This window comes from Pantoea sp. ARC270, from assembly GCF_003236725.1.
GTDB lineage: Bacteria > Pseudomonadota > Gammaproteobacteria > Enterobacterales > Enterobacteriaceae > Pantoea > Pantoea anthophila.
The window spans coordinates 56,980-141,944 of sequence record NZ_PUGA01000006.1; the positions used below are offsets into that span (position 1 = coordinate 56,980).

The 84,965-nt window shown below is 56.1% G+C and carries 76 protein-coding genes, 4 tRNA genes and 1 pseudogene (1 of these 81 running past the window's edge); 30 read left to right on the plus strand and 51 right to left on the minus strand.

Translation table 11 applies throughout. The features are described 5' to 3' along the window. On the plus strand, window positions 1-310 hold the 3' portion of the coding sequence (locus CKF42_RS04725; protein ID WP_111207651.1) for a GMC family oxidoreductase. 1,460 nt of this gene lie to the left of the window's left edge; the window shows 310 of its 1,770 coding nt (coding positions 1,461-1,770); the start codon falls outside the window, past its left edge; it ends in the stop codon at window positions 308-310. A gap of 4 nt (window positions 311-314) precedes the next feature. Next, a complete protein-coding gene (locus CKF42_RS04730) occupies window positions 315-1,577 on the plus strand; it encodes a cytochrome c (RefSeq protein ID WP_111207652.1) in 1,263 nt (420 codons plus the stop codon). A gap of 47 nt (window positions 1,578-1,624) precedes the next feature. Here CKF42_RS04730 and CKF42_RS04735 read toward each other — a convergent pair whose 3' ends face one another. The 3 genes from CKF42_RS04735 to CKF42_RS04745 all read right to left on the minus strand — a co-directional run bounded on the left by CKF42_RS04735 (window position 1,625) and on the right by CKF42_RS04745 (window position 3,585). Then, window positions 1,625-2,293, minus strand: coding sequence for a MarC family NAAT transporter (locus CKF42_RS04735; protein WP_009092333.1), 669 nt, complete (start codon window positions 2,291-2,293; stop codon window positions 1,625-1,627). Between the two features lie 15 nt (window positions 2,294-2,308). After that, window positions 2,309-2,944 (minus strand): hypothetical protein, encoded by a 636-nt coding sequence (locus CKF42_RS04740; protein ID WP_046101128.1) that lies wholly within the window; start codon window positions 2,942-2,944, stop codon window positions 2,309-2,311. A gap of 131 nt (window positions 2,945-3,075) precedes the next feature. Then, window positions 3,076-3,585 carry a DUF2501 domain-containing protein gene (locus CKF42_RS04745; RefSeq protein WP_111207653.1) on the minus strand — a complete coding sequence of 170 codons (510 nt, stop codon included), beginning with the start codon at window positions 3,583-3,585 and terminating at the stop codon, window positions 3,076-3,078. A gap of 534 nt (window positions 3,586-4,119) precedes the next feature. Here CKF42_RS04745 and CKF42_RS04750 point away from each other — a divergent pair. Both CKF42_RS04750 and CKF42_RS04755 read left to right on the plus strand, forming a co-directional pair. Continuing rightward, window positions 4,120-4,521: a DUF2382 domain-containing protein gene (locus tag CKF42_RS04750; protein WP_111207692.1), complete on the plus strand. Its 402-nt coding sequence runs from the start codon at window positions 4,120-4,122 to the stop codon at window positions 4,519-4,521. A 16-nt stretch (window positions 4,522-4,537) separates the two neighbouring features. Next, entirely contained in the window at window positions 4,538-5,536 is a 999-nt protein-coding gene (locus tag CKF42_RS04755; protein WP_111207654.1) for a YsnF/AvaK domain-containing protein, read from the plus strand. 118 nt (window positions 5,537-5,654) lie between these two features. Here CKF42_RS04755 and CKF42_RS04760 read toward each other — a convergent pair whose 3' ends face one another. After that, complete coding sequence (locus CKF42_RS04760) at window positions 5,655-6,320, minus strand: bifunctional 2-polyprenyl-6-hydroxyphenol methylase/3-demethylubiquinol 3-O-methyltransferase UbiG (protein ID WP_111207655.1); 666 nt, start codon at window positions 6,318-6,320, stop codon at window positions 5,655-5,657. Further along, entirely contained in the window at window positions 6,317-7,330 is a 1,014-nt protein-coding gene (locus CKF42_RS04765; protein WP_111207656.1) for an HNH endonuclease domain-containing protein, read from the minus strand. Before CKF42_RS04765 ends, CKF42_RS04760 begins: the two co-directional genes overlap by 4 nt. Window positions 7,331-7,595: 265 nt before the next feature. Between CKF42_RS04765 and CKF42_RS04770 the strand changes: the two genes are divergently transcribed. The 4 genes and pseudogenes from CKF42_RS04770 (at window position 7,596) to CKF42_RS04785 (ending at window position 11,412) form a co-directional block, all read left to right on the plus strand. Next, complete coding sequence (locus CKF42_RS04770) at window positions 7,596-8,624, plus strand: DUF1176 domain-containing protein (protein WP_111207657.1); 1,029 nt, start codon at window positions 7,596-7,598, stop codon at window positions 8,622-8,624. Between the two features lie 11 nt (window positions 8,625-8,635). Beyond that, window positions 8,636-9,667 carry a DUF1176 domain-containing protein gene (locus CKF42_RS04775; protein WP_111207693.1) on the plus strand — a complete coding sequence of 344 codons (1,032 nt, stop codon included), beginning with the start codon at window positions 8,636-8,638 and terminating at the stop codon, window positions 9,665-9,667. Between the two features lie 208 nt (window positions 9,668-9,875). Beyond that, a tRNA-Leu gene (locus CKF42_RS04780) sits at window positions 9,876-9,960 on the plus strand. 188 nt (window positions 9,961-10,148) lie between these two features. After that, a pseudogene (locus CKF42_RS04785) lies at window positions 10,149-11,412 on the plus strand (tyrosine-type recombinase/integrase). A 154-nt stretch (window positions 11,413-11,566) separates the two neighbouring features. Here the strand turns inward: CKF42_RS04785 and CKF42_RS04790 are convergent. From CKF42_RS04790 to CKF42_RS04805, 5 genes are all read right to left on the minus strand, one after another. Next, entirely contained in the window at window positions 11,567-14,929 is a 3,363-nt protein-coding gene (locus CKF42_RS04790; RefSeq protein ID WP_111207658.1) for a DEAD/DEAH box helicase family protein, read from the minus strand. Then, window positions 14,929-17,058, minus strand: coding sequence for a DNA methyltransferase (locus tag CKF42_RS04795; RefSeq protein ID WP_369974597.1), 2,130 nt, complete (start codon window positions 17,056-17,058; stop codon window positions 14,929-14,931). Before CKF42_RS04795 ends, CKF42_RS04790 begins: the two co-directional genes overlap by 1 nt. A 120-nt stretch (window positions 17,059-17,178) precedes the next feature. Continuing rightward, window positions 17,179-18,069 (minus strand): hypothetical protein, encoded by an 891-nt coding sequence (locus CKF42_RS21485; protein WP_369974596.1) that lies wholly within the window; start codon window positions 18,067-18,069, stop codon window positions 17,179-17,181. Window positions 18,070-18,119: 50 nt separating this feature from the next. Then, window positions 18,120-21,065 (minus strand): SNF2-related protein, encoded by a 2,946-nt coding sequence (locus tag CKF42_RS04800; RefSeq protein WP_111207659.1) that lies wholly within the window; start codon window positions 21,063-21,065, stop codon window positions 18,120-18,122. Continuing rightward, the gene (locus CKF42_RS04805; protein WP_111207660.1) at window positions 21,052-21,297 is read right to left on the minus strand and encodes a helix-turn-helix transcriptional regulator; all 246 of its coding nucleotides are present in this window, start codon (window positions 21,295-21,297) and stop codon (window positions 21,052-21,054) included. Before CKF42_RS04805 ends, CKF42_RS04800 begins: the two co-directional genes overlap by 14 nt. 212 nt (window positions 21,298-21,509) lie before the next feature. Between CKF42_RS04805 and CKF42_RS04810 the strand changes: the two genes are divergently transcribed. Continuing rightward, a protein-coding gene (locus tag CKF42_RS04810) for an IS3 family transposase (RefSeq protein WP_111207661.1) occupies window positions 21,510-22,645 on the plus strand; the annotation gives its coding sequence in 2 pieces (ribosomal slippage) (window positions 21,510-21,756 and window positions 21,756-22,645; 1,137 coding nt in all). A 51-nt stretch (window positions 22,646-22,696) separates the two neighbouring features. Here CKF42_RS04810 and CKF42_RS04815 read toward each other — a convergent pair. From CKF42_RS04815 to CKF42_RS21490, 3 genes are all read right to left on the minus strand, one after another. Next, window positions 22,697-24,718, minus strand: coding sequence for a DUF262 domain-containing protein (locus CKF42_RS04815; protein ID WP_111207662.1), 2,022 nt, complete (start codon window positions 24,716-24,718; stop codon window positions 22,697-22,699). Beyond that, window positions 24,719-26,179: a DUF262 domain-containing protein gene (locus tag CKF42_RS04820; RefSeq protein WP_111207663.1), complete on the minus strand. Its 1,461-nt coding sequence runs from the start codon at window positions 26,177-26,179 to the stop codon at window positions 24,719-24,721. 262 nt (window positions 26,180-26,441) lie between these two features. Beyond that, window positions 26,442-26,543 carry a putative zinc ribbon protein gene (locus CKF42_RS21490; protein ID WP_111207664.1) on the minus strand — a complete coding sequence of 34 codons (102 nt, stop codon included), beginning with the start codon at window positions 26,541-26,543 and terminating at the stop codon, window positions 26,442-26,444. An 80-nt stretch (window positions 26,544-26,623) separates the two neighbouring features. On the opposite strand from CKF42_RS21490, the gene CKF42_RS04830 reads away from it, so the two are divergent. From CKF42_RS04830 to CKF42_RS04845, 4 genes are all read left to right on the plus strand, one after another. Then, a protein-coding gene (locus CKF42_RS04830) for an IS3 family transposase (protein WP_111207665.1) occupies window positions 26,624-27,744 on the plus strand; the annotation gives its coding sequence in 2 pieces (ribosomal slippage) (window positions 26,624-26,882 and window positions 26,882-27,744; 1,122 coding nt in all). Between the two features lie 254 nt (window positions 27,745-27,998). Then, window positions 27,999-28,355: a putative T6SS immunity periplasmic lipoprotein gene (locus tag CKF42_RS04835; protein ID WP_111207666.1), complete on the plus strand. Its 357-nt coding sequence runs from the start codon at window positions 27,999-28,001 to the stop codon at window positions 28,353-28,355. A 12-nt stretch (window positions 28,356-28,367) separates the two neighbouring features. Beyond that, a complete protein-coding gene (locus CKF42_RS04840) occupies window positions 28,368-28,538 on the plus strand; it encodes a hypothetical protein (RefSeq protein ID WP_233501024.1) in 171 nt (56 codons plus the stop codon). After that, the gene (locus tag CKF42_RS04845) at window positions 28,535-29,335 is read left to right on the plus strand and encodes a CDP-diacylglycerol diphosphatase (protein ID WP_111207667.1); all 801 of its coding nucleotides are present in this window, start codon (window positions 28,535-28,537) and stop codon (window positions 29,333-29,335) included. Before CKF42_RS04840 ends, CKF42_RS04845 begins: the two co-directional genes overlap by 4 nt. Before the next feature lie 35 nt (window positions 29,336-29,370). Here the strand turns inward: CKF42_RS04845 and CKF42_RS04850 are convergent, their stop codons facing one another. From CKF42_RS04850 to CKF42_RS04890, 9 genes are all read right to left on the minus strand, one after another. Then, window positions 29,371-30,231, minus strand: a complete 861-nt coding sequence (locus tag CKF42_RS04850) for a ketose-bisphosphate aldolase (protein ID WP_111207668.1) — start codon at window positions 30,229-30,231, stop codon at window positions 29,371-29,373. Between the two features lie 5 nt (window positions 30,232-30,236). After that, window positions 30,237-31,661 carry a PTS fructose transporter subunit IIC gene (locus CKF42_RS04855; RefSeq protein ID WP_111207669.1) on the minus strand — a complete coding sequence of 475 codons (1,425 nt, stop codon included), beginning with the start codon at window positions 31,659-31,661 and terminating at the stop codon, window positions 30,237-30,239. A 113-nt stretch (window positions 31,662-31,774) separates the two neighbouring features. Beyond that, entirely contained in the window at window positions 31,775-32,248 is a 474-nt protein-coding gene (locus CKF42_RS04860) for a PTS sugar transporter subunit IIA (protein ID WP_009092303.1), read from the minus strand. Between the two features lie 15 nt (window positions 32,249-32,263). Next, window positions 32,264-33,778 (minus strand): transcription antiterminator, encoded by a 1,515-nt coding sequence (locus CKF42_RS04865; RefSeq protein ID WP_111207670.1) that lies wholly within the window; start codon window positions 33,776-33,778, stop codon window positions 32,264-32,266. Window positions 33,779-34,157: 379 nt separating this feature from the next. Beyond that, a complete protein-coding gene (gene uhpT, locus CKF42_RS04870; RefSeq protein ID WP_009092301.1) occupies window positions 34,158-35,549 on the minus strand; it encodes a hexose-6-phosphate:phosphate antiporter in 1,392 nt (463 codons plus the stop codon). Between the two features lie 151 nt (window positions 35,550-35,700). Beyond that, window positions 35,701-37,029 (minus strand): MFS transporter, encoded by a 1,329-nt coding sequence (locus CKF42_RS04875; RefSeq protein WP_111207671.1) that lies wholly within the window; start codon window positions 37,027-37,029, stop codon window positions 35,701-35,703. A 9-nt stretch (window positions 37,030-37,038) separates the two neighbouring features. Then, window positions 37,039-38,538 (minus strand): signal transduction histidine-protein kinase/phosphatase UhpB, encoded by a 1,500-nt coding sequence (gene uhpB / locus CKF42_RS04880; RefSeq protein WP_111207672.1) that lies wholly within the window; start codon window positions 38,536-38,538, stop codon window positions 37,039-37,041. Continuing rightward, complete coding sequence (gene uhpA / locus CKF42_RS04885) at window positions 38,535-39,128, minus strand: transcriptional regulator UhpA (RefSeq protein ID WP_111207673.1); 594 nt, start codon at window positions 39,126-39,128, stop codon at window positions 38,535-38,537. The genes uhpB and uhpA overlap by 4 nt, the downstream gene beginning before the upstream one ends. Before the next feature lie 181 nt (window positions 39,129-39,309). Continuing rightward, window positions 39,310-39,978 (minus strand): YecA family protein, encoded by a 669-nt coding sequence (locus CKF42_RS04890; RefSeq protein ID WP_046101153.1) that lies wholly within the window; start codon window positions 39,976-39,978, stop codon window positions 39,310-39,312. A 238-nt stretch (window positions 39,979-40,216) separates the two neighbouring features. Between CKF42_RS04890 and CKF42_RS04895 the strand changes: the two genes are divergently transcribed. Beyond that, window positions 40,217-41,497 carry a serine hydrolase gene (locus CKF42_RS04895; protein ID WP_199559857.1) on the plus strand — a complete coding sequence of 427 codons (1,281 nt, stop codon included), beginning with the start codon at window positions 40,217-40,219 and terminating at the stop codon, window positions 41,495-41,497. Window positions 41,498-41,591: 94 nt separating this feature from the next. Next, window positions 41,592-42,104, plus strand: coding sequence for an RcnB family protein (locus tag CKF42_RS04900; RefSeq protein ID WP_111207674.1), 513 nt, complete (start codon window positions 41,592-41,594; stop codon window positions 42,102-42,104). 33 nt (window positions 42,105-42,137) lie between these two features. Here the strand turns inward: CKF42_RS04900 and CKF42_RS04905 are convergent, their stop codons facing one another. The 4 genes from CKF42_RS04905 to CKF42_RS04920 form a co-directional block, all read right to left on the minus strand. Continuing rightward, window positions 42,138-43,250 (minus strand): FAD-binding oxidoreductase, encoded by a 1,113-nt coding sequence (locus CKF42_RS04905; RefSeq protein ID WP_111207675.1) that lies wholly within the window; start codon window positions 43,248-43,250, stop codon window positions 42,138-42,140. Window positions 43,251-43,269: 19 nt separating this feature from the next. Beyond that, the gene (locus tag CKF42_RS04910) at window positions 43,270-44,022 is read right to left on the minus strand and encodes an amino acid ABC transporter ATP-binding protein (RefSeq protein ID WP_009092290.1); all 753 of its coding nucleotides are present in this window, start codon (window positions 44,020-44,022) and stop codon (window positions 43,270-43,272) included. Next, complete coding sequence (locus CKF42_RS04915; protein ID WP_009092289.1) at window positions 44,015-44,824, minus strand: amino acid ABC transporter permease; 810 nt, start codon at window positions 44,822-44,824, stop codon at window positions 44,015-44,017. The genes CKF42_RS04910 and CKF42_RS04915 overlap by 8 nt, the downstream gene beginning before the upstream one ends. Window positions 44,825-44,885: 61 nt before the next feature. Beyond that, window positions 44,886-45,698, minus strand: a complete 813-nt coding sequence (locus CKF42_RS04920; protein ID WP_058958261.1) for an ABC transporter substrate-binding protein — start codon at window positions 45,696-45,698, stop codon at window positions 44,886-44,888. A gap of 193 nt (window positions 45,699-45,891) precedes the next feature. Here CKF42_RS04920 and CKF42_RS04925 point away from each other — a divergent pair, with 193 nt between their 5' ends. Further along, on the plus strand, window positions 45,892-46,959 hold the full coding sequence (locus tag CKF42_RS04925) for a LacI family DNA-binding transcriptional regulator (protein WP_111207676.1): 1,068 nt from the start codon (window positions 45,892-45,894) through the stop codon (window positions 46,957-46,959). A gap of 18 nt (window positions 46,960-46,977) precedes the next feature. On the opposite strand, the gene CKF42_RS04930 is transcribed toward CKF42_RS04925, so the two are convergent. Then, the gene (locus CKF42_RS04930) at window positions 46,978-48,426 is read right to left on the minus strand and encodes a PLP-dependent aminotransferase family protein (RefSeq protein ID WP_111207677.1); all 1,449 of its coding nucleotides are present in this window, start codon (window positions 48,424-48,426) and stop codon (window positions 46,978-46,980) included. 100 nt (window positions 48,427-48,526) lie between these two features. Between CKF42_RS04930 and CKF42_RS04935 the strand changes: the two genes are divergently transcribed. Continuing rightward, window positions 48,527-49,240: a GNAT family N-acetyltransferase gene (locus CKF42_RS04935; protein WP_111207678.1), complete on the plus strand. Its 714-nt coding sequence runs from the start codon at window positions 48,527-48,529 to the stop codon at window positions 49,238-49,240. 63 nt (window positions 49,241-49,303) lie between these two features. On the opposite strand, the gene opgB is transcribed toward CKF42_RS04935, so the two are convergent. Both opgB and CKF42_RS04945 read right to left on the minus strand, forming a co-directional pair. Beyond that, window positions 49,304-51,595: a phosphatidylglycerol--membrane-oligosaccharide glycerophosphotransferase gene (gene opgB / locus CKF42_RS04940; protein ID WP_111207679.1), complete on the minus strand. Its 2,292-nt coding sequence runs from the start codon at window positions 51,593-51,595 to the stop codon at window positions 49,304-49,306. 223 nt (window positions 51,596-51,818) lie between these two features. Continuing rightward, window positions 51,819-52,208 (minus strand): tautomerase family protein, encoded by a 390-nt coding sequence (locus CKF42_RS04945; protein ID WP_009092284.1) that lies wholly within the window; start codon window positions 52,206-52,208, stop codon window positions 51,819-51,821. Window positions 52,209-52,309: 101 nt separating this feature from the next. Here CKF42_RS04945 and CKF42_RS04950 point away from each other — a divergent pair, with 101 nt between their 5' ends. After that, window positions 52,310-53,227, plus strand: coding sequence for a LysR family transcriptional regulator (locus CKF42_RS04950; protein WP_111207695.1), 918 nt, complete (start codon window positions 52,310-52,312; stop codon window positions 53,225-53,227). Here CKF42_RS04950 and CKF42_RS04955 read toward each other — a convergent pair. Then, window positions 53,204-54,217 carry a glycosyltransferase family 32 protein gene (locus CKF42_RS04955; protein WP_111207680.1) on the minus strand — a complete coding sequence of 338 codons (1,014 nt, stop codon included), beginning with the start codon at window positions 54,215-54,217 and terminating at the stop codon, window positions 53,204-53,206. The two genes, CKF42_RS04950 and CKF42_RS04955, sit on opposite strands and share 24 nt — an antisense overlap. 493 nt (window positions 54,218-54,710) lie before the next feature. On the opposite strand from CKF42_RS04955, the gene CKF42_RS04960 reads away from it, so the two are divergent. Continuing rightward, window positions 54,711-55,676, plus strand: coding sequence for a WD40 repeat domain-containing protein (locus CKF42_RS04960; RefSeq protein ID WP_111207681.1), 966 nt, complete (start codon window positions 54,711-54,713; stop codon window positions 55,674-55,676). Here the strand turns inward: CKF42_RS04960 and CKF42_RS04965 are convergent. Continuing rightward, entirely contained in the window at window positions 55,658-56,212 is a 555-nt protein-coding gene (locus CKF42_RS04965; RefSeq protein WP_009092279.1) for a histidine phosphatase family protein, read from the minus strand. The two genes, CKF42_RS04960 and CKF42_RS04965, sit on opposite strands and share 19 nt — an antisense overlap. A gap of 581 nt (window positions 56,213-56,793) precedes the next feature. On the opposite strand from CKF42_RS04965, the gene CKF42_RS04970 reads away from it, so the two are divergent. The 3 genes from CKF42_RS04970 (at window position 56,794) to CKF42_RS04980 (ending at window position 60,271) form a co-directional block, all read left to right on the plus strand. Next, a complete protein-coding gene (locus tag CKF42_RS04970) occupies window positions 56,794-58,185 on the plus strand; it encodes an MFS transporter (protein ID WP_111207682.1) in 1,392 nt (463 codons plus the stop codon). Between the two features lie 65 nt (window positions 58,186-58,250). After that, the gene (locus tag CKF42_RS04975; protein WP_058958268.1) at window positions 58,251-59,273 is read left to right on the plus strand and encodes a LacI family DNA-binding transcriptional regulator; all 1,023 of its coding nucleotides are present in this window, start codon (window positions 58,251-58,253) and stop codon (window positions 59,271-59,273) included. Window positions 59,274-59,284: 11 nt separating this feature from the next. Next, window positions 59,285-60,271, plus strand: coding sequence for a nucleoside hydrolase (locus CKF42_RS04980; protein WP_111207683.1), 987 nt, complete (start codon window positions 59,285-59,287; stop codon window positions 60,269-60,271). A gap of 14 nt (window positions 60,272-60,285) precedes the next feature. Here CKF42_RS04980 and CKF42_RS04985 read toward each other — a convergent pair whose 3' ends face one another. The 3 genes from CKF42_RS04985 to CKF42_RS04995 form a co-directional block, all read right to left on the minus strand. Then, a complete protein-coding gene (locus CKF42_RS04985; RefSeq protein ID WP_046101165.1) occupies window positions 60,286-60,750 on the minus strand; it encodes a YbaK/EbsC family protein in 465 nt (154 codons plus the stop codon). 94 nt (window positions 60,751-60,844) lie between these two features. After that, the gene (gene fhuF, locus CKF42_RS04990; protein ID WP_111207684.1) at window positions 60,845-61,639 is read right to left on the minus strand and encodes a siderophore-iron reductase FhuF; all 795 of its coding nucleotides are present in this window, start codon (window positions 61,637-61,639) and stop codon (window positions 60,845-60,847) included. Between the two features lie 184 nt (window positions 61,640-61,823). After that, entirely contained in the window at window positions 61,824-62,921 is a 1,098-nt protein-coding gene (locus CKF42_RS04995) for a diguanylate cyclase (RefSeq protein ID WP_046101167.1), read from the minus strand. A gap of 232 nt (window positions 62,922-63,153) precedes the next feature. Here CKF42_RS04995 and CKF42_RS05000 point away from each other — a divergent pair, with 232 nt between their 5' ends. Further along, window positions 63,154-63,438, plus strand: a complete 285-nt coding sequence (locus tag CKF42_RS05000; RefSeq protein WP_111207685.1) for a DUF1435 domain-containing protein — start codon at window positions 63,154-63,156, stop codon at window positions 63,436-63,438. 125 nt (window positions 63,439-63,563) lie between these two features. On the opposite strand, the gene CKF42_RS05005 is transcribed toward CKF42_RS05000, so the two are convergent. The 4 genes from CKF42_RS05005 to rsmC form a co-directional block, all read right to left on the minus strand. Next, window positions 63,564-63,650: transfer RNA gene (locus CKF42_RS05005), tRNA-Leu, on the minus strand. Window positions 63,651-63,678: 28 nt separating this feature from the next. Beyond that, a tRNA-Leu gene (locus tag CKF42_RS05010) sits at window positions 63,679-63,765 on the minus strand. Between the two features lie 30 nt (window positions 63,766-63,795). After that, window positions 63,796-63,882 (minus strand) — tRNA-Leu (locus CKF42_RS05015). A 151-nt stretch (window positions 63,883-64,033) separates the two neighbouring features. After that, window positions 64,034-65,065 carry a 16S rRNA (guanine(1207)-N(2))-methyltransferase RsmC gene (gene rsmC / locus CKF42_RS05020; RefSeq protein WP_111207686.1) on the minus strand — a complete coding sequence of 344 codons (1,032 nt, stop codon included), beginning with the start codon at window positions 65,063-65,065 and terminating at the stop codon, window positions 64,034-64,036. A gap of 105 nt (window positions 65,066-65,170) precedes the next feature. Here rsmC and CKF42_RS05025 point away from each other — a divergent pair, with 105 nt between their 5' ends. The 3 genes from CKF42_RS05025 to yjjG are packed head-to-tail and all read left to right on the plus strand — an operon-like array spanning window position 65,171 to window position 66,692. Then, window positions 65,171-65,581 carry a DNA polymerase III subunit psi gene (locus CKF42_RS05025; protein WP_033736409.1) on the plus strand — a complete coding sequence of 137 codons (411 nt, stop codon included), beginning with the start codon at window positions 65,171-65,173 and terminating at the stop codon, window positions 65,579-65,581. Next, complete coding sequence (gene rimI / locus CKF42_RS05030; RefSeq protein ID WP_009092266.1) at window positions 65,553-65,993, plus strand: ribosomal protein S18-alanine N-acetyltransferase; 441 nt, start codon at window positions 65,553-65,555, stop codon at window positions 65,991-65,993. The genes CKF42_RS05025 and rimI overlap by 29 nt, the downstream gene beginning before the upstream one ends. Before the next feature lie 18 nt (window positions 65,994-66,011). Then, the gene (gene yjjG, locus CKF42_RS05035; protein ID WP_009092264.1) at window positions 66,012-66,692 is read left to right on the plus strand and encodes a pyrimidine 5'-nucleotidase; all 681 of its coding nucleotides are present in this window, start codon (window positions 66,012-66,014) and stop codon (window positions 66,690-66,692) included. A 90-nt stretch (window positions 66,693-66,782) separates the two neighbouring features. Here the strand turns inward: yjjG and CKF42_RS05040 are convergent, their stop codons facing one another. Next, complete coding sequence (locus tag CKF42_RS05040; RefSeq protein WP_009092263.1) at window positions 66,783-67,433, minus strand: YtjB family periplasmic protein; 651 nt, start codon at window positions 67,431-67,433, stop codon at window positions 66,783-66,785. Window positions 67,434-67,540: 107 nt separating this feature from the next. Here CKF42_RS05040 and serB point away from each other — a divergent pair, with 107 nt between their 5' ends. From serB to nadR, 3 genes are all read left to right on the plus strand, one after another. Next, on the plus strand, window positions 67,541-68,518 hold the full coding sequence (serB, locus tag CKF42_RS05045) for a phosphoserine phosphatase (protein ID WP_046101170.1): 978 nt from the start codon (window positions 67,541-67,543) through the stop codon (window positions 68,516-68,518). 13 nt (window positions 68,519-68,531) lie between these two features. Continuing rightward, complete coding sequence (radA, locus tag CKF42_RS05050; protein WP_009092261.1) at window positions 68,532-69,914, plus strand: DNA repair protein RadA; 1,383 nt, start codon at window positions 68,532-68,534, stop codon at window positions 69,912-69,914. Between the two features lie 75 nt (window positions 69,915-69,989). Beyond that, entirely contained in the window at window positions 69,990-71,231 is a 1,242-nt protein-coding gene (nadR, locus tag CKF42_RS05055) for a multifunctional transcriptional regulator/nicotinamide-nucleotide adenylyltransferase/ribosylnicotinamide kinase NadR (RefSeq protein ID WP_009092260.1), read from the plus strand. 94 nt (window positions 71,232-71,325) lie between these two features. Here the strand turns inward: nadR and CKF42_RS05060 are convergent, their stop codons facing one another. Continuing rightward, a complete protein-coding gene (locus CKF42_RS05060; protein WP_111207687.1) occupies window positions 71,326-72,327 on the minus strand; it encodes a zinc-binding alcohol dehydrogenase family protein in 1,002 nt (333 codons plus the stop codon). A gap of 218 nt (window positions 72,328-72,545) precedes the next feature. On the opposite strand from CKF42_RS05060, the gene CKF42_RS05065 reads away from it, so the two are divergent. Then, a complete protein-coding gene (locus CKF42_RS05065) occupies window positions 72,546-73,442 on the plus strand; it encodes a LysR family transcriptional regulator (RefSeq protein ID WP_058957759.1) in 897 nt (298 codons plus the stop codon). Here the strand turns inward: CKF42_RS05065 and CKF42_RS05070 are convergent. The 11 genes from CKF42_RS05070 to CKF42_RS05115 form a co-directional block, all read right to left on the minus strand. Continuing rightward, complete coding sequence (locus CKF42_RS05070) at window positions 73,423-74,025, minus strand: putative adenosine monophosphate-protein transferase Fic (RefSeq protein WP_111207688.1); 603 nt, start codon at window positions 74,023-74,025, stop codon at window positions 73,423-73,425. The genes CKF42_RS05065 and CKF42_RS05070 overlap by 20 nt on opposite strands. A 12-nt stretch (window positions 74,026-74,037) precedes the next feature. After that, window positions 74,038-74,202, minus strand: coding sequence for a YhfG family protein (locus tag CKF42_RS21045; protein WP_140028835.1), 165 nt, complete (start codon window positions 74,200-74,202; stop codon window positions 74,038-74,040). A gap of 60 nt (window positions 74,203-74,262) precedes the next feature. Beyond that, window positions 74,263-75,930: an energy-dependent translational throttle protein EttA gene (gene ettA / locus CKF42_RS05075; protein ID WP_072215507.1), complete on the minus strand. Its 1,668-nt coding sequence runs from the start codon at window positions 75,928-75,930 to the stop codon at window positions 74,263-74,265. 189 nt (window positions 75,931-76,119) lie between these two features. Further along, window positions 76,120-76,884, minus strand: coding sequence for a DNA-binding transcriptional repressor DeoR (gene deoR / locus CKF42_RS05080; RefSeq protein ID WP_009092255.1), 765 nt, complete (start codon window positions 76,882-76,884; stop codon window positions 76,120-76,122). 211 nt (window positions 76,885-77,095) lie between these two features. Further along, the gene (urtE, locus tag CKF42_RS05085; RefSeq protein WP_009092254.1) at window positions 77,096-77,794 is read right to left on the minus strand and encodes an urea ABC transporter ATP-binding subunit UrtE; all 699 of its coding nucleotides are present in this window, start codon (window positions 77,792-77,794) and stop codon (window positions 77,096-77,098) included. Between the two features lies 1 nt (window position 77,795). Further along, on the minus strand, window positions 77,796-78,587 hold the full coding sequence (gene urtD / locus CKF42_RS05090) for an urea ABC transporter ATP-binding protein UrtD (protein WP_009092253.1): 792 nt from the start codon (window positions 78,585-78,587) through the stop codon (window positions 77,796-77,798). Beyond that, the gene (gene urtC / locus CKF42_RS05095; RefSeq protein WP_111207689.1) at window positions 78,584-79,657 is read right to left on the minus strand and encodes an urea ABC transporter permease subunit UrtC; all 1,074 of its coding nucleotides are present in this window, start codon (window positions 79,655-79,657) and stop codon (window positions 78,584-78,586) included. Before urtC ends, urtD begins: the two co-directional genes overlap by 4 nt. Beyond that, a complete protein-coding gene (gene urtB, locus CKF42_RS05100; RefSeq protein WP_009092251.1) occupies window positions 79,657-81,222 on the minus strand; it encodes an urea ABC transporter permease subunit UrtB in 1,566 nt (521 codons plus the stop codon). The genes urtC and urtB overlap by 1 nt, the downstream gene beginning before the upstream one ends. Before the next feature lie 91 nt (window positions 81,223-81,313). Then, a complete protein-coding gene (gene urtA, locus CKF42_RS05105) occupies window positions 81,314-82,582 on the minus strand; it encodes an urea ABC transporter substrate-binding protein (protein ID WP_046101286.1) in 1,269 nt (422 codons plus the stop codon). A gap of 27 nt (window positions 82,583-82,609) precedes the next feature. After that, window positions 82,610-83,311 (minus strand): GntR family transcriptional regulator, encoded by a 702-nt coding sequence (locus tag CKF42_RS05110; RefSeq protein ID WP_111207690.1) that lies wholly within the window; start codon window positions 83,309-83,311, stop codon window positions 82,610-82,612. A gap of 9 nt (window positions 83,312-83,320) precedes the next feature. After that, on the minus strand, window positions 83,321-84,965 hold a 1,645-nt coding region (locus CKF42_RS05115), incomplete at its 5' end, for a carboxyltransferase domain-containing protein (RefSeq protein WP_146239917.1).

The window sequence follows — 84,965 nt, forward strand, 5'->3', positions numbered from 1 at the left end:
TGCTAAAGAGCTGAACCCCGACAGCATGAGCATGAGCTTCCTGCCGATGGGCGCGGATTTCGATATCACCAAATATGTCTCGACCCACAACGTGGGCGGGGCGGTGATGGGCGATAACCCGAAAACCTCGGCGCTGAACAAATACCTGCAGAGCTGGGACGTGCATAACGTCTTTGTGCCGGGCGGCAACGCCTTCCCGCAGAACTTCCAGGCGAACCCGACCGACACCATCGGTGCGATTACCCTGATGGCCGCACAGGCGATCAAAGATCACTACCTGAAAAATCCCGGCCCACTGGTACAGGCATAAGCGCATGAATAAGCTGAAACTTAACTCTTTTATCGCCAGCAGCACGCTGCTGCTGGGCAGCCTCTCTGCGCTGCCGGTTCACGCCGAAGATGAAGCACAACTGATTAAGCAGGGTGAATACCTCTCCCGGCTCGGTGACTGCATGGCGTGCCACTCGCTGCCGGGCAAGCCTGACTATGCGGGCGGACTGGCGATTACCTCGAACCTCGGCACCATCTTCTCCACCAATATCACGCCCGATAAGCAACACGGCATCGGTAACTACAGCGAGCAGCAGTTTGCTGACGCGGTGCGTAAAGGCATCCTGCCGGACGGCTCCCGTCTCTATCCGGCGATGCCTTACCCCGACTACGCCAGAATCAGCGATGCCGATATCTACGCGCTCTACGTCTACTTTATGAAGGGCGTGCAGCCGAGCGCAGCGCAGCCACCGGAAACGGATCTGAGCTTCCCGTTCAGCCAGCGCTGGGGCATGCGTTTCTGGAACTGGGCGTTCACGTCCGATAAGCCGTTCCGGCCAATCGGTGGCGCATCAGCCGACGTTAACCGCGGTGCCTATATCGTTGAGAGCCTGGGTCACTGCGGCAGCTGCCATACGCCGCGCGGCCTGGGCATGAACGAGAAAGCCCTCGACAGCGGTGACGATCAATTCCTGGCAGGTGGCAGCCTGAACCACTGGGCAGTGCCGTCGCTGCGTGGCCTGCCGCACTGGAGCCAGCAGGAGATCGTGGATTACCTGCAGACCGGGCGTAACGATAAGGCGGCGGTGGGCGGCGAGATGACCTCTGTGATTGAGCACAGCAGTTCGCACATGACCGATGCCGATCTCAACGCCATCGCCGCTTACCTGAAGTTTCTGGGCGGCAATCCGCCCCTGCAGGCGTATAACGTGCAGGCGCAGCAGGCAACGGAAGCGAAACTTACCGCGGCGAAAAACCTCAGCGAAGGTGAGCGTCTCTATCTGGATAACTGCGGTGCCTGTCACTTCGTGACCGGCAAAGGCGCGCCGGGCGTCTTCCCGGAACTGAATCAGGCGACGATCGTCAACGCCAGCGACCCTACGGGTCTGATCCATACGATCCTGGCAGGCGCTCAGCAACCCTCTGTCGCTAAGGCCCCGTCAAAACTGGCGATGCCTGGCTTTGCCGGACGGCTGAGTGATGATGAAGTGGCGCAGCTGGCGACCTTTATTCGTCAGGGCTGGAGCAACAGCGCGCCAGCCGTAAGTAAAGATCAGGTGGCTAAGGTGCGGAAAACTCTGAAGTAACGAAGAAGGGCTTCCCCTCTGCCGGTCTGGAGAGGGGAACGCCCGGATCAGTGGAAGGTGCGCGCCACTTCCAGCACGCCGTTAATCACAAACTGCACGCCCATGCAGACAAGTAAAAATCCCATCAGGCGCGAGATCGCCTCAATGCCGCTCTTGCCGACCAGCTTCATGATCGCTCCGGAGCTGCGCAGCGAGACCCACAAAATCAGACTCACCAGCAGGAAGGTCAGCACCGGCGCGACGCTCAGCACCCAGGCGGGAAAATCGACGCCGCTTTTCACCGTCGAGGCGGAAGAGATGATCATCGCAATGGTTCCCGGCCCGGCCGTGCTCGGCATCGCCAGCGGCACAAAGGCGATGTTCACCGGCTCTTTGGCCTCGTCCAGCTCATCCAGTTTCTGCTTTGCTTCCACCGAATGGCTGGCAGGCTTCGCCGGAAAGAGCATCCGGAAACCGATAAAGGCGACAATGAGTCCACCGGCGATACGCAGGCCGGGAATCGAGATGCCAAAGGTGTTCAGCACCGCATTGCCCGCGTACCACGCCACCAGCATGATAGCGAACACGTAGAGAGACGCCTGCCGCGCCTGACGGTTGCGCTCCTGGAAGTTCATGTCACCCGCCAGCCCTAAAAACAGCGCCACGGTGGTGAGCGGATTCGCCAGCGGCAGCAGCACGACCAGCCCCAGGCTTACCGCTTTGATCAGCTCCAGCATGTCAGATCCCCCTGATTAATGTTTCGGGCGCTCCAGCGCTTCCAGCAACTCGGGGAAGAAGTCCTGCAGGATTTCAGGCGTCATCAGTTCGGGATACTGCATCAGGTGTTCGCGGATGCGCTCGTTGACTTCCGGCAGCAGTCGCTGGGCCGCGGCGCTGGCGGTGATTTTATGCTTCTTCATGGCGCGCAGCAGATCGCCCGGCAGGGCGTCTTCGTCGTCGCCGTCATCGACCATTTCCAGCGCGTCCAGCTCGTCGAACATCTCCATCAGCGCTTCGGTCTGCGGCGTGCGGGATTCATATTCGCGCGGATGCTCCTCCTCCAGGAAGCGCAGCATGGCGCGCATCGGCGTGCCATCAGGGGAAGCAGGGGGTTCGGCTGCGAACCAGCTCAGCAGCTGGTGCATGGTGACCTGGTGAACGCGATAGCCGCTGTCGACCAGCTCATCGGCCAGCAGTTCGGCGGTTTCGTTTTCTATCAGACAGATATGCGTGCGGTTGGGTTCGTACTGATCCAGCCACTGATAGATCTCTTCAATCACGCCATCGTCATACTCGAATTTTTTGCTGAGATAGCTGCCGTCCTGCTGGTGAACGCAGGCCTGGATCTGATCGGGGTCGAAGTAAAGTGCGATGTTGATGCCTTTCATGCGTGCTGTCCTGTAGAAACCAAAACAACACTATAGCGCTCAACCCCAGGTTAAGGGAATGTGAGGCATCACAGCACGGCGGAGTTTCCCTCTCCCCGCTGAACCGCGAGGAGAGGGAGGCAGAGAGGGGATCAGGAGATAAAGTTTTTACCCTGCTTCAGGACCACGTCGCAGGCTTTGGTTTTGAGTTTCTCACCCATTGGCGAGTTGCTCAGGCTCTGCAGATTGAGCTGCTGACCGTTACCGGTGTTCAGCAGGCCTGCCAGGCCCTGGGTGTAGTCTGTCTGCTGCTGTTGCGCGGCGGGCGTGGTCAGGCCCAGCTTGCTCAGCACCTGATCTTTCACCGACTGCACATTGTTTTTCACCACGTTATGCTCGACGCAGTACTGCATCACGCCAGCCGCGTTCGTCATGCTACTGGCGCTGACCGCTTTATCGCCGCCGCCCAGCATGCTGGTAATGGAGGAGAGCGACAGCCCGCCATTCTGCTGCGTGGTGCTGGTGGTGTTACCGCTGTTCTGCTGGCTGAGCTGCGACGCTGCACTGCTCAGCTGATCCTGCCAGCTTGCTGCTGATGCACTGCCTGCGACCAGAAACGCGGCCAGTCCCCATCCCCACACACTGCGTTGTGCCTGTTTCATCTCAACCTCGGTATCTGCGTATTCAGTTTTGCTAAGAGAGGCAAAGGCACAAAAAGTTCCTGAACTTTTTTATTTAATTCGACTTTAAGACTCTTCTGTAATCATGGCGCTGAATAATGGAGTAAAGCGCGGCCTGGGTTATTTCACGGCGTAACATGATGTCTGTGTAAATAAAGATCTGGCGCTGAAACATTATTTAATATTCTCGCCCGTTATGGCAGGAATATTCCTGGTTGCTGCGAATTTTTGTGGCCTTTTTATCGGCATAAATCCTGATGGCACATACCCAAGGGTAACTATTTATCCATGAAATCAGTTCTTTTCAGGTTTCTGTTTTTACAGGTTTTTCTATTTTTAGCGCAGCGGTAAAAACTGAGGTTTTATTTTGATTGATGTTAATCGAGGGGGCTGAATATAAATTTCATTCGCCGGGGGATTTTATTATTCCGGCTTGCGAAATCAGCGAGAGTGTTCATGCTTAATCACTGTGTCAGGCAGTTGTGGCAGATATTTAATCTTAACGGGAGAGTCAATATGGCTGGGCAGCCAGAACACAATAACTCTGCAGAGGTCGCGCTTAAACTCGCTGAAGAGGAAATAGCCCTGACGAAGCAAAAGATTGTGGATGGACATGTCCGCGTTACCCGTTCCACAACCGAGCATGACGAGGTCATCAGTACACTGCTTAACCGGGATAAGGTTGAGGTTGAGCATGTAGCAAAAGCACAACCCGTTGAGACGATGCCCGATATCAGGGAAGAAAACGGTGTACTGATTGTCCCGGTAGTTGAAGAAGAAATCCAAATCGTCAGAAAACTGGTGCTTAAAGAGGAAATCCACATCCGAAAAGTGCAGGAACACGTTCCTTTTCAGGAAGTGGTGACCCGACGTGAGCAGCAGGTGAACGTTGAGAGAGATGACGATCAAACCCGCTAACAGAGAGGAACCTATCATGGCACAGGAAAAAATCGTAACACTGTTCGATTCTGCAAATCAGGCAGAGGCCGCGAAAAGAAATCTCGTGAAAGCAGGCTTTTCCGATCGGGACATCAGTCTTATCAGTGGAGAGCGTTTAGAGCAGGAAGGGCAGTCAGTCCGCCATCCGAGCCTCTGGCAGCGCCTGTTTGGCCATACCGTCGATAAAGATCAGGCGGATGTCTATACCCGGGCGATGGATAAAGGCGGCGTGGTTCTGACGCTGCGCACCGAAGAGGAGAAGCTGGCTCGCGCCATGACGATTCTCCATTCGCATGACTCGGTGGATGTCCCGTCACGTATGCAGAGCAGCCTGAATAACGGCACAACCGCGCCGGGCGTTAACCCGACGGCGGGTAAGCAGTTTGCCGGTGAGACCAACGACCGTCAGGTTGAGCCGCGACGCACCTCGCTGACCGGTGACGAGAGCGAAGCCGACATTCTGCGTCTGGCCGAAGAGCAGATTGAAGTGGGCAAACGTCTGGTCAGCGAAGGCTCGACCCGTGTACGCCGCTATACGGTGACCGATACCGTCTCTGAAGAGATTTCGCTGCATGAGCAGCACGCTGACATCTTCCGCCGCTCGGTGAATGAACCTGCGCTGGCCGGAGAGGTGGACTGGTCCGAGAAAACCGTCGAAGTGGCGGAGACCCATGAGCAGCCGGTGATCAACAAAACGGCTCATGTGAAAGAAGAAGTGGTGGTGCGAACCGATGGCAGTGACCGCACCGAGACCATTAATGACACGGTCCGTCGTCAGGAAGTGGATATCGACCACGCCCGCGGCGGTCTGGATAGCGAACTGCCGGGTTCAGCGGCACGAGGCAAACCGGCAACCGCAGGCACGGCCTCACCCGGCGTGCAGAACCGCGACCACAAAGAGAGCCTGACGGAGAAGGTGAGCGAGAAAGCCAGCGAAGTGAAGGATAAGGTTGAAAACAAGCTGCATCATCGTGATTACGACCATTCGCACTGAGGCGCCAACCCTGACAACAGGCGCTGAGGGCAATGCCCGATGCTGAGCATGCACGAAGAAGCCAACCGCGAGGTTGGCTTTTTTGTGGGGGTGGAACCTCGCCTGAGAGGCAGAGAGGTCAGCTTAGCGTCTTCCTGAGAATCGCATTCAGCCAGATCTCATTGCCCCGGCCGGCACGTAAATCACCGGTCTGCCAGAGGTGTGCTGTCTCAAGAGCGAACCTGTTCTCCCTGGCGCCCGCTTCTGCTGTCGTCAGCGGCTTATTTTCCGCCAGCGTCTGAGCGCCGCGAATATTAACGCCATCAATCAGTTTCTGTAACCCGGCCATATCCATATCTGTAAATCTGCGGCCATCCTTTTCCCGCTCGCCGCGGCCATATTTGAACGAGAGATACCACACGCCGCCTGGTTTCAGCGCGATGGCCAGCCTGGTCATGACGTCAGGCAGTTCCGCCCCGGAGATGTGCAGCAGGGAGGCGCAGCACCAGATCCCGTCGTATGTTTCAACCGCATCAACCTCCTGAAAACGCTTCTGCGCCACCGCGTTCCCGGAAAACTGACGGGCCAGCACAACCAGTTCGGCGGAAGCATCAAAGGCTTCGACGACAAAGCCCATATCACTAAAGGCTCGGACGTCACGCCCTGAACCGCAGCCTGCATCCAGAATGCGTGCGCCGGGCGGCAATTCGCTGATAAAAGGGCGGTAAAGTGCCGACATATCCACGGTTGCCGTATCACGAAAAAACCGCTGAGCGTGTTCCCGGTAATACTCTTCATTGCTCAAAACAGGCTGTCTCCCTGTGCTGCTGGCTGCCACTCGTGCAGCAGGGCAAATTTTGCCCTGTTCCAGTTCGTCTGCAGAAAGCTGTGCCGCTGTTGGGGCGTTTCGCCGGTCTGGCGGATTAACGTTTCCCGCAGTGGCAGGTGGCTGTTAATAAAGTATTCGTTTCGATCGTTCAGGCGCTGCAGCAGCGCGATTGAGGGAATACGAGCAAACTTACCCTGAGCACCGCGATTACAGGTCTGGCAGGCCAGCACCAGATTCCAGACGCCGTTGAGGTTGCCGATCTCTTCGCTGAGCATCAGCGGCAGGAAGTGATCGACATCAGCCAGGTTCTCCTCACCGCCCGTCACGCCAATCGGCCGGAAGCAATAAAAGCACCGGCCTTTCTGGTAGCCGTTCAGGCTGCTGCGACAGCTGGTAATAGTGACGCGACGACCACTCTGACGGCTGAAAAGCATCTTGTCGTTATCGTCATAATCAACCGCAATCAGGTTACGTGAAACGTTCATCGCCCAGGCTTCTTCAACCAGCCGCCATCTGGCCTCTGTTTCCGCGACCAGACTGGCAAACTGATCATTTTCTGTCAGCTGGTAAAAGTTATCCGTCAGCCGGATGCCTTTATGGCTGCGCCGTTCATCCAGAAAGAAACGTTTGTCGATCTCCGCGTAATTCACGTTATGAAAGGCATCAATGACATTCGCAAAGCCGCGCTTCACGGTAATGGCAATCAGCTGATCTTTGGTGATGTCGCCCGCATTGAATTGCCTGCACGCCTCCAGAAACCCGCTGCTTTTGCTGGTGATTTGTTTAGGGGCATCCCGCAGGTGAGCACATAAATGACGCGTAAAGGGCACGGCCAGCGCCTCCAGCGTAATCAGATCGCTGTCTGGCTGCTTCAGGTCATAGAGCGCATGGGCCAGGGCAAACTTATAGGAGGCGACATTTTTGCCAAAGAGAATAACGCCGCGCCAGTAGTTTTCAAGGCGGGGATCGGCCTGGTAAAAGCGCATGCAGGTTCCTGTTTTGCGAGGCAGCTCGAAAATTCACGTAACAGGATCAGATAACAAACACAGGTAAATGTAAACCGTAAAGGGCGGGCGGGGGAGCGCGCGCTTTCAGGGATAAAAAGGCGTTAAAAGGTCATAAAGAGATTATGATAGCCGCTGTTGCCGGGCTCATCCGCAGGGACGCCCTCTGCTTAACAACAGATTGTCATTTCACTCACCTCACATTCAGGGAACAGGAAGCAGCGTGACGGTTATTCAGAAGCGGGTAATGCTAGTGGCAGCGCTTGCCACCCCGGTTATCGCCCAGGAAAGCGGCGTATCTTTTAATCACAAGGCGTGGTCAGTAGCCTGCGATAACACCTTAACCTGCCGTGTCGGCGGGCAAACCACAGAAGAGAATCTGGGCGGCGTGTTGCTGACGCGCGCAGCGGGCGCGGATACCGCCACCTCTGGCGAAATCATGCTGCCGGAGGATGATGAAAATCAGAAGCCGTTGACAACGCTTACGCTCTGGATCAACGGCCAGCGTGTGGGTGACGCAACGCAGAAAGCACATCGCTGGTGGTTGTCAGATGCGCAGTCGCTGGCGCTGATTCAGGCTATCAAAGGCCGCGGCACGGTGGAGTTCAGAGGGGATAATGAGACCCTTCAGCTTTCCGGTGATGGCGCCTATGCAGCCCTGCTGAAAGTGGATGACGTGCAGGGCCGCATCAACACACCGGGTGCCTGGGTGAAAAAAGGCGACAGGCCCGAAAAGAGCGTCGCGAAAGCCGTGGCTGTTCCGGTTATCCAGGCGGCACAGATCAGTCACTCACAGCCCTTTGTTCTGACAAAAGAAGAGGCGGCAGCGCTCAGGCCGCAGCTGCTTGCCGCGTTAACCCAGGACCAGGAGTGTGATTATCTGACCGCAGTCGGAGAGAAGGACGTCAACGACCATATTATCAGCGGCGATATTACCGCCACGCCACTGGATGCAACGCACACGTTGCTTTCCACCCAGTGCTGGGGCGCAGCCTATAACCAGGGATACGGCTACTGGATCACCGACGCGCAACGCAAAGCGAAGCCGGTGGCCGTCACCACCGACGCACAGACCTGGGAAAAGGGTGTCATCACCAACGTTTCGCTGGCAAGCAGTGCCGGCAGCTGCGTGTTTAAAGAAGAGTGGGTCTGGGATGGCAGGGCGTTTCGTCAAAGCCTGGTGGAAATCAACGATGGCTGCTGGTTTCCACGTACCCTCGGTGACAGAGTGATACCCACGCTGATATCAGACGTAAAACATGAGGGAATAAAGTGAACCGTAAACCGATGCTGTTCGTTCTGGCGATGCTCTCCCTGTCGGCTCAGGCCAGCCAGAGCGGCACCACCTTTGAGCACAAAGACTGGGAAGTCGCCTGTGATAATACGCTGACCTGCCGCATTGCGGGTTATGGCAAAGAAGAGGATCCGTCCGGCTCCATCCTGCTCACCCGTGCCGCCGGACCCGGAACAGAGACGGTGGGAGAGGTGACGCTGGGCGACACAGAAGATGACAGCGAACCGGCGGAAAATCTGACGCTGTGGATCGACGGGAAATCAGCCGGCGATCTCGTGGCGGCCGATGATAACTGGCGTATGTCAGCCAGTCAGACTTCTGCGGTCATCAGCGCCGTCAAAGGCAACGGTAAAGTTGAATTTAAAGGCGGCACAAAGCCTTTCCTGCTTTCCGGCGAAGGCGCCTATGCCGTGCTGGTGAAAGCGGACGACGTACAGGGCCGGATCGGCACGCCAGGCGCGCTCACCAGAAAGGGCAATAAGCCGGAAAGCAGCGTGGCTAAGGCTGTGCCCGCACCGGTTATCCAGGCAGCAAAAACCGTCAGCGGCGAACCCCGTCTGCTGACCGATGCGGAAATCGACGCGCTGAAAACCCGACTGCTTTCAACCGTCAATCGCAATGACGATGACACGTGCGACAGCCTGTACTCACCTGGCGAAAACAGCGATCCGGAAACCGATGGACTCACCCTTACGCCACTGGATGAGAGACATGCCTTGCTTTCGGCGCTCTGCTGGCGAGCCGCTTACAACGAAGGCTATGGCTACTGGGTGATCGATAATCAGCTAAAAGGCCAGCCGGTGCTGGTAACCGTGTCCGGATCGGATTACGACAAGGGCGAGATCACCAGCGTGCAGAAAGGCCGGGGCATCGGCGACTGCATGAACCAGGAGAGCTGGGTATGGGATGGTCAGGCTTTCCGCAAAAGCTATGACGGCGGGACCGGTATGTGCCGTTACATCCATGCGGGCGGCACCTGGGATCTGCCCACGCTGGTAGCGGATGTGAAGCCTGTTTCAGGTTAGCGCTTTGGTTACGTCAGGGAACCATGAGAGCCGGAGGAACCGCTGCAGAGCGGGTGAGGGGAGTAATCAGCGTCAGCAAGGCTGTCATCTGATGAACGTAAAATCTGAAAAGATGGTTTTTTCAGCAGTTGTACCTTAGCCTGCGGATAAGGGTTGCGGAAACAGGGGGTAACGGTATAATCCCCAACGTTTTCCGCATCCCTTCAGTGCCGAAGTGGCGAAATCGGTAGACGCAGTTGATTCAAAATCAACCATCGAAAGGTGTGCCGGTTCGAGTCCGGCCTTCGGCACCATCGGAAAAAAAATTAAGTCGCTTAAGGGCGGCTTTTTTTGTGCCTGAAATCCAGTATTTAACCATTATTCCCGCTATATTAACTCTCTTCAGGTCAACCGACTTCAACGTACATCTACCAACAGATGTTGGTACAGATGATGGTATTTCTTGTTCGATAATGCTTGTACCAACAGGGAGGGGATAGGCATGGCTCTAACAGATATCAAAGTCAGAACAGCCAAGCCAACGGATAAGCAATACAAACTGACCGATGGCAACGGTATGCATCTTCTTGTTCATCCAAATGGCTCTAAGCACTGGCGTTTGCAGTACCGATTTGGCGGAAAGCAAAAGATGCTGGCACTTGGGGTATATCCTGAAATCACATTGGCGGATGCTAGATCACGCCGCGACGAAGTGCGTAAGCTGTTGGCGAATGGCGTCGATCCAGGAGACAAAAAGAAAAGTGATAAGGTTGAGCAGAGAAAAGCCCATACTTTTAAAGAGGTGGCGATTGAGTGGCATAGCACCAATAAAAAGTGGTCTGAAGATCATGCCCATCGTGTGCTAAAAAGCCTGGAAGATAATCTCTTCGCAGAGCTCGGGGAGCGTAATATCACGGAATTAAAGACTCGCGATTTATAGCACCCATTAAAGCCGTGGAGATGTCTGGACGTCTTGATGTTGCTGCCCGTCTTCAACAGCGACCACAGCAATCATGCGTTATGCTGTGCAGAGTGGATTGATTGATTATAACCCCGCTCAGGAGATGGCTGGGACAGTTACTTCTGGAAACAGGCAACATCGTCCGGCACTGGAGTTAAAACGCATCCCTGAGTTACTTGAGAAAATAGATAGCTATACCTGCAGGCCGCTAACCCGCTGGGCAACGGAACTCACTCTGCTTATCTTTATTCGATCTAGTGAGCTACGTTTTGCTCGCTGGTCAGAAATCGATTTTGAAACTTCAATGTGGACCATCCCGCCTGAGCGAGAGCCTATTCCTGATGTGAAACATTCTCAGCGAGGCTCAAAGATGCGTACACCGCATCTAGTGCCGCTTTCAAAACAGGCGCTGGCGATCCTGAAGCAGATAAAACAGTTCTGTGGCGAACATGAGCTGATCTTTATTGGCGATCATGATCCGCGTAAGCCAATGAGTGAAAACACCGTAAACGGTGCGCTACGGGTCATGGGATATGATACTAAGGTTGAGGTTTGCGGCCACGGCTTCCGTACAATGGCCTGTAGTTCGTTAATTGAGTCAGGTCTATGGTCGAAGGATGCAGTGGAGCGCCAGATGAGCCATATGGAACGCAATTCGGTGCGGGCTGCATATATCCATAAAGCGGAACATCTGGACGAACGCAAGCTGATGTTGCAGTGGTGGGCTGATTTTCTGGATGCAAACCGGGAGAAGGGGATTACGCCGTTTGACTATGCGAAGATCAATCGGGGTAATGGCGTGTGAGTTGAATGCCTGTATTTCTAGGTTGGTCGCTGTATTTTTTTACCGTTGTTATCAGAATTCAACTATTCTAGTAAGCAATCACTAGGAGATAATCTCTATGCTCAAATATGCAGCGCAGCAATTTGAGCTAGAGATTCCCGAGCGCTGGTTGTGATTAATTAATCCGGTCAAACATTTTTTTAAGGTAGCTGCTCCCACCGTCTTCCATGAATAAAATGTGCTTGTCTTCCAGCTCTTGCTTTTTTACTTTATCGCCGACGTTCAATAAATCAGCATATTTTGTTGGTGAAAGCACAAAAGCATTGAGCGTTAGTGCTGGCTCGCCAGCTGCTGCCTGCTTGGTTAAGTCTGCCTCAATTTTTTTGATTTCGGTATGAAGCCCCAATTTCGGATGGTTCAGATCCATGTGCTTTAAACCTTTTGGATCAACAAACGAAAGCCACTGCTCACCGCTTGCATCATCAACCAGCCAAAGCAAGAAGTCCGGGTAAAAGTTACCTGCCGTTGCAAACCCAATTCCCTTGTTCCTTGAATCCGCATTACGCAGTAAATACAGGCATCGCGTACCAATCGCCTTGCGTCCTACTGACGAGCCATAAAATGCCTGCAAATCTTCAATAAATTGAATTTCGCTTGGCGCATCAAACGCCAGTGGGCGCATTTTTAATGGCACCGCGTCTTTATCTTCCAAAGACAACAGTGGATAGAACAAATGCCGATCAAAGCTTATTGCGACCATGTGTGGTGCATTCCACTTGCTGGCCTCCCCCAAGTCACCCTTAGAAACCAGAGCTTTAAGCGCTTCTAGTTTCTTTAAATATTCATGACCATCATCGCTGTCATCAATTTCGAAGTGGTAGAGCTTGAGCATGGATCCGTGCTCATCATGCATGGGGATCACTTCATAAAACTGACCTTCATAACCGGTTTTCAGTGCTTTGTAGAACCGTTCCGTATAGTCACATAATAAACGGATCAGAATATCTTCCAACCGTTTAATGTCAGCAAAGCTTTTCGCCTCAAATTCTGGTTTGGGCATATACAGCGTATACCAGCTATGTTCCCCCAAGCAGAAATCGATCAACCGTTGCTTGTCTAAACGCAAGTTGCTCCAGTTACGCTGTTGCTTGAATGCCTGCAGCGCTAGGTAAATTCGGTCAAAATCAAAAAATGCAAAATGTGCCTGGTTGAGTTTTCCTTCATGGCGCACATTCAATTGCAGTGCAGCGCTGCCTTCGGTTGTACTGATCGCCTCTAGTCTAGGATACAAATCCAAAGTGATATGCGGGGTTTTGATCTTGCCGTCAAACTCTGCCGGGATTACATACAACCAAGGATAGTGGGTCCGTTTAAAGCCCAACTTTTGGTTGTCTCTATAACCATCCTTTAGCGCCAGAGTCTTTAACTTTTTGGTCGGCAAGTTTGGTTGAGTCGGGAAGTCCAGTTCGATGATTTCATCGCTTGGGGTAATACCTTCCTCCTTCAGATAATCCTTAAAGGCGGCCATATAGCTGGCGCGCACGCCAAATATGTTCAGGGTTTCCAGCTTATCCAAGTACAGGCCTTTCGGGCGCTGATGTGGCTCTGTACGCTTCAGCGAGAAGTCTTTGCCCTTAAGGCGCACGCCACGACCAAACAACTGAATAATTTGTGAACCTTCTCCTTGGCCCATGTTCAGCAATCCCATGGTGGATACACGCCAGCTGCTCCAGCCTTCAGTAAATTTGCGAGAGCCAATCAGCACATTTAATTTGCTGTCTTTGTTGTTCAGTGTACCGAATAGGGCACCGCCAAAATCGTCGGCTTCACTGTCGAAGCTATCCAGTTCCTCTGCGGTTTTATAAAAGCCACTATCATCACCAATCGAGATCAGGCCAAACGGTTCGGCATCGCCCACACGCAGTGCCAGCTCGCCTTTACTGTTCTTGATGTTCACCAGCTTTAAACGCTGGCGGGTATTAGCATTGAACAACTTGTGCAAAATGTCGGCGTACAGGCCATCGATATTGTTGCTGAACCCCATTAAAGAGTTAAACCGCCCCTGGAAAATATTGTTGCCTTTGGCATCGAGCAGTTGCGCCTTGTCATCGACCAACTCTTTAAGCCAGGTTTTTATGGTTTGCTCATCATTCAGGAAGAAACTCAAAAACTGCACGACTTCGAGAATGTCGGAATCCTCTCCGGATACCGTATTACCCACAAAAACCCATAGAGGTTTTTCAATATTAAAGCCATTCAACTTGCCTTGATGGGTTTGCCAAAGCCAGGTTTGCTGATAAAAACTTAATAAACAAGCAGTAAAATACTTTTGTGCATTATCGGCTTGCTCGTAGGCCTCACCATTCATATTTAAAATGAGTGATTCTTTGCCATAGCCATCGTCGTAGAAATATTTGTAGGAATAGTCAAACAGAATGCACTTCGCATAGATCTCTCGGGTAGCTGTCACGCGGGCCTGGCGTTGCTCCGCTTGTGTTAAGACTAGCTGTGCGAGTTGTGCGTCATCCAGCTTCTTTAATGCCGTTGTCTCAAACAGCGTTTTGGCTTTCCTTTTCAAGAGCTCTTCTTCGGCTTTGACGACAGTATTACCCTTCGCCACAGCCTGACCAAAAGTCGCCGAGTATTCAAAGGCAAAACCACCTCGTACCAATGCATCACGGCGTTGCATCCAGGAACCTGCGGCTGTACCGGTGCCACGGTGGCCTTCGTCGACCAGTACCAGGTTATTGCCTTCAAAGGCTTCAACGGCAACCGTTTTATCGCCCATACTGTCACCGAGCTTGTTGATGTCGATAATCTCGATGGTGCCTTTAAAGGTGTTGGTTCGGTTTTTATCGAAGAAACGACTGAAACTGAAACCTGAAAGCTCTAATTCCTCCAGATGCTGCTTAGATAAGCCTTCGTTCGGTGTCAGCAGAATGATTTTGTCCGGGTACAGATTGCTATTGCCAGCCTGAAAATAATGTAAATACTGTTTGATATTTACATGTAATAGCAGGGTTTTACCGCTGCCCGTGGCATTCCAGAACGCGATCTTATTCAAGTCACTGGCGATATAGGTCTGAAAGGTTTCTGCGCCTTGCTCTTTACTATACGATGCCAGCTCTTCGTTCAGGCCATCAAGCAATGCTTGTGGCTTGGAAAAGTACCAGTCCAGATATATTTCCGTGAACAACAACGATAAATACTGAAAGTACTTCATGTTCAGCACATGGCCTTCCAGTTGATTACGGTGTTTGGTAATAGCCTGCCAGTGCTCAACAATATGCAAATCGTAGCGGCGTAAATCGGCCTCGGAAATCCGGTCCACTTCAAACAGGTTGCGCGTCAGTTCATGAAAGAACAGGGTTTGACCGTCTTCATCAATGCCTTCGTGCAGGTCATCACCCAAGCGAAGTTTTAGTGCGGCAAGTTCATTGCCTTTAAAAAATCGCATCATCCAACGGTTGAGGACTAACTCTTGATGAAAGCTCCGTTTCTTAAGCTTTGTCTTTGCTGCTGATTTTGGGAGGGCCATTAAATCTCCTCCTCGGCAAACATACGTTCCAAAAACTCCGGTTCAATCTGGCGCAGTTTTAATACGCGCGTCTCGCCACCTTCGTCGGCTGTTTGAGACAGTACCGTGGGAATATTATGATCGCCATTGATGTAGACGACATCAAACTCATTGTCTGCCGGGTTTAGCGCCAGCTTATCGCATAGTTTGTTGAGGCCTTCGTAATCGATCTTCTCGCAGTCGCGCCATAAGACCAAACAGGTTTCACCGTTGGGCAGGGTGCCAGTTACCGTCACAAAACCACGCTCAGGCTGCGCATCCATATGCTTTACGGTTAAGCCGACTAGGTAGTTAAAGGTTTCTACTAAATCGATTTTTTGCTCTTTGAAGGCACCGGCGGAATCCACCGCAATTTTCATGGTGTAGTCGAAGGGCTTTTTAAAGTCGTCAGTGGAAAGCAGTGAACCACGGCTTTCTACGTCGAGCATGTAGTTAAGCAGGTAGTCGTCTTTGAATTCGGGATTATTTTCAAACAGATCAGCCTTCGGATTATTGAGTTCGAGATTATTTAAAGCATCCTCATAACTTTCGAGTTTAATAACTTCAAAAATACTTGAGAGACCGTCACTGGAATTAACAGGCTTTCCATTCTTCCAAGAAGAACAAAAATTGACTTTTTGCACCCTAGGTTTTATCAGTGTATCGAAATACTCTCCCTGATCAACAATAATGAATTTGGCCTCAGGGTTAATTTCTCGTCTTATCTCAGAAACAGCTTGTGCTGTCGTTCCTGAGCCAGCGAAAAAATCAAGGACAACTTTTTCATCATGCTCTTTTCCGATGCACGCAAGAATGGCATTCTTGACGAGACCTTTTGCCTTCGGGAAGTCAAAGTTTTTTTCACCAAATAAATCTTTAAGCTGAGCAGCACCAAAGTTCGCTGAAGCGTATTCTTTCTTATCCCACCAAGTTGTAGGAAGTGCGTTAGCATCCATCCTTGTTTTGAAGTCAATACTAATTTCACCCTCATTGTTCTTGCGGACACGATATTCGTTATATTCCGTCGCAACTCTGACATTCCCTCTTTGCCAGTTTTTCTCAATTTTGACGCCATCTTCAAACTTATCTGGATATACTAAAACTTCTCCGGCTGCTATATCCTCAAGAACGTCATAGCATTGATTTAAATCATTCCAAGCCATTTTGGGTACGCGCATCTGGCCTCTTTCGGTTACCACGATAGGGTAGTAAAGCTTCGGCCTATCGGAACGCTTGTCATTACTTCCTGCACGAATAAAGTTCATCCAAGCATATCGGCCTTGATCATCCTCAAGAGGATAACGATCGAGCTTTGCTTCGTCATAGCCGATTGATGCCGGTTGCGAATCGCTTGAGTTGCCATAAAAAAGAGCATATTCATGGACAGGCGAAAATTTACCCTTTGTTTTTCTGCTTTGTGGATTAACTTTTACCACTCCAACGCCTGCCTCCTTTGGAAACAGGTTATTCATTAATAAGCGCAAAGCCGAGACTTCTTCATCATCAATGGCGACGGATATCAGTGTGCTTGGCTTCATCAGTCTATTTGCAACTTCCAGTCGGCTTTCCATAAAGCTGAGCCAACTCGAATCTTTAAAGTCATTTTTGTAAAGAATTGCAGATGCATCCGTGTTGTAGGGCGGATCAATATAAATTGCATCGATACTATTCTTATACTTTCCTTCGAGAAACCTCAAAGCTTGAAAATTATCACCACTAATTAATGTGCCGTTTATCTTTTGGCTTAAGTTGTCAATTTGGTTTAGCAGTAAATTCTTGAAATCAATGTCAAACAGAGAAGTATCAACCGTTAGGCCTTTGTATTGCGCAAGAACATCTGGTTTAAGGTTGCCAGTTGATATCACTCCAAGTCTTTTCCACTGCGCTATTTGCCTTTCATTCTGGCATACAGTTTTAAGCTGATCGCTTTCTAAGTAATCCACTGAGATCAAATAATCCTTTTGTGCTACAAACTTCTTCTTCGTCCATAGCTTCTTCTGAAAATCCTCCAATTGCGCTAAAAATTTAATTAAGTCCAGCGCAATGCTGCGCAAGCACTGAATCATACGCAGATTATTTCCTATATCACTAAAGACTTCTGCGTTCTGCACGTCATCCAAGTGTATCACTTCGTTTTTAACATAAAAATCCAACTCGCCGCGCAGGAACTTACCGAGATTTTTATGGATAAAATAGTCGGCGGTATTTTTGGTGGTGTAGTTGGTTAAGTGCTATTCAAGCAGCGTGCGCTTGGGGTTCTTTTCCGTCGGTTCACGCTTGCTTAAATCCAGCCAACGGCTGGCCACAGTGCCATCAGCGACCACCGCACTGACTGTCGCTTCGACTAACTTATCCTGCTTACTGCCTTTCGGCATAGCTTTGTATTCAAAACGGATAATGAGTTCTTTCGTTTCGTTGCCATCGATGTCTTTTTTGATGACTTCCTCTACCGGAAGAATTTCTTCTTCATACCCTTCACCTTCGTCGTCGATGCGCATAATGATCTTCTGCTCAGCTAATACAAAGCGGCGCTCTTTGTCGTTGTCTTTGCGGTTGTCTTTGGCTGTGTCGGCGGCAACCAAGCGGAAGTGCACCACACGGCCATCATCTAATTTAAACGAGTAATTGGAGAAATTTTCGCCGCTTTTGATGTAGTACTGGTCTTTATTGGCCCAATGCAGCATGACTTCCTCGCCGGCATAGGGAATGGCGTAGGTGTCACCTTTATAACGACGCTGGCTGATAAAATCGCCGTTGTCGTAATAACGAGAGAAGAAGGTCAGCAGGTGGCTAAATACGGCGTTTTCATGTTCGGCGTTGCCGCTACTGGCCTGGGTTATTTTGGCTTTCATTTCTTTAACTTTTGGAGACTCAGCTGGGTCAAAGCCTGCATCAGTTGCAGCCTTTTCGGCCTTTTTCAAATCGTCTTTGAGCTGACCGATATTGGCTGCACTGCCACTAGCCAACGCCTGTTCTACTTTTTCTTTAAGGCGTTTTTCCAGATATTCATTGATCTCATCGGCACGCGCATTGAGGATGCGATAAACACCAAAATCCAGTTCGGGGCGATCAATCTGGAAAACTTCTCTTAGTTTAGTGACTAGCTCGTTAAACTTACTCATATATATTCCTGTGTTCGTAACTTCACAATTTTTCATTTGCCAGCTTGGTATTAAGCCACTTGCCAACGAATGGTAAATAAATGTTCTGTTGCTGTGGTTTGCGTGAGCCGCTCTTGCAGTGCTTCAATCAGTTCATCGCGCTTGGCCATAATCTCGTCTTCCACATCAAAAATTTGCTGCCGTTGGCGCCGTTGTTGGCGTTCTAGATCGCGCAACTGATTTTGTAGCTCTGATTGCTCTTCTAGTGTTGGCGCCTTGCGAGCATCACGTTTTACTTGGGCAATTTTAGCTTTGGTGTCTTTTAATGCTCCTTCACTGGCAAGCAATTTGTCATCGGCCCAGCGTTCTAGCTTTTCCCGTTCAGCATTAAACAGGCGCTGGTTTTCCTCTATAAATTGCGCAAGACTGGCTTCAATTCGCCGCTGTTGATTGTTGGCTAATAGCACGGGTGACTCTGCATTCGCAGTGCATTGTGTTTTTTTGGCTTGAACAGAAAATAGTTTCTCACAGGCTTCTTGATCCAGCGATTTGCCATCATCGGTGATTGCTGAAAACAACAAGCTTTCTACCGTGTCCAAAGCACTCACCGTGAGTTTGTCGAGACGTAGCCAGCCGGATTTTCCAACTAGATCGGCGATTACACTCAATTTGGTTTCATGGCCTGCATAGTCAAATACCAACTCAGCCACTGGAGTGGCGCTGGCTTTGGCGGTATCGAGCGACCATTCACCCAACGGGTGGTTCAGGCGGTAAGCGTGCGCCATAAAATCTTGTTGCCGCTGCTGGTTTTGCTGCGACCGCACCAGTTGATAGCGGCCGGCAGGTGCATTGGCAATGGGCGACTGTATTAGTGCAAAACTGTAATTGTGTTCATCAAACTGAGCTTTCGCTCCCAATTTATTGGCAATTTCTTTATCGCCTTCTTTATCACTAAGTGCAAAACGGGTGACGCCCCAAAACCAACGGCTAACTTTGTCGAGACGCGCCAGGGTAGCATCCAACTGAATTTTAAGTTTGTCGTGAACGTCCTCATCAAAGTGCTCAATAAGCTGGCTTTGGGTTTGCTTGAGCTTGTCGTTAATATCTGCTTCTAGCTCTTTTTGAAGTTCTTCAAACGCCAACTCAATGTCTTTTGGTTTACGGCAGGTATCGTAAATGCGGGCGATACGCTTTTCAAAATCAATACCGGATTCGATTCGCCCTAACACTTCATCTGATGCACCAAAAACACCAGAAAATAACTGAAATTTTTCAGTGAGCAGTTCAAGCACCCGTTGATCGGCCTGGTTGCGAGTATTTAAGAAGTTAATGACAACGACATCATGCTTTTGCCCATAGCGATGGCAGCGACCAATACGTTGTTCGACGCGCTGAGGGTTCCAGGGTAAGTCGTAGTTGATCAGCAATGCACAAAATTGCAGGTTAACACCTTCAGCAGCCGCTTCGGTTGCTATCATGATTTCTACGTGTTCGCGAAATTCGTCAATAAGCGCTGTGCGTTTATCAACTTGTGCGGAGCCCGTAATCCGGTCACTACCCTGATATTGCTGTAACCAGCGTTGGTAAATTTGATTGGTTTCTGGGCCAGTATTTGTACCGCTGAAGGTGACGATTTTATTCTGATAACCATGACTGGCGAGATAATCGGCTAAAAACTGCTGAGTGCGCTTGGATTCAGTAAATATGATGGCTTTTCTCGGACCATTGTGTTCTGCCATTTTGGCAAAGCCTAAATCTAGCGCAGTGAGCAGCGCTTCCGCTTTGGTATCAGTCGTTAAAGATTGAGCTTGCTGAATGAATGACTCGATTTCTGCGATTTCAGCCTGTAGTTCTATGGTTGCATCGGGCGAACCTGAAGGTACTCCCATCGTTTCTGATAGCGATTCGTCCGTTTCAGCATCGGAAAAATCAGCATCATCCATATAGTCATCTTCTAAATCATCTTGCTCGATCAACTGAGTCGCCAGGTCTTCATCTGACTGATCGTCACCCATCAATTTTTTCTGCAACCGTTCGAGTATGGTTTGCAAAGTTCCGGTGATGGCATACGGGCTTGATGCCAGGAGCTTTCGCAATATCAAGCCAGTTAGGTGTCTCTGGCGCTTAGGTAATGCAAAGGATATTTCACGCTGCAAAAAGACAGAGATGCGCTCATAAAGGTCTTGTTCCGCATCTGTGGGTTTAAATGGCTGAGTGACGGCTTGGCGTTTGGTGTAGCGCACGTACTCAAGTACTTGGCTACGTAAAGTGCGCTTGGCAAAACCCGCCAATCGCTGCTTCAGTTCATCTGTGGCGCTTTCACCATGAATAAACTGTTTCCGAAATGTCTTTTCATCGCCAAACAAATGTTCGTCGAGTAGCGTTGAAAGGCCATACAATTCCATCAAGGAATTTTGCAGAGGCGTCGCAGTTAACAGCACTTTGCGCCGACCATTAAATGCCAACTTAAGCGCTTGCCCTATGCGATTACTTGCTCGATGGGCGTTTCTTAGCTTATGGGCTTCGTCAATAACGACGAGATCCCAAGGCACAGTCACTAAGTCGTCGGCTAATTTGGCTGCAAAATGGTAAGACATAATCATTACCTTTTTGCCTGCAGTATTTGCAAGATAAGTTCCTGGCGACACCCCGCTTGACTTGATCGCAGCTGTGTCCAGCACACTACTGGGTAGTGCAAATTTTTCAGCCAGCTCCTGCGCCCACTGTTTGCGCAATGTGGCCGGGCAAACGATCACCAAACGACGTCGGCGTTCCGCCCAGTGCTGACAGAGGACGAGAGCGGCTTCAATGGTTTTGCCAAGACCGACCTCATCCGCCAGTAATACACCTTGCTGCAAGGGGTTTCGCAAAGCAAAAAGTGCAGCGTCAATCTGATGAGGATTCAAATCTACCGTTGCATCGAACAGGGACTGTGAGAGCCGATCCACACTGTCTGCCGCGTGAAGGCATGTGAGCTCATGGGCGTAGTATTTTGCGTGGTACTCAGTGATCTGCATCCCTTAATTCCTTTCCATCGGCTTTAATTCCGTGAGCTTGAAGCTCCAGCAGATCGCCAATGCCACAGCCAAATAACAGACAGATTTTTTCTATCGTGTCCAAATCCACTTTTTGAGCAGTCTCTTTATAGAGCAACGTTACCGTAGCACGACTGAGTCCCGTCTCTCTGGCAACGTCGGCAATACGCAGCTTATGTTCACCCATCATTCGGGCGAGGTGGCAGCGGATCATGGCTGTGCCTTTTGTTGTTAATGTCAATATTGGTCAGAAGCATACCATTATCTTTAAATTTGCATAGCATTTTGCAAGTTGAGATTACATTGTGCACAGCTAGGCTGGTATTAGAGATGGTTAGACCCATTTATGTGAACGTACTTGGCCTACTGGACTGCCCCCGCCAGGGTAGACGATCCTGCCCTATATTTTGAGCATAGGAGGCCGTTATGGGCACACCACGATTTACACCTGAATTTAAAGAAGAAGCCGTTCGGCAGATAACTGAGCGCGGCTATTCCGTTGCTGAAGTTTCCGACCGGTTAGGGGTTTCCGCACACAGCCTGTACAAATGGCTGCGTGCCATAAAACCCGATAACAGCGAGCAACACGCGCGAGATTTACTCGATGCGAAAAGCGAGATCCTCAAGCTTCGGGCGCAACTAAAACGTACTGAAGAAGAACGGGATATCCTGAAAAAGGCCGCGCGGTACTTTGCAAGGGAGCCCGACTGAAGTACCGCTTTATCAATGAGCACCGCTCTGTATGGCGTGTGATGACGATGTGTCGGGTACTGAATGTCGCACGAGCCGGGTTCTATGCGTGGCTGCACAACCCGGTCTCGGTGCGAGATAAAGATAATCAGCGCCTGCTGACGCTTATTCGCGATTCAATTGCACTGAGCGGTGGCGTGTATGGTTATCGTCGGGTTCATGGCGATTTACAAGAAATCGGTGAAAGTTGCGGTAAGAATCGGGTAGGACGCATCATGCAACTGAACCGAATCAAAGTCGTTCGTGGCTATAAAACACCACGCCGTATCGCAGGCCGTCCGTCAGTGGTAGCGCCCAATCGCGTGCAGCGGGAATTTACCGTGGTAAAACCCAATCAGGTCTGGGTGATCGATATCACCTACATCCGCACCTGGCAGGGCTGGCTCTATCTGGCGGTGGTTATCGATCTCTTTGCCCGTAATGTGGTGGGCTGGTCGATGAAACCCACGCTTTCACGCGAACTGGCACTGGATGCACTGATGATGGCGGTGTGGCGCCGAAAACCGGAAAGCGAGGTCATCGTGCACTCAGATCAGGGCAGTCAGTACGGCAGCGACGACTGGCAGCGCTTCTGCCGGGCCAGCAATCTGGCACCGAGTATGAGCCGACGTGGCAACTGTTGGGATAATGCGGTAGCACAATCGTTCTTCAGCTCGCTGAAAAAAGAACGCATCAGAAAGCGGATCTACAAAACCCGCGACCTGGCCCGCGCCGACATCTTCGATTACATTGAAGTCTTCTACAACCGGATGCGCCGCCACAGCCACCTTGCAGGCGTCAGTCCGGAGGCCTTCGAACAGGCCTCGTCGTGAGGACAGAACTTGTCTGCGGGCGTGGGGGCAGTCCAGGATTTCTACTGAAGGCTATTTCCCGAGCTCCACCTCAGAAAAATATGCGTTATATTCCTCAAGCATTTGTTGCTGATGAGCCAATGCTAGCACGTCATTCCACTGCTCATTTTCATAAATAAGTGCTAATTTGAGTGAGTCCACCCTGCTCTGGTTACGCTCAATGAAACGAGCCCGTTTTTCAACATAGGGTTTGTTGCCGTACTCTGAGTTGATACTGCGTGAAACTAGCCCTAAATTACCAAAACAGTCCAGTATTTCAGAGCTCACTCGGTTGGAATCAAAATGCTCAGGCTGCTGTGGGGAAACATGCTCCACTGAATTTCTGGCCGTCATTCGGAATGCCTGCCAGGCACTCCCTTTTTGAAAGCGGTAATGCTCCCAAAGAATATATTCCAGCTTGTAAAACCAGTAGTGAGAAAATCCGATTCCCTCATCAGCTCTCAGCACTGCCTGCATATCGCGGATCGGATAGCTATCGCACCATGGAGTTAACACAAACGCACGGGTTCGTTCGATCAGTGGTTGTTCACTGCCACTGCAAAGCAAGTGATTGTCCAGATATTGCAGGTATCGGTGGGCACCTTCACCGCCATGGTTTAGTAGGTAACTAAGCAGGGGAGTTAGCCAGTAATGGGTGGTCAATTGCTGTGAGTGATAGAGCATGCTTTGTAACATAGCAAACCCGCTATCGGCATCACGGCTAGCGCGAATAAGGCTTTGGTAACCGTTCCGATTTTCATTCACTCGGAGGCGACGAATACCATGACTTTCTTCATTAGCATCATCGCTAATCCATTTGATGATATGTTTGTCAAACAGATAGCGGCAACGCCACAACAACTCGATAAAGCGACGTATCTGATTGGCTTGTTCTGATTTCTCACACTGGGCTAGCCCCGCTAGCCAATGAGTCTGGAAGATCTGTAACAGCTCTTTGTCTAGGATTTTGCTGATATCATCGCGTTGCTGATGTAACAGAAAAAGGCGTAAAACATGCTGTAAGAGCATGGAAAAGCCGATAATACTGCGTACATCATCGGCTTCATAGGCCTCGTTATTTTCAGAAGCATTGTTAGATGGCTCCGTCAGGAGTGTCTCATCATTGAGGATATCGTCTAATGAGTGGTGTCTGAGGTCTTGCTGTGTACCTAATTCCAGCAGTACGTCACGTATAACCAAGGGATCAGAGAGCATCTCCCGGTCTCGTTTAGCATCCTCGACATTATAAAGCGGGATCAGCTTTATTCCTTTAACGGTACGTAGGTTCTTTTCGACATAGGCCCCCATAAATGAGCAGGCATCCCACATCTGGCCATAGGCTTCGCGCTCAGCGCTATCTGGCAGTAACGCCAGCAAGCGAGCTTTCAAGATTTCATGGTGCTGCAGCTGCACACCGCGATTGTTGATGACCTCAAACAACTTGTTAAGGTCCGTGTTGGCCGGTACCAGGGTCAATACCAGTTGAACCCGATCACGGATGAACGTACCCAATTTGACAAGATCAATCCGGTGGGTGTCATCCGTTCTATGGGTGAAGTAACCCTCCATGACCTGCATCGCATAACTCAACGCAGCGGCCTTTTGCTCATCAGATGCAGTTCGGCCATCAAGTAAGGCTGCAAAAAAATGGCTTACCTCAGGGCGAATGGCAAACCGAATCCGCGGCTCACGACTATTTCCCAACTGGGCATAGAGAAAACAGGAAAGGGGATTTTGGCTTCGCTCACTGTTTTTCGATGATGAGAGCAGTCGCTCGATTACTACGCTAAGCAACCACAAGGTGGTAAAACGTTGCTGACCATCAATCAGATCCAATAAGGGGTGCCCAGATTCTGTCCTTCCTTGCTCAATAACCAGCGTACTACCCAAGTAAAATACATCCTTGTCGGCATTACAGGCGGAGACTAGATCATCAAGTAATACTTTGATCTGGTCACTACCCCATACATAGAGGCGTTGATAGATAGGAATGTTGAAAAGTCGTTTTTCATCAATGAGTTGAGACAGTGTCATTAATTTTGATTCATATTGCATCTACTTTTCCATCCCTAGCCAACCTTTAAGTACCCAACTGTCACCCTCAGGGATACCATCAAGATTGAAATAATCCAGCAACGCATTAAGGTAACGCCCCTGAACGCCTTTAGAGAGGACGATGGAAACAGCATTCCCGTATCCCTTACTACGTTCGATTTCAGAACGCAAGAATGCCATCACCTCTTGTGGGCGATAGGCTCCACATATCTCATCAAGCAGATTGTAAGGAGCGTCACGTAAGTACTTGAGTGGTGATTCTTTAAAGATATAACTTTTCTCCAACCGTAATCCCCCCAACACCAGTTCCAAACCCACTGCAAAGGCTAATAGATGTTGATAACCAAAACGGTCGACATACATCAGAAGGGCCAAGTTAAAGAGCTCCTGCAAGTAATAGGCATTAGCACGTACCACACGCCGATAAAACTCTCGGAATGCCTCTAATTCGTGGCAGGTATTCTGTTGGTATAAAAGTGCATCAAGTAAAGAGGCATATTTTTGAGCGTAAAGGAAAAAACAGATGCCCTTATGAATGGGCTGGCGCAAGGTAAATGGTAAATTCGCCGCACTTCCACTAATTTGTAAAGGGTTCAATGCCAAGCGATAGTCATCGCTACTTTGCAATTTAAGGGAATTGGCAAATTGATTGTGATAACCCGGGTAGAGCGGGATCTCATCAATCTCACCACCACCAACACTCTGTTGTTGAAAGGCTTCCAGCAGACTATCGTGATCTTCACGCTCCATTTTCTTGTTACCCCGCCAATTGCGGGCACGCCACAAATAGTACTGAAACAGCTCGGGTGCAAAATCTTGCTGTTCACAATCCTGCCGCCTAGGGCCTGCCATTTGAACATGCTCCCAACGCCGAGCACAGATTTGCTGCAATGACTCTACATGCCGTACGTTGGGTCCGTTCACAGCCCGCAGGTGATAAGCTTTGAGCAAATCAGTCGCTTTAAGTGGTACTCCGCGAAAATTCTGAGTATCAAAAAAGGTAAAAGCGAGATCTTCGCGCTCAACTGTGATCACCGTAAAACACAATTGCTCAACAATGGATGGCTCTAGAGCTGATTCACGATGTTCGCTCATTAGCTTGCGTGCTACTCGCAAATTACGAGCTGAGATGGGAGAGCGATAATGAAATTCTAACCCTTTGGGTAATTCATTGTGCAAAGTATGATACAGCACTGCTAGGGTACTGAGGCGCTGTTGGCCATCGATCACATAGCGGGCTTTTTTTTCGTCATTCCGATGCAGCAATAGGGTACCTAGATAATAGACTTTCTGCCCATTGCCGCTGTGCCTGAACTCGTCCAAATCCTCTAGCAACTGATTGACCTTGTGTCTATCCCAAACATAGGGTCGTTGGTAGTGGTCGAGCTGTAAAGTTGCTCCATTGGCGCACAAAGTGGCAAAATCCATCATGCAGACCTCGACGGGCTGCTTAATCGTCATGATTGTGGCTCCAATGGCTGCTGGGTAAAGTCACTTAGCGGTTTTTCTTTACCATATCTTGATAAATAGGAAGAAATTTCCAGCAGCTCTTTTTTTGATGTCCTCATGTCCGCTCCCTATGAAGCATTTTTTCATACCCATCGTTGCATGACATTATTGAATCAAGGAATGATAATGAACATATAATTTTTTGTATCGATGTGAGCTTATCCAACATCGCTTGATATGGCGCTAACATGTAGAATTTTAGGGGGCTAATCCTTCAGTACATCCCACTTCCGAAAGTAGACCCCGTCTTACACACCGGGCATTTTTTCTCACTGCGAAAATCTACGCTGCACATGACGCACTGCCAGTCACGCATCGGCCATGTTGACCTGCTCCCCGTTGATTATTACACCACGATGTTAGTAATGTCTTCATAAGCCACATGAGGACATCCCCATGAAGAAGCGATTTTCCGATGAACAGATCATCAGTATTCTCCGCGAGGCTGAAGCCGGGGTTTCGGCCCGGGAACTCTGCCGTAAGCACGCCATTTCTGACGCCACTTTTTACACCTGGCGCAAGAAGTATGGCGGTATGGAGGTGCCCGAGGTTAAGCACCTGAAGTCGCTTGAGGAAGAGAACGCCCGCCTTAAGAAGCTGCCTGCAGAAGCCATGCTGGATAAGGAGGCGCTTCAGGTGGCTCTTGGCCGAAAGTTCTGACGACAGACCAGAAGCGGGAAGCCGTGGAAGTCATGTGTGAGGCCGCAGGTCTGTCGCAACGGCGGGCCTGCAGGCTGGCAGGTTTCTCTCTTTCAACCTGCCGTTATTCAGCTCAGCGTCCGGCTGCTGACGCACAGCTGTCTCTGCGCATCACAGAGCTGGCTCTTGAACGTCGCCGGTTTGGTTACCGGCGCATCTGGCAGTTGTTGCGTCGGGAGGGCCTTCACGTCAACCACAAGCGGGTTTACCGCATCTATCACCTTAACGAGCTGGGTGTAAAACGCAGGCGACGCCGTAAGGGTCTGGCGACTGAGCGGCTTCCGCTTCTCCGCCCGGATGCGCCGAACCTGACATGGTCGATGGATTTTGTCATGGATGCACTTGCCAGCGGCCGCCGGATTAAGTGTCTGACCTGCGTGGATGATTTCACGAAGGAGTGCCTGACGATCACCGCCGCTTTCGGTATTTCAGGCGTTCAGGTCGTGCGTATTCTGGACGGCATAGCGCTGTTTCGTGGCTATCCGGCAACGATAAGAACCGATCAGGGCCCGGAGTTTACCTGCCGTGCGCTCGATCAATGGGCCTTTGAACATGGTGTTGAGTTGCGCTTAATCCAGCCGGGCAAGCCAACGCAGAACGGATTTATTGAGAGTTTCAATGGCCGCTTCCGGGATGAATGCCTGAATGAGCACTGGTTCAGCGATATTCTACATGCCCGGAAAATCATTAATGACTGGCGGCAGGACTATAACGAGTCCAGACCGCATTCATCGCTGAATTACCAGACGCCGTCTGAATTTGCAGCATGCTGGCGAAACGGGAAACAAGAAGAAAAACCAACCGACATTACTAACTGAAGGTTGTATCTAATACTGGGGGCAGGTCAGGCGCTATTAGTCATCTGTACAGTGGTAACGCTCATCGGTTATCAGATCATCGTCAGAGTGATTGAGAAGAGAGTTAATAAGAGATGATTTTTCTGATGACTAAAACCATTATGGTAACCAGCATACTGTTTTCTCACGAATAACTTTATTTTCATCCATGAACTGGGCTCATGTAGCAACATCTCGCTTTATCAGAAAATCGTAACAGGGAAGGAGCGGTAAACATGAAAAAAAGAATGTGGCTGGGAGCTATATTTCTCTTAACGGGATGCCCCGGGCCGGGCGATCGAATGGTGGAGCGTGAATCTGCGACGGCATTTCTAAAAGATAATCAGGTTTGTGTGGTGTCGCCACTGGTGCCACAGGAAAGGATCACTGCCATTCAAATCAACAGCGAAAAAAGCGACTCCCTCCATAAGATTTTTGATGAAAAGCCTGTTTATGTTCCAAAAGGTGAGTGCCTGCCTCTATTCGGCTTTAAGTTCACAGCGGGAGAACATTACTACTTCGCTTATGATGTTCAGTCTGATAAATCAGGGTCGCATTTAGTCACCGCTGAATTTTCTTATCCAAAAGAATAAGGGGCAACAGATATGGCTGCGCTCCACGCTTATCTCGAAAAGCTGGGATACGTGAAGCAAAAACGCAGTCTGGGGGAGAAGGAAATATGGGCGAAGCCCGATCAGCTGGATGGGGATCTGTTCTATCTTTACTTCAACCCCATAACCCGTGAGATTGAGCTGACCAGGGTTCTGAATAATTGAGACGCCTGAACAAAAAATTGTTGTGGCGATGCCGGCCTCTGTCGCTGGTCATCGCGCTGCTGCTCACAGGATGCGCCCGCTCTGATGCGCTGTGGACGGTCACGCATGACCTCTGCATGAATAACTATCACTACCGTCGCGATCCGGCACCCTGCCAGCAAATCTATCTGCCGCAGGACACCACTCAGGGCTACAGCATCATCCAGAATCCCCGCCACAGGCTGCACTTTATTCTGGTGCCCACGGTGGCGATGTCAGGCATCGAGAGCATCGCGCTATCTCGCCCCAGGCGTCCCGATTATTTCGGCTACGCCTGGTTAATGCGTTATCGTCTGATGGCGGCCTATGGTGCTACTGTGCCTGAAGATCGGCTCGGCATGGCGCTCAATTCCGCTTATGGCCGCAGCCAGAATCAACTGCATATTCATCTGACCTGCCTGCGGGAAGATGTCTATCGTCAGCTTCAGGCCGAGCGCCCCTTTATTCATGATGACTGGCGACCCTTACCCGATCGTTTGCTGAATCACACCTACTATGCCCGTCGCGTCATGCAGCCGACGGCGATGGGGATCTATCCTGTCTCCTCCGTGGCACGCCATTTCCATCTCTCCTCGCCGCAGCTGGCGGAGTCTGGCGTGGCGCTCATCCCGACGACGTTCTCGGGAGAAAAAGGGTTTATCCTGCTAACGACCCGGCGCGGCTGGGATAAAGGCAATCGGGCTTCTGTTGAGTCGCTACTGGATAAACGCTGCGCTATTCTTTCAGCGCCGCCCGCTGACGTCTCAGCCGCAGAGTAACTAAACCTCATCCCAGCCATCCACCACACAACTCCTTACCGGTAGAGTGCCGCTTTCCCCACCGAACTAAACAGCGCCATCTTCGCCGCGATCACTTCACCCGCCGCCTGCATCGGTTTTACAAACAGCGCATTGGGTTCGTGTCCGCCCTGTTTCAGCTCCTGCTCCAGCGCCACAAAAAACGCCTTCTTCATATCGCTGGAGATGTTGATCTTACCGACGCCATAACGAATCGACTCCGCCACCTCGCTGTTTTTATTACCCGAACCGCCATGCAGCACCAGCGGGATATCCACCACCTTCCTGATCTGCTGCAGACGCTCGATATCCAGCTTCGGCTGCTTGCCTTTAGGGTAGAGGCCGTGCGAGGTGCCGATAGCGACTGCCAGCGTGTCGGTGCCGGTCTCGCGCACAAAGGTCTCAGCCTGCTGCGGATCGGTATAGAGAATCTCATTACTGCCGCCTTCGCCGCTCCCTTCTGCCACCCCGATGGTGCCCAGCTCCGCTTCCACGGAGACATTCACTGCGTGGGCGATCTCCACAATCTTCTTCGTCAGCGCAATGTTCTGCTCAAAAGGGTGAGAGGAGGCATCCATCATCACCGAGGTAAAACCGGCGTAAATCGCTTTCATCACCTCTTCGAGCGTGCGGCCATGGTCCAGATGGATCACCACCGGCACCCGCGCCTGAATCGCCAGCGTCCGCAGATAGCCGATGAACTCCGGGCCGGTAAACGCCATCTCATCAGGGTGGATCTCCAGAATCAGCGGTGAATCCAGTCGCTCGGCCGTCTCAACCGCCACGCGTCCAAACTCAGCGCTGGCGATGTTAAACGCGCCCACGCCAAACTGATGCTGCCGGGCCACGCTGAGCAGGTCTTTCATGTTGTAAAGCATAGGTTTTATCCTTGTTTTGCAGGAAGAGAGATATCTTTTTTCAGGAACAACAGGATCAGCGCCGTCAGCAGACTGCCTGCGGCAATCGCAAACAGATAACCCATGACGTTGCTGATCACGTTAGGAATGAAGATGACGAAGATGCCGCCATGCGGAGCGCGGGACGCGCAGCCCAGCATCATCGACAGCGCGCCCGCTAAGCCGGAGCCCGCGACAATCGCCGGGATGACGCGCAGCGGATCGGCGACCGCGTACGGGATCGCGCCTTCGGTAATGAAGGAGAGGCCGAGGATGTAAGTTACCTTGCCGGTTTCCCGCTCCTGCTCGGTAAACTTGCGGCGGAAGAGGGTAGTCGCCAGTGCGATACCCAGCGGCGGCACCATGCCCGCCGCCATACAGGCTGCAATCGGGCCATAAATGCCGCTCGACATCAGGCCAATCGCAAACATACAGACGGTTTTGTTCAGCGGGCCGCCCATATCAAAGGCCACCATCATGCCGAACAGCAGGCCCAGAATGGCCGCATTGGTGTTACCCAGCGAACTGAGGAAGGCGGTCAGCCAGCCGAGCAGCATCTTGATCGGCTCACCAATCAGCAGCACCATCAGTGCGCCGGTCAGCAGCACGCTCAGCAGCGGCACGATTAAAATGGGCTTCAGCCCGGCGACCGCTTTGGGCAGGTGGATATGGTTGTTGATGAGCAGCGTGATGTAGCCCGCCAGGAAGCCGGCAATCAGCGCACCGAGAAAGCCGGAGCCGGTGTGGATCGCCATCATCCCGCCCACGGCCCCCGCCACGATGCCCGCTTTACCGCTGATCGACTGGCTGATGCCCAGCGCAAGAATCGGCAGCATCAGGGCAAAGGCGGAGCCGCCGCCGATGTCAGAAAGCATCTTCGCTATCGGGCTGAAATGTGCGTCCCCTGGTGTGGCCGCCGTAATCCCGAAGGAAAAACTCAGCGCGATCAGAATGCCGCCCGCCACCACAAACGGGATCATCAGGTTCACACCGGTGATGAGGTGGACATAAATCTCCGACGCCCAGGAGCGGGAAGCCGACGCCTCTCTGGCCGCGGAAGCGGGTTCAGCAGCGCCGGTCGGTGACGCAGATTCGACCAGCTTGGGTGCCAGCTCGCCGTTGACGATGGCGCTTAACAGACCTTCCGCATCTTTCGCCGCACGGGTGACGGGCACTTCAATCACGTTTTTATGCTGAAAGCGTGCCATCTCGACTTTTTTATCTGCGGCAATCAACACCACGTCAGCCTGATGAATATCGTCGTCGCTGAGAATATATTCGCTTTCTATGGCACCCTGGGTTTCCACTAATACATTCAGCCCCAGTTTTTTCGCCGCTTTTTTTAAATTACTTTCGGCAAGGTAGGTGTGGGCAACACCTGTAGGACAGGCGGTAATGGCAATAATGTTCATAAACGTTCTCCGGTAAAAGGAAACGATTTTATTTTTATCTTTTTAACGACTGATGGATGGCGACTGTCTGCAAACCTCCTTACTGTTTTATTTTGTCACGTTCTCCCTGTTATTCAGGCTCCCGAGCGGGACAGGAGTAAATGAAACATCTCTTCGCGATGTTCTGTATTCAGTAATTGTTCAACCACCTCTTCATCACCGAGGGCAATGGATATTCTGGCGAGCATTTTTATATGGCCGACATCTTTATCGGACTCTTTAACCGCGAAGAGGATCACCAGCCGCACCCGGGTGCCGTCGATGGTCTCCCAGGGAATATCCTGGCGCAGGCGTCCGACGGCAATCCGGGTTTTAACGACAGCAGCCGATTTACCGTGCGGAATGGCAATATGGTTTTCAAATCCGGTTGAGCCTAACTCCTCGCGCAGATAAACATCTTTCAGAAAAGCGGCTTTATCCGTGACCGCCCCGGTCTGGCAGAGCAGGTCGGTCAGCTGAGAAATAATCTGCTCTTTGGTCTGGCAATCGACATCGAGAATAATGCACTCTTCTTTAAGCACTTCATTAATCGCCACGGCTGTCGTCATTTTATTTCTCCATCATTAATTAATTGAGTTCGATACCAGACATTCGGTAACCCTGGCGATATCTTTCGCCGAAAAGAGAGCGGAGACATACACCACCGGCTTTTCCAGCGGTTCCAGCCGGATAGTCGAGATCACCACGTCGCATGCCTGTCGCTTCAGGGAGTCCGCGATATTTTTACCGGGCACAATGTCGATAATCTGCCAGTCAGGAAAGGCGCGCAGGATCCGTCCGTAAAGCAGCTGCGAGGTACCCAGGCCGCTGGAGCAGACCAGCAGCACCCGCTTTACCTTAATGCTGTTTTCGATGGCCGCCTGAATATGCACGGTCAGATAGGCCACCTCATCGTCACTGATTTCATCCAGCTGATACTCCTGCGTCAGCTCCCGGATCACCGCTTTGACGGCGGCGAACACGGTGCCCAGTTCGGTCTGGATATCGTGCAGCAGTGGATTTTTAATCCGGATGTGATATCTGAGGCGGTTCAGCATCGGCTTGATGTGTGAAGTCAGCGAAGCCTGCAGCTTCGGATCGGTGGTGATGGCGATGTTGATCCGCTGCGCCACCCGGTCGATCAGCGCCGCGGCAAAGCGGGTTTCCCGTTCTGAAATCAGCGTGTCATCGTGCTGATCGGCATCGCCGCCCGCCTTACCTGACGACACCAGGTACTGATAGATGGAGTGCGCCTCCTCTGCGACCAGTAGCGTGTTGTAAGCCGTCTCGATGCGCTCTATGACCGCCAGTGAAACCTGCCAGGCGTGCGGGTCGCTGACCCGGTTCATGACCACGGCGCGGGCGTCCGGGCTGTGCATCGGCGAGTGGCTGCGGTGAATCAGCACCAGAACGTGGGTGAACAGATTAATGTAGTAAGGATCGCTTATCGTATAGTGCAGCTGCTGTTCAATAAAATTGATGAGCTGCAGGGTGAAATGGACAGCCTGCTGACCAAACTTCTCTGAAAGCTCCTGCAGCGTGCTTTCATCCAGGCGGCTCTCCATCATGTCCTGACGGTTGTAGATCGATTTTAAGACCAGCGCTTTCATCGCCAGGCGAATATTCTGGTCGCTGCCTTTGATGCTGGTGCCGGTACGACTTTTTAATAACGTTAAATTAAATTGATGTAACCAGGCGTCTAATGTTTTTAAATCATTCACTATTGATGCGCGGCTGATAAAATATTTATCGGCCAGCTCACTGATTGACGAACTTCGGGGTGACAGCATTAACAGATCGGAGGCTATTTTCAGCATCCTGACGTTACTACTGAAATCATCCACCTCCGCAGAAAAAATCCGTCGGGCCGCTATTTCGGATGTGGCGTCAGCAAATTTAATTGTGATGCCTCTCCCACTTTTACCGCTCAGTGTGATCCCCTGGTCTGCGAGTTTTTCATTAATATCGGCAATGTCGCGGCGTAACGTTCTTGGCGTGATGGCTGTTTTTTCTGAAATAGCGCGCAGGCTCACATAACTGTTATGAGAAATAAGCTGTCGCATAATGGTCAGTTGCCGTTCTGTCAGCGCCTTCATCATCTTCAGGTTCCGCTTAATCAGTTATTCGCCTTTGGGAGTTATCATCTAAGCAAAGGCACCAGACCCTGTAAATATTAAAACATGGCCACAACCCGGGGGGCTGGCTGACCACCTGACAGCGGGTTCTGGAATAACAGAGACGGGATGAACGGTCAGGGAGAAGGCTGATTGCGATGTGAGGCAATGACTAAAGATGTCAGGTTGCTGCTGGTGGTATGCAGGGGGTCATGGCTGAAGCTTTATTTTTTAGCGGATGACAAAATAAAGCAGACTCGTGAGAGAAGTTTATATGACTGCTCACTGACCGGTTATTGTCACTATTTAAACGCTGTGCACGAACGCCGAAAAAGCCCGGCATCCGCCGGGCCCGATAACATCTTTACGCCATCTTCAGCCGCTGCAGTCGCTTCTCGCGGCGAATCTTGCGCTCCTCCATCACGGCGACCATCGCCATCAGACAGATACAGGCGATAGCGGCGGTATCCAGTGCGGCAAAGGTGCCTGCCCAGCCGGTCAGGCCGAAGATCGGGGTGCCGTCTGCGATCATGCCCAGGCCCAGCTTGGCAAAGCTGTCGCCAATCAGGTAGGCGAAGGTGCCTTTAATACCGTCGGCGGCGCTAATCGCTTTTTTCGGGACGAAGCCCACGGCGGCCACGCCGATCAGTAACTGCGGGCCAAACACCAGAAAGCCCAGCGCAAACAGCGAAGCCAGATAGACATACTGGTTGCTGGCATGCTGATAGATCCCCAGCGTGGCGATAATCAGCGCTAACGCGACGCAGGCCACCAGCGCACGACGGCCATTGGCCAGATCGGATAACCAGCCCCACAGCAGCGTCCCCACCAGCGCACCCGCTTCAAACAGGGTAAAGCCCTGAATCGCGATCTCTTTTGAGAGCTTCAGCTCCTGAAAAGCATAAACCGTTGACCACTGATCGATACCGATGCGCACCACATAGAGGAAGATGTTGGCGAAGCAGAGCAGCCAGATCACCTTATTCTTCAGTACGTATTCAACAAAGATCTGCCATTTGGTCATCGACTCATCTTCGGCCTCTTTATCCTCTTCGCTCAGCTCCTCGCCGAACAGCTCTTCGGCTTTGCCCAGACCATAGGACTCCGGCGAGTCGCTGCCGTAGCGCAGGCCGATAAAGCCGACAATCAGCGCGATGATCGACGGGAAGATAAACATTCCGACCACGTGACCGTCGAACAGCACATTGGCACCAAACAGCGCGACGCCCGCGGCACCGGCTCCGCCAAGGTTGTGAGAGATGTTCCACATGCCAAGGTAGGAGCCTCGCTTACGGCGCGGTGTCCATTTGGTGATGGTGGAGTAGCTACAGGAGCCGCCGGTGCTCTGGAAGAAGCCGCTCAGGGCGTAAAACGCGATCATCAGGAACAGGCTGATCGAACCGCTGCCCATGCTGGCGCTGAACCCCAGCATACAGATGGCCGAAAGGATCAGCATAAACGGCAGAAACTGCTTGGTGTTTTTACCGTCCGCATAATAGGAGACCAGGGTTTTCCCGACGCCATAGGTGATGGAAAAGCCCAGACCAATCATCCCCAGCTGGGTCATGCTCAGCCCGTAGGTGGTGATCATATCGTTCTGCGCGATATTGAAGTTTTTGCGGATCAGATACATGGTCAGGTAGCCGATAAAGACCACCAGATAGGACTGCATAAAGGGCTTGAACCACATCTTGCGCCGCAGTTCGATTGGCAGATCCAGCGTGGGTCTGCGCACCTGTTTGAGGAAGGCCAGCATGGAAGGGGATTCTCCTGGTTGGAAAACTGCCATCGGCAGCGAATGGCTGGCATTGTAAAAACCGCTGACCAGACCGGCCTCAGACAGCGTCCAGGCGAAACCAGGAAAATGTCTTAGTTTTGCCCGACTCAGGGCAAAAAAGAGAGGCGTATCACGCTTCAGGCTGGGGACGCGGCGCCTGCGCATTCAGAAACGGCAGCAGCAGCAGGGCAGAGATCCCCGCAGCCGTGGCAATCACCGCAAAGAAGCCGCTCCAGTGCCAGATGTCGATCACCCACGCCAGCGGCCAGCCGGAGAGCGACGCGCCAAGGTAGGCAAACAGGCCGACAAAGCCGGTTGCCGCACCCGCCGCGTCTTTGTGTGAACACTCCGCCGCCGCCATGCCGATCAGCATCTGCGGGCCGAAGACAAAGAATCCGGTCGTGAAGAAGCAGGCTGCCTGCATCACATAGCTGGTAAAGGGCATCAGCCAGAGTGAACCCACGGAAAGCAGAATGCCGGCAGCGAAAATCAGGTTCATCGGGCCGCGATTGCCGTTAAACAGCCTGTCCGATCCCCAGCCGGCCACCAGTGCGCCCATCACGCCGCCCAGTTCGAACAGCGTAATGGCGGAGTTCGCCGTCACCAGGTCGACGCCCAGCGTCTCCGAAATGTAGAGGTTGCCCCAGTCATTAAGCGCGGCACGGACGACATAGACCAGCACGTAGCAGAGTGACAGCAGCCAGATGTAGGGGTTGAGCAGCACGTAGCGCGTCAGGATCGCCTGGCGGCTCAGGCCCGCACCTTCCTGCTGCTGCGCCATCTCCATCTCATCCTGTCGCCAGTCGCCCACGGCAGGCAGGCCCACGGTCTGAGGCCGGTCGCGCAGACGCCAGCAGAGAAACAGCCCGGCAAGGATCGCCAGACTGCCCGCAATCATCATCCCGGTTCGCCAGCCATACTGCAGCGCCACCGCGCCGATAATGATCGGGATGAGCGCGCCGCCCACGTTGTGAGCGGTATTCCAGAGTGCCCACCAGCCGCCCCGTTCGTTACGCGAATACCAGCTGGTGAGCAGGCGGGCGCAGACCGGCGCTCCCCAGCCCTGGAAAAAGGCGTTGAGGGTCCAGAGCAGCGCAAAGGCCCACAGCGAGGTGGAGAAGCCAAACAGGATATTGACCACGCCCGTGGCGATCAGGCCCAGCCCCATAAAGTAGCGCGCATCCGAGCGGTCGCTGACGATGCCGGAGAAAAACTTCGACAGGCCATAGGTGATGTAAAACAGCGTCGCCAGCAGGCCGATATCGGTTCGCAGCATGACACCGCTGGCGATCACTTCCGGGGCTGCCGCGTTGAAGCTCTTGCGGGTAAAGTAGAACAGCGCATAGCCGATCCAGATGGTCGCCATGATGTGGCGGCGCCAGTAGCGATAGCGGCTGTCAATCTCACGTTTATCCTGCAGCGGCGCCGCGTCAGGAGGCGTTTTCAGAAAGGTAAACACGGCAGTTCCTCAGACAGCCCGCAGCGGCAGGTGGACGCTGACGCGGGTTCCATGGGTGCAGGAGAGGGTCAGCGACCCGCCCAGCGCGGTGACGCGTTCGCGCATCCCGACCAGCCCAAAACGCTGCTGACCGGAGCCTGGCGGCAGACCGCAGCCATCATCTTCAATCACCAGCAGCAGGCGATCATCCTGCTGCCAGCCTTTGAGTATCACGGCGCTGGCGCTGGCATGTTTAACAACGTTGTTCAGCGCCTCCTGGCAGATGCGAAACAGCGTGACGCGCTGCGCTTCACTCAGCAGCGTCTCATCAATGCGCCAGTGAAGATGACTGACGATGCCGGCATCTTCCAGCTCCATCTCCCGCATAAGAGAACGGATCGCCTGCTCCAGCGAAAGGTCATCCAGCTGCCGCGGCCGCAGACGCCCCAGCAGTCGCCGCACCGCGTCATAAACGCCCAGCGAAAGTTGTTCAATGTGGACGCCACTCTGGATCACCCGGCTGTTGTCCGGCGCCACGCGCTGCACAATGCCCGCCTGTGTGCGGATCGCCGTGATCGTCTGCCCGATATCATCGTGCAGTTCACGCGCCACTTCCTGACGCACGCTCTCCTCCGTCTCCACCAGGCGTTCCGCCAGGCGCCGGTTGCGCGCCAGCTCACTCTGCAGGGAGTGGTTCAGTTCGCGCAGCCGCTGGATACCGGCACCCAGCAGCAGCCCGGTCAGGCTCTGGGCCAGCAGGGAGAGCAGCAGATCGACGGGATGATCATGCCAGGTCTGGCTGGCGATCAGCGCGATGGCATTCATCAGCGTGGCGATCAGTGCGCCCTGCCAGCCGTAGTGCCAGGCCAGCGCAATGATGGGCAGCGCCAGACAGAAAGGGGTAAAGCGTGACAGCTCCGCAGGCAGGCCAAGCTGCAACCAGAGGCTGATGACAAACAGCAGCAGATACCAGACAAGATGCCGGGCGCGCCAGTTGACCGGCTGCGAAATCAGCGACGGGCCCAGCGGCTGCCAGCGGGTTCGGGTGAGGTAGTGCCAGAAGACCAGGCAGGTCGGGGCCAGCGTCAGGCCGCCGGTCAGCGTCAGCAGCAGGGTGTTGAGCATCTCCGCCTGACCGGCCCAGGGCAGAGACTGCAGCAGCGCTGCGGCGATCAGCGCCGCGCCCTGACTCAGCAGCGTGCGCCAGTCACGCTGGTGGCGGAAACGGGAGATCAGCGCCACCGGCAGCAGCGTCAGCACGCCGCCCGCCATCAACAGCGGCAGATGCGCCAGGGAAACGGCCTTCGCCAGCCAGAGCAGCATGACCCACTCAGCCGCCAGCAGCACCGGCCAGTAACTGCGCGGGCATTGCAGCATCAGCCCCAGACGCAGGCCAAACGGGAAGAGCAGCACCGCCAGCTCCGGGCGTTCAACCAGGTGCAGGCTGATACTCCACAGGCAGAACCAGGCTGCCGAGAAGAGGAAGAAGCTGGCGACCACTGAGATCAGCCGGGAGAAGAGAGGGCTCATTGCCAGCCATCAAACATGCGGCGCGCCAGCTCCACATCGTTGCTGACGCTGAGCTTCTCCATCAGGTTGGCGCGATGGACATGCACGGTTTTTGGTGACAGGCCGAGTTCAGCCGCAATCTCTTTGACCGCCATGCCCTGAGAGAGCCTCTCTGCGACCTCACGTTCGCGACGGGTCAGCGGATCCTGACGTCCGGCGGCCAGTTTAACCGCAATCTCTGGCGTCAGATAACAGCCACCGGTGGAGACGGTGCGCACCGCCGCGATCAGCTCATCGGGGCGACAGCGTTTGGAGAGAAAGCCACGCGCACCGGCATTCAGCGCCTGTTCAACCAGTGCCGGGCTGTCGTGTACAGAGAGCATGATCGTGGCGAGCCCCGCCGGAAGCTGGCTCAGTAACGCCAGCCCGGAGAGATCCGGCATGGAAATATCGCAGATGCAGACCTGGACGCCCCGGCCCGGTAACCCTGCCAGCGCCTCACGGCCGGAGCCGAACTCCGCCACCACCTGAAAATCAGGTTCCAGGGCGAGCAACTGGGCAAAACCGGAACGGACGATAAGGTGATCGTCAATCAGCGCGAGGGTAATCATGGCGTTTCCTGGCAGGTAAAATCGCGCTTACCTTAGCGATAAGCGTGAAGCTGTTCAAGTCGTGACCACTCTACAGGATTGCGGGGGCGGGCGGGGTGACAGCGGTCAGATCGCTGGCGATCGGCAGATTAAATCTGCCGGGCAGCACCCCACCCGGCCGATCAGAACGCACTCCGTTCGATCAATGCAGACAGCACTGCTTATATTTTTTGCCGCTGCCGCACGGGCAGGGATCGTTGCGGCCGGGCTGCTTATCGACGGTCACCGGCTGTTGCGGCACCGGCACCGCCTCGGGCTGCGAGATCCAGTGATCGTGCAGCGCCAGCGCAGCGGGGCGGATAGCTTCGATGCTGGCTTCCATCTCTTCCGGTGTCATGGCGTCGAGCTTTTCGAGGTTCTCTTCGGTGCCATGCAGGGCGATAGCGTCCAGCGCAGGCTGAAGATCCGCGGGCAGCGCCGACCAGTCGGTCAGTGCGACGCCACGCATATAGCCGAAGCACCACTCTTCCACCACGGTAAACTCCAGTCCTTCCATCTCACGGATGCCAAACAGCGGTTCGAACTGCTCCGGGAATTCCGCTAAGCGGTCTGCCACGTCATTCATATGCTGGAAGCAAAGCGACATAAAGCGCGTCATTTCGCGCTCGTTGCTCCATTTCGGAATCTGTTTCTCGCCACCCCACAGGGCCACCAGCCACTGGCTGGGTTCCACGGTTACGGGACCGGAGAGGATCGCCGTCAGCAGACCATCGAGTTCGGAGACATCGAGAATCGACGCTTCGCTGCCATACTTTTCCAGCATATCTTCCAGCCATTGCAGCTCTTTTTCGGTCAGTGGGCCTTCTTTCATGCGGTTGCCTCCCGGGCATATCTAAATTTCAGCGCGGCGTTGAGCCTTAAAACCGCAGCAGTGTACACCCTTGCGGGCAGCAACACAGCTAACGCTGTCCGGCATCAGCAGGGTTAACCTGCGTTTAACCCCCCTTTTACCCCATTATGCAGGCGATAGCCCGCCGCACTTTATGGTACCTTTTTGCGCTACGGCCAGCCTGCTGCGCGATAACTCTACTTAACTGAATGATTACTCTATGAAAAAGGAATTTTCTGGCAGCCGGATCGCTGCGCTCTGCCTCAGACGGCTGGCTCAGGTCGCTCAGCGGATCGGCAGACCCTGCGGGATCGCTGCGGCGATCGTTCTGCTGACCGGCTGTGGCACCCTGTCGCAAACCTCCGCCCCGGTCAGCGACCGTGTCTACCTGACGCATGCCACTTTCAACGAAAATGTCGATGACATCGTACAGCACTACATGCAGCAGAAGCAGGTTCCTGGCATCAGCATTGCCGTCATCCATCATGACGAGCCAACACACTACTATTCATTTGGCGTCACTGACCGGGTGCATCGCTATCCGGTGACCCCGGACACCCTGTTTGCGCTGGGATCGCTGAGTAAGGGCGTGACGGCCGAGGTGATTATCCAGCTGGTGGATCAGGGCGAACTGCACTGGAGCGACACGCTGGCCGATCTGCTGCCCGCGGGCGTGCCGCTGAGTCGTGACGCACGCCGCATCACGCTGCTGCAGCTGGTGACGCATACCTCCGGTCTGCCGCGGCAGGACATGGATCTGCCGATGCTGCACCAGTTCGTCCGCTATCTCGGCACGGGCGAGAACTTCTACGGCAATCTGGACAGCGATAGCGTGCTGAGTTACCTGGCGGATTTCTCTGCTCCGGCGGTTCGCAGGCCGTGCTACTCCAACCTCGGCTATGCGCTGCTGGGCTTCATTCTGCGCGAGCGCTTTCATCAGGATATCCAGACGCTGGCGTCCCGGCTTATCTTCGCCCCGTTAAAGATGGATCAGAGCAGTTTTGAGCCGGAAACGCTGGCGGGCTATCCGTGGCGCGCGCTGGGCCACGCCGGCGATCAGCCGAAATTTATCCGTCGCGGGGCGCTGACGCCTGACTGGCATTTTCACGGCAACATGGTGGCGGCGGCCAGCCTTTACAGCAGCGCGCGGGATCTGAGTCGCTACCTGCGCGCGCACCTTACGGCCACCGGTGATGCAGAACGGGACAGGGCGTTTGCGGCGGTGAACCGTGCCTGGTACCGGCAGGGCGCACAGACGCAGAATATCGCCTGGATCACCGAGACAACAGAAGGGCAGCCGATCACCTATCAGGTGGGGTACATCGGCGGCTATGCGAGTTTTATCGGCTACGATAAAGGTCACGGTAACGCGATTGTGGTGCTGCAGAACGGTTTTAACTGGAGTAACTATTTAGGCATTGCGCTGTTGGTCGATCTGGCAACTCAGGATAAAGTGGTCGCACAGCGATCCGTTACCGCTGACCAGGGCGCCATAAAGTGAATTGCGCTGTGTTGCCTGGCACATAGCGTCATCGCGCCGGAACTGAAGTGCGATAAATTTAGCCTGACTGTCAAAATTCAACGTGGAAATCATTATGCGCAGGACTCAACGTGTACTTTTATCAATGGGATTACTGGTTGGCTCACTGAGCCTGATCCCTGCTGTTCAGGCGGCTGGCGAAGCCACCGACAGCGTTCCGCCTCCGCCGCAGATCCAGCCCGCTAACCCGGATGCCCAGCCGCAGTCTGGTGCAGGCAGCGCCCAGCCGGACAACGGTGCCGCACCGAGCCAGGCACCGACCAGCTCACCGTCTAACGACGGCATTACGCCGACGACGCCTACCACGCCGTCAACGGCCAACAGTGCGCGCCCGAATTACGATCTCAGCACCATCATCATCGACTACAAACAGTACAACATCGGTGACACGGTGCCAGAGAAGTACACGGATAAAACCTACACCATCGTTGAGTGGCAGAAACGCAATCTGCCGGCCCCGCAGGAGAACACCCACTGGGCCTACATCAACGCCAACTACATCCTGATTACCAATGACACCGGCAAAATCGTCATGGGGAAATCGGGTGATATCTTCTTCCGTGGCTAAAATAATCAGCCGGTCGTGATGACCGGCTTTTTTTCAGCCGAAGCGCTCAGCCCCAAAACTGGCCAGCATCGGATGCTTCTCACCGGTCACGATCTCCTCCGCCAGCAGCTCGCCGACAATCAGCGCCAGCGTGGCACCCGAATGGGTGAAGGCCACATAACAGCCCGGCACCTTCTGCAGTTCACCCAGCACCGGATCGCCATCGCCCGGAATCGGCTTCAGGCCAATCTTCCAGCTCTGCACGCTGAGCGGCTCGTCGCCGCGTAACAGCCGGCTCGCCTCCGCGGCCAGCGTGGCCACGACATGTTCATCAATATGGTAATCGCCGTCGGCCAGCGGCTGGATATCCGCCTCATACCAGTCATGGTCCAGCGCGTAGCGGTTGCCGGGATTTGGTCTGATGGCGGCGCGCGGGGTGTTGAGCACCGCTTTCAGCTGATGCCCGGCCGGTTCCGTGATCACCAGCATCGAGACCGGCGAACCATTGGGGATCGTCACGCCCAGCGGGGCGACCACGTCCGGGGTCCAGGGGCCGCAGGCGACCACTACCGCATCCGCCCGCATCTCCCCCTTGTCACTGCGGATGCCGCAGGCCCGGCCCTGGTCGGTGATCACGGCGGCTTTACCGGCGTGTTCGATCACTTCGCCGCCGCGTGACCGGAACTGGTTCAGCAGATAATCCACCAGGTGCGGCAGGCTGACCCAGCCTTCACCCGGATTAAAGATCGCCTGCGACGGCAGCGCATCGGGATCGACCGTCGCATCCGCCAGCGCCACGTTATCGGCACTCATGAGCTGAGAGTCGTAGCCGTGCGCCTTCTCATAGGCGTGTCGCGCCTGCGTCCCGGCCACATCGTTGCTGAACCAGCAAAGTCCGCCATCAAAACGCAGCCAGTCGAGGTCAGGGTGCTGCGCAAACAGCGTGCGATAACGATCGATGCCCGCCATGCGCAGCGCATGATAGGGCCGGGAGCGCTCACCCGCCGAATTGAGCCAGGAGAGTGAACGTCCCGACGCGCCGGAACAGACCTCCGCCTCGGTCACCAGCGTCACCGCCGCCCCGCGTTTTGTCAGCTCCAGCGCCGTCGAAACACCCAGCACGCCACCGCCCAGTACCACCACCTTCATTTCAGTTTTTACCGCCATTGTCAGGTTCCTTGCTCAGTTACAGCACTTCAGAGAGAAAACGTTGCAGGCGCGGCGACTGCGGCGCGTCAAAAATGGCGTCTGGCGGCCCGGCTTCCACAATCTCGCCTTCGTCCATAAACACCACCTGATCCGCCACTTTGCGCGCAAAGCCCATTTCATGTGTCACCACCACCATCGTCATGCCGCGACGACAGAGATCCGCCATCAGCGTCAGGACCCCTTTCACCAGTTCGGGGTCAAGAGCGGAGGTGGCCTCGTCGAACAGCATCACCTCCGGATCCATCGCCAGCGCCCGGGCTATCGCGACCCGTTGCTGCTGCCCGCCGGAGAGATCGCGCGGCCGGTGATCGGCGCGCTGACCTAAACCGACCTCTTCCAGCCGCTGACGCGCAATCGCCATCGCCTGCGCCTTGGGCAGGCCTTTGACACACCAGGGGGCGAGGGCGACGTTCTCCAGGGCAGTGTGATCGGGGAAGAGATTGAAGTGCTGAAACACCATGCCAATCCGCAGCCGCAGCGCATCAGGCTTGTCGCGCAGCACGGAGCGGTCGGCCAGCAAAACATCCCCCGACTGCGGTTCGTGCAGCCGGTTGATACCGCGCAGCAGGGTCGATTTACCCGATCCCGATGGCCCGATAATGCAGGTGGTGGTGCCGGGGGCCACCTGCAGTGAGACCTTACGCAGCACTTCAATCGGGCCATAGGCGAGGGTCAGATTGCGCAGCTCCAGGCTGGCGCCGCGCCAGCTCGCGCCATTCAGATTATTCATGGTTGCCTCCCATCCGGGGGTGAGTGACCAGAACGGCGCCGCCGGACGGTCTGACCTCATCCACCTCTTTCAGACCGCTTTGCGGGGCCGTCAGACGACGGCGTCCGGTGCGGTAGCGCACATCGACATAGTTGACCATGTGCGTCAGCGGCACCGTGATCATCAGATAGAAGAGTCCTGCCAGCATCAGGGGCGACAGGTTGCCGGTCAGCACCGCCGCATCCTGACCCACGCGAAACAGCTCACGCTGCTGCGTCATCAGGCCGAGCAGATAGACCAGCGACGAATCCTTGATGATGGCGATGAACTGGTTAACGATGGCGGGCAGCACGCGACGGATCCCCTGTGGGATGATGACCCGTCGCATGGCCCGGCCATAGCTCATCCCCAGCGCACGGCACGCTTCCAGCTGGCCGCGTTCCACGCTCTGGATACCGGCGCGAAAAATCTCGCCCATGTAGGCGCTGGCGATCAGGCTGAGGGCGAAGATCCCCAGCGGATAGGGTGTCGGACCGAACAGCTGATAGCTGAAGCGCGCCAGACCCTGACCAATCAGCAGAATGGTCAGAATGGAAGGCAGACCGCGAAACAGATCGGTATAGAGCCGGGCAGGCACCCGCAGCCAGCGCGAGGGCGAGATGCCCATCAGCGCCAGCAGCAGGCCAAACAGCGTGCCGAGCAGTGTCGCCGCCAGTGAGATAATCACCGTGTTGACCAGCCCGGTGGTCAGCATCTGCGGCAGTACTTCCCTCATTGATGAAAAATCAAAGAAGGTGCGGGAAAGAATCGTGAGCAGCTCCATCGCCGTCTCCTTGCAGAGCGGGGCATCCCCCGGTTAACTCAGGACGTAAACGTCCACCTCTTTACTGACCGCCAGGCAGATACTGTTTTGGCATCGGCGATCCGGGGAACCACTTCTGATAGAGCCGTTGCCAGGTGCCATCCTGCATCGCAGCCTTGATGGCGTTGTCCAGCGCGGCCTTGAAGGCGGGTTTACCTTTGGCAATGGCAATGCCCGCCGGTGCATCAAAAGAGGGGATATCGGCGGCAGAGACCAGCTTAAAGCGTTCGGCGTAGCTTTTGGCCGCCTCGTAGTCGAGGAAGACGGCGTCGAGCGTGCCGTTGTTGAGCGCAGAGACCGCGCTGTTGTTATCCGGGAAGCGCACCAGATCGGTCTGCGGGAAGTGCTCCACGGCATAGTTCTCCTGGAGCGTGCCCTGAACCACGCCGAGCCGGTGCTTTGCCAGCGTGGCGACATCTTTCACGCCGCTGTCATGACGGGTCAGAACGGTGAGGAACCCGGCCAGATAGCCGGTGGAGAAATCGACCGTTTTTTCCCGCGCCGGGGTGATGCCAATCGCCGCCACCGCCGCATCGTACTGACCGTTGGCGACCGCGGGCATGATGGCCGAGAAGTCCTGACCAATAAAATCGACCTTATCGATGCCCATGCGGTGGGCAACATTTCTGAAAAATTCGACGTCGAAGCCGGTGAACTGACCGCTGGCGTCGGTGAAGGTGTAAGGCTTTGAGTCGCCGACGCTGGCGATGCGAAGCTGACCCGGTTCGATCAGCCCATAGGGATTGTTGTCGCTGGCGGCCAGAACAGAGAACGACAGTGAACAGAGTGCGAGTGCGGTGCCGAGCAGTTTGCCCAGTGTGATTTGCGATTTCATAGCTCATCCGTTTTTGCAGGTTTAAACATCAGAGACTGTTGAGCCAGTAATTCTGATTGAGACCGGTCTCAACGCAGGTGGCACCTTAAGACAGAAACATTGTGAGACCGGTCTCAAGGAGTTACAATGAGTTTAAGCACAGCCTTTTTTCGGCGTCAATATTCCTGTCATCAACCTGTGATTCGAAATAATTATGACCAGCCAGAACAGACGATCCAAAGCGCCGACCGTGGCAGATGTGGCGCGCGCAGCAAATGTTTCCAAAGCCCAGGCAGCGCGCGCGCTGGGTGGCTATGGCGCGGTCAGCGATGAGGTGCAGGAGCGGGTCAACAGCGCCGCCTCCGCGCTGGGCTACCGGCTCAATGCGCTGGCGCGCAGTATGAACACCGGCCGCTCCAATACTATCGGGGTGATTGTCGGCGATATTGAGAATCCTCACTTTGGTCTGGCCCTGCGTGGCATGGCGGACGTGGCGCGCACGGCGGGTTACCATCTGCTGCTGAGCAACAGTGATGAAAAGCTGCAGGCGGAGCAGGATGCGGTGCGGGTGATGCTGGAAAAGCGGGTCGATGGCATTATCGTTGCGCCCTGCTGTTCAGCCCTGGAGCAGAACGCGCATCTGATTCAGGTGCAGGAAGAGGGCAGAGCGCTGACGCTGTTCGATCGCGCGGTAACCGGTCTTGATGTGGACGCGGTCTGCTGTGAATTTACCGACGTGGCCGCAGACGTCACGGCCCGGTTGCTGGCCGCGGGGCATCGCCATATCGCCTATATCACCAGCATGGCGCTGACCACTGACTACAGCACGCCAGACGATTTTGGCCTGACGCCGGTCGCCCAGCGCGTGGGCGGCATGATGCAGGCCTTTGCTGACGCAGGCGTGCCGTTTGATCCGTCGCTGGTGCAGGTGAACGCGCTGGACGAGGCATCGATTAGCCGTATCGTCGCGGCGCTGTGGCAGCGTCCGCAGCCGCCCACCGCGCTGGTGGCGTCTGACAGCGTGGTCGCCATGTGGCTGCTGCGCGAAGTGACGCAGCGCGGGCTGCGTATCCCGACCGATCTCTCTTTTGTGATGTATGACAATTTCCCGTGGAGTGAGATTGTGACGCCACCGCTGACGGTCATTGCGCAACCGGTCTATGAAATGGGCCGTGAAGCCGCACGACGTCTGATCGCCGCCATCCGCGGTGAGGCCCCCGGCCCCGTGCCGCGCTTCGATGCCCATCTGATGATCCGCCACTCGATTGCTGCGCCGGCCTGAGGCGCGCTGAATCACAGCCTAGCCCGGCCAGCTCAGTATCCGGCTTAGCTGGCGCGTGGCTGCAATGATTTGCGTGTCGCTGCTGTTGCCATAGCCCATAACCAGGCCCTGCTGCACCGGTTCAGCCAGATAAAATTCAGACAGGGCAGCGGGAGCAAAGCCTGCCTGATGCAGCTGGCAGGCAATCACGGCATCATTGTGATGGGAATCCAGTGGCAGCACCAGATGCAGTCCGCTGTCACCCCCCAGCAATGGAAGCGACTGACCCGCCGCACGCTGCAGTTCGGATCGCAGTAATTCCTGACGCTGACGATAGAGCCGACGCATCTTGCCAAGATGGCGTCGATAATCGCCACTGAGAATAAAACGGGTCAGGGCCTGCTGTTCAGGACGGTTGCCGCCACGCAGCAGCTGATGAAGTGCCGGTGTCAGACGACTGACCAGCGGTGCGGGGAGTACCATGAAACCGATACGCAGCGCAGGGAACAGGGTCTTGCTGAAAGAGCCAAGATAGATAACCGGGGCGTTATCCGTCATGCCCTGCATCGCCATAATGGGATCGCCGTGGTAATGGAAGTCACCATCGTAGTCATCTTCAATAATCCAGGCCCGATGCTGTCGTGCTGCCGCAATCAGCGCCAGGCGTCGCGCCGCGCTCATCACGGCACCGGTGGGATACTGATGCGTCGGGGTGGTATAGATCAGCCGTGGCGGGGCCTGCTTCCAGTGTCCCGGCTGGGGGGCCAGCCCCTGATGATCGGCAGGAATCGGGATCAGATTAAGTTCTCCGGCCCGAAAAGCCGCTTTGGCTCCGCGATAGCCAGGTTCTTCAATCCAGCCAGGGTCGCCCGGATTGCTAAGCAGGGTAACGCACAGCATCAGCGCCTGCTGCACCCCTTCCGTGATCACAATCTGCCTGGCGTCACAACGCACCCCGCGCGTGATACGCAGATGCTGCGCCAGCGCGGTACGCAGTTCCGCATCGCCAAGGGGATCACCATAGCCGAGCAGCTGCGGTGGCGTATGGCTCATCACCTGACTCAGCGCCCGTCGCCATGCCGCCACAGGAAAATGGTTCAGAGCGGGTATACCGGGACGAAGGGGCAAGGCGCCGGTGTCGACCCAGGGTCTGCGTTGAAAGACATCGATCCGTTTTGCCAGCGGCCAGCGGGTAAGCGTATCGTCATCCACCTGTCCGGCTGGCAAAGCCAGCGGCGTGACCCGGCTGCCTTGTCGATCGCTCATCAGATAGCCCTCTGCCTGTAGCTGCGTCCAGACGTTGAGCACGGTATTACGTGAAACCTGCAGTTCAGAAGCCAGTTGCCGTGTGCCAGGTAAAACGGCTCCGGCAGCAAGCTGCCCCTGCAAAATGCCCTGCTTTATCCGCTGATAAAGCTGCTGCTGTAGCGTCGTACCGGTTACCGGTGCTAAGGGAGCCAGCAGTAACGGGGGGATTTCTGTCGGCATCGTCTGCTTCCATGGATCTATGATTTTCCCTGATTGTGGTACTTTTTAACCCACCATAACAGTGGCACTCTGCTGACATTATCTGCAGCCGGGAGGCGATATGTCACAACACCTTAATCACTATGGTCAGCCGGTCGGCCAGCCTTTGCCAGACTGGCAGCCGCGTCCTCTGCCACAACATCAGGTTTTCACCGGTCAGTCGTGTCGGCTGGAGCCCTTCAGCGCCGCGCGGCATGGAGAGGCCCTGTCTGACGCCTGGGCGCTGGCGGAAGATGGGCGCGACTGGACCTATATGTTTATGGGGCCGTTCGATGATCCCCAGGCGTGGCAGGATTATCTCCGGCAGCTGGAGGCCAGCCGCGACCCGCTGCATTTCGCCGTGATCGACCTCGCCACCGGAGAGGCGGTGGGCAGCCTGTCGTTAATGCGTATCCAGCCTGAACATGGGGTAATGGAAGTCGGGCATGTCGCTTTTTCGCCCCGTCTGAAGCAGACGCGCATGGCAACAGAGGCGCATTTCCTGCTGATGCAGTACGCCTTTGAAACCCTGGGTTACCGCCGGTATGAGTGGAAATGCGACAGCTGCAATGCGCCTTCTCGCAGAGCCGCGGCACGCCTCGGTTTTCAGTATGAAGGTGATTTCCGCCAGGCCATTGTCTACAAAGGTCGCTCGCGCGACACCAGCTGGTTTTCGATCATCGATCGCGAGTGGCCGCAGGTGAAAAGCGGGCTGCAGCGCTGGCTGGCGGAGGAGAATTTTACCGCCGATGGTCAGCAGCGTGAGAAGCTGGAAGCCCTGCGCGGCAGGTCCTGAAGCGGTGGCGACAAAGTAAGAGGCCTCTGCAAAAACGCAGAGGCCTGAAGAGAAAAGAGGGGATTAAGGCTGGGGCACGATTTTAAGTTCGACCATGCCAATGCCCAGTTTGCGCGGGTCCTGCCCCGTGATATTGCCGGTGTTGCTCAGCTGAGGTTCAGGCGGGGCGATCACCAGCTGGTGGCTGGCGTCCGGGTTATCAAAATGCAGGGTATGGGTCGAGATCGCTTCGCCCAGCGACAGCAGCTGCTGTTGATTGCCCACGCGAACCGGAATCGGCCGGTGCACATTCGCGCCGTAAGCCCGCGCCGTGATCACCAGATCGAACTTCGCGGGCAGGGCTTCGACGTAGTCGATATGCACCTCAGGCGCGAGATTGGCATTTGACCAGCGTCCCCAGCTCTCCGGACGTGAGATGCCGCTGAAGCTTTTCACACTCAGCGGCGCGCCGGGGATATCAAGCCGGAAGCTGTCAGCGCTGTAGCGGATATTGTTATCTTCGATACGGATCTGCGCCAGATTTTGCTGATAACGTGCATCGCTGATCGGCCCGTCCGGGAACTGCACCCGGCCTTTCCATTGCGGTTTGTCGATGTGGGTAACGGACGGTGTGCCGCCGGTTTGCCCCATCGCCACACAGAGATCGCCGGAGAGGGCCAGCGACGGCTGCCAGAGTCGCGCCATTTTAAAACAGCGATCGACCCAGACGAATTTATCGACTGCCGCGAAATCGGCCAGCTGATAGCGCAGCGGTGCCGAATATTCCCCTTCCGGCATCGGCTCAACGTGTTTGTCGCTGATGCGGAACAGAATCGGCAGCTTAAAAGTGGTCCCGGAGAAGCTGAAGGTATTCTTCGTCTGATCGACGGTGAAGTTCTCCATCTTATTCGGGAAGTTCCAGAGCTGAATGATATCGGGCTTCCAGCTCATGACCTTGCTCTTCATATCGTCAAACTGCGTTGAGAGCGACAGCGAAGAGAGGCTGCTGCGGCCCAGGCCTATCGCATTATCGCCGCCGAGAATATCCAGCAGCGTAGCGCCATTATCCAGCGTGCTGCGCTTTGCCTCCAGCAGCTCCGCCTGCGGTTTATCCCCGCGGATCACCATAAAGAGATTGCGACGCGGCTGTTTGATCAGCCAGGGATGCGCGGTGTTGTTCATCGCCAGATGATCGGAACTCACCACGATTACGGTATTTTTAAACCACGGTGACGCTTTGATGCGATCGATCAGCCGCGCGACGTGCTCCTGTGAACAGGCAACCGCGCTGAAGGACTGGTTCGGTTTCCCCTCTATGCTGTAGCTTCGGCGCTGACAGCTGCGCGAGATAAATCCGTCAGGATGGTGGGTGTCGACGGTCAGCGTAAACAGGGCAAAAGGTTTACCGGCCCGGGAGAGCGCCTGATACTTCTCAAAGACTTCGTCGAGCACCGTGTCGTCATAATAGCCCCAGTTATTGCGGTAGCTGGGATCGGCGACGCGGCTTTTCAGCTCCTGCGAACCATAGAGGTTGGCAGGATCGAAGCCGTGCGATTTCAGGAAGACATCCTTACCGGCAAAACGCAGATCGGCACCCTGAATAAACCAGTTCTCATAGCCGGAGTTTTTCAGGATGTCGCCCAGACAGACATTTTGCGGATAGAAGCTGGAGAGTGACGCCGACGCATTACCATCAAACGGGGCAAACAGCGGAATGCCGCACTGTGAGGCGACCATGCCCGCGATCGTGTAATCGGTGCCCGGCAGCTGTTCGGTCTGGCTGAAATCGATACTCTGCTCTTTCTGACGGCTCAGCTCAGGTGCCAGACCGGGGAAGGCAATCGGATCAAAATAGGTGCGCTCTAAACTCTCGCCATAGATATAAACCACGTTGAGGCGCGGCTGTTCAATGCGGTTACGCGGCACTTTATAGAAGGTGTCGAAGTCAGAATCGGCCAGCTGGGTATGCGACACGATCAGCGTCGCGACCTGACGAAAGGCGGGGGTAGTCTGCACCGAGCCAATCGCGCAGGCGGCCGCCAGCAGCGACCAGCCCAGATGATGAGGACGCTTACGCCGCCGCAGCACCCAGGAGAGCAGGCAGAACAGCAGAAACAGCACGATGATCAGCCCGATGGCCGGCACCACATATTTACTGACGCCCGCGCCGGTCAGGCTGTTAGTCAGGGTATAGATCACCGCATCGTTAATGCCGTCGCCGGTGAAATAGTTACTGGCGTAGAGGGTGGCGTTCAGCACCACAAATATCACCAGCAGAACAAGAACAAGCATAAACCAGAATCTGTTACGCCCGGCTTTACAGGAATAGATAGCAATAGCAGCCAGAAACAGCACGACTGACACAAATTCGGACAACGGGAAATCCTCTCTCTGCAGGGGGGCGCGGGGCGTCACGCAACCGGCCATCGTCGGGGGATGGTTTTTCGACAATCTATATTGGCTGTCATCGGGCTGCAACATATCCGGCGGATTTGTGCGAGGAAGCGCAGAGGGATTTTGTGTCGTGCCTGCCGGGTGTTCAGCAGACGTGACGGTGGCTGGCGCGCACCGTCAGCAGAGCAGGCGTCCGGGCCGCTTTTCAGAGTTTGCCGGTCAGATACTGCGCTTCGCCGTCGGCAAAACTCCAGTCGCCTTTGTCATTGGTGATAAAGCTGATCATCAGATCGTTGCCCTGCACGCCGCAATGCTCACGCAGTTCGCGCGCCAGCTCTGCCATAAATCGCTGTTTCTGTTCGCTGCTGCGCGGACTTGTAAAGACCCGCACCATCACCAGATTATCGCTGCGGCTGAATCCCAGCCCGGTGTCCTGAAACACCATCTGATAGCGTTTGTTTTCATGAACAATCTGATAGCGATCCCGTTCCGGCACGTTAAAGGCGGTCAGCACGGCCCGGTGCGCGGCATCCAGTAATGTACGCAGCTCAGATTCTGAACGACCCTCAATAACATCAAATTGCAGCAGTGGCATAGCGGATTCTCCTGAGAAATAAGAGGTCTATGGTGACGGCTTTATCCGGCGGGAAAAAGCGCGTAGCCTGAAATGATTATTCATTATTGTGAACAATGCTGATGAAAGAGATGAAGACGGACACCCTGTGGGAGCATCTGCACTGGCTGACGGTACTGGCAGAGCAGGGCAGTTTCACCCGCGCGGCAGCGCGGCTGGATGTCAGCAAAGCGGCGATGAGCCAGAAGATCAAAGAGCTGGAGGAGAGAGCGGGTCTGATGCTGGTGCAGCGCACCACGCGCAGCGTGCGGCTTACCTCCGCCGGTGAGAAGCTGGTGGAGGAGCTGCGCGAGCCTTTTGCCCGCATCGAACAGAGTTTTTTCAGCGTGCGGGATACCGCCGGACCGGTGCGGGGTCTGGTGCGCATCACCGCACCCGTGGCGTTTGCCCGCCAGCAACTGGTGCCGCTTATCGGCGAGTTTCTGCGCGACTATCCGCAGGTACGCCTGCAGCTGGATGTGACGGATCGCCTTGTCTCGCTGAGCAGCGAGGGGTTTGATCTGGCGATTCGCCACAGTGACACGCTGCCGGAAACGCACGTGGCGCTGCCACTGTGCGACACGCAGACCGTGCTGGTGGCCTCGCCAGCCTATCTCAGGGCGCAGGGCGTGCCGGAGAGGCCGCAGGCACTGGCGCAGCACAACTGCCTTTACTACCCGCGCGGCGTCGAGTCACCGCGCTGGCGGTTTGTCGCGCCGGGGGAGAGCGAAACGGTTCAGGTGCAGATTCAGGGCAGCTTTGCCACCAACAACAGTGAGTCGATCCGTGATGCGGCCCTGCAGGGTCTGGGCATTGCCATGCTGCCCGACTTCAGCGCCCGTGAGGCGCTGTCAGCGGGATCGTTACAGCGGGTGTTGCCGGAGTGGCAGCCGGTCGGCGCTTTTGCCGCCCGCCTGTGGATCGTGCGACCCTGGGCGGCGCAGGTGCCGCGCGCGGTCACCACCTTTACACACTGGTTACGCGCCCGCTTTAACCACTGAGGGCAGTGCCAGTCCCGGCGAGCGGGTATGCATCATCTCCCCAATCAGGCTGCTGCGGTTATAGAGGCCGATGCGCAGATTGAAGTCGAGATGCAGCCGCTCATTGCCGGTTAACTTAATAATCGGTGGCGGCATCTGGGGACGCTGCTGAAACAGTACTGACTGCGCAAAGGCGCTGCTGCTGTCGGCGTGCAGGCGCTGATAATACCAGGCGCTGGCTTCACCTTTACGCAGATAGAGATTGGCCCGCCGGTATTCACGCATCGCCACCTGCTGCGCCAGTGAGAGCAGCTGACGGGACGGGTTATCCATATTCTGCACAAGCAGCGGAAAGTCATCGCGTTTCTGCAGCTCATGGAAATAGTTGCGGATGCCGACATTTTTAACCGGCGCCAGCTGTTTCAGCCATTCACGGATAAAAGGGTTCTGCGCCGGGGCGGCCAGAAACCAGCTTTCAATGACCGGCGCAAGCAGGTTCAGCGTTGACTGCTCACGGTAGTAGCCGATCAGATCCAGAGACCGCGCCTCGTGAACGCGATGCACCCAGGCGAGATCCTCGAACAGCAGAGTGCTGCAGTCAATGCCGATGCCGCCGTAACGGTGAAGCAGTTCCAGCCGGATGATCTCACTTTTATGCGCCAGCGTCAGATCGGCTGAGATAAACCGGAGGTCGGGCAGCCATTGCGACAGGGTGCGCTGTGTCACCAGATAAACCTGGTGATCGGGATTATCCCGCCGTATTTTGCTGATATTGAGCGCCATCGAGGCAGGCAGCTGTTCATTATGCCAGACCATCCAGACAATCTTTGGAATCTCCGGCAGATCTTTCTGCTGAGCGATTAAAACGACATTATCTTCCTGACCCGGATCATATTCCGGCGCCCGACAGAGTCTTTGCTGTTTTTTATTCCACAACATCTGGCTGCTGAACGATATTCTTTTCCAGTTGCGCCAGATTTTATGCGCTGGACGTTGGCGATGTGCAGTCATGATATACCTGTTATTTTTATTTTCCCGTCATAGTGCAGACTCTGCCTGTTCGCATGTGGCGCAAACAGGCGGCATTACAGACTGGCTGCAACCCCGAGGCGTGCGGGAATTATTGAAAGGGTTTCCCTGGTGGCGACGCAGTGCCTGAGCGCGCGGTAGTTTCCTCACGGCTATCTGGAATTGCACTGCACCTTTTTAATAAAACATTATTTACTGATTAGCTATGCCTTTTTTTGACTTTAGGATAAAACGGAATCAGGCCGGGCATGAAATAAAAATAAACGTGTGGCCATAATTAATCATTTATTTCATCCCGGCACGCGCCGTTATTAAGGAATATCTGAATCGCGAGACCGTGGCGCTTACGGGAATGCGGGAGCGGGCGTGATTGCGCTTAATGTGTGACGTAAGCCCGGCTCATCAATCCGCCGAATCAGACAGCCTGAAGCGCATTGTCTACGCTTAAGAAGAACTTACTGAGTAAGGAGCGCACATGCAGAGTGAATCATGGGGTTTGCTGGCGGTCGATAAGCGGGGCAATCGCGTCCTGTTTCTTAATCCGGAGACGTTTGCGGTTGAGCGGGAACTGAACGCCTTTCCACCGCGCCCGCATGAACTCCTGATGCTGGCCCCCTGGGGTAAAGCCTATGTGCCGGTCTATGGCGACGGCGTGCATGGCGACAATCCCCATCCGGGTCATAAAGTGGCGGTCATTGATTTAACACGTCGGACGATCAGCGGGTTTATCGATCTCTCGCCGCTGCGGGCACCCCACAGCGGTCAGCTGGGGCGCGACGGTAAAGTCTACCTCTGCTGTGAGGAGAGCGCCGCCGTGGCGGTGATCGATCCACAGAGTGACAAGGTCGAAAAAGTTATTCCGATCCCCTCGCACAATGCGCATCGCCTGACGCTCTCTCCCAGCGGCCGCAAGCTCTTCACCGATAACGAAGAGGATGCCACCATCACGGTGGTGGATCTGTGTGAGGCGGAAGGGCGGGTCATCGACACCATTCTGCTGCCTGGCCCGATTGCCGGTATCGCGGCCTCACCGAAACACCCTTACCTGGTCGCCAGCGCGGCTGACGCGCCGCTGCTCTATGTGATCGATCGGCAAAGCCACCGCATCCGTCAGCGCCTGACGCTGCCGGGCCATCAGCAGCCCTGCCAGGTGGTGCGCTTCAGCGACGATGGCGAACAGCTGGTGGCAATAGGGGATCAGGAACCCCTGGTCACGCTGTTTGACGATTTGCTGAATCCGCTGGGTGACATCGCGGTGGGTAACATGCCGATGGATGGCTGTTTTACCCCCGACAAAAAGCAGCTGCTGATTGCCAATCAGGATGATGGCACGCTGAGCGTGATCGATCTGGCGCAGCGTAAAGTGATTGCCACGCCGCGCGTGGGAACGGGGTGTGAAGTGCTGGGCTATATTTCGCTCGATCAGATAAACGGGCGATGATAGATCGCGGAACTCCAGTGACGGCTGCTGGCATGCTTCTCCGCCTGCCAGCCGCGTTTACGTAATTCCCGGGCAATCATCTTGTTCATGATGCCGTGGCCCAGCAGCAGCACGGTGCCCTGAGCGGAGTACCCGATTAACTTTTCTGCGGCCGCCGCGGCGCGCTGGCGCGCATGAGGCAGCGACTCCGCATCACCCGCATATCCGCAGAACCAGAGCAGCCGCAGCAGCGCCAGCCAGCAGAGGATCGGCAGCTGCATCGCGCCCATTCGCAGCATCGGCACGGCAACTTCGCTGAACAGAGCATTCACCTCATGCGGCTGCAGACCAAGCTGACTCAGGGAGGACTGCGCGCGGGGCAGGGGACTGCAGACAACAACCGCCGCCTGACGGGCAATGTGGACAGTGCGCGGGGGCGGTCCGTCACTGACCTGTGACCGATCGTAGGCTTCGCACCAGTCTGCCAGCGCCTGCACGCTCAGACGGCCTGCGGCCTGATGATCGGGTTTACCGTGTCGCATCAGAATAATGGTCATACATCCTCTGCCTGGCCTTTTTTTCAGGGTAACGCATTATTTGCGCGCGCAGCGATTTTTCAGCCTGATCCTGAGTGTCATCCTGCGGTCACAGAGCTGTGCGACAACAGAGTCCGATGAAAGCAGCCCCGCCTGTTTATCACGCTTAATGATTAGAGAAAGTGCTGACTTAACGCGAGTGATGACTTTTTTTTGTGCAAAGTGAGGCGCTGTTAACTGGCTGAATTTGCGATAAAAAACCATGATGACGCACTGTGATAGTGAAGTCTGACTAACATTTTGCGGCGGGATCGCTTGATTTATCTACGCGCGTAGATACACTAGGTCCCCAGTGATTGCTCACGGTGCTCGATGCACAGTCGGCTCCATCGATTGTTAAGTTACATTCGCTCAGTTTAAGTGACCGGTTAAAAAAGATCGGCGAAAACGGGCGAGGCAGATGATTCCAACACCAGGGAATCCTTTAACCTTTCATCATGGTTAGTCAACTGAACGTCGCCACCGGGGAATTCCGCTTTTATCAGGGAATCGACCCATGGACGGGCGTTTATCGATCTGCATACGCATTCAGGGATAGGGTTATGACGGCACACAATTCCGTTAAGCAGCAGGCATCACTGTCATCCACTTCAGCCGCCGATGCGCGGTTTAACACCCCCTCAGGCCGCAAAGATTTCTGGCGCGCCACATTCTCATGCTGGCTCGGAACGGCGATGGAGTACGCGGATTTTGCGCTCTATGGTCTGGCTGCCGGTATCATCTTCGGCGATGTCTTCTTTCCCGAATCGACACCGGCCATGGCGCTGCTCTCCAGCTTTGCCACCTGGTCAGTCGGCTTCGTTGCCCGGCCTATCGGCGCACTTTTCTTCGGCTGGCTCGGCGACCGCAAAGGGCGAAAAGCGGTCATGATCACCACCATCATTCTGATGGGGGCCTCCACCACCTTTATCGGCTTAATCCCCAGCTATGCCACGATTGGCGTCTGGGCACCCGCCTGTCTGGTCCTGCTGCGCTTCACGCAGGGGTTCGGTGCGGGTGCAGAGCTCTCTGGCGGTACGGTCATGCTGGGCGAGTATGCGCCCGCAGAACGTCGCGGGCTGGTCGCTTCCGTTATCGCGCTGGGCTCTAACAGCGGCACACTGCTGGCGTCGCTGGTCTGGCTGCTGGTGGTGCAGATGGATCAGCAGAGCCTGCTGGCGTGGGGCTGGCGTATTCCTTTCCTCAGCAGTGCGCTGATAGCGCTGGTGGCATTGTGGATCCGGCGTCACTTGCGCGAAACCCCGGTTTTTGAGCGCAGAAAAGCGGAGATGGAAGCGGCGCGCGCCGGTGTGCTGGCGACCCCGCCGGTGAAGGATACGCGGCCGTTCTTCCAGCGCACCCGCGCCTTCTGGACGATGGTGGGGCTGCGCATCGGTGAAAACGGTCCCTCCTATCTGTCGCAGGGCTTCATCGTCGGCTATGTCGCGAAGGTTCTGCTGGTGGATAAGTCGGTTCCGACCACGGCGGTGTTCCTTGCGTCGCTGCTGGGTTTACTGATCATCCCTTTTGCGGGCTGGCTCTCTGACCGTTTTGGCCGCCGGATCGTTTATCGCGTCTTCTGTCTGCTGCTGATGCTCTACGCCTGGCCCGCTTTTACGCTGCTGGATACGCGTGAACCGATGCTGGTCATTCCGGTGATTGTGGTGGGCATGGGGCTGGCGTCGCTGGGTATTTTTGGTGTGCAGGCCGCCTGGGGCGTGGAGATGTTCGGCGTGCATCATCGCTACACCAAAATGGCGGTGGCGAAGGAGCTGGGTTCGATTCTCTCCGGCGGCACGGCACCGCTGATTGCGGCTGCTATGCTCTCTTATACCGGACACTGGTGGCCGATTGCGGTCTACTTCTCGGCGATGGCCGCGACTGGATTCTTGACCACCTTTGTTGCGCCTGAGACGCGAGGGCGGGATCTCAATCTGCCTGATGACGCCATCTGACAGGGCAAAACGAAATAAGCAGCAGGCCGTGTAAAGCGGCCTGTTTTTTTAGGGAGGAAAGTGATGTGCCTAAGTCGTTAACGGGAAAAGTGACCCGCAGTGAAGTGGCGAAAGCGGCAGGCACCTCAGTGGCAGTTGTCAGTTATGTCATTAACGACGGGCCGCGTCCGGTCGCCGAGGCGACCCGGCAGCGGGTGCTGGAGGCGATTAAAGCGACCGGTTACCGGCCCAATGCGGCTGCACGGGCGCTGGCGTCCGGCAACACCAAAACCTTTGGTCTGGTCGTGCCGAACATCGGCAATCCGTTTGTTGCGTCCATGGCGCACGTGCTGTTGCAGGAGTCGATGAACCACGGTCATGTCATGCTGCTGGGCGATGCCGGTGACGATCGCCGGCGCGAACTGGAGCTTATTCAGGGGCTGCTCAACCGGCAGGTCGATGGCCTGTTTTATAACAGCGTCGATCGCCATCCTTACATCGACCTGATTAAGGCGAGCGGCACGCCCCTGGTGATGCTGGAACGGGTGGAACCTCAGCCGGGCGTGAACATGCTGCGCGTCAATGAGCGCCAGGCGGCCTGGCAGGTCACGGCACATCTGCTGAGCCACGGCTATCAGCAGGTCGGCATCATCACCGGTCCGGTCGATATGCTTAATGCGCAGGATCGTATTCAGGGCTGGCGCGATGCCATGCAGGAGCGCGGCCTGCCGATTGATGAATCGCTGATGTTTCCCGCCAGCTACACCCCGCAGGGGGGATATGAAGCGGTGCAGACGATGATCGCCCGTGGCTGCGTGCCCCGCGCGCTGTTCACCAGCAACGAAGGTCAGGCGATTGGCGCAGTGCGGGCCTTTTCGGAGCATCAGATCCGGGTGCCACAGGATGTCGCGCTGGTCTGCTTCAACGGGACCAATCAGTCATCGTTTCATGTTCCGACATTAACGACCGTGCGTCAGCCACTGCGCGAGATGGCGCGTGCGGCGATCCACATGCTGAAAGAGGGGCAGAGCGAAGCCCAGTTAAAGGAGTTTCCACACTATCTTGAAATCGGTGAATCCTGCGGCTGCACGCCGCAATCTCAGAGTTAACGAATAAGAAGATGAAAAGAATCATTATTGATTGCGATCCCGGTAATGGGATTGCAGGTGCCAACACCGATGATGGCCTGGCAATTGCGCTGGCCTTAGCCTCACCCGGCCTGTCGCTGGAATTAATCACCACCGTGGCGGGCAATACGCCGAGTGAGGTGGGCGCGCGCGTGGCGAAAGATCTGATTGCCCGGCTGGGACTCACCATCCCGGTGGTGCAGGGGGCGACACAGGCGCTGCAGGAAGATCCGGCGCCGTGGCGCGAGACGCTCGACAACCGGGTTAATCAGCTGGCGCTGGCCGATCTCTGGCAGGATGTCCGTCAGCCAGCCGATGTCACCGCGGATGGATTTGACGCGGCTGACGCTATCGGCAGGCTGATTTGCGACAATCCGGGCGAGATTACGCTGGTGGCGATTGGCCCGCTGACGAACGTGGCGCTGGCGATGCAGCGCTATCCCGCGATGGCCGAATCGGTGGCAGAGATTGTGGTCATGGGAGGCGTCTTTGCGCTGGATGACTATATCAAAGACACCAACTTCGGCCTGGACCCGGAAGCGGCGCACCAGGTGCTGCACAGTGGTGCTGCGGTAACGCTGGTGCCGATGGATGTCACCACGCAGACGCTGCTGACCCAGCAGGATCTGACCCGGCTGACCGCCGTCGATCATCCGCTGGCCGACTTTGTGCGCGACACGCTGCGTCCGTGGATCGCCTATTCGATGCAGACCCGTCAGCTGGCGGGATGCTGGATACACGATGCGCTGGTGGTCGCCTGGCTGCTGAATCAGCGGGTCGCCTCAGGAATCGATTACCGGGTCGACATTGAGCTGCGTCCCGGTGCCACGCGCGGCAAAAGCTGGCGTTATCGGCAGCCGCTCCGGCTCTCTGTCGGTGTGCCCGAGCAGTGCGGCGCCTCGGTGCATGTCCTGCATCGCGTCGATAACACGCTGCTGTTATCGATCCTTGAGCAGGCTTTCAGACGCCTGATTAGCTGAGCAGAGGTAAAGGGTCAGATCGCTTCGCAGACATCAATCCAGCGGGCATTCGTCAGTTCAGCCATCTGCTGTGGCGAAATGCGGACGGCGCTATGGATAGCGCCAGCGGCAGGTAAGACTTCTTCAAAACTGCGCAGTGAAACATCACAGTAAACGGTCAGCGGATTTTCCAGACCGAAAGGACAGACGCCGCCCACCGGGTGGCCGGTCCAGTTAATCACCTCGTCAACGCTCAGCATGCGCGCTTTCGCGCCCAGCGCCGCTTTCAGCTTGCGATTGTCCAGCCGGGCATCGCCTCGCGTCACGATCAGCACCACCTCGTTTTTCACTTTTAGCGACAGGGTTTTTGCTATTTCGCCTGGCGTCACGCCGTGGGCGCGAGCGGCCATCCCGACCGTTGCGGTGCTCTCTGCCAGTTCAATAATTTCAATTTCAGGGGCGTGTTCGGCGAAGAACTGGCGCACAGACTCCAGACTCATCTTTCTCTCCAGGCTGATCGAAGGCGTAAAAATTGCCACAAGCCTCTGTGCCTGTAAACGGGATAAACGGAGAATTCGCGGGAATCGGGTCTGTTTAGCTGCTGCTCAGGGTGCAGTTGCCGCATTGCTGAACATCGGGAATGCGATAGCGCTGGCAACAGCTGCGCCGCACCAGTTCACCGTCACGCGGGATCATGGTGCGATAGAGGGGATTGTCGCTGCCATCCAGCAGCCGCTGGTTAAAGAACAGCGCCTGTTCCAGCTGCAGAACCAGCGTCTCATCTATCTGGCTTTTCAGCTCGCCCAGGAACCACTGGAAAGTGAACCCCATGTTGTTCCAGATCAGGCGGGCGTTGATGTCACCATGCTGCGTAATGCCATTCACGGCCGGGATGAGATGCTGCTGAATCAGGCGGTCGATGCGCTGCAGCGGGTTGAGATAGCGCGCCTCTTCATCCTCCTGCACATCAATCCAGAAGGTGGCCGGATGACCATGCTCATGAAAACCGACACGAATGTGTTCCGGCGAGCAGTCGAGCGCGCGGGACTCCTGCAGCAGGGCCATCAGCAGCGGCGGGATCAGCAGACCAAAATACCACTGCGCCCAGAGTGAGAGCACGGGTTTCGCTTCACGCACCGCATCGGGATGATCGCGATAGAGATAGTCACTGTAGCGCCGGATAAGCGGGGCGAAGGTGTCAGCGTGTGACCAGACGGCAAGGGGCTGCGCATCACGCGGGGCTGACTGGCTGAGCCTGGTCGAATCCAGCAGATAGCTGCGCTGCTGTTGCAGCCGTTCATACAGACTTTCCGCCAGTGGACGGTCATTCTGCCGGAAGATCATCGACTGAGCGCTGAAACGCTGTTCCTGAGCTGAAGCGGTTGCCATGACGACTCGCGAAAAGTGTAGATAAGAAAGCAAATGATAATCGTTATTGATTAACTCTACAAGCGGCGTAAAAGCGTGCGGTTGCTGGCGGTAAAAACAGCAGGGGAGGAGAGGAGTAATCAGCCCGGCGATGACCGCGACAGATCGGTCAGATCAACAGGGGCGGATGCCGGTTATCAGCGTGTTATACGGGCTCTTCTGCGGTGTGAGGCGCCTCTCTGGGTAAATCTTCCCAGGCGAGAATGGTATTCCGGCCCTGGTTCTTCGCGACATAGAGGGCGCTGTCGGCATTGGCGACGGCCTGGTCGAACTCGTTGTCGTAAATCGGCGCAATCCCCGCGCTGATGGTGACGTGCGTTGACACAGTCTCATTGAACAGATGGGGGATCTCTAAATCCACCACATACTGACGGATGCGCTCTGCCAGCTTCATCGCAATGGAGCTGTTCACGTTGGTCATCAGCACCAGGAACTCTTCACCGCCATAGCGGGTAACGACATCGCGCGAACGCACCGCATCACGGATCGCCACAGAGACCCGCGCCAGTGCCTGATCGCCCATCGCATGGCCATAATTATCGTTGTAGGCCTTAAAGTGATCGATATCCAGCAACAGCACAAAGTGGCTGCCGGCGTGGTTTTCCAGAATATTGTCGAGCCGGTTCTTCAGACCACGGCGGTTATACAGCCCGGTCAGCGGATCGAGCATGCTGAGGTCGCTGAAGGTCTCTTTCTCTTCGTAAAGCTGATGCATCAGACGCAGGGTAAAGTTGTCAGCCCGGCGGCGCATCAGGTGCTGCAATGAAAAACCGATCAGCGGCAGGGAGATGGTCAGCAGAATTAGCGGCAGGTGCTGACCATTGTCGAGCAGCAATACGGTCAGAACGGGCGGGGCGACGTGCAGACAGAAAGCCACCAGATAATCGCTCAGGGCGATGGCGCTGATAAATAACACGCTGATCAGGCTGATAATCAGAAAGCCACCATCAAAATAGAACACCAGATGGAAGCGATAATTAATATGCCAGGCCCAGAAGATCCCTAATAGCAGCGCAACAGGATTTAACAGGGGGAGTTTAACTTTGGGCCAGATTAAATGGGCAATTAACGTGAGGGAGCTGAAGGCGGCGACACACATAACCGGCAGCGTCGTCTCACTTTTTTCCGTGCTCATTATTGGCAGCAGATAAAAGAGGGAAACGGCGATATTTAAAAACAGGAAAAGCATCACTGAAAGCCGGTATTTACTCTGCTTCAGTTCTTCATATGATTGTAATTTCATTATAAATACTCGTGACGACCCTGAAATACCAAAGCGCAAGCCAGCAGAAAGGAGGGGTCTGCAGGACAATGAGCAAATATTGCTAGTGCTGTTATTAAAGGTGTTATCGGCCGCAATCTAGCATTTTCCAGATGATCTGTCATCTTCAGCGCCGGGCCAGCCAAAAACAGGCTGCAGAACGGGAAAAACTGTCATATGATAATGGGAATGCTTATCATTTGAGGTTAGCGTCATGGGGATAGCGATCGTAGCGGCCTGCGGCCTGTGGGGAATCAGCTGGGCACTGGGCAAAAAACTGGATAGTGCGTGGGGGGTTCTGCTGCCGTGCATAGCGCTGCCGCTGTTTGCCCTGTGGGAGCCGGGATTCAGTCAGTGGCGAATGGTGATGATCGTTGCGCTGTTGCTGACGGTGGTGATGCTCTTTCATCAGCGCCTGCGTCACTATCTGCTGCTGCCATCCTGCCTGGCATTAGCGACCGGACTGGCGGCGGTTTCCGTGAATTTTCATCTGAATTAGCAACAGCGCAGAGGCGTCATGCTGGCGTAACAGAGAAGGTGTTAAAATCAGAAGGCGAGCCTGAAACGGCAAAGAAACGGTCAGAACTGGAAGAAAACATGAATAAAGCCGGAGGATGACAACGTTGGTGCGAAGAGAGGGACTTGAACCCTCACGTCCGTTAAGACACTAACACCTGAAGCTAGCGCGTCTACCAATTCCGCCACCTTCGCATCTTGTTGTCTTTTCATATCACCGCAATGGTGCGAAGAGAGGGACTTGAACCCTCACGTCCGTTAAGACACTAACACCTGAAGCTAGCGCGTCTACCAATTCCGCCACCTTCGCGCAGTGCTCGCGATATGAAACATGTGATTTTGGTGCGAAGAGAGGGACTTGAACCCTCACGTCCGTTAAGACACTAACACCTGAAGCTAGCGCGTCTACCAATTCCGCCACCTTCGCATACCCGTAACACCCTGAGAATGTTACAACCACGGAGGCGCATTCTAGAGATTTTACTCTTTGCGTCAACAACTATTTCGTCGGGCTGAAACGATCGCTCTAAAAAGCAACATTTTCAGCCCGGCAACGCGGTCAGCAGCGGAAAAAAGGATTAACGGGTTTTCGCACCGCGACCATAGACGGCACGGTAAACCTTAAAGCGGCCAGTCTGTGCGATCACTTCATGGCTGCCGAACGCCTCATCCAGCGCCTGTGGATAGGGCAGGAAGGCATTGGCAACGATACGCAGTTCGCCGCCGGTGTTCAGATGCTTCACCGCGCCACGGATTAACGCCTGTGCCGCATCGAGGCTGGTCTGCGTGCCTTCATGGAACGGCGGGTTAGAGATAATCATGTCGAAACGTCCGGTGACGTCAGAGAAGACGTTGCTGGGGAAGACCTCGCCCTCAATGCCGTTGGCGGCCAGCGTCGCCTTACTCGCTTCAATCGCCGCCGCGTGAACGTCACACAGCCACAGGCGTACTTTAGGCGAACGGGTGTGCAGTGAGGCGGCAATGACGCCTGCGCCACAGCCCATATCCAGCACTTTTCCTTTGGTGTGTGGCGTAAAGGTGGAGAGCAGCAGGGCACTGCCGCTGTCCAGACCATCGCGGCTGAAGACGCCTGGCAGGGTGTGAATCGTCAGGTCATCCATCTGATACTGATGACCAAAGGCGCCGGCATCAAAGTCAGGCTGTGCGTCGAGGCGACCGTGATAGAGACCACAGCGGCGCGCGCTGTCGATCTTCTCCAGTGTTACCCAGGACTCCAGCATGCCTTCTGCACTGCGAACGCCGCTGCGGTTTTCACCGACCACGAACACGTCGCAGCCCACCGGCAGCAGCGACAGCAGATTCTGCAGCTGGAACTGCACTTCCGGCTTATTTTTGGTCCAGAAGTAGACCAGCGTATCGCAGCCCTGCACATCTTCCGCCTGCGCAACCAGTCCATAACGCGCCTGTTCGCCCATACGGCGGCTCAGGTTTTGCCAGTGATGATATTGCTGGGTGTGTACGCGCGACGAGGCGGTTTCCAGCTGAGCGGGCAGGTCATCCTGCAAATCGCCAGCAAATAAAACGTGGCGGGCGGTAAATTCATCACTGTGGCGCAGAATGACTTCGCTGGCCGGGGTAAAAGCAGACATGTAGAGCTCCTGTAAGATCTGAGCGGGGATTATAGTGGTTTGTTGGCGCATGTTCGATGGGTTTGCTAGCATAGCGTCGCATTCAGGCAGCCAACAGGTAACACCATGACGTCCAGGCGCGACTGGCTTTTACAGCAAATGGGAATTACGCAGTATCAACTGCGCCGCCCGCGCGTGCTTCAGGGCGAAATTGCCGTCACGCTGGCGCCAGACACGCAGTTAATCATTGTCGCTGACGTGCCCCCCGGGCTGGATGAACCGCTGATGCGCGACGTGCTGCAGACGCTCAATCTTCAACCCGCCCAGGTGATGACCGTAACGCCGGATCAACTCCAGATGCTGCCGGAAACGCTGAACTGCGCCGGCTGGCTGCTTGGGGTTGAGAGTGCACAGACTTTTAATGGCGTGGCACTGACCAGCGCCGCTTTCAATGAACTGATCAGCAGCGGCGTCGCCAGACGCGCGCTCTGGCAACAGATGTGTAACCATGACAGCCATCTCTTTACTCACCCCTGACGATCGGGCCGAGGCCTTTGCCATCGAGCGTCGCAGTCACGCGTTTCCCTGGAGTGAACAGACGTTTGCCAGCAATCAGGGCGAGCGCTTCCTCAATTTACGGCTGGATGCCGAAGGAAAAATGGCCGCTTTTGCCATTACCCAGGTGGTGCTGGATGAAGCGTCGCTGTTTAACATCGCGGTCGATCCCGCCTGGCAGCGCCGGGGATTTGGCCGTCAGCTGTTGCAGCATCTGATCGACGAGTTAATAAAACGCGATGTGCTGACGCTGTGGCTGGAAGTCCGGGCGTCCAATCTGCCCGCCATTGCGCTTTATGAGCAGATGGGATTCAACCAGGTGAGCCGTCGTTCCAACTACTATCCCACCGCCAGCGGGCGTGAAGATGCCCTGATGATGGCGCTGACGCTGTAGCGGTGCTAAGGAGCTTTAATGTCAGAACAGTGGGATTGCATCCTGTTTGATGCGGACGATACCCTTTTTCATTTCGATGCTTATGCCGGGTTGCAGCGGCTGTTCGCCGGTTATGACGTGCAGTTCTCCGACCAGGATTACAGCGACTATCAGGCGGTTAACAAGCCGCTCTGGGTCGATTATCAGAACGGCACGATTACCGCGTTGCAGTTACAGACCCAGCGTTTCAATCACTGGAGCGAAAAGCTCAGCGTCGCGCCGGAGATCCTTAACAGCGGCTTCCTGACCGCAATGGGCGAGATCTGTACGCCGCTGCCAGGCGCGGTGAGCCTGATGAAGCAGCTGCACGGTCGGGTAAAGATGGGCATCATCACCAACGGCTTTACCGCGCTGCAGCAGACGCGCCTGGAGCGCACCGGTTTCCGCGACTACTTTTCGGCGCTGGTGATCTCTGAGCAGGTCGGCGTGCCAAAACCGGCGGTGGAGATTTTTGATTATGCGCTGAACCTGATGGGCAATCCGGATCGTCAGCGGGTGCTGATGGTCGGGGATACGCCGGAATCCGATATTCTCGGCGGCATGAATGCCGGGGTGAAAACCTGCTGGCTCGATCATGGCACCCGGCCGCTGCCGGAACATATCAAACCGACCTGGCAGGTCAAATCGCTGGCTGAGCTGGAAGCGCTGCTGATCGGCTAAGGGAAGCTGTCTCGCAAATCCGCAACGTTCCCATAAAAAAGGCCCGCAGAGCGGGCCTTTCTCGTTTTATCCTCTCAGCAGAGCCGGACATTACTCTTTCTTCGGGTCATCTTCATCCCGATCCTCCTGCACCGGCGTGCTGGCGGTGAGCAGGAACGGTGACTGCTGCCAGCGGGTACGGCGGTGGCGCAGTAGGGTACGGGAGAGGATAATGCCGATGGCCAGCGCCAGCAGCATCATCAGGCGCAGAATATTGGTGGTGTTGTCGACCTGATGTGAGTCGGTGACCAGCACATGGGTGTCCAGCGTTACGCGCAGAAAGCCCAGCGGGCCATCGTTTCCGGCCAGGGGCTGCACAATCTGATGGTTGAAATAGCTGCCCGCACGCTGCCCGTCGAGAGCGAGCCTGTCGCGCACGTTGATGTTTTCTCCGCTGTGCGCCACCAGGCTGCCATCACCGTCATACACCGACGCATCCAGAATGCGGCTGTTCGCCGTCATCTGATTCAGAATCGCTTCTATCTGATTACGGTTGTTTTCACTGTTGTCCATCAACGGCTTAAGGCTGAACGCCACCTGGCTGGTCAGCGTATGAGCCAGCTCTTCGACCTGTTCAGAACGCGCCATCTGATGACCGGTACTGAACCAGGAGACGCCCTGCATCAGGGCGACCAGCAGCGTCATCGAGATGAGAACGATCACGGTACGATGTAAGCGAAATTTCAGCGCGGTTTTAGCCATTACTCATCCGGGTCATGTCACAACAGAAAGCCTGGAGATTATGTTGCCAGAAGCGACGCAGACAGGGTAGCCTCTTGCGTGGTTTTGTTGTCCCTACAGGAGCTCTGATGCCAAATCGTTTAACCTGGTGCGATCTTCCCGCCGATGTCTCTCTCTGGCCGGGTTTGCCCCTTTCTCTTAGCGGTGATGAAGTGATGCCGCTGGATTATCGCGCTGGCCGCACCGGCTGGCTGCTGTATGGCCGCGGGCTGGATAAGCAACGGCTGACCGATTATCAGCATCAACTGGGTGCAGCGATGGTGATTGTCAGCGCCTGGAACGTCGATGAGTATCAGGTGATCCGCCTGGCGGGCTCGCTGACGCCGTTTGCGACTAAACTGGCGCACGATGCCGGGCTGGACGTGGCGCCGCTGGGTAAAATCCCTTACCTCAAGACCCCCGGTCTGCTGGTGATGGATATGGACTCCACCGCGATTCAGATCGAATGTATCGACGAGATCGCTAAACTGGCAGGCAGCGGTGAGCAGGTAGCAGAAGTAACAGAGCGCGCGATGCGCGGTGAACTCGACTTCAGCGCCAGCCTGCGTCAGCGCGTCGCCACCCTGCAGGGCGCAGACGCCAATATTCTGAAACAGGTGCGTGATGAGCTGCCTTTAATGCCGGGCTTAACCACCCTGACGCAGAAGCTGCAGGCGCTGGGCTGGCAGGTGGCTATCGCCTCCGGCGGCTTCACCTACTACGCCGAATACCTGCGCGATAAGCTGCATCTGTCGGCCGTAGTTGCCAACGAACTGGAAATCCGCGACGGCAAACTGACCGGCAACGTACTGGGTCCGATTGTCGACGCACAATATAAAGCCGATACGCTGAAGAAGCTGGCGCAGCGTTTTGATATCGCGCCGGAACAGACGGTCGCGATTGGCGACGGAGCCAATGACCTGCTGATGATCAAAGCCTCCGCGCTGGGCATTGCGTTCCATGCTAAACCTAAGGTGAATGAGCAGACTGCGGTCACCATTCGCCATGCCGATCTCATGGGGGTGTTCTGCATCCTGACCGGCAGCCTGATCCACGAAGAGCGTTAACTGAGGAATTGATTTGGCCAAAGCGGCAAAACGCGCATTTGTCTGTAACGAATGCGGCGCAGATTACCCACGCTGGCAGGGGCAGTGCAGCGCCTGTCACGCCTGGAACACCATCACCGAGGTGCGCATTGCCGCCTCACCCGCGGCTGCGCGCAACGAGCGCCTGAGCGGCTATGCCGGCAGCGCCGGCACCAGCCGGGTACAGAAACTGTCAGAAATCAGCCTGGAGGCACTCCCGCGCTTCTCCACCACCTTTAAAGAGTTTGATCGGGTGCTGGGCGGCGGCGTGGTGCCGGGCAGTGCGATTCTGATTGGCGGCAGCCCCGGCGCAGGTAAATCCACGCTGCTGTTGCAGGTGATGTGCCGGTTGTCGGAAGGGATGAAAACCCTGTACGTCACCGGTGAAGAGTCCCTGCAACAGGTGGCGATGCGCGCCCATCGTCTGGGATTGCCCACCGAAAATGTGAACATGCTGTCGGAAACCAGCATTGAGCAGATCTGCCTGATCGCCGAGCAGGAGCAGCCGCAGCTGATGGTGATCGACTCGATCCAGGTGATGCACATGGCGGAGATCCAGTCCTCACCGGGCAGCGTCGCCCAGGTGCGGGAAACTGCCGCCTACCTGACACGCTTCGCCAAAACGCGCGGCGTGGCGATCATCATGGTGGGACACGTCACGAAAGATGGCTCGCTGGCCGGTCCGAAAGTGCTGGAGCACTGCATCGACTGTTCGGTGCTGCTGGATGGCGATGCCGACTCCCGCTTCCGCACCCTGCGCAGTCATAAAAACCGCTTCGGTGCGGTCAATGAGCTGGGGGTGTTTGCCATGACTGAGCAGGGCATGCGCGAAGTCAGCAACCCGTCAGCGATCTTCCTGTCGCGCGGTGAAGAGATAACCTCAGGCAGCTCGGTTATGGTGCTCTGGGAGGGAACGCGACCGCTGCTGGTGGAGATTCAGGCGCTGGTCGATCACTCGATGATGGGCAACCCGCGTCGCGTCGCGGTCGGGCTGGAGCAGAACCGCCTGGCCATACTGCTGGCGGTGCTGCACCGTCACGGCGGATTGCAGATGGCGGATCAGGATGTGTTCGTCAACGTCGTGGGCGGCGTCAAAGTCACCGAAACCAGCGCCGATCTGGCGCTGATGCTGTCGATGGTGTCGAGCCTGCGCGATCGTCCGCTGCCGCAGGATCTGGTGATCTTCGGCGAAGTGGGGCTTGCCGGTGAGATCCGCCCGGTGCCCAGCGGTCAGGAACGCATCTCGGAAGCGGCGAAGCACGGCTTCAAACGCGCCATCGTTCCGGCAGGAAATGCGCCGAAAAAACCGATTGCCGGGATGCAGGTTTTCAGCGCGAAAAAGCTGGCCGATGCGCTGGCGATTCTGGACGATCTGTAACGCGCCTGACGCCTGCCCGGAAAAACCACGGGCAGGCGGCACCCACCTTAACCGCATTGATGCAGGAGGCACGACATGTCGTCGTTTGAGTATCTGAAAACGGCCATTCGCCAGCAGGGGCACACGCTGCAACAGGTCGCTGACGCCAGCGGCATGACCAAAGGCTATCTGAGCCAGTTGCTCAATGCCAAAATCAAAAGCCCCAGCGCGCAAAAGCTGGAAGCGCTGCACCGCTTTCTGGGGCTGGAATTTCCGCGCCGTGATAAAAGGGTGGGCGTGGTATTCGGTAAGTTCTATCCGCTGCACACCGGCCATATCTATTTGATCCAGCGCGCCTGCAGTCAGGTGGATGAGCTGCACATCATCATGGGCTACGATGAGCCGCGCGATCGGGAGCTGTTTGAGAACAGCGCCATGTCCCAGCAGCCGACGGTCAGCGATCGCCTGCGCTGGCTGCTGCAGACCTTTAAGTACCAGAAAAACATCCGCATTCACGCCTTCAACGAGGAGGGGATTGAACCCTATCCGCACGGCTGGGATGTCTGGAGTGAGGGCGTCAGCGCTTTCCTCAGCGAGCACGGCATTGCTGCGGACTGCATCTACACCAGCGAAGCGCCGGATGCGGAGATGTATCAGCAGCACCTGGGCATTCAGACCGTGCTGGTCGATCCCAACCGATCCTTTATGAGCATCAGTGGTGGGCAGATCCGTCAGGATCCGTTCCGCTTCTGGGAGTACATCCCGACAGAAGTCAAACCCTTCTTTGTACGCACCGTGGCGATCCTCGGCGGCGAGTCGAGCGGTAAATCGACGCTGGTGAACAAACTCGCCAACATCTTCAACACCACCAGTGCCTGGGAATATGGCCGCGACTATGTCTTTTCCCATCTGGGCGGTGACGAAATGGCGCTGCAATATTCTGATTACGACAAGATCGCGCTGGGACAGGCGCAGTACATCGATTTCGCGGTGAAATATGCTAACAAAGTGGCGTTTATCGACACTGACTTCGTGACGACTCAGGCGTTCTGTCTGAAGTATGAAGGGCGTGAGCATCCGTTTGTGCAGGCGCTGATCGATGAGTATCGCTTTGATCTGGTGATTCTGCTGGAGAACAACGTGCCCTGGGTGGCGGATGGCTTACGCAGCCTGGGCAGCTCGGTGGATCGGCGGGAGTTTCAGTCCATGCTGGTCACGATGCTGCGGGAAAACAACATCGACTTCGTCCATGTCCAGGAAGATGACTACGACACCCGTTTCCTGCGCTGTATTGAACTGGTCAAAGGGGTGCTGGGCGAGAAGAACGTTCAGCCGTAAGATCTGTCATAGCCCGGTCTGCACCGGGCTAATTTATGCATAAATCCTCAGCGCGGCGGCTGTCGCTTTTCACCGCCGCCGCAGAACAGCCGGATTAATAGACCATGACCACTTTGCCGCGCATGTGACCTTCCAGCACACGCTGATGGGCAGCGGTTAAGGTCTCAACGCTTAAGCCGTGCAGCGTCTCGCTCAGTGTGGTCTGCAGTTTACCTTCATCCAGCAGTGCCGAAACGGCATCCAGAATCTCGCCCTGGCGCGCCATATCGGGCGTTTTAAACATGCTGCGGGTGTACATCAGCTCGAAGTGCAGAGCGGCACTCTTCAGCTTCAGCTGATCCATCGACAGCGGATGCTCATTTTCCACGATGGTGCAGATATGGCCCTGCGGGGCGATCAGTTTTGCCATCGTCTCCCAGTGACCGTCGGTATCATTCAGGCAGAAGATGTAGTCCACCTGTTTAATGCCCTCTTTCTCCAGCTCACCGATCATATCTTTGTAGTTGATCACCTTGTCAGCGCCCCGATCGCGGCACCACTGCGCGGAGTCCTCGCGGGAGGCGGTGGCGATGATCTGAACCTTGCTGCGCAGCTTCGCCAGCGGGATCGCCAGCGATCCAACACCGCCAGCGCCGCCGACGATCAGCAGTGTCTGATCTGCGGTTGCCGTCTCCAGGTTCAGCCGCTCAAACAGGCCTTCCCAGGCGGTCAGCGCCGTCAGGGGAATGGCCGCCGACTGCGCCCAGTCCAGGCTTTCGGGCTTGTGTCCGGTGATGCGCGCATCCACCAGCTGCTCGGTGCTGTTACTGCCAGGACGGGTCAGGTCGCCAGCGTAAAAGACCTCATCGCCAGGTTTAAAGTTGCTGACTTTGCTGCCGACTTCCAGCACGACGCCGCTGGCATCCCAGCCGAGAACACGCGGCACCTGTAAGCCATTTTTGATCGCCCCTTTGTGGACTTTGGTGTCGACCGGGTTGACCGAGGCGGCTTTGACGCTGACCCGCAGGTCATACTCACCGGGCGTCGGGGTTTCAGGGAAGATTTCTGTGAAGTTTTCAGGACTTTCCGGATTAATAGCGATAGCGCGAATAGACATAGCATTTTCCTGTTAAGTCAGGCTCAAAGCCTGGAGAGTGTCAGTTGCCATTCTGGCCCTGGGCAGTGCACGCCAGCCGGTGAAGAGGCCGCCCGGCGGGTGATGCGCTGTCCGTGGCAGACTGGCGTCACGATCTGGAACAGGCTTTAAGTGTAGAACCTGGTTTTAGCGGTGATAAGATGGACAATCTTTCATAGAGTGTTCGTCTGAGGTGAACAATGGCCTTCCGGCAGTGGCAGGATATGGCGCTCTTTGCGCTGGTGGCGGAGTGCGGCAGCTTTACCGGCGCGGCAGAGCGGGCGGGACTGCCGAAATCGAGCGTCAGTCAGCGCATCAGCCAGCTGGAGCAGCGGGTAGGGATTCGGTTGCTGAACCGCACAACCCGCCAGCTCAATCTGACCTTTGCCGGTGAGCGCTATCTGCTGCATTGTCAGGAGATGATGCAGGCGAGTGAACGCGCGGATCAGGCGATCGCCAGCCTGCGTGAAAATCCCAGCGGTCGTCTGCGCATCACCAGCCCGGCGGGGATCGGCGCGACGCTGCTGGCACGCTGTAACGCGGCATTTTTACGCCTCTACCCCGATGTGACGCTGGATGTGTCGATCTCCGACGAGATGCGCGATCTGGTGCAGGAGGGGTTCGATGTGGCGCTGCGCACCGGTCAGCCGCACGAGTCGTCGCTGATTGGCCGCCGGATCGGTAACTGCCCGCGACTGCTGGTCGCCTCGCAGGGCTATCTCGATCAGCATCCGCCGCTGGTTCATCCGCAGCAACTCTCTGCGCACCGCTGTATTGCCCATCGCGCCTGGAATGAGTGGGTATTACAGCGCGACGATGAGTTCTATCGCTGGCTGCTGCCGCCAGGCCACCTCACCGATAATCTGCTCTACGCCCGTGAATGCGCGCTGGGGGATGCCGGTATCACGCTGCTGCCGCACTTTCTGACCGATGGCGCGATGGCGGACCCGCGTCTGGTGCCCGTTCTGCCTGAATGGGAGATTGAAGGGAATGAACTCTGGCTGGTCTATCCGGGGCGCAAACTGCACTCTCCGGCGCTGGCTCGCTTTATCGAGTTCGCGCTGCAATCCCCGGTGTTCAGGGATTTTTATCGCTGATCGGGATAATGTGGTGCAGAAAAAGTGCCGCCATTTTTTCCGGGCCGGACTGATAACCTGCGATATTGGCTGCTAACCAGTCGCTGGCCTTCAGACCTCGCCAGCTGACCTGATAACCCGCATGAAGAAGAATATGTTCAAACAAAATACGGAGTGCGCGGCCATTTCCTTCACGAAAGGGGTGCAGGACATTGAACTCGCAATAATACCAGGCAACCTGATGACAAAAAGCGTTATGGTCAGGCTGTTCGTTCCATCTCTCCCCGGCCAGCTTTGCAAATAATCTGTTCGCCTCACTGATGATAAACGCAGGCTGGCAAAACCGGGTCTGTCCCTTGCTGATAGAAATATCGCGTACCTGTCCTGCCCAGCTGTACAACTCGCTGAACAGACAATAGTGAATGTGGCAAAGAGTATTTAATGTGAAGGGAGGGTGGGAGAGCCGGATGGTGTGAATGGTTAGCGCTGTCACGTCACGCTCGGCCTGATCGAGCAGGGTCTGATCCCGGATGTCGTAGCGATTAATCAGCACATCTGAATCGGGATAACAGTAGTGATCCCGCCAGACACGATAGCGATTCACCGTCGTCTCCTGCTACTGCTTGTAGCGGCGTCGGACCTGTTCAAGGGTTTGTAACTCAGGGACAGATAAAATACGGATGCCTTCAAGCAGCGAACTTGCGGCAAAATTAGCGACTTTGGTCGCTTCATAAATGACTTCCGCTTTTTTTGCGACTGAACGATCACCGGCTTTTTTCATCGGGCTGAGACCTTTACAGTTAAAAATGGGGGGAAGCTGGGCTTGCCCCCCGGTTTACCTTTACTTCGTCATACGCTTGTACTTGATGCGCTTCGGCTCCAGCGCATCTGCGCCGAGGGTACGCTTCTTGTACTCTTCGTATTCGGTAAAGTTACCTTCGAAGAATTCAATTTTGCCCTCATCCTGGTAATCCAGAATATGGGTGGCGATACGGTCCAGGAACCAGCGGTCATGCGAGATGACCATGGCACAGCCCGGGAACTCCAGCAGGGCGTTTTCCAGTGCGCGCAGGGTTTCGATATCCAGGTCGTTCGTCGGTTCATCGAGCAGCAGCATGTTGCCGCCAACCTGCAGCAGCTTCGCAAGGTGCAGACGACCACGCTCACCGCCTGAGAGTTCGCCCACGCGTTTGCCCTGATCGACGCCTTTAAAGTTAAAGCGTCCGACATAGGCGCGGCTTGGCATCTCGGTGTTACCGATGCGCATAATATCCTGACCGCCGGAAACTTCTTCCCACACGGTTTTCGAGTTGTCCATGCTGTCGCGGAACTGATCCACGGCGGCCAGCTTGACGGTGTCGCCCAGCACGATGCTGCCGGAATCAGGCTGTTCCTGACCGGACATCATACGGAACAGCGTCGATTTACCCGCGCCGTTCGGACCGATAATCCCGACAATCGCGCCTTTCGGCACGGAGAAGGAGAGATCGTCAATCAGCACACGGTCGCCATAGGACTTACGCAGGTTGCTGACTTCCAGCACTTTGTCACCCAGACGGGCACCTGGCGGAATGAACAGTTCGTTGGTTTCGTTACGCTTCTGGTAGTCGGTATTGTTCAGCTCTTCAAAGCGTGCCAGACGGGCTTTGCCCTTAGACTGCTGGCCTTTTGGTCCTTTGCGAACCCACTCCAGCTCTTTCTCAATCGACTTGCGACGGGCAGCTTCAGAAGAGGCTTCCTGCGCCAGACGTGCATCTTTCTGCTCCAGCCAGGAGGAGTAGTTGCCTTCCCATGGAATGCCTTCGCCACGGTCCAGCTCCAGGATCCAGCCTGCCACGTTATCCAGGAAGTAACGGTCATGCGTAATGGCGACGACTGTGCCTTCGAAGTCGTGCAGGAAGCGTTCCAGCCAGGCGACAGATTCCGCATCCAGGTGGTTAGTCGGTTCGTCCAGCAGCAGCATGTCTGGTTTTTCCAGCAGCAGGCGGCAGAGGGCAACACGGCGACGTTCACCACCGGAAAGGGTCGCGACTTTCGCATCCCAGTCTGGCAGACGCAGCGCATCGGCTGCACGTTCCAGCTGGGTATTCAGGTTGTGGCCGTCGTGCGCCTGGATAATCTCTTCCAGACGACCCTGCTCAGCGGCCAGCTTGTCGAAATCAGCATCCTCTTCAGCATAGAGCGCGTAAACTTCATCAAGGCGTTTCAGTGCGCCAACCACTTCCGACAGCGCTTCTTCAATCGACTCACGCACGGTGTGTTCAGGGTTGAGCTGCGGCTCCTGCGGCAGGTAGCCAATCTTGATGCCCGGCTGCGGACGCGCTTCCCCTTCGATATCTTTATCGATGCCGGCCATGATGCGCAGCAGGGTCGATTTACCCGCGCCATTCAGGCCGAGTACGCCGATTTTGGCGCCAGGGAAGAAGCTGAGCGAGATGTTCTTCAGGATATGTCGCTTCGGCGGAACCACTTTGCCGACGCGATGCATGCTATAGACGAATTGAGCCACGTTGGTTTGAGCCTCTGGGTCTGTTGGTCGTTGGAATGATGTCGAAGTTTAGCCTTTTTCACCCCTTAATCCCAGCCGGGGGGCGGCGAATATTCGCGGGCCGGGGGCGGTCAGGCATAAGACGCTGATTTGTCCGGCTCACCGGAGAGCCATATGAAAAGGCGGGCAGAGACCGGCTGGCCTCCGGCCTCAGGGCAGACGCAGGGGAATAGCCTGCTGCGTCAGCCAGGTCTGCAGGGCCTGGTCGGGGGCACTGTCGCTGACCAGCAGATCGAAGCGCTGCAGGTCGCCGATGCGGGCGGGCAGCACTTTGCCATATTTGCTGCTGTCCGCCACCAGCACCGACTGCCGGGCGCGCAGCATGGCGTGATGTTTCATCGTCAGCTCGTTGGTGTTGTAGCAGGTTGCGCCCTGATCTTTGTCGATCCCGGCCGCAGAGATAAAGGCGAGCGTCGGGCAGAGATCGTCGAGAAGGGTGTGCACACCCACCGGCGTAAAGAGCGCATTGTCGGCATGAAACTCCCCGCCGCTCAGGATCACGTGACAGGCCGGTTTCTCTTTCAGAGCCAGAAACGTGTTCATGGCGCAGCAGATGGCGGTAAAAGAGAGCGTGTCGGGGAGGGCATCAATGATATAGGGTAGGGTGGTGCCACAGTCAAAAAAGACCGTGTCGTTCTCGCTGACCAGGCTGGCGGCCACCTGAGCCAGCCGCTGCTTTCTGGCGGCGTTCTGCCCGTGCTGGTCGCTGACAAAATAGTGACCGGCATGACTTTTGGGATCGCTGACGATATAGCCGCCCAGCAGCACTACGCTGGAGCCCGGCTCGGTCAGATCGCGGCGAACCGTCATCTCAGAGACGCCCAGCAGCCGGGCCGCATCTTTCAGATGGAGTTTATCGGTGCGTTTGAGCGCCTGCGTCAGTTTCTGGATGCGTTCATCGCGCCGGGTTTCCATGGTCATCTCTCTGTTCCCTATCCTGCAGTGCGGAGGAAGGACGCCGGAATCGGCGTCGATACGCGACAAACCTCACAGATTTGAATGAGTTGCGTCTCATCCGCCAGGCTGGCACTCAATCTTACCCGCAATCCGTGAGGGCCGCAAACCTCTGGCGCGCGGGGGAATCGCGCCACTGCTCAGTAGAGACCGGCTTACTGTAAGCCGGGCGTTAAATCGCCACCAGGCCGCGCACGCCTTCTGCCTCCATGGCGTCGCCGCGGCCTCGCTGCACAATTTCACCGCGGGACATCACCAGATAGCTGTCCGCCAGTTCGGCCGCGAAATCATAAAACTGCTCAACCAGCAGGATCGCCATATCGCCTCGCTGCGCCAGCTGGCGGATCACCGCGCCGATCTCTTTGATCACCGACGGCTGGATCCCTTCGGTCGGCTCATCCAGGATCAGCAGCTGCGGCCGACAGGCCAGCGCCCGACCGATCGCCAGCTGCTGCTGCTGGCCGCCAGAGAGGTCGCCGCCCCGGCGTGACTTCATCGCCTGCAGCACCGGGAAGAGCTGATAGATCTCCTCCGGGACGGCCCGTGCCTCTGCCGCCGGAAAGCGTGACAGGCCCATCAGCAGATTCTCCTCCACCGTCAGGCGCGGAAAAATTTCCCGCCCCTGCGGCACATACGCGATGCCAGCCTGCACCCGCTGATGCGGTTTGCGGCCATTCATCCGCTGCTGCTGCCAGTGAATCTCCCCCGACTTCGCCGGGATCAGGCCCATCAGGCACTTCAGCAGCGTGGTTTTTCCCACGCCGTTGCGCCCCAGCAGGCAGGTGATTTCGCCAATCCTGACCTCAAACGAGAGGCCACGCAGGATGTGACTGCCGCCATAATATTGATTCAGTTCAGTAACCTGTAACATCTCAGCGCCCCAGATAAACGTCGATAACCTGCTCGTTGGCCTGCACCTCGCGCAGCGATCCCTCCGCCAGCACCTGTCCCTGATGCAGCACCGTAACGTGGTCGGCGATGGTCTCCACAAAGCCCATGTCGTGCTCCACCACCATCAGTGAATGTTTCCCCGCCAGACTGCGAAACAGTTCGGCGGTGTAGGCCGTTTCCGCATCGGTCATGCCCGCCGCCGGTTCATCCAGCAGCAGCAGATGCGGTTCCTGCACCAGCAGCATGCCAATCTCCAGAAACTGCTTCTGACCGTGCGACAGCAGGCCCGCCCGGCGCTGGCGCTCGCCGCCCAGCCGCAGCAGCTTCAGCACCTCATCAATCCGGTCGCGCTGCTCGCTGTTGAGGCGGGCGCGCAGGCAGGCCCACACCGATTTGTCGGCCCTGAGGGCGATCTCAAGATTCTCGAACACGGTCAGCGCTTCGAAAACCGTGGGTTTCTGGAACTTACGGCCAATCCCGGCGCGGGCGATCGCCACCGGAGACAGACGGGTCAGATCGCTGTCCTGGTCGTAGATCACCCGGCCCGCATCCGGCCGGGTTTTGCCGGTGATCACATCCATCAGCGTGGTTTTGCCCGCGCCGTTGGGGCCGATCACGCAGCGCAGCTCACCGACGCCGATCTGCAGCGAGAGATCGGTCAGCGCCCGGAAGCCTTCAAAGGAGACGCTGATCTTATCGAGCTGCAGCACCGGATCGCGCTGCACCCGGTGGCGATCCGCTAACTGGGGTTGGGTAAACAGGGCATCACTCATTTTTTTCTCCGGCGCAGCAGGCCAATCACGCCGTGCGGCAGAAACAGCGTGACCAGGATAAACATCAGGCCCAGGAAAAAGAGCCAGTATTCCGGGAAGGCGACGGTAAAGAAGCTGCGCGCGCCGTTAACGATCGCTGCGCCCAGCAGCGGGCCAATCAGCGTGCCGCGTCCGCCCAGCGCCACCCAGATCGCCGCTTCGATCGAGTTGGCGGGGGACATCTCGCCAGGGTTGATGATGCCGACCTGCGGCACATAGAGCGCCCCGGCCAGGCCGCACAGCACCGCGGAGAGCGTCCAGACAAACAGCTTGAAGCCGCGCGGATCGTAACCGCAGAAGGTCAGGCGGTTCTCCGCATCCCGCACGGCGGTCAGCACCCGACCGAATTTGCTGCGCGCCAGGGCGAAGCCGATCGTCAGGCTCAGCAGCAGCAGCAGCACCGTGGCGACGAACAGTCCGATACGGGTCGGGGTCGCCGTCACCGAAAAGCCGAGCAGGGTGGTGAAGCCGGTAAAGCCATTGTTGCCGCCAAAACCGGTTTCGTTACGGAAGAAGAGCAGCATGCCCGCGTAGGTCAGCGCCTGCGTCATAATCGAAAAGTAGACGCCTTTGATTTTTGAGCGAAAGGCGAAAAAGCCAAACAGCAGCGCCAGCAGGCCTGGCACCAGCATGCTGAGACAGAGCGCCCACGCGAAGGAGTCGGTGCCGGCCCAGAACCAGGGCAGCTCACGCCAGGAGAGAAAGGACATAAAGGCGGGCAAGCCTTCCCCGGCGGCCTGGCGCATCAGGTACATCCCCATGGCGTAGCCGCCCAGGGCAAAAAAGAGGCCGTGGCCCAGCGACAGCAGGCCGGCGTAGCCCCACACCAGATCCAGCGCAACGGCGACCACCGCATAGCAGAGGATTTTGCCGACCAGTGTCAGGGTGTAGGTGGAGATCGCCAGCGGATGTGTAGCGGGCAGCAGCGCCAGAAACGGCATCACCAGCAGCGCCAGGGTGATGACCAGGCCAAGGGTAAGGGTCAGGCGTGGGGCGGTGCGCGCCACGCGAAGCGTGATAGGTTGCGTCATCAGTCAGTCACCCTTCCTTTCACCGCAAACAGCCCCTGTGGACGTTTCTGAATAAACAGTACGATGAGCACCAGAATCAGGATCTTGCCCAGGACCGCGCCAATCTGCGGCTCAAGCACTTTGTTCAGAATGCCCAGGCTGAAGGCGGCGACCACGGTGCCCGCCAGCTGGCCGACGCCACCCAGCACCACCACCAGAAACGAGTCGATGATATAGCCCTGACCCAGTTCCGGGCCGACGTTGCCCAGCTGCGACAGTGCCACGCCGCCCAGCCCGGCAATGCCGGAGCCGAGCCCGAATGCCAGCATATCGACGCGGCCGGTCGGCACGCCGCAGCACTCCGCCATGGCGCGATTCTGCGTCACGGCGCGCACGTTCATGCCCAGGCGGGTGCGGTTCAGCAGCAGCCAGGTGAGCGCCAGCACAAATACCACGAACAGGATCACCGCGATGCGGTTCCACGGCAGCACCAGATTAGGCAGCACCTGTAATCCTCCTGACAGCCATGACGGGTTCGCCACCTCCAGGTTTTGCGCCCCGAACAGCACCCGCACCAGCTGAATCAGCATCAGGCTGATCCCCCAGGTGGCGAGCAGCGTCTCCAGGGGGCGGCCATAGAGATGGCGGATCACCGTGCGCTCCAGCGCCATACCGACGGCGGCGGTGACCAGGAAGGCGACCGGCAGCGCCAGCAGCGGATACCAGGCCAGGTAGTGCGGCGCAAACTGCTGAAACAGGCTCTGTACCCACCAGGTGGCGTACGCGCCGAGCATCAGCATTTCGCCGTGTGCCATATTGATCACCCCGAGCAGGCCATAGGTGATCGCCAGACCCAGCGCGGCCAGCAGCAGGATCGATCCCAGCGACAGGCCGCTGAAGGCCTGACCCAGCAGATCGCCCCATCTCAGCCGCTGCTGAATCTGTTGCAGGCTGTCCGCCGCCGCGGCCCGCACCGTGGCATCCGGTTCATTTGCGGGCTGAGTCAGGCGTTGCAGGCTGGCCTGGGTGTCGGGATCGCTGGACTCGCCCAGCAGATTGACCGCACGCAGGCGCACCATCGGATTGCTGTCTGCCAGTTGCAGGTTGGCCAGCGCCAGCGCTAAGGCAGCATGAACCCGGCTATCCTGCTCGGCGGCGAGGCGCTGCGTCAGCAGCGGCAGCTGGTCGGCAACCCCCCCATTCTGCAACTGCTGCGCGGCACGCAGGCGCAGCGCGGCATCACTGCTCACCAGCTGGTGGGCGGCCAGCGCATTGTTGACCAGCACGCGCAGTCGGTTGTTCATAAAGAGTTTTTTCAGGTTACCGGCGGGCCGGGCCGCACCCTCCAGCGGTGTCAGCTGTGTACCCTGCTGGCTGAAGGGCTGTTTGTTCTGGTCGATGACGACCGTTTCGGCGTGCAGCGCTTCCAGCAGCGGCAGGCGCAGGCTGTCCGGCGCGGCGGCCCATTGCTGCAGCAGGGTGGCCTGCTGGCTGCGGCTGGCGGCGGCAAAGTCAGCCGCCGGTCCGGCGCTGGCCAGCAGCGGCATCAGCAGCAGCAGGCTGAATAAGCAGCGGCATAGAGTCATAAAGAGAGCCTCGTCAGGGGGAGGCAGCACGGCGGATTAAACAGCCGTGCTGCCGCTTCGCAGCGATGGACGCTGCCTGTCTGCCGCGCGCTTACTGCGCGGTTTTTACCGGGTAATCGGGCTTTTTGTCGTTACCGGCAATGTACGGGCTCCACGGCTGCGCGCGCACCGGCTTGTCGGTCTGCCACACCACGCTGAACTGGCCGTTCTCTTCCACTTCGCCAATCATCACCGGCTTGTGCAGATGGTGATTGGTTTTGTCCATAGTCAGGGTAAAGCCATCCGGTGCGTTAAAGGTCTGACCGGCCATTGCGGCCCGCACTTTGTCGACATCGGTGGTGCCCGCTTTTTCCACCGCCTGGGCCCACATATGGATGCCCACATAGGTCGCTTCCATCGGATCGTTGGTGACCACGGTGGCGGCGTTCGGCAGATTGTGCGCTTTGGCGTAGGCGCGGTAGTCCGCGACAAACTTCGCGTTGGTCGGGTTGTCGATCGACTCGAAGTAGTTCCAGGCGGCTAACTGGCCGACCAGCGGTTTGGTATCAATGCCGCGCAGCTCCTCTTCACCCACCGAGAAGGCGACTACCGGAATGTCGGTGGCTTTGATCCCCTGGTTGGCCAGCTCTTTGTAGAACGGCACGTTGGAGTCGCCGTTGATGGTCGAGACGACCGCGGTTTTGCCGCCAGCCGCAAACTTTTTGATATTCGACACGATGGTCTGGTAGTCGCTGTAACCAAACGGCGTATAGACCTCTTCGATATCCTTGTCCGCTACGCCTTTGCTGTGCAGGAAGGCGCGCAGGATCTTGTTGGTGGTGCGTGGATAGACATAGTCGGTGCCCAGCAGGAAGAAGCGTTTAGCACTGCCGCCATCTTCGCTCATCAGATACTCCACCGCCGGGATCGCCTGCTGGTTTGGCGCCGCACCGGTGTAGAAGACGTTAGGCGACATCTCTTCGCCTTCATACTGCACCGGATAGAAGAGCAGGCCGTTCAGCTCTTCAAATACCGGCAGCACCGATTTACGTGACACTGAGGTCCAGCAGCCAAACACCACCGCCGCTTTGTCCTGCGTCAGCAGCTGCCGCGCCTTCTCGGCAAACAGCGGCCAGTTAGAGGCGGGGTCTACCACCACCGGCTCCAGCTTTTTCCCCAGCACGCCCCCTTTGGCATTGATCTCATCAATGGTCATCAGCGCCACATCTTTCAGCGGCGTTTCAGAAATCGCCATGGTGCCGGAGAGGGAATGCATGATCCCCACTTTGATGGTGTCAGCCGCCTGCGCACTCCAGGCAAATCCCATGCTGACAACGGTGGCGGAGAGCGCAAAAGCTTTGATCAACGAACGTCTTTTCATCATCTGAACCCCTGAGTGGTTGTTGTGTTATTCGATGGTCTGGAGCCGGGCCTGCTGCAGGCGATGCAACGTGATCTTCCTGACTTCCGCCTTGCTGACGGCGATATGGTCGGTCAGCATGCGTTGCGCTTCGGTGGTCTGTTGCTGAAAAATCGCCTGTAAAATCTCTGCATGTTCCTGATAGGTCGCGCAGATACGGTCGTCGCGGGTGAAGTCGAGCCGCCGGATAATGCGGATCTTCTCCGTGAGTTCGGCATGGATGCGGGCCATCTCCGGGTTGCCCGCCGCTGCCACCAGCGTCATGTGAAACGCCTCATCGTGCTGCGAAACCACCAGCCCTTCGGTGAGCGCCTCTGCCTCACACCAGAACTGGTTCAGCTCCGCTAACAGGGCCGCACACTGCGGAGCGGGCAGGGCACAGAGGCGTTTTACCGCCTCGCACTCCAGCACGGTGCGCAGGTCATAAAGCGATTCAAACCAGGCGAAATCGAAATTTCGGATCTGCCAGCCGCTGCGGAACCACACTTCCACAAAGCCTTCGCGCTCCAGCCGGAACAGCGCCTGACGCACCGGTGTGCGGCTTACCGCCAGCCGTCCGGCGATTTCGCTTTCACTGAAGCGGTCACCCGGCATCAGGCGAAAGGCGAAGATATCAGCCTTGAGCGCCTGATAGACCCGCTCTGCCAGCGCCTCCGGGCGCGCTTTTGGGGATTGAGGTTGCCTTGTCATTGCTGCTCCTTATTCCAGCCACAGCAGGTTATCGCCCGGGCTGACCGGGCGGCCCGCCTGGCAGGCGATACGCGTGACCCGACCGGCCTGCGGGGCGACAATCGCCAGCTCCATCTTCATCGCTTCCACGATGATCAGGGTCTGACCGGCGCTCACCGCGTCGCCCGGCTGCACCAGCACTTTCCAGATATTGCCATTGAGGTCAGCCTGCACCGCCACGCCGTTTTCCTGCTCCTCGCTGACGCTGGCCAGCGCCTCCTCAGCCTGCGGCGCGCTCTGCTCTTCCTGCGCCCATAGCTGCACCTCCTGCTCAAAAGCGGCGGCCTGGCGCTGGCGGAAAGCCGCGATCTCAGCGGCGTGATCGGTGAGGAACTGCTGGTGGGCAGCAAAATCGAACTGCGTCTCTTCGATACGCAGGCTGCCACGACCTTCGCGAAAATCTTCGCGCAGCCGGGTCAGCTCCTCTTCACTGACGGGATAAAAGCGCACCTGATCGAAGAAGCGCAGCAGCCACGGCGCGTCGGGCGCGAACTGCGGATTTTTCAGGAAGGTGTTCCAGATCGGCAGCGTCCGGCCCACCAGCTGATAGCCGCCAGGCGAGTCCATACCGTAGATACACATGTACATGCCGCCGATGCCGACGGTGCCTTCGGCGGTAAAGGTGCGCGCCGGACTGTATTTGGAACTCAGCAGACGATGGCGTGGATCGACCGGCACAGCGCAGGGCGCGCCGAGATAGACGTCGCCCAGCCCCAGCACCAGATAACTGGCGTCAAACAGGGTCGCGCGCACCTCCTCCCGGCTGCTTAAGCCATTAATACGCTGGATAAAGTCCACGTTGTTCGGCAGCCAGGGGGCGCTGGCGCGAACCGTCTCCTGGTAGCGGCTGACGGCACCGAGCGTGGCGCTGTCCTCAAAGGCCATCGGCATCCACACCACGCGGGAGGGGACCTTCAGCGTGCTGACATCGCCCAGCGTCGCCTCCAGCGCCAGCAGCAGCGTCATCAGGGCGGACTGATTGATGATGCGGCTGTCGTAGCGTACCTGCAGCGAGCGCACGCCCGGCGACAGCTCCTCGACGCCGGGTTCTGCCTGCGCCGTCAGCGCATTCATCAGCAGATGCACGCGCAGACGCAGCGCCAGATCCAGCACGTTGTCGCCATATTCAATCAGCACATATTTGTCGCCCGCCTGGCGATAGACCACTTTCGGGGTGGTGTCGGTGGCGTCGAGGGCGGCGAGAATCGTGGCGGAGCCGTGAGCGGTTTCAGCCAGCGACGGCACGGCAAAGGCCGGGGGATGTTCCGGGCGCAGCGTCTCAATCAGATGACGCTGCGCGTTTTCCCGCGCCAGCGCCTCCTCCGCGCTGATTGGATGGAAGCGGATGGTGTCGCCGGGTTTGACCTGGCCCACTTTCCACAACTCGGCTCTGGCGATGGTTACCGGACAGACAAAGCCGCCGAGGCTCGGGCCGTCGTGCGTCAGGATCACCGGGAAGTCGCCGGTGAAGTTGACCGCACCGATGGCATATTCACAGTCGTGAACGTTGGAGGGATGCAGGCCCGCCTCACCGCCGTTGGCGCGGGTCCAGGTCGGTTTCGGGCCGACCAGCCGCACGCCGAGGCGGTTAGAGTTGTAGTGCACCTGCCAGTCG

Bases quoted from the DNA above. Each gene is read 5' to 3' on its own strand.
- CKF42_RS04730 (WP_111207652.1), top strand. From the start codon at position 315: ATGAATAAGCTGAAACTTAACTCTTTTATCGCCAGCAGCACGCTGCTG.
- CKF42_RS04735 (WP_009092333.1), bottom strand. From the start codon at position 2,293: ATGCTGGAGCTGATCAAAGCGGTAAGCCTGGGGCTGGTCGTGCTGCTG.
- CKF42_RS04740 (WP_046101128.1), bottom strand. From the start codon at position 2,944: ATGAAAGGCATCAACATCGCACTTTACTTCGACCCCGATCAGATCCAG.
- CKF42_RS04745 (WP_111207653.1), bottom strand. From the start codon at position 3,585: ATGAAACAGGCACAACGCAGTGTGTGGGGATGGGGACTGGCCGCGTTT.
- CKF42_RS04750 (WP_111207692.1), top strand. From the start codon at position 4,120: ATGGCTGGGCAGCCAGAACACAATAACTCTGCAGAGGTCGCGCTTAAA.
- CKF42_RS04755 (WP_111207654.1), top strand. From the start codon at position 4,538: ATGGCACAGGAAAAAATCGTAACACTGTTCGATTCTGCAAATCAGGCA.
- CKF42_RS04765 (WP_111207656.1), bottom strand. From the start codon at position 7,330: ATGCGCTTTTACCAGGCCGATCCCCGCCTTGAAAACTACTGGCGCGGC.
- CKF42_RS04770 (WP_111207657.1), top strand. From the start codon at position 7,596: ATGCTAGTGGCAGCGCTTGCCACCCCGGTTATCGCCCAGGAAAGCGGC.
- CKF42_RS04775 (WP_111207693.1), top strand. From the start codon at position 8,636: ATGCTGTTCGTTCTGGCGATGCTCTCCCTGTCGGCTCAGGCCAGCCAG.
- CKF42_RS04790 (WP_111207658.1), bottom strand. From the start codon at position 14,929: ATGGCCCTCCCAAAATCAGCAGCAAAGACAAAGCTTAAGAAACGGAGC.
- CKF42_RS21485 (WP_369974596.1), bottom strand. From the start codon at position 18,069: ATGAGTAAGTTTAACGAGCTAGTCACTAAACTAAGAGAAGTTTTCCAG.
- CKF42_RS04800 (WP_111207659.1), bottom strand. From the start codon at position 21,065: ATGCAGATCACTGAGTACCACGCAAAATACTACGCCCATGAGCTCACA.
- CKF42_RS04805 (WP_111207660.1), bottom strand. From the start codon at position 21,297: ATGATCCGCTGCCACCTCGCCCGAATGATGGGTGAACATAAGCTGCGT.
- CKF42_RS04815 (WP_111207662.1), bottom strand. From the start codon at position 24,718: ATGCAATATGAATCAAAATTAATGACACTGTCTCAACTCATTGATGAA.
- CKF42_RS04820 (WP_111207663.1), bottom strand. From the start codon at position 26,179: ATGACGATTAAGCAGCCCGTCGAGGTCTGCATGATGGATTTTGCCACT.
- CKF42_RS21490 (WP_111207664.1), bottom strand. From the start codon at position 26,543: ATGCGTGACTGGCAGTGCGTCATGTGCAGCGTAGATTTTCGCAGTGAG.
- CKF42_RS04835 (WP_111207666.1), top strand. From the start codon at position 27,999: ATGAAAAAAAGAATGTGGCTGGGAGCTATATTTCTCTTAACGGGATGC.
- CKF42_RS04840 (WP_233501024.1), top strand. From the start codon at position 28,368: ATGGCTGCGCTCCACGCTTATCTCGAAAAGCTGGGATACGTGAAGCAA.
- CKF42_RS04850 (WP_111207668.1), bottom strand. From the start codon at position 30,231: ATGCTTTACAACATGAAAGACCTGCTCAGCGTGGCCCGGCAGCATCAG.
- CKF42_RS04855 (WP_111207669.1), bottom strand. From the start codon at position 31,661: ATGAACATTATTGCCATTACCGCCTGTCCTACAGGTGTTGCCCACACC.
- CKF42_RS04860 (WP_009092303.1), bottom strand. From the start codon at position 32,248: ATGACGACAGCCGTGGCGATTAATGAAGTGCTTAAAGAAGAGTGCATT.
- CKF42_RS04865 (WP_111207670.1), bottom strand. From the start codon at position 33,778: ATGATGAAGGCGCTGACAGAACGGCAACTGACCATTATGCGACAGCTT.
- uhpT (WP_009092301.1), bottom strand. From the start codon at position 35,549: ATGCTGGCCTTCCTCAAACAGGTGCGCAGACCCACGCTGGATCTGCCA.
- uhpB (WP_111207672.1), bottom strand. From the start codon at position 38,538: ATGAGCCCTCTCTTCTCCCGGCTGATCTCAGTGGTCGCCAGCTTCTTC.
- uhpA (WP_111207673.1), bottom strand. From the start codon at position 39,128: ATGATTACCCTCGCGCTGATTGACGATCACCTTATCGTCCGTTCCGGT.
- CKF42_RS04890 (WP_046101153.1), bottom strand. From the start codon at position 39,978: ATGAAAGAAGGCCCACTGACCGAAAAAGAGCTGCAATGGCTGGAAGAT.
- CKF42_RS04895 (WP_199559857.1), top strand. From the start codon at position 40,217: ATGAAAAAGGAATTTTCTGGCAGCCGGATCGCTGCGCTCTGCCTCAGA.
- CKF42_RS04900 (WP_111207674.1), top strand. From the start codon at position 41,592: ATGCGCAGGACTCAACGTGTACTTTTATCAATGGGATTACTGGTTGGC.
- CKF42_RS04905 (WP_111207675.1), bottom strand. From the start codon at position 43,250: ATGGCGGTAAAAACTGAAATGAAGGTGGTGGTACTGGGCGGTGGCGTG.
- CKF42_RS04910 (WP_009092290.1), bottom strand. From the start codon at position 44,022: ATGAATAATCTGAATGGCGCGAGCTGGCGCGGCGCCAGCCTGGAGCTG.
- CKF42_RS04915 (WP_009092289.1), bottom strand. From the start codon at position 44,824: ATGGAGCTGCTCACGATTCTTTCCCGCACCTTCTTTGATTTTTCATCA.
- CKF42_RS04920 (WP_058958261.1), bottom strand. From the start codon at position 45,698: ATGAAATCGCAAATCACACTGGGCAAACTGCTCGGCACCGCACTCGCA.
- CKF42_RS04925 (WP_111207676.1), top strand. From the start codon at position 45,892: ATGACCAGCCAGAACAGACGATCCAAAGCGCCGACCGTGGCAGATGTG.
- CKF42_RS04930 (WP_111207677.1), bottom strand. From the start codon at position 48,426: ATGCCGACAGAAATCCCCCCGTTACTGCTGGCTCCCTTAGCACCGGTA.
- CKF42_RS04935 (WP_111207678.1), top strand. From the start codon at position 48,527: ATGTCACAACACCTTAATCACTATGGTCAGCCGGTCGGCCAGCCTTTG.
- CKF42_RS04945 (WP_009092284.1), bottom strand. From the start codon at position 52,208: ATGCCACTGCTGCAATTTGATGTTATTGAGGGTCGTTCAGAATCTGAG.
- CKF42_RS04950 (WP_111207695.1), top strand. From the start codon at position 52,310: ATGAAAGAGATGAAGACGGACACCCTGTGGGAGCATCTGCACTGGCTG.
- CKF42_RS04955 (WP_111207680.1), bottom strand. From the start codon at position 54,217: ATGACTGCACATCGCCAACGTCCAGCGCATAAAATCTGGCGCAACTGG.
- CKF42_RS04960 (WP_111207681.1), top strand. From the start codon at position 54,711: ATGCAGAGTGAATCATGGGGTTTGCTGGCGGTCGATAAGCGGGGCAAT.
- CKF42_RS04965 (WP_009092279.1), bottom strand. From the start codon at position 56,212: ATGACCATTATTCTGATGCGACACGGTAAACCCGATCATCAGGCCGCA.
- CKF42_RS04970 (WP_111207682.1), top strand. From the start codon at position 56,794: ATGACGGCACACAATTCCGTTAAGCAGCAGGCATCACTGTCATCCACT.
- CKF42_RS04980 (WP_111207683.1), top strand. From the start codon at position 59,285: ATGAAAAGAATCATTATTGATTGCGATCCCGGTAATGGGATTGCAGGT.
- CKF42_RS04985 (WP_046101165.1), bottom strand. From the start codon at position 60,750: ATGAGTCTGGAGTCTGTGCGCCAGTTCTTCGCCGAACACGCCCCTGAA.
- fhuF (WP_111207684.1), bottom strand. From the start codon at position 61,639: ATGGCAACCGCTTCAGCTCAGGAACAGCGTTTCAGCGCTCAGTCGATG.
- CKF42_RS04995 (WP_046101167.1), bottom strand. From the start codon at position 62,921: ATGAAATTACAATCATATGAAGAACTGAAGCAGAGTAAATACCGGCTT.
- CKF42_RS05000 (WP_111207685.1), top strand. From the start codon at position 63,154: ATGGGGATAGCGATCGTAGCGGCCTGCGGCCTGTGGGGAATCAGCTGG.
- rsmC (WP_111207686.1), bottom strand. From the start codon at position 65,065: ATGTCTGCTTTTACCCCGGCCAGCGAAGTCATTCTGCGCCACAGTGAT.
- CKF42_RS05025 (WP_033736409.1), top strand. From the start codon at position 65,171: ATGACGTCCAGGCGCGACTGGCTTTTACAGCAAATGGGAATTACGCAG.
- rimI (WP_009092266.1), top strand. From the start codon at position 65,553: ATGACAGCCATCTCTTTACTCACCCCTGACGATCGGGCCGAGGCCTTT.
- yjjG (WP_009092264.1), top strand. From the start codon at position 66,012: ATGTCAGAACAGTGGGATTGCATCCTGTTTGATGCGGACGATACCCTT.
- CKF42_RS05040 (WP_009092263.1), bottom strand. From the start codon at position 67,433: ATGGCTAAAACCGCGCTGAAATTTCGCTTACATCGTACCGTGATCGTT.
- serB (WP_046101170.1), top strand. From the start codon at position 67,541: ATGCCAAATCGTTTAACCTGGTGCGATCTTCCCGCCGATGTCTCTCTC.
- nadR (WP_009092260.1), top strand. From the start codon at position 69,990: ATGTCGTCGTTTGAGTATCTGAAAACGGCCATTCGCCAGCAGGGGCAC.
- CKF42_RS05060 (WP_111207687.1), bottom strand. From the start codon at position 72,327: ATGTCTATTCGCGCTATCGCTATTAATCCGGAAAGTCCTGAAAACTTC.
- CKF42_RS05065 (WP_058957759.1), top strand. From the start codon at position 72,546: ATGGCCTTCCGGCAGTGGCAGGATATGGCGCTCTTTGCGCTGGTGGCG.
- CKF42_RS21045 (WP_140028835.1), bottom strand. From the start codon at position 74,202: ATGAAAAAAGCCGGTGATCGTTCAGTCGCAAAAAAAGCGGAAGTCATT.
- deoR (WP_009092255.1), bottom strand. From the start codon at position 76,884: ATGGAAACCCGGCGCGATGAACGCATCCAGAAACTGACGCAGGCGCTC.
- urtE (WP_009092254.1), bottom strand. From the start codon at position 77,794: ATGTTACAGGTTACTGAACTGAATCAATATTATGGCGGCAGTCACATC.
- urtD (WP_009092253.1), bottom strand. From the start codon at position 78,587: ATGAGTGATGCCCTGTTTACCCAACCCCAGTTAGCGGATCGCCACCGG.
- urtC (WP_111207689.1), bottom strand. From the start codon at position 79,657: ATGACGCAACCTATCACGCTTCGCGTGGCGCGCACCGCCCCACGCCTG.
- urtB (WP_009092251.1), bottom strand. From the start codon at position 81,222: ATGACTCTATGCCGCTGCTTATTCAGCCTGCTGCTGCTGATGCCGCTG.
- urtA (WP_046101286.1), bottom strand. From the start codon at position 82,582: ATGAAAAGACGTTCGTTGATCAAAGCTTTTGCGCTCTCCGCCACCGTT.
- CKF42_RS05110 (WP_111207690.1), bottom strand. From the start codon at position 83,311: ATGACAAGGCAACCTCAATCCCCAAAAGCGCGCCCGGAGGCGCTGGCA.